Source organism: Nocardioides sp. NPDC101246 (assembly GCF_044767415.1).
Classification (GTDB): Bacteria; Actinomycetota; Actinomycetes; order Propionibacteriales; family Nocardioidaceae; genus Nocardioides.
Window position 1 is genome coordinate 1 of sequence record NZ_JBIWNX010000001.1, and the last position, 115343, is coordinate 115343.

The following is a 115343-nucleotide window of genomic DNA, read 5'->3' on the forward strand; positions in this document are numbered from 1 at the left end:
GGGGGGCGCCCCCCGGGGGGGGGGCCCCCGGGGGGGGGGGCGGGGGGGGGGGGGGGGCCGCCGTGGGGGGGGGGGGGGGGGGGGGGGGGGGGGCGGCGGCCCCCCCCCCCCCCCCCCCCCCCCCCCGGGTGGCCCCCCTCGGCCGACCTACGTGGCGCCTCGGCTCAGGTGTTCAGGGTGAGGCCGTCGCCGTCGCGGTCGACGGTGACCTGGCCACCGTCGGAGACCTCGCCGCCGATGAGCTTTCGGGCGAGGGGGTCGCCGATGGCGGACTGGATGAGGCGGCGGAGGGGCCGGGCGCCGTACGCCGGGTCGTAGCCGGTCTCGGCCAGCCACTCCCGAGCCTCCGGGGTGACGGAGATCGAGATGCGGCGGGCGGCGAGGCGCTTCTCGAGCAGGCCGAGCTGGATGTCGACGATCTTGGTGAGGTCGGCCAGCGTGAGGGCGTCGAACATGACGACCTCGTCGAGGCGGTTGAGGAACTCGGGCTTGAACGACGCCCGGACCACGGCCATGACCGACTCGTGCTTCTCGTGCTCATCCATGACCGGGTCGACCAGGAAGGCCGAACCGAGGTTGGAGGTGAGGATGAGGAGCGTGTTGCGGAAGTCGACCGTGCGACCCTGACCGTCGGTCAGCCGCCCGTCGTCGAGCACCTGCAGCAGGATGTCGAAGACCTCGGGGTGAGCCTTCTCGACCTCGTCGAGCAGCACCACCGAGTAGGGGCGGCGGCGTACCGCCTCGGTCAGCTGACCACCCTCGTCGTAGCCGACGTAGCCCGGAGGAGCACCGACCAGCCGGGCGACCGAGTGCTTCTCGGAGTATTCGGACATGTCGATGCGTACGATCGCGCGCTCGTCGTCGAAGAGGAAGTCGGCCAGCGACTTCGCGAGCTCGGTCTTACCGGTGCCGGTCGGGCCCAGGAAGAGGAACGTGCCGGTGGGGCGGTTGGGGTCGGCGATCCCGGCGCGCGAGCGGCGCACCGCGTCGGCGACGGCGGTGACGGCGGACTTCTGCCCGATCAGCCGGCGACCGATCTCGGTCTCCATCTCGAGCAGCTTGGCCTGCTCGCCCTGGAGCATCTTGCCGGTCGGGATGCCGGTCCAGGCCTCGACGACCTCGGCGATCTGCTGGGCAGCGACCTCCTCACCGACCAGCCGGTCGGTGACCTCGTCCTCGGCCTCGGCGGCCTCGGCGATCTGCCGCTCGAGCTCCGGGATGCGACCGTAGAGGATCTCCGAGGCCTCGCCCAGCGAACCCTCGCGCTGGAGCCGCTCGGCCTCGCTGCGCAGCGCGTCGAGCTGCTTGCGCAGGGCACCTTCGCCCTCGAGCGAAGCCTTCTCCTGCTCCCAGCGTGCCTCCAGCCCGCGCAGCTCCTCCTCCTTGTCGGCGAGCTCCTTGCGCAGCGCCGCGTGGCGCTCGAGCGAGGCGTCGTCGGACTCCTTGGAGAGCGCGAACTCCTCCATCTTCAGCCGGTCGACTGCGCGCCGGAGCTGGTCGATCTCCTCGGGAGACGACTCGATCTCCATCCGCAGCCGGGAGGCCGCCTCGTCGATGAGGTCGATCGCCTTGTCGGGCAGCTGCCGCCCGGTGATGTAGCGGTCGGACAGGGTCGCGGCGGCCACCAGAGCGGCATCGGTGATGCGGACACCGTGGTGGGCCTCGTACTTCTCCTGGATGCCGCGCAGGATCTGCACGGTGTCCTCGACCGACGGCTCGCCGACGAAGACCTGCTGGAAGCGACGCTCCAGGGCCGGGTCCTTCTCGATGCGCTCTCGGTATTCGTCGAGCGTGGTCGCACCGATCATGTGCAGCTCACCGCGCGCGAGCATCGGCTTGAGCATGTTGCTGGCGTCCATCGCCGAGTCGCCGCCGGCGCCCGCGCCGACGACGGTGTGCAGCTCGTCGATGAAGGTGATGACCTGGCCCTCGGCGGCCTTGATCTCCTCCAGGACGGCCTTGAGCCGCTCCTCGAACTGGCCGCGGTACTGCGCCCCGGCGACCATCGCCGCCAGGTCGAGCGACAGGAGGCGGCGACCCTTCAGCGAGTCGGGTACGTCACCGGCGATGATCCGCTGCGCGAGCCCTTCGACGACGGCCGTCTTGCCGACGCCGGGCTCGCCGATGAGGACCGGGTTGTTCTTCGTACGCCGCGAGAGCACCTGGATGACGCGGCGGATCTCGGAGTCACGGCCGATGACCGGGTCGAGCTTGCCGCGCTCGGCGGCCTCGGTGAGGTCCTGGGAGTACTTCTCGAGCGCCTCGTAGGAGTCCTCCGCGTCCTGCGAGGTCACCCGGCGGTTGCCGCGGACCACCTTCAGCGTCTCGCGCAGCCCCTTCTCGGTGAGCCCGGCGCCCTTGAGCACCTTCTGCGCCGACGACTCGACGGTGGCCAGCGAGATCAGCAGATGCTCGGTGGCGGCGTAGTCGTCCTTCAGGGACGTGGCCAGCGTGATCGCGCCGGCCAGGACACGGGTCAGCCCACCCGAGGCAGCGGGCTGCTGCACCGTGGAACCGCTGGCGCGCGGGAGCCCGGCGAGGTCGGCGGCCACCGCTCGCGACAGCTCGTCGGCATCCACACCGGACTTGGTGACCATCGACGTCGCGGTGCCCTCGTCCTGCTGCAGCAGTGCGGCCAGCAGGTGGATCGGCTCGGTCGTGGTGTTGCCCGCCGTCGTGGCGGCAAGCTGCGCGGCCTCGATCGCCTCGCGGGCCTTGGTGGTGAACTTGTCTGCCGAAAACTGGCTCATCTGTGTCTGCTCTCCTCCTGGGACGCACCTGAGTCTGCCGCGAGTGCCTCTCACCCGCATCTATCTCAACACAACCAAAGTTGAGTCTGTTCCACTCAACTTTGACATCTTTATATTGCAGCGGCCGCCCAAGCCGATCGGGCACACTCCTCTCGTGGACTCCCGAGGCTCGGTACGCGAGCAGCTCGCCGCGCGCCAGCGCGAGGTCCTCGACGACCTGCTGGCGGGACGTACGCCACCGGGGTTCGACGCCGCCCGGACGACCGCGACGACCCGGGTGCTGCACCACAAGCGCTCCTCGGCCGCACACCACGCCGCCCCCGAGCTCGACCTGCTCCCGGACTGGCGCGCCCGCTTCCATGCCTGGGCCGCGCAGCACGCGCAGCAGGGCTGCGCCCACGATGACGTACGCGGCTTCCTGACCACCATCGGAGCCGACTGGCTCCGCCTGCACGAGGTCTACGAGGGCACGCGGCGTTCGGCGCTCACCGAGATCGCCGGTCGCCGGGTGCTCACCGTCGGTCTCGGCTCGCAGATCTGGCATCTCACCCGCCGCACCTGGAAACGGAGCCCCACGTGGAACCCCTGATCGTCATCGTGATCCTCGGTCTGATCGTTCTCGCGATCACCCAGGCCGCCGTCAAGTCCAGCAGCGGCAACCGCCGCCGGGGACCGCGCAGACGCGGCGGCAGCAGCTGCAGCTCGAGCTCGTGCGGCTCCACCTACAGCGGTGGCCACCACCACGACAGCTCCTGCAACAGCTCGTCGTGCAACAGCTCCTCGTGCGGCTCGAGCTGCGGCGGCGGAGGCGGCGGCGACTGACCCCTCCCCGCCGAGTCGGCTCGTCCTGACCGAGATCCGTGCCGAGTCGGCTCGTCATAACGAGCCGACTCGGCATCAGAAGAGGTCCAGGCCGGTGACCTTCCACTGGCCGTCGACCTTGGCCGCCTCGACGGAGATCTGGGCGGCGGAGATGGACGACTCCTTGTCGGTGGAGCGCTGGGACGCCTGGTCGAGGAAGACCAGGAGCGAAGCGGAGTCGGCGTCGAGGGACTTGACCGCGGCGACCTGGACCTCGGCGCTGAGCACGAGCTTCTGACCGGGGGCCTTCTCCTGGAGCTGCTTGAAGAGGAGGTCGTACTCCTTGCGGGCGTCGCCGGCGAGGAACTCATCGGCCGCAGCGGCGGTCGGCGCGGGGTCGGAGAAGTCGTAGGAGAAGACCTGCAGCAGGCCCGTGGAGACGGCCGACTGCACCTCGGTGGTGGCCTCGGCGTCGACGACGGCGCGGTTGCCGACGTGGTCGGTGTTGCGCTCCCGGTCGGCCTGCCAGAACGCTCCCAGCCCCAGGATCAGGGCGAGCGCGGCGAGGAAGGGCGCCCAGCGGCGTACGAGGGAAGTGCTCATGACATGTTCACCGCTACCTGCTCGAGGCTCTCCAGGAGCCAGTCGTCGCCGACCTTGACCAGATCGGCCGCGAACCTGTTGCGCTTGACCGTCGGCTCGGCGTCCTCGCCGGAGGTCGACCCGTCGCGGACCGTGATCTCGACCGCAGCGATCACGGTCGCGCTGTCGTCGTCGAGCTCGGTCACGGCGGCTTCCATCACCGAGCCGGTCGAGATCTTCTCCTGCTCCGCGAGGACCTTGCGGTCCTCCTCCGAGACGCTGGTCAGCTGGTCGTGCAGGGTGCCGGTGGTGACCGCGACCCATCCCTTCAACCCCTCGTCCACCTTGCGGTAGTCGAGGGAGTTGAGGGTCTCGATGTGGCTGGTCGCGACGATCAGCACCCGGTCGCGCACGGCGGCCTCGTCGACCATCTCCTGGTCGTGACCGCTCGCGCGCCACCAGGTCAGCCCGCCCGCGACCAGCACGCACAGCGCCACCAGCGGCAGCGCCCAGGTGAGCACGCGATCGCGCCTCGACGGCGGGTCGGGGACCAACTCGACCACCGAGGCCTCCGTTCGTCTCTCCGTTGTCGTGCTCATCGCTCCCCCATCAGTCCGGCGAGCGTGGTGGGGACGCTAACCGTCCCCGGCTCGGCTGTCTCGGTCTTCGTGGTTTTCGGCTCGGGCACGGCATCGCAGCCGGCCGCGGTGTTGAACGGCTTGCCCTTGCTCAGATCGGTGCCGGCCCGCAGGTCGGTGCCCTGATAACCCGCGACGCACGGCGGCGGGTTGAAGAACGACGGCATCAGGCTCAGCCGTGGTCCGTTGGAGGTGTTGATCGCCCAGCCGATGCTGACCGCCTCCGGCACGGTCACGAAGGTCGACTCGAGCGCGGCCGCGTTCGTCCCGAAGAGCGTCGCGGGCGTGACCAGATTGCTCATCAGGATCCCGAGAGGCTGGCCGACCTCCTTGACCAGCAGCGAGATCTCGGCGGTCGAGCCGGGCGCGGCCCCGATCAGGTCGCGCAGGTCCTTGTCGGAGTCGGCAAGGGTCTCGGAGAAGAGCGCGAGGTCGTTGCTCCATGCCTTGATGCTGGTCGCCGACTCCTCCTGGGTCGCGAGCACCTGGTCGGAGTTGCGGATCAGGCTCGCCGAGACGAGGAAGTTGCGGTCGGCCTCCTTCTGGAACGAGAGCGAGGTGTCCACCAGCTTCCGCAGGTCGGACCCGGCTCCCCGGGACAGCAGGTAGGACTCGTCGATCGTCGTCACCAGCGCCTCCTCGGGCACCGAGGCGACGAAGTCGCGGCCGGTCTCGATGACCTGGGAGGCGTCGTACGGCAACGCCTCCTCCCCCGCACTCAGCCGGTCGCCGTCGGAGAGCCGGGTGGAGCCCACCGCGCCACCGCGGAGGTCCAGATACTGCTCGCCGATGGCCGAGCGGTTGGCGACCTTCACGGTCACGTCCTCGGGGATGGCGGGCGCGTCGCCCTCGATCTCCAGCACGGCACGTACGCCGTCGGAGCCTGCCTCCAGGGAGGTCACCTCCCCCACGGGCACCCCGCGGTAGGTCACCTCCGAGTTGACGAAGAGCCCGCCGCCCTCGGGCAGCGAGACGTCGACGCGGTAGGGCTCGTCGAGCAGGTCCAGGCCGACGTAGCGGGCCCCGACATAGCTCGTGCCCACGAGCGCGAGGGCGACGAAGAGCCCGAGCTTGACGCGTACGCCTCCGGTCAGCCGTTGCATCAGTCGCTCCCTTCCACGGAGCCGGCGTCGCTCGCCGCGCCTTCCGGCGAGGTCTCGGAGGTCGCCGACCCCGATTCGGTCGGTGACTCCGCGGGCGACTCGGAGGGATCGGACGGAGAGGACGAGGGTGAGGACGACCCGGACTCCGACGGATCCGAGGAGGACGAGGAAGAGCCGGGATCGGAGGGCAGGATCGACTCCCCCGGGATCGACGGCGAGGACGATCCCGGCACCGGCGAGCTGGTCGACGGCAGCAGTCCGGGCGGTGTGCCCGGCGACCCGGACTGGGAGCTGACCGAGCCGCCGGACCCGCCTTCGACCGCCGTCTGCAGCCATTCGCAGCCCTTGGACTGGCAGCCGGCAGGAGTACGGAAGTTCGTGATCATGAACAGGTTCATGTAGTCGCCACGGATCGCGTTGAGCACCTCGTCGGGGAACGGGTAGGTGAAGAGGATCTCGAGCGCGTAGGGCAGGTCGGAGCCGGCCTTGGCGAGCTGGTCGAGGATCGGGTCGAGCAGCTCGAGGTCGGCCACGATGTCGTCCTGGGCCTCGTCCAGCGTGCTGATGGTGACCTTGGAGAGCTTGTCGAGGGCCTCCAGCATCGCGACCAGCTGCGGGCGCTGGTCGACGAGCACCTGCATGCCCGGCGAGAGCCCCTCGAGGGCGTTCGAGATCTTGGTCTTGTCCTTCTCCAGCGTGACCGCGAGCTCGTTGAGAGACTCGATCGCGGACGTGATCGAGGCCGAGCGCGAGTCGAGGACCGTTACGAACCGGTCCATCTCCGTCAGGAAGGCCTTGATCTCCTCCGGCCGCCCGTCGGAGATCTTCTGCATCTCGCGGGAGATCTCCTGGAACTGCGCGATCCCGCCGCTGTTGAGCACCATCGACAGGGCTCCGAGCACCTCCTCGACCTGCGCGGCCGCCTCGGTGTCGCCTCTCCCGAGGACCGCACCATCACCCAGGGGCGAACCCGCGACCGGCGTGGCGGGGCGGATCAGCGCGACGTACTTCTCCCCGAGCAGCGAGGTCTGCTGCAGTCGCGCGGTGGTGCCGGCCGGCAGCGAGACGTCGTCCCTGACCACCAACGACACCCGCGCGCTGCGGCCGTCCTCGGTCAGCCGGATCTTGGAGACCCGGCCGACCGCGACGTTGTCGACCTTGACGCTGGACTGAGGAACCAGATCGAGTACGTCGCCGAACTCGGCGCTCAGCGTGATCGGGTCCTCCCCCACGTCGGCGCCACCGGGCAGCGGGGCCTCGTAGACGCCGCCGCTGACGGCACCGAGGCCGCAGCCGGAGAGGGCCAGGGTGGCCGTGGCCAGCACGGCGACGAGCGGTCTCGACACGATTCTCGACACGGGTCTCGACAGGCGCGACATCACTGCTCCTCTCCGACACCGGGCAGCAGGACCGGTGGCGCGTCCTCGGAGGTCTGGCCGGTGAGCCCGTCGCCGGACCAGACGCTCAGCTCGTTCAGGTTGGTGCGGCCGACGAGGCTGTTGGTCGCCGGGTCGTAGGCGTTGACGTACTTCTGCAGCACCAGCGGGATCGTGGCGACCGCCTCCTCGAGCGACTCGTTCTGGTCGACGAGGACCTGGGTCGGGCCCTGCAGGTTCTCGACGCTGGTGCGCATCTCGCCGCGGTTGTCCTTGATGAAGGACTCGAGCAGCGCGAGCGCCTCGCCGAGGTTGCCGACCGCTGAGGCCAGGTCGTCGCGGTCCTCGGCGAGATACTCGGTGACCTGGGCGAAGCGGCGGTTGGCGTCCTCGACCCCGTCGTCGTGCTCGAGCAGGGTCTTGTTGAAGGTGTCGAGGTTCTCGACGGTGGCGAAGAAGTCCTGGTCGACGTCGGCCAGGGTCGCCGACGCGTCGGCGCCTTCCCGGATCACCTGGTTGATGTCGGCGCCCTGGCCGTCGAGGTTGGCCGCCAGCACCTCGAGGAACCGGGAGAGCGCGCCGTTCTTGTTGGCGCCGTTGGGACCGAGCTGATCGCCGGCCTCGGTCAACGAGGCGTAGAGATCGTCGATCTCGACCGGCACCGCGGTCTCCTCGATGACGGTGCCGTCGCGGAGCTCGGGCCCGTCGACGTACGGCTCGGTGAGCTGGACGAAGCGGTCCGAGACCAGCGTCGGCGCCACGATCACGGCCGAGGTGTCGGCCGCGGCGCTCTGGCCGGGGTCGAGGGTCATCGAGACCTTCACGTGCTCGCCGGCTGGCGTCACCGAGGTCACCTCGCCGACCGGAACGCCGAGAACCTGCACGTCGGAGCCGGGGTAGAGACCCACGGAGGCCTCGAAGAGCGCGGAGAACGTCGTGCCCTTCCGCCCCTCCTCGATCCCGTACGCAGCACCCCACCCGACCGCGCCCACGGCGGCGACCACGAGGAACCCGGCGAGGATCCGTCTCATCTCTTCCCTCCCGGCTTGCAGTCGCGCTGGACGTCGTTGTCGAGCACCGGCGCGTTGTTCTCGTCGAAGAGGCCGCAGCCGTAGACGTCGATCCAGGGCCCGTTGCTCATCGAGGCGCCGATCACCCGGTAGTAGGCGCCGATCTGGGAGAGCGCCTTGTCGAGGTGGTCCTGGTTGCGCTGCAGGATCTCGGAGACCTGGTCGAGCTTCTGCAACGCCGGCTGGAGGCGCTTCTGGTTGTCCTCGACCAGTCCGGTGACCTGCTTGGCGAGGTCGTCGGTGTAGGTGAGCATCTGGTGGATCGCCTGCCGTCGGGCGGCGAGCTCCTCGAGCAGCTTGTCGCCGTCATCGATCAGCAGCCCGATCTCGTCGTTGCGTTCGGCGAGGGTGCCGGTGACCTCGGTCGTCGTCCTCATCAGCTCGGCCAGCTCCTGGTCCCGCGAGGAGATCGTGCGGGAGATCCGGGTGAGGCCGGAGACCATGCCGCGTACGTCCTCGGGGGTGTCCTCGAAGACCACCGAGAGGGCGTCCATCGACTCCTCGACCTGGGCCATGTCGATCTCCCCGACAGTGGTGGAGAGGTCGGAGAAGGCGGCGTTGACGTCGTAGGGGGTCGTGGTCCGCGAGACCGGGATCGGCTCGCGGAGACGGCCCGAGCCGCCCGGGTCCAGGGCGAGGAACTTGCGCCCCAGCAGCGTCTTCACCTTGATCGACGCGGTCGTCTGCGAGCCGAGCGAGACGTCCTTGGCCCGGAACCTGATCAGCACCTTGTCGCCGTCGAGCTCGAGCTCGGAGACCTCGCCGACCTTCACCCCGGCGACCCTCGCCTCGTCACCGGGACGTATCCCGGCGGCCTCGGCGAAGTAGGCCTCGTAGGTGTCGCCCCCGCCGATGACGGGGAGGTCCTCGGCGTAGAAGGTGGCGAAGAAGACGCCGGTCATGGCCAGGATCCCGACCACGGCGATGACGATCTTGTTGCGTTCGGCGAACGACTTCGGATAGCGGGCCATCATTGGCACCTTCCTGCCGGCGAGTCCACGCCGAGGTCGCCGTAGTAGCCCTCGGGTTTCGGGATCCGCCCGTCGATGGAGCAGATGTAGAAGTTGAGCCACCCTCCATAGGTGGCCATCCGGCCGATCTGGTCGGTCTTCTGCGGCATGGTGGTCAGGAACTTCGTCAGCGCCTCGTCGTTCTCGGCGAGGTTCTCCGAGACGTCGCCGAGCGAGTCGATCGAGTCACGCAGCGGCTCGCGTCCCTCCTGCAGCAGCCCGGTGACGCTCTGGGAGAGCTCGCCCATCCCATCGATGGTCGAGCCGAGCGTCTTACGGTCGGCGGCCAGCCCGGAGACCAGCCGCTGCAGGGTCACCAGGGTCGTGTCGAGCATCCCGGTGCGCTGGCTGACCACCTCGAGGACCGAGTTGAGGTTGGTGATCAGGTCGCCGATCACCTGGTCGCGATCAGCGAGGGTCGAGGTCAGCGAGGCCGTCGAGGAGAGCAGCGACTCCACCGTCGCGCCCTCGCCCTGGAAGACCGCGATGATCTGGGCGCTGAGGTTGTTGACGTCCTCGGGGTCGAGGAACTTGAACAGCGGCTGGAAGCCGTTGAACAGCATCGTCAGGTCCAGCGCCGGCTGGGTCTCGTCGAGCGAGAACGTGTAGCCGGGCTTCAGCGGATCACCGCCCGGCGATCCCGGCTCCAGGGCGATGTAGCGCTGCCCGATCAGGTTGCGGAACCGCAGCTCAGCCCGGGTCCCCTCGACCATCGGCGCGGACTCGGCCGCGGTGAAGACGACCTCGGCGGTGTCGTTCTGATGCAGCCCGATGGACTGGACGGTGCCGATCTTCACCCCCGCCATCCGCACGTCGTCGCCCTTGTTGAGGCTGGTCACATCGGTGAAGAGCGCCGTGAACGTACGCCCCGACGAGGTCGATCCGTTGGAGATCGTCGTCGCCAGCGCCGCCATCGCCAGGACCGTGACCAGCGCGAAGACCACTGACTTGGTGAGCGTCACCGCGACCGAGCCGCCGTTTCCGGTCCTCATCGCACGATCACCTCCGTGCCTCGCAGGGTCGGGCCGAGCAGCAGGCTCGACCAGGTCGGATACTCATCAGGTGCCATGCCTTCCGCTGGTGCCATCACCTCGGCGATCAGCTGGTTCTCGCCCTTGGAGTTCTGCTCGCCCAGGCCCCTGGTCGCACCGAAGGTGCGCACCCGGTCCGTCGGCGGCGCCTCGATCCGCTCGGCGGTGCCGGCCGTCCCGGTGACGGCGGGCCGGCTGCCGGTCTGGCCGGTGACGTACGGGCATCGGGGGCCGCCGGTACGCAGCTTCGGGACGTAGCCGGAGGGGTAGGGCTGCCGGATGTCGGAGACGCTGACCAGCGCGTGGATCCCCGGCTCGTCGGTGCCCTTGCCGAGGTTCTTGGCCATCACCGGCGCGTAGTCGCGCAGGGCGCTGAACAGGCACGGGAAGGAGGAGGCGTACGGGCTGACCGCGCGGAGCGCGTCGCGCGAGGTGTCGGAGAGCACCACGATCGTCTCCCGGTTGCGCTCGAGCCAGCGGTCGGTGTCGGCGGCCGTCGTGGTCACCGAGCGGAACGTGTCGGCGACCTGTCGCTGCTGGTCGACGAGGGTCTCGGCGGTCACCGTCATGGTGTCCAGCGCGTCCAGCAGGTCCGGCGCGGCCTCCTCGTAGTGGCCCGCGACCCGGCCGAGCGAGGCCAGGTCGTCGGCCATCTGCGGCACCAGCGGGTTGAGCTTCCTCAGGTAGTCCGCCCATGCCGAGAAGACCTCGCCGATGTCGTCGCCGTTGTCACGCAGCATCGTGGCCAGCTCGCTCAGCGTCGCGTTGAGCTTGTGGGGCTGGATCGCCTTGAGCACCGGGAGCAGCTCGTCGAGGACCTGCTCCAGCTCGACCGCCTCGTCCGAGCGGTCCTGCTCGATCACGTCGCCGGCCGACAGCTCCGGCCCCGAGGCCGGTTGCAGCGCCACGTACCGCTCCCCGAAGAGGGTCTTGGGCAGCAGCCTCGCGGTGGTGTCGGCCGAGAGATCGGAGAGTACGTCCGGCTCCAGCGCCAGGGTCAGCTCGGCGCCACCCTCGCGGGCCGAGACGGTGCGGACGGTGCCGACCGGCACCCCGCGGAGCTTGACGTCGGAGCCCTCCTGGAGCGCATTGCCCAGGGTGCCGGTCGTCAGGGTCACCTCGGAGCGGTCGACGAAGGTCTGGTCGTAGGCGAGCCAGGCGCCGAGCGCCACCGCCGCGACCACGGCCAGGTAGCACAGGCCGAGGAAGGCATCACGAACTCTGCCGAGACTCATCCCGCGATCCTCACCGTCGTGGTGGCGCCCCACATCGCCATCGAGAGGGCGAGGTCGAGCAGCGCGACGACCACGATGGTCCGCCGCACCGAGCGCCCGACCGCGATCCCGACCCCGGACGGCCCGCCACTGGCGTAGAAGCCCAGCCGGCAGTGGATCAGGATGATCAGGATCGAGAAGATCAGCACCTTCCCGAACGACAGCAGGATGTCGATGGGCGGCAGGAAGAGCTGGAAGTAGTGGTCGTACGTCCCGGCCGACTGCCCGTGGAAGTAGACAGTCACGAGCCGCGATCCCGCGTAGGAGGTCAGCAGGCCGACGACGTAGAGCGGGATGATCGCCACGAAACCGGCGACCACCCGGGTGGAGACCAGATAGGGGATCGTGCCCAGCCCCATCACCTTGACTGCGTCGATCTCCTCGTTGATCCGCATCGCGCCGAGCTGGGCGGTGAACCCGGCGCCGACGGTCGCGCTCATGGCCAGCGCGGCCACCAGCGGGGCGATCTCGCGGGTGTTGAAGTAGGCGGAGATGAACCCGTTGAGCGTCGAGGTGCCGATCTGGTCGAGCGCTGCGTACCCCTGCATGCCGACGACCGTGCCGACGAAGATGCTCATCCCCGTCATCACCCCGATGGTGCCGCCGATGACCGCGAGCGCACCGGTGCCGAAGGAGACCTCGGAGAGGATCCGGAGGATCTCGCGGGGGTAGTGCCGGATCGCGGTCGGGATGCCGACCAGCACCTTGCCGTAGAACCGGATGTCGCGGCCGGTCTGCACCAGCCCGTCAAGCGAGCGGTCCAGCCGCGACCGCTTCTTGACCACGTCGGTGGTCGCCATGTCAGGCCCCCTTCCCGGGAACGAGCTCGAGATAGAGCGTCGTGATCACGAAGTTGACGAAGAAGAGGAGCAGGAAGGTGACCACGACCGACTGGTTGACCGCCTCCCCCACCCCCTTCGGCCCGGGCTTGGTGTTGAGCCCCCGGAACGCGGCGACGAGGCCGGCGATGAGCCCGAAGAGCACCGCCTTGAGCTCACCCACCCACAGGTCGGAGAGCTGGGCGAGCGCGGTGAACGAGGAGAGGTACGCCCCGGGCGTACCGCCCTGGATGATGACGTTGAAGAAGTAGCCGCCGAGCACACCGACCACCGAGACCAGCCCGTTGAGCAGCACCGCCGCGAGCACGCAGGCGAGCACTCGTGGCACGACGAGCGCCTGGATCGGATCGACCGCGATCACCCGCATCGCGTCGATCTCGTCGCGGATCGTCCGGGACCCCAGGTCGGCGCAGATCGCCGCTCCGCCGGCTCCCGCGATCACCAGCGAGGTCACGATCGGAGCCGCCTGCTGCACGACGGCGAGCACCGAGGCGGCGCCGGTGAACGACTGCGCCCCGATCTGCACCGTCAGGGTGCCGAGCTGCAGCGCGATCACCGCTCCGAACGGGATCGCGACCAGCATCGCCGGGATCCAGGAGACCGAGGTGACGAACCAGAACTGGTCGAGCAGCTCGCGGGCCGCGAACGGCCGGCGGAACGCCGCCCGGAAGGTGTCCAGGCCCAGCGCGAAGAGCGCCCCTACCTGGTCCAGGCCCCGGCTGACCGGGTCCTTGACCTTCGCTCGCGGGGCTCGGTCAACGTCGTCGTCATCGGCGGTGTAGAGCGTGGCGGCGCCGCTCGCGACCCGCGCGGTGTGCCGCTCGACCGCGGCCCGCGGGGCGCCGTTGGCGGGGGCGAGCTGGCGCGGCAGCACCTCGATGGCGCGGGCCCCGGCACGTACGGTCGCGACTCCCCCGGACGGGTAGTAGGCCTCGCCCTCGACGTAGTCGTCGTTGACACCGTGGTCGGTCTCCTCGCTCATCCCGATCGGCCCGATCGGGTCGCCGCTCATGAACTGGGAGACGACCGGGTGGTCGGTGAGCAGGAACTCCTCGCGCGGGCCGTACATCACCAGCCGGCGGCGGTAGAGCATGCCGAGGTTGTCCGGCAGCGTACGTGCCAGCTCGATGTTGTGGGTGACCACCAGCATCGTCGCGTCGGTGGCCGCGTTGACGTCGACCAGCAGCTGGGCGAGGTTGGCCGTACGCACCGGGTCGAGACCCGAGTCGGGCTCGTCGCACAGGATGATCGAGGGCTCGGTGACCAGCGAGCGGGCCAGGCCGGCGCGCTTGCGCATCCCGCCGGAGATCTCGCCGGGCAGCTTGTGCTCCTGCCCGAGCAGCCCGACCAGGTCGAGCTTGTCGTTGGTGATCTGGCGGATCTCCGACTCGCGCTTCTTGGTGTGGGCCCGCAGCGGGAAGGCGACGTTGTCGAAGACGCTCATCGAGCCGAAGAGCGCACCGTCCTGGAAGAGCACCCCGAACCGCTTGCGCAGCTCCTGCCGCTGCGACTCCCGCGCCTTGACCATGTCGACCCCGTCGACCAGGCAGACCCCGGCCTCCGGCCGCAGCAGCCCCATCAGCGACTTCAGAAACACCGACTTGCCGGTGCCCGAGGGCCCGAGCAGCGCGGTGATCTCTCCCTGAGGCAGCGTGAGGGTCACGTCGCTCCAGATGTTCTGAGACCCGAAGCTCTTGGTGAGCCCGGTGACCTCCACGGTTCCGCCCATCGCGGGACCTCCCTGTTCTGCCGTTGTGGGGTGCGTCGACGATCGGGACAGTACGTGTGGCCCTGATCACACGGGACCCAAAATCGAGCCACCCTTCAAATGGGGTCCGTGTTTTGTCACGCGCATGACAAAACGGTTTGGCCGGCCGGCGGATCAGGCGGCGGGCTGGCTCGGTTCCCGGCCGTGACCGCTGACCGCGAGGAGGACGCTCGCGCCGAAGTCAGGATCGGTGATCAGGCGCGGGCCGAACAGGTCGATGAGGCGCTTGATGCGGTTGTCGAGCGTGTTCGGATGCACCCGCAGGCGGGCCGCGACCTCCTTCTGACCGTCATGGGCCACGAGCCACGTACGAAGCGTCTCGGTGAGCACGGCCCGACGTCGCTCCGGGAGGGCACGGAGGGGCCGGAGGAGGTCTTCTCGCAGATGCTGCAGCAGTCGCAGATCCGACCGTGCCAGCAGCACGAACCGGTAGCGCGAGCAGTCGATCTCGTCGCCGGAAGGGATGCACTGCTCGGCGTACAGCTCCTGGGCGCGGTCGACCCAGGCCAGGGCCGACGGAGCGTCGGCGATCCCCACCGGCCAGGTGAAGGCGACCGGGCTGCGGCGGGTCAGGCGTTTCAGCTCGTCGAGTACGCCCGCCGCCGCGTGCACCGGCACGACCACGGTCGCCCTGGTGCCCTCCAGCCGAGCGAGCGCGACCGGCGGCAGCTGTGGCGAACCACCCTCGACGATCTCGACCTCGGTTCCGAGGACCACCACTCGATCGGACAGCGGCCACCCGACGCGGCGCGCGATCGACTCCACCTGCGCCGGTTGGGCGCCGCCGAGGACCAGATCCACCAGACGACGGCGCAGATGAAGCGGATCGGACGAACGTCGCCGGATCTCGCGTCGGTAGCCGGCGACGACAGCCTCCATCAGCAGGTCCATGTAGACCAGCAGGGCATGGGTCAGGCGTGCTGCCGACTCGTCGCGGCTGCCTCCCTCGACCAGCTCAGCGAGCAACTGTCGGGCAGCATGGGTGGCGACGTCGAAGGCCGCGTGCATCGCATCGAGCGGCTGCCCCTCGGCGGCCACTCCGGACCCCAGATCGGCAAAGAGCCCGTCGACCCTTCCGGGTACGACGGGCTCATGATTGACCACCGCGACAAACTGACCGACCGCGGCATCGGCTGCGCCGCGGATGATCCGGCCGCGCCTCCCGTCCGACGGCCCCGCGTACGCCATGACCTGCCGCTGGATCCGGTTGCTGATCGTGCGGGCCGCCGTCATGGCTGCGCGGTCGTCCAGCGGCACACGGGCCGCCGAGCACATGTCGAGCCCGATCCTGGCCCTCAGCCGTCGGGTCTCGCCGCGACTCGGCATGTTCTGCAACGTCTTGCCCGGAACCATTCCTGCCTCCCGTCCTACTCGGCGCCATCGCCACCTCGAGAACACCCCCACCGCGCGGTCGCGTCCAGTGGTGCTCGGGCTCCCGACGGATACCGCCCGGGGAATTTGTGACGCACGTTACAAATTCCCCCGGACGGCGAGGTCACTCGTCGGTGCCCGGCACCTCAGGCGCGGGCGGAATCGTGCAGCCGGCCTCTCGCCACTGGTCGATCGTCGTCCCGGGCGCGGCCGTCGAGCCGCTGGGAATGTTCAGGGGCTTGCAGCCCGTGGGGCCGGTCGTGTTGATCTCGACAGAGTTGCCGGGCCCGGAGACCGTTGCCGTCAGAAGCGGCGCCAGGTCGTCCCCGGTGGTCGTACGGCACCCGCCGAAGGCGCCGACGTCCAGGGTCCCCTCGAGCAGACCCCCCTCTCCGGCAGCGAAGTGGCCCGACGTCCACAGCGGGTCACCCACGTTCGGGTCGTCTCCACGGAAGCCTTTCCCACGGACCCGGAGCCTGGCGGGCTCCGCCGTCCGACAGTCACCGACGAAACTCACCCGACGCCCGTCGATCTCCACGTTCTCGACCCGGACGTAGAGCCCCTGATCGAGAGTCGAGTCGTAGTACTTGCTCACTCCGCTCGCGTTGCTCCCGGGGCGGAAGAGAACGATCTCGCTGCTCCTCAAGATGATCGACTCGGGACTGCCGTCGGCGGTCCGCTCCTGCTCGAGCCGGATGGTCGCCTCGACCGGCACCGCTCCGAAGGCGATGGTGCGCACGATGATCGCCGGCGAGGTGCCGTAGTTGTGGGCAGAGCCCGGTGGCGAGACCAGGTTGACCATCGATCCCGCGACGAAACACTGCTTGTAGGCGTCAGGACAGTCACGGGCGAACGTCTCCGGGTCGTCGAGCACCGGGAAGTCCGTCGCCGGGTTCGCAGGCGCGGTGCGATGGTTCTCGCCCCACAGCGGTGCGGCCGCCGTCATCAGCACGTCACCAGTGCGTACCCACTGTCGCTGGCGCGAGACGTCGGACGCTCCCGACTGGGTGGCACCCGACCACCACCCGGCCGCGATCCACTCCTCCCCCGGCCCGGTCGCAGGCAACGGCGGGTGTCCCGGATGGGGTCCGTCGGCGCCCTGCCCGGGCAGGGCCGACACCACACCGATCAACGCCCCGAGCGCGACCGCCTGAGCCAGCCGGACTCGCCATCGTCTCGTCATGGCATGACTGTCACGCAGCACCTCGCCGGCGGCAACCGGTCCAGGCACCCACCTCGAGCAGGACCCACGAACTTGTGACGTGCGTGACAAGTTTCGTCGTCGGCCGCTGCTCCCCGTACAGCTCCGATCACCCTGTCGGGACGCAGCCGCGGCGGAACCGCGGTCGATAGAGCCTCGATTGTGGCTGAGCCACAGATTCCGGCCGCCGACGACGAAAACTTCCCGGTTCCTGTCGACGTGCGGCCGTACGCCACGCCTCAATGAGCGGGTCCGCACCCATCTCAGGAGGATCAATGAAGCTCATGAAGTTCGGCGTCGCCACCGCGGCGCTCTCCAGCCTCGCCTTCGCCGCCCCCGCCATGGCGGCGCCGCCCTACGACGTGCTCGTCGGTGGCAGCAGCGCCGACACGGACTACTCGTTCACCGGAACTGCCTCGCCGATCGACTTCGTCGCGCACGGCGCTTTCCTCGACGTCGAGATGGACTGCCAGCAGTCCGTCGCGACCGGCCTCGTGCACGGAGGGCCCGGACAGTCGGGAGCCGAGGTCGCCACGATCGCGGACAGCACCTGGACCGACTGCACCGGGCCCCTCGGACTCGACATGACCGTCGAGCACGTCGGCCAGTGGGCGCTCAACGTCACCGACACCACGGTGACAGGTCCGCCGGCCGCGGACAGCGCGGTCGAGGGCAACATCTCCGAGGTGGGCGCCTACGTCTACGCGACCAACGACGAGGCCGGGTGCGCCTTCACCGTCTCCGGAGTGGCCGATGGCCACTTCGATGAGGTGAACCAGGATCTGGTCGTGGCCGAGGACGGCCTGGGCACCGGCGACACGCTTACCATCTCGGTCGCCGGCGGCGGGTCCACCTGCAGCGGCCTCATCAGCGACGGCGACCCCGCCAGCTTCTCCGGCACCTTCGAGGTCGCCACCAGCGGTGGCGCGATCGACATCACCGGCTGATCCTCACCACCCATATCGGAAGTGGCGCACCATCCCTCTCCGGTGCGCCACTTCCGCCCGTATATCCAGCATCTCGACCATCCAAAGGACACATCATGAGAACCATCCTCCGCAGGTCGTCGCTTCGCCGATGGAGTCCGGTTGCGGCCATCGGCGCCACCGCAGCGCTCATCATGCTGAGCGCCACCTCCGCACAGGCCGCGACGCTGACGTTCGGCTACGACGCCTCGGGCAGCACCCACATCGCCAGCACGGACTCGACTGTCGCCCTCGGGCCGACCCAGCTCATCAGCTCGGTCGACATGAGCACCGGCGCCTTCACCGGGTCGATGGAGCTGCCCGGCAGCCGCTCGGCGTTCAAGGTCGCCGGATTCATCCCCGTGACCGCCGACGTCTCCTTCGAGCCGGTGACGCCGGTCTCGGGGACCCTGACCCCGCACCCCGAGGGCGGCGGCCACGTGGTCCAGGCGAGCACGTCGTACGACATCCGCCTCTCGAACATCGACATCGCCGGGTTCCCGACCTTCACCGGATCGAAGTGCCGCACCATCGACCCGGTGGCGATCAACCTGGCCACTCCGGCCGACGAGCGGTTCCAGCTGTTCTCCGGTGGAAATGTCGCCGGGACGTACGACATCGGCGACTTCGAGAACTGCGGCCTCAACACCTGGCTGATCAACCTGCTGGTCCCCGGGGACGGCAACACCCTGAGCTTCGCACTCAGCAACGGTCAGGTCATCCCGTAGTGATCCGCGACTGAACCATGTTCACAGTCCGCCGGGCGGCCACACGGCCACCCGGCGGGCTTCGCCCTTTCGGCCGCTCAACGGCACGGGCGTACCGAATTTCGGGGGCACGCTCGGCAAAGACGTGCCATGGTGGTCGATACCTTCTCGGGCATGTTGGACGAAGGAGTTTGACGTGCGACGGAGCACGAGATGACGCAGACCCACCAGTCCCCCGGACTTCCTGGTTCCGCCGTGTGGATGCTGAAGAGCCTCGAGGGCGAGGTGCGGCCGATCGCGCGCAAGATCACCGGCCACCTGCGCGAGGGGCTGCCGGCCGAGACCGAGGGTTTCGAGGAGCTCATCTTCACCGCCGTGCACGGCGCGATGTCGCATTTCATCGACCTGGGTCTCGGACGTTCGGCGCCCTACATCGCGATCGACGACCACTTCCGCAAGGTCGGCTTCAAGGTCGCCGCGCTGGGCCAGGACCGGGCCATCGTCGACCAGGGCATCCACATGGCCACCACCGAGCTCTGGGACGAGCTGCGCCGCCGGGCGGTCGAGAACGAGCTCTCCGCTGCGGCGCTCAACGCGCTCAACGAGATGATGACGACGTACGTCGAGCACCTGACCTCGCAGGTCGGCAAGGGCTTCGAGGCCGGCACCGAGGCGCGCGACCAGGACAACGACGTCGCCCGGGCGCGGCTGATCGACCGGATGCTGTCGGGGGCCTCCGCCGACGAGATCGAGGTGCAGGCAGCACTGGGCGACTGGGCGCTGCCGGAGAAGGTGACCGTGATGGCGGTCGAGCTGCGTGATGGCGAGCGGATCCTCTCCGACGCCCTCTCCGCCACCGCCCTCACCCGTCGCCGCGAGCCGACCCAGGTGGTGATGTGCCCTCCTCACGACGCCGAGACGGTGACCAAGCGGGTCCGGGCGGCAGCGCCGAAGGCGCGGGTCTCGATCTGCTGGCCGGTGCCACCCGAGGACGTACCCGCCGCCTGGCGCTGGGCCAACCGCGCCCTGGCGCTGGTCAACGCCCGGGTGATCCCGGCCAAGCCGGTCATCGACTGCCTCGCCTACCGCACCGAGATCTGGCTGCACGCCGAGCCGGTGATGCGCCGCCAGCTCGCCCAGGAGCTGCTCGAACCGCTGCTGGCCGAGTCGGCCAACTCCCGCGAGATCCTCACCGAGACCCTGCTGGTCTGGCTCGAGACCCGGGAGAGCGCGCCGGCGATCGCGGCGGTCCTCGGCGTGCACCCGCAGACCATCCGCTACCGCTGGAAGCGGATCAACGAGCTCTTCGGGGAGTCCCTGCGCGACCCCGAGTTCGTGACCCAGCTCCTGCTGCTCCTCAAGGCGAGCGTGCCGCTGTGGGTCGCCGGCGACCAGAGCGACTTCGACCGCTACCAGCAGCAGACCGGCTGACCCGGAGCCACTCATGGAGATGTTCGTCCTCGTGGCCGGTGCTGTCGCGGCGTACGTCCTGGGGCTGGGGTTTCCTCGCGTCGTCGCGGGCTGGTCCGGTCGCCGGCGCGGGATCGAGTCGGTGCCCCGGTCCTCGTGGGCGGTCGCCGCCCGGGTCGACGCGGTGGTGCTCGACCGGTGGGGAACGGTGACCACCGGGCGGCTCGTGGTGACCACCGTCGACCCGCTCGATCCCGACCACCTGCGCAACCTGCGCTGGTTCGCGGGCGCGCTGGAGCACGAGGCCGAGGGCCCGCTCGCCCGCGCGGTCGCCCGGCTCTCGCCGCGCGGCAGGGTCACCGACTTCGGCGTCGTTCCCGGATCGGGGGTGCGAGGGTCGGTGGACCGGCATCCCGTACGCGTCGGGCGGCCCTCCTGGGTCGGCATGGCCGACCGCACCGACCGCGGCACCGTCCTCGGCGTCGAGCTCGACGGGCGGCCGCTGGGCTATCTCGTGGTCGGCGACGAGCCGCGCGAGGACGCCGGGGCGTCGGTGACACGGCTGACGTCCGCCGGGATGACACCGGTGCTGGTCTCCGACGACGGCTCCCGCGAGACCGAGGAGCTGGCCGAGACCTGCGGGATCGAGCGATGGCATCCCGAGATCGCCCCCGAGAAGCGGGAGCGGCTCGTCGCCGAGCTGCAGGAGCAGGGGCGGGTGGTGGCCTTCGTGAGCTCTCGCCCGGAGGACGCCGAGGCCCAGGCAGCGGCCGACCTGGCCGTGGGCGGGAGCTCCGGCGTACGGCTGACGGATCTCGACCTGAGGCGCGTCGCCGAGCTGATCTCGCTCGCGCGCGGGGTCGTCCTGGCTCGTCGCTGGGCCGGGCCCGTCGCACTGGTGCCGGCGGTGGTCGGAGCGGTGGCGGCGATCCTGGGCGCCGGCTCGGTCCTGCTCGCCGCGGGGTGCGCGCTGCTCTGCGTGGTGACCGCGGCAGTGGCCGCGGCGATCCCGGTGGCGAGGTCCGGAAACTTGTCACGTGCGTGAGTAGTTTCGGTGATTCTCGGCCCGGATCGCGCTCAGCTCGTTGTGGCGGGGCTCACATGATGGCTGGATCGGTGACATCGACCCACCCCGCCCGACCCGAGGATGTGACCGAGGATGACCCCACGACCCGGTCTGCTTTTCAAGGCGGCTGCGCTGCCCGTCGCCGCCGTGACCGCCGCCTGGACGATCCATGCGATCCAGGAGGGCCGGCCCGTCGACGCCACGGCCAGCGTGCGTCAGGTGCCGGTCGAGGTGCCGACCCAGGAGCTGCTGCCGCCGGTGAGCGTCTCCGCGGTCAAGCCCATCCCCAAGGTCAGCCCCCTCGCGGCCAAGCCCGCCGGGTTCGCCGCCGACGCGGCCGCCGGCGTCATCCCCGAGACCGCGCTCTCCGCCTACCAGCGGGCCGCGACGGTGCTGGCCGACGCCGACCCCGGGTGTCATCTCGACTGGTCGCTGATCGCCGCCATCGGGCGGGTCGAGTCCGACCACGGCCGTGCCGGGGGTAACACGCTGTCACCCTCCGGGGTCGCGACGCCTGGGATCTTCGGCGTACCTCTCACCGGCGCCGCCGGGACCGCACGCATCCTCGACACCGACGGCGGCGCCTATGACCGCGACCTCGTCTACGACCGCGCGGTCGGGCCGATGCAGTTCATCCCCTCGACCTGGTCCGATGTCGGGGTCGACGCCGACGGGGACGGGCGCCGCGACCCGCAGGACGTCGACGACGCCGCGCTCGCCGCCGCGGTCTACCTGTGCTCCGGATCCGCCGACCTGTCCACCGAGGCCGGGCAGCGCTCGGCGGTGCTGCGCTACAACCACAGCGAGGCGTACGTCTCGGCGGTCCTGCAGATCGCCAACGGCTATCGGCTCGGGACGTTCGAGGCGCCGACCGATGTCGTCCTTCCGGCCGCGCAGATCCCGGTCACCTCCGCCTCCGACCTTGAGCCGCTCACCGGCGCCTCGCCCAGCGCCCAGCCGCCCCGGCGTGGTTCCTCGGGCGGGACAGACACAGGTACGCCCGGCGGCGGCTCGACCACGCCCTCCTCCCCCTCGCCCTCCCCCGGCGATGACGGATCCGTCGTCCCCTCGCCTACCTCGGATCCGGATCCGAGCGGCTCCCCCACCGAGACACCGACCGAGACACCCACCGAGACCCCGACCGAGACCCCGACCGAGACGCCCACGGAAACGCCTACTGAGATCCCGACCGAGACACCGCCGGAAACACCGACCGAGGAGCCGACCGAAACGCCGTCGGAGACCCCAGCTGCGACCGAGACGGCCACCGAGTCCACCGGCGCGGAGGCATCCGCGAGCGCATCCTGAGACTCGGCCCCGACCGTGTTGGCCTCGGCACGCCCACCCCGCGCACCCCTCTCGACCATCGCTCTCTCCCCCGCTGGTCGAGCCGCTGCGCGAAAAGTGTCGAGGCCAACACCCCTCGGTTGGGCTAAATCGCGTTACAAGGCCGCGCAGTGCGGGCACACTGGAGGCGTTGCTTGACTCCCCCACCAGGAGCCGCCTCGATGCCGACCGATACCGACCGTCTCGTTGCTCATGTCGCCCGCCTCGGCGAGGAGCACCCACCGATCCCGATGGACTCGGTCGACTTCACCGTGAACGACCCGGTCGGCTTCGGTGCCCGCTTCGGCCACGTCCTCGACTACATGGCGCGGGTCGAGCTCGAGGTCGACCGCAACGTACTCGAGATCTCGACCATGCTCCCCAACCCGCCCGAGGTCGACAAGCAGTTCTACGCCGAGGTGTGGCAGCCGCAGGAGATCCAGCACGGCCTGATCCTCGACCGCCTCCAGCAGGTCCTCGGACGCCCGCCGGCGGCCACCGACCTCGACCACGTCGGCCTGAAGCTGAAGGTGCTCGGTCTGCTGGCTCACCTGGAGCCGTTCCAGGACGTCTGCCGGATGCTCTACTACCTGACCGGCATGGCTACCGAACGCTCCGCGGTGATCGCCTACAACCTGCTCCACGACGGCGTCATCGAGACCGGCGAGCACGCCGTCGCCGACACCGTCATCGCGCCGATCAAGCGCCAGGAGCCTGGCCACTACGCCTTCTACCAGCTCTCCGCCCGCGCCCACTGGGCCACCCTCGCCGCCTGGCAGAAGTGGCTGGTCCGGCGCATGCGCCGGATCTCCTTCGCCCCCGTCGGGGTCAACAACGTCTCTCAGCTGGCCGACTTCGGCGACGTCATGGAGACCTTGGGAGTCGATCACGAAGGTCGCGACCTCGCGGCCGATGTGGCCAGGGTCGAGCAGGAGCTCCTCTGGGCCCGCGACCGCGGCCTCCCCGTCCCCGACTACGTCACCCGCGCCTTCCGCGACGCCGTCGAAGCAGCTCGGGCGCGGACGGCCTGAACGCTCGCCGAAAGGGTAGTCCGGTAGCGAACTGCCTATTACTGGCGGGTATTTGGGCAGTTCGCTACCGGACTACCCCACCAGTGGCCGCCTTACCCCCGCCACTTCGACACCAGCATCTCGACCGTCGCGCCCTTGATCGCGCGACTGCCGGGAACCGTGCCGACGACCGTGCCCTTCTTCCAGCGCGACTTGACCCGCTTGCCGACGACCGGCTTGAAGCCGGCGGCCTTGAGCCGGGCGGTGGCCTTACTGACCGAGAGTCCCTCGACCTTCGGGATCTTGACGCCCTTGCCGTTGACGACGCTGGCGCCGGGACGTACGAAGCCCGCGGAGCCGAGCTTGCCGTCGATCGCCCGCATCGCGTCGGCCCACATCGGGCCGGCGACGGTCGAGCCCGAGGCCGAGGCGACGTAGCCACCACGCAGGCGCTGCCCGTTGAGGGTGACCCACTTCCCCTCGTAGTTCGCGCCGGCGATCATCGAGGCGGTCGCGAGCTTGGGCGTGTAGCCGTTGAACCACACCGCGCGGTTGCTGTTGGTGGTCCCGGTCTTGCCGGCGGACGGCACGCTCAGCGCGAGCTTCTGCCCGAACCCACCGGGCTGCAGCACGCCGCGGAGGATGTCGTTCATCGCATCAGCCGTGCCCGTACGCATCACCTGCTCGCACGAGGCCGCGTACTCCTTCATCGTCTTCCCGTCAGGACCGACGATCTCGGTCACCGGGCGCGAGTCGCAGTGCTTGCCGCGGGCACCGAAGGTCGCGTACGCCTCGGCCATCTCGAGCGGGCTGACGTCGATGGGACCGAGGGTGAACGACGGGTAGCGCTCGTGGGCGGGGTCAGTCAGCTTGACGCCCATCTTCTTCGCCAGCGTGTAGGGCGCGCAGACGCCCGTGAACTGCTCGAGCTGGACGTAGAAGGTGTTCACCGACTCCCGGGTGCCGGTGTAGAGGTTCTTGTTGCCCGACGTGGTCGAGTTGCCGACCGGGTAGGGGTTGGAGCTGTAGCGGCCGGAGCCGGGACAGTTGGCGAAGGAGGCCTGGTTGAAGTTCTTCTTCTCCGGCGACTTGATCTCCTGCCGGAGCGGGAAGCCCTTCTCGATCGCCGCGGCGCCGACGAAGACCTTGAACGTCGAGCCGGCCTGGAAGCCGTTGGCGTCGCCGTACTCCTTCGGCACCAGGTAGTTCAGGTAGGACTCACCCTTGCGACGGTTCTCCCCCATCGGCCGCGACTGCGCGAGCGCCTTGACGTTGCCGGTGCCGGGCTCGACCATCGCCAGGGCACCGACCGCGTTGTCGGTCGGCGAGACGCGACGGCTCACCGACTTCTGCGCCGCCTTCTGGAAGCTGGAGTCCAGGGTCGTCCTGATGGTCAGTCCGCCGGTCTGCAGCAGCCGCCAGCGCTCGGCCTCGGTCTCGCCCAGCGACTCGTCGGCGAGCAGCCACTGCAGCGCGTAGTCGCAGAAGAACTCGGCCGAGGAGCCGAAGCAGCCGTTGCGGCTGTCCTGGACGTTGAGGCCGAGCTCGCTCTCCTTGAGCTTCTCGGCGTCGGCCCGCGGCAGGTCGCCGACCTGGGCCAGCCGCTCGAGCACCAGGTTGCGGCGGGCCACCGTGGCGTCGGGGTAGTCGGTGGGGTCGTAGCCGGTCGGGTTCTTCACCATCCCGGCCAGCATCGAGGCCTGCCCCCAGGTCAGGTCGGCGGCGTCGACGCCGAAGTAGTGCTTCGCGGCCGCCTGGACCCCGTAGGCGGAGTCACCGAAGTAGGCCGCGTTGAGGTAGCGCTCGAGGATCCAGTCCTTGTCGTGGTTCTCCTCGAGCCAGATCGCATAGCGGAGCTCGCGGACCTTGCGGGCCGTGGACTTCTCGGTCGCCGCGGCCCGCTCCTCGTCGGTGTCGGCCCCGTAGACGAGGGTCGTCTTGACCAGCTGCTGGGTGATCGACGAACCACCCTGCACCGAACCCGACTCGGAGGCCGAGTTGCGCAGCAGCGCCCGCAGCGTGCCCTTGAGGTCCATCGCCCCGTGCTCGTAGAAGCGGCTGTCCTCGATCGCGAGCAGCGCCTTCGGCATGTTGGGCGAGATCTGGTCGAGCGCTTTGTAGGACCGGTTCTGGTCGTAGAGGGTGGTGATCACCTTGCCGTGTACGTCCAGGATGCGCGTCGTCTGCGACAGCTCGCCCATGTCGATGTCGAGGGGCAGATCATCCATCGCCTCGGCGCCGGACTTGGCCGCGACACCGGTCAGGTGGACGAACGGGATCGCCATACCCGAGGCGACCAGACCCGTCACCGCGGCGACGCCGATGAGAGCCGCGAACCGCATCACGACGCGATGGAAGGGCAGGGAACGAACGACTGTGCGGGCCAAGTTGGGGGCTCCTACCCGGGCCTCGGGCCAGGACCGGCGAGGGTTGCTGAAAGATCGGAGAACAGGTGTTCACGATACCGGAAGGCCCCACACCGGCCGCGTTCGATGCGCCACACTTCACCCTGTGAATCCCTCGGTCTCCGGCATCGCCGTGGCATGGCGTCCCGCGATCGCCGAGCTCCTCCAGACGTACGCCGCCTCCGGCCGTCTCGGGTTCACCGAGGTGGTCGCGGAGAACACCGCGCCGGCGCAGGTCCCGCAGGCTGTCCGGGATCTCGGCGTCCCGGTCATCGCCCACGGGGTCACCCTCGGCCTGGCCGGCGCCGACCGCCCCGCGACGGACCGCCTCACCCTGCTGGCCGAGCTCGCCGAGGCCCTGGACAGCCCGTTCGTCTCCGAGCACGTCGCGTTCGTGCGGGCGAGCGACTCGCCGGACCCGCTGCACGGCGACGTGCTGGAAGCTGGCCACCTGCTGCCGCCGCCGCGCACGAAGGACTCGCTCGACGTGCTGGTCGACAACGTCCGGATCGCACAGGACCAGCTGCCGGTGCCGCTCGCGGTCGAGAACATCGCCGCCACCTTCACCTGGCCCGAGGACACCATCAGCGAGCCCGACTTCCTCACCGAGCTCGTCGAGCGCACCGGCGTACGCCTCGTCCTCGATGTCGCCAACCTCTACGCCTCCGCGGTCGCCCGCGGTTCCGACCCCGTCGCCGACCTGGCCCGCTTCCCACTCGACGCGGTCGCCTACATGCACGTCGCCGGCGGCACCGAGCGCGAGGGGATCTACATCGACACCCACGCCCACCCGATGCCGACGCCGGTGCTGTCGCTGCTCGCGACCGCGGTCGAGGCGTACGCCGGGCGAGAGCTCCCCGGGATCATGCTCGAACGCGACGCGGACGTGTCACCGCAGACCGTCGACCCCGAGTTCACGAGGCTCGCCGAGGCGGTCGCTACGCCTTCGGCAGGTCCGCCCCGCCGGTGACCGGAGCCTGGTGCTCCGGGTAGACCGACTCGGCCGAGCCCTCGTCCACGAGCGTGGTGCGACCGAACGCCTCACCGAACGGCGTCAGGTGGACCGAGCGGCGCACGATCTTGGCGAACTTCACCGAGTGCAGCGCCTCGAGCACGTCGGGCTGGGCCTCGAGGACCTGGTACTCCAACGGGTCGGGCAGCGGCTCCTTGGAGAACCACACCAGCCCGAGCCGGAACAGGTTGTTGAGATAGGCCGGGACCCGGTCCGGGTAGCGCACGCCGCTGCGCCCGGCGATCATGTTGAGACCCGGCGCGATCATCGTGCTGCCGACGAGGCCTGCCGGCCCACCGGTGCGGATGTCCACCGAGGGCTGAGGCCCGGCCTGGAGCAGGTAGAGCAGCATCCGCGCCTCGTCGGGCGCGAGCTCGTCGAGGATCCGGGCGTACGCCGGGTGCCCCTGCTCATCGGCCCATACGTCGCGGGACCGGTCGAGCAGATCGGCCCCTCGTCGGCGCAGCACCGGCAGGGAGTCCTCGGACGCCTCGGCCTCTCGCGTGCGGGCAAGCACGACATCGCGGCCGGCGGCCTCGTAGTCGGCGTCGGAGAGCTCCATCACCTGGTTCGAGCTGGGCAGGATGATCCGGGCCGCGGTGCCGGCGACGATGCCCACGGCCTCGGCCGTCTCCCGCACCAGCCCCACGCGTACGTCCTGGTCGACCATGGCCCGGGCGACCCGGATCCCGGCACGGCCGGAGGTGCGCAGCCCCCACCCGGCGGTGTGCCAGGCAGCCCCCGCGGCCACCCTCGCCAGACCGGGAGCGGTGCCGGCCACGGCGGAGGCGGTCGGGATGACCTTGCCCAGGAGACTCATGTCGGAAAGATTAGAAGGTGCAGGAAGCCGCCCGCGAGTCCCATGATCGCGCCGTGGGCGTAGAGCATCCATTCGTCCTCCTTGATCGCTGACCTCATCATGTCCACGAAGTCGCCGGGCGGAAGCTCCTTGGTGCGCCGCGCGACCAGGTCCCGGATCTTGTCCGCCTGGTGACGGCTGAAGCCGGGATCGCGGAACGGCACCAGCGTACGATCCGCCGCCTCGTTGGCGACCGAGGTGCTGATCCGGTCGAACCGCTCCGAGCCGAGCGCTATCCGCACCGCGCCCCGGTAGGGCCCGGCCGCCTTGTCCACGGCGGGCATCAGCGCGTTGATCAGCAGCTTGCGGGTCGCGTCGCCGCGAGGGCCGTCGAGCAGGAAGTCGCCGATGCGCTCGAGGGTGATCACGTCGGTGGCGATGATGTCGGCGTAGACCTCGGCGGCCTGCTCCTGGCGGCGCGGGAAGAGGCCCTGGACCTTGATCCCCAGGATGCGCCGCGGCTCCGCGGGCTCGAAGATCAGCCACATGCCGAGCAGGTTGGTCACCCAGCCGACGACCACGCCGAGGACAGGAAGCAGCCACCACACGTGGAAGGTCTGGTCGACCAGTGCCACCGGGATGCCGAGCAGGAAGCCGAAGATGAAACCGAAGGCGACCATCAGATTGAGCTCGCGCTGGCCGAAATCGCGGAAGATCCTGACCACCAGGGCGGGGTTCTTGCGGAAGTGGTCGATGACCATCAGCTTCGGGTCGAGCAGCTGGTCGATGTGTACGCCGATGTCGTCGGTGACCTTGTGGACGATCGAGGGCAGCTGCGCCTGCACCCGGACGGCGATCGCGTCCTTGACCGCCCGCGGCAGGTCGCGCCAGAGCCGCGGGTGCTCGCGCATCATGATCTGGTCGACCAGCTCGGGCACCTCCGGGCGGAAGGTCTCCACGATGTGCGTGGCGATCTCCGAGGGACCGAGCTGCTGGTAGAAGTCGCTCGGCGTGCCGAGCTTGGCGATCGCCTTGTCGACGGCGATCGAGCCCATCTTCGCGGCCCGGGCGGGGATGATGCCCTGCCAGCCGAGCCCGCCCTGGGCGAAGCCCGGGACCTCCTGCAGCTTGTGCGGCAGCACCCTGGTCAGCTCGCGCAGGCCCGGCACCCGGAACCCCTTGAACGTGAGCGGGGAGAAGAGCATGTAGAGGCCCGACCAGTTGATCAGCCAGCCGATCACCCCGGTGAAGATCGGGATGGTGATCAGCGAGAGCCAGTGGACGTGGGCAGCCCAGTCCTCGAACCAGCTGACCAGCGAGTCCTGCCACTCCGGCGACATCCGAGCTCCTTCCGCCAGAGTTCCAGACCGTCAGTATGCGTACCCTACCCACAGGCGAACTCACACACCCTGAAGCGTCTGCTATTCGGCTGGACTATTCGGTCGGGGCCTCCGTCGCCGCGCCGGGCGGGATCTCATGGTTCGGCAGCCGGTCGAGATCCTCGACGTCCGCGAAACAGGCCCGCGCGAAGTCCTGACCGAACGGGGTCAGATGGATCGAGCGTCGCTTGATCCGGGCACCACCCTTGGCGTGAAGAGCCTCGAGTACGTCGGGTTGCGCCTCGACCACCTGATAGCGGATCAGCTCGCTGACCGGGTCCTCGGACTGCCAGACCAGACCGAGCCTGGTCAGGTTGTTGAGGTACTGCGGCACCAACGACGGGTAGCGCACGCTGGCCTGCGCTCCGATCATGGTCAGGCCCCGGGCGATCATCCGGGCCCCGCGCAGGTGGCCGATCAGGCCACCCTCGACCACGTCGACGGCCGGCTGCGGGCCGTCCTTGAGCATCAGCACCAGGATGCGCGCCTCGTCGGGGGCCAGCTCGTCGAGGATGCTGACGAAGGCGGGATGGCGCTCGTTCTCGTCCCAGACGTCGCGCGATCGGCGCAGCAGCTCCTCGCCGGCCCGCCGCAGCCGGTCGGGCTCCGTGCCCGGGGCGACGCCGTTGACCCGCGCGGCGCGACCCTCCATCGCCGCCCTCGCGCTCTCGGCCGCCGGCAGCGCGAACCGCTCCAGCAGGCCGGTGACCGGGTTGCCGGTGGCCACCCGCTTCGCGAGAGCGGTCACCTGACGGGCGTTGCTCGCCACGTCCTCGGTGAGCCGCACCGCCTCGTCGGGGTCGACGACCGCCTTCGCGACCCGCCCCAACCCGCGGGCGTACGTCCTCAGCCCCCAGCCCGCGGTGTGGGCGACCGTGACCGCGGAGATCCTGAGCAGGCCCGGGAGGACCTCCATCGCATCGTCGACGAAACCACCGCTCGGGGCCGGCGTGGGCAGGTGATGCATCCCCTCACGGCCCTCGGCGAGCTCTTCCTTCGGCTCGAGCGAGGGCGGGGCCTCACGAGGCTCCGGTCGACGGGCCCCGGGCTCGGTGTTGATATGGAGGGCGCTCACAACACGTTCCACCATTCGAAGACTGCGACGTGCAGAAACCCGCCCGCCAGCCCCATGATCGCCCCGTGGGCGTAGAGCAGCCACTCGTCCTCCTTGATCGCGGCTCTCATCATCTCAACGAAGGTTTTCGGGGGCAGCGCCCTGCACCGGTCGGCGATCAGCCGGCGGATGTTGCACGACTGCTGCTGGCTGAAGGCGGCGTCGCGCAACGGGGTGAGGGTGTAGTCGACGGCCTGCTCGGCGACCGAGGTCCGGATCGCGTCGAACCTCCTGGTCCCGACCGCGACCCGGACCGCACCGTAGGCCGGCCCGACCGCGGCGTCGACCGCGGGCTCGAGGGCCGCGGCCAGCATCTGGCGGGTCCGGTCGCCCGAGGGCCCGTTGAGGAGATGGTCGCCGATCCGCTCGAGGGTGATCACGTCCTGGGCGATGTGCTTGCCGTAGACGTCGGAGGCCTGCCACTGCCGCCGCGCGAAGAGCGCCTGGATCTTGAACGGGCCGATCCGCCTGGGCTCTGCGGGCTCGAAGATGAGCAGCATGCCGAGGAGGTTGGTCGTCCACCCGACCATCACGCCGAGGATCGGCAGCAGCCACCAGATGTGGAAGGCCTGGTCGATGACGGCGACCGGGATGCCGAGCAGGAAACCGAAGATCGCCCCGAAGACGACCATCATCCGCAGCTCGCGGGCACCGAAGTCCTTGAAGATCCGCACGATGATCGAGGGATCCTTCTCGAAGTTCTCGATCACCATGAGCTTCGGGTCGAAGAGCTGGTCGATGTGGTTGCCGATCTCGAGGGTCACGTCACCGACGACCTCGGGGAGCCGGTCCTGGACCCGCTGGATCACGACCGTACGCAGCGGGCGCGGCAGATCGCGCCAGAACCGCGGATGCTCACGCCACATGATCTCGTCGACGAGCAGAGGGATCTCGGGACGGAACACGTCGACGATGTGGGCGGCGATCTTGTCCGGCTCGAGCTGCTCGTAGAAGTCGCGGGCCGTCGCCATCTGGGACAACGCCCGGTCGACGGCGATCGAGCCCATCTTCGCGGCCCGTGCCGGCACGATCCCCTGCCAGCCGAGCCCGCCGCGCAGGATGCCCGGGATCTCCTGGACCTTGCGCGGCAGCGAGCCGGCGATCTGCTTGAGCCCCGGCACGGTGAACCCGTGGAAATGGATCGGGGAGAAGAGCATCCACAGCCCCGACCAGTTGATCAGCCAGCCGATCACGGCGGTGAAGACCGGGACCGACCAGAACTCGAACCAGTCGATGTCCCACCCGGAGAGCACGTCGACGACGCTGGACACGGGACCCCTTGTATTTCCGTCAGTGGGACTCCTCCGGAAACCGCACCGACCGGCACCGAGGCGCGCCGCGGATCATCGATCCCGGGAGACACCGCCCGCGCCGAGCGCGGACGTCACTTCGGATCTTGCCTGATCACCCGGGTTCGGTCCAGGGCGACGCTCGCACCGGCCCGACATCCGTAACAAGAAACCGGCGGTCCTGGACCGCCGAAATTGGAAGGACCCGGTGGGTCCGTCTCGGGTCGGCTCCACCGGGTCCGCCGCGTGTGCCCCGACCATATGGGGGTTGGTCCGACACCCGCGGCTTACTCATCAGTATGCGGGCATCGCACCAACATCGGTTTTAACCGAAATCCACAACTCGCCAACAGATCTGTCCCCGAAATCGGGCACGCCATGCTAGCCCTGCTGCCGCCGCCAGACCACGATCGCCTGTCCGGGCGGCGCCTGACGAACCGCAGGAAGCCTGCTGGTCGGGCCCTTCGGCTGGGGGGCCGCCGCCCGCGCCTGGGCGAGGGCGTCGCGGGTCGCTGCCAGCTCGTGCAGCAGCTCCTCGTTGCGTCGGCGCAGGGCGTCGACGTGCTGCTCGAGAGCGAGGATGCGGCGCACCCCCTCGATGCCGATGCCGGCCGCGGTCAGGTCCGCGATCGACCGCAGCAGCTCGATGTCGTGGAAGGAGTAGCGACGCCCGCCGCCCCCGGTGCGACCGGGGGTGATCAGACCCATCCGCTCATAGGTGCGCAGCGTCTGCGGGTGCAGCCCGGTCAGCTCCGCGGCCACGCTGATCACGTAGACCGCGGCATCCGGAGCCGGGCTGCCGAATCCCTCGCTCATCATGACTCCCCGAGAAGAGACGTACGCAGGGGCTTGCCGGCCATCGCGGCCCGATAGGCCTCGACGGCGGCCTTGGCGTCGGTGTCGAGCACGGCCGGGATCTGCACCTCGACGGTCGCGAGCAGGTCACCCACGGTGCCGTCCGAGCGCCGGAACCCCTTGCCGCGGACCCGGAACGTACGCCCGTTGGGGGTCCCCGCGGGGATCCGCAGCGTCACCGGCGAGCCGGACAGCGTCGGCAGCTTGGCCTCGGCGCCGAGGGCCAGCTCGTCGAACCCGACCGGCACGTCGATGGTGAGGTTGTCGTCCTTGCGGCCGAAGACGCGGTGGGGCGTGACGTGCACGGTGACGTAGAGGTCACCGGCCGGTCCGCCGTTCTCACCGGCGGCGCCCTTGCCCTTGAGCCGGATCCGCTGACGGTCCTTGACCCCGGCCGGGATGCGCGCCTGGATGGTGCGCGCGGAGGTGCCGCGACCGGAGCCGTGGCAGGTCGGGCAGGCCTCGTCGTAGATCAGCTGGCGGCCACCGCAGCGCGGGCAGGTCTCGTTCATCGAGAACGCACCGCCGACGGAGTTGACGACGTAGCCGGCGCCCTCGCACTCGGGGCAGACCCGCGGCTTGGTGCCGGGCTTGCCGCCGGTGCCGTTGCAGTCGGGGCAGGCGGCGTCGGAAGTCAGCCGCAGCGAGATGGTCACGCCGTCGAGCGCGTCGGTGAACCCGATCGTGGCGCTCGTCTCGACGTCGGCACCCTTGATCGGGCGAGCCCTCGGGGTCGTACGCCGCCCACCGAAGCCTCCGCCGGCGCCACCGGCACCACCGAAGAGGTCGCCGAACATGTCGCCGAGGCCACCGCCCTGGGCGGTGCCGCCACCGAAGAGGTCGTCGAAGTTGTAGCCGCGGCCGCCGGTGCCGCCGAAGCCGCCCGGGAAGCCGCCCGAGGCGCCGAGCGTGCGGACCTCGTCGTACTTCTTGCGCTTCTCGGCGTCACCGACGACGTCGTAGGCCTCGGCGACCTTCTTGAACTTCTCGTGCTTGGCGTCGTCGCCCGGGTTGGAGTCGGGGTGGTTGGCCCGCGCAAGCTTGCGATAGGCCTTCTTGATGTCGTCGCCCGAGGCGTCCTTCTTGACACCCAGCTCGGCGTAATAGTCCTTGTTGATCCAGTCCGGCCGGATCCCGTCGTTCTCAGCCACCTAGCCCCTCCTCCCTTCTTCGCGGTGGCCGAGGCTGCCGATGTGTCGACAGCCTCGGCCACCAGTCGTTGTCACTCCAGGTCACTCCGGGTCGACGACCAGGACCTGCGCGGCCCTGACCACCCGGTCACCGATCATGTAGCCGGCCTTGGCGACCAGCTTGACCGAGGTCTCCTCGACCTCCGGGTCGGTGCCCATGTGGCTGAGCGCCTCGTGACGGTTGGGGTCGAAGACGTCGCCCGGCTCACCGAACTTCTTCAGACCCAGGTTGGTCACGATCTTCTCGAGCTGGTCGGCGACGGCCTTGAAGCCGCCGTCGACCTCGCCGTGCTCACGAGCACGGTCGATGGTGTCGAGCACGTCCACGATCGGAGTGAGCACCTTGTAGGTCGCGTTCTGCGAGACCAGCTCGCGGTCACGGTCGACCCGCTTCTTGTAGTTGACGTACTCGGCCTGGAGACGCTGCAGGTCGGTGGTCAGCTCGGCGACCCGCTTGTCGACCTCGTCGGCCGCATCGGCCATGAAGTCCACCTCGCTGTCGTCCTCGATCACCACGTCTACCTCGTCCTCTGCCTCGTCCGTCTCTTCCGTCTCGTCGGACTCGTCCTCGGTCGACTCGTCGGAGCCGTCCTCGTCGGAGCCCGCCTCGGTGGCATCGTCCGAGTCCGAGGCGTCGTCCTCCGGAGCGTCCGCCTCGACGGCCTCTGTCTCAGGATCGGTCTCGGGCAGGGCCTCGGAGGTCGTCTCCTCGACGGCCTCCTCCGCCCCGCCGGGGCGGCGTTTCGTCACTTCTTGTCGCCCTCTTCACCCTCGACGGGCTCGTCGACGATCTCGGCGTCGACGACGTCGTCGTCGGCCTCGCCGGTCGCACCGGTGGCGCCGCCGGCAGCGGACTGCTCGGCCTCGGCCGCGGCGTACATGGCCGCACCCATCTTCTGCGAGGACTCACCGAGCTTGGTGATCGCAGTCTGGATGGCGTCCTTGTCGGCCTCGGTGTCCTCGAGGACCTTCTTCAGGGCGTCCAGGTCGGCCTGCACCTCGGTCTTCACGTCGTCCGGGACCTTGTCGCCGGAGTCGGTGATGAACTTCTCGGTGGTGTAGACGAGGCTGTCGCCCTGGTTGCGGATCTCGATGGACTCGCGACGCTTGGCGTCCTCCTCGGCGTACTGCTCCGCCTCCTTGACCATGCGGTCGATGTCGTCCTTCGACAGCGCGGAGCCGCCGGAGATCGTCATGGACTGCTCGCGGCCCGAGGCCTGGTCCTTGGCGGAGACGTGCACGATGCCGTTGGCGTCGATGTCGAAGGCGACCTCGATCTTCGGCACGCCACGCGGCGCCGGCGGGAGGCCGGTGAGCTCGAAGTTGCCCAGCGGCTGGTTCTCCGACCACATCGGGCGCTCGCCCTGGGCGACCTTGATCTCGACGCTCGGCTGGTTGTCGTCAGCCGTGGTGAAGATCTCGGAGCGCTTGGTCGGGATGGTGGTGTTGCGCTCGATCAGGGTGGTGAAGACACCGCCCTTGGTCTCGATGCCGAGGCTCAGCGGGGTGACGTCGAGGAGCAGTACGTCCTTGACCTCGCCCTTCAGCACGCCGGCCTGCAGCGCGGCACCGACGGCCACGACCTCGTCCGGGTTGACGCCCTTGTTGGGCTCCTTGCCACCGAGCAGGCTCTTGACCAGGTCGGTCACGGCCGGCATCCGGGTCGAGCCGCCGACGAGGACGACGTGGTCGATGTCCTTGAGCGCGACGCCGGCGTCCTTGAGGACCGACTCGAACGGCTTCTTGGTGCGGTCGAGCAGGTCGGCGGTGATCTTCTGGAACTCCGCCCGGGTCAGGGTCTCCTCGAAGTGGAGGGGGCCGGACTCACCGTGGGTGATGTAGGGCAGGTGGATGCTCGTGTTCTGCGACGAGGACAGCTCGATCTTCGCCTTCTCGGCGGCCTCCTGGAGGCGCTGCGCGGCGATCTTGTCGGCGGCCAGGTCGACACCGTTGGCGGCCTTGAACTTCGCGACCATCCACGTGACGATCGCGTTGTCCCAGTCGTCACCACCGAGGTGGTTGTCACCGGAGGTCGCCTTGACCTCGACGACACCCTCACCGATCTCGAGCAGGGACACGTCGAAGGTGCCGCCACCGAGGTCGAAGACGAGGATGGTCTGGTCGTCGCCCTTGTCGAGGCCGTAGGCCAGCGCGGCGGCGGTGGGCTCGTTGACGATGCGGGAGACGTTGAGGCCCGCGATCTCACCGGCCTCCTTGGTGGCCTGGCGCTGGGCGTCGGAGAAGTAGGCGGGGACGGTGATGACCGCGTCGGTCACCGTCTCGCCGAGGTAGGCCTCGGCGTCGCGCTTGAGCTTCTGCAGGACGAACGCGCTGATCTGCTGCGGCGTGAAGTCCTTGTCGTCGATGTTCACCTTCCAGTCGGTGCCCATGTGACGCTTGACCGAACGGATCGTGCGGTCCACGTTGGTGACGGCCTGGCGCTTGGCGACCTCGCCGACCAGCACCTCACCGGACTTGCTGAACGCGACCACGGAAGGCGTCGTACGGGCGCCTTCGGCATTCGCGATGACGGTGGCCTCGCCACCCTCCAGAACCGAGACGACCGAGTTGGTGGTCCCGAGGTCGATACCGACGGCACGTGCCATCTTTGCTACCTCCGCTTGTTGAAGCTGTGTGTATGTGGCTGTGTTGCATCTGGGGCGGGGAGCCCCGGAAGACTGGTTGGTCTGCCGCCCAGCGGCTGCCGCCGCCGAGTCTTGCAAACAAGTTGAGCCGATTCAACTCAACTTCGTTCACTGTCCACAACGAAGACCTTACGTGCCCTATTCCAACGCCGGCCAAAATCCCGCCGAGTCGGCTCGTCCTGACCGAAAACTCGGCCGAGTCGGCTCGTCATGACGAGCCGACTCGGCGGGTGTTTGCGTCAGAACGAGCCGACTCGGCGTGTGTGTCTGCGTCAGAAGGACGGGATCCAGTCGAAGGTGTCGGGGTTGGGGCCGGAGCGGCCGGACTCGCCCTTGTCGAGGGCCGCGAGGGCGGCCACCTGGTCGGCGCTCAGCTCGAAGTCGAAGATCGCGAGGTTCTCCTCGAGCCGGTCGCGGCGTACGGACTTGGGGAAGACGATGTCGCCACGGTCGATCTGCCAGCGGAGCAGGACCTGGGCGGGCGACTTGCCGTGGGCGGAGGCGATCTCGGCGACCACCGGGTCGGTGAGCTCACCGCCGCCCTGCCCGAGCGGGGACCAGGACTCGACCTTCGCGCCGTGGCCCAGGGTGGCGGCGCGAGCGGCCTCGTTGGCGAAGTAGGGGTGCACCTCGATCTGGTTGACCGCGGGGGCGACGCCGGTCTCGGCGACGATCTTGTCGAGGTGGTCGGGCTGGAAGTTGGAGACGCCGATGGAGGTGGTCAGGCCCTCCTCGCTGAGGCCGACGAGGGCCTCCCAGGTCTTCGCGTACGTCCCGTCGTACTGCGTCGGCAGCGGCCAGTGGATCAGGAACAGGTCGACGCGGTCCAGGCCGAGCAGCTCCAGAGACCTCTCCAGCGATGCCTTCGCCCGGACCGGGTCGTGCTGGGAGTTGTTGAGCTTGGTGGTGACGTAGACGTCCTCGCGGGCGAGTCCGGCGCTCTTCAGCGCGGCGCCGACTCCGGCCTCGTTCTGGTACATCTGCGCGGTGTCGATGTGGCGGTAGCCGACCTCGAGAGCCTGGCTCACCACCTGCTCGGTCTCGTCCAGCGGAACCTGCCAGACACCGAGACCGAACTGCGGGATCGACGTGCCGTCATTGAGCTTGATCGTGGGAACCGTCATACCCACATACAACCAAGCCGGTGATGGCCTATTCCATCCCCGGTCCCGACCTCAGCCGATCGTCACGGTCACCACATTGGAGTAGGTGCCGGTGTCGATGTCCTTCATCCGGAACTTGTGCCGTCCGACCCGGCCGGACTGGATCGGGGTGGAGAACTGCTCGCCGGTGACGCGTACGTCCGGGATCCCGAACTCTCCCCACCCCTGGCCGTCGTTGCGCTCCAGGCGGAGGATGGCGCCCTCGCCGCCGGGGTAGATGCCGGTGAGGTCGATCCGCTCCATCGGCGTCGCCGCGACGATGCCGGCCTGGAGGGTGATCTCCTTCTTCGCGGGCTTCTCCTCGACGGTCTTGGACGGCGTCGGGCTCGTGGAGGCCGCCTGCTTCTCGGGAGCGCTCGTGGGCGAGGCGTCGAGCGTGATCGCCGGTCCGTTCGCGGTCTTGGTCGGCTTCGGCGACGGGGCGTAGAGCGAGGCGCCGGCGTCCGGGTCGGTGGCCTGGTCGTCGGCGGCACCGCCGCCGAGGCCCATGATGTTGGCTCCGACGAACATCCCGATCCCGATGATCAGTCCCACCCCGACCGCGACCGCGACGAGCGCCGTGACTCCGGCTGCGATCGGGTGCTGCCCGCCCTGCTTCACATCTGCTCCTCGACCGACCCGTGGTGATGGTGACAATTCAGCCACACGTTCCTGTCGAGCACCACAGGTTCAGCTGATCAGCTGCTGGCGGCGGGCGATGGCGGCCGCCTCCGTGCGGCTCCCGGCGCCCAGCTTCCCGAGGATGTTGGAGACGTGCACGGAGACCGTCTTCGTGGAGATGAACAGCTGTTTGCCGATCTCTCCGTTGCTGCGTCCCGCGGCCACCAGCGTCAGGATCTCGCTCTCCCGCGGCGTCAGGGACGTCGACGTCGCCTGCTGCTGCTTGACCGCCGTCGCGCCGAGCGACCTCAGCTCGTCGAGCAGCGGCTGCAGCCCGAGCCGCTTCGCGGTCTCCCGGGCCTTGTCGGCGGTCACCCGCGAGCCGGCCACGTCACCCGTGGCCCGCTGGATGGCGGCGTACGTCGTCCTGACGACGGCCAACCCCGAGACGTCGCCGTAGGCCTCGACCTGCTGCTCGGCACGCTCCCACGCCGCCAGCAGCGACTCCTGGGGCGGGGCGTCGATGCCGGCCAACCAGTGGACGCGGAGCGCCTCCGCCTCCAGCCGGGCGGTCCAGGCCCGGCCCTCCGGACCCCACTCCCCGGGCTCGTACTGCGCGACCACCTGCTCGCCGTCGCTGTGCAGGCCGTCGACGATCTCGACCAGCGCCGGCCACTGCGCCGCCGGCAGCGAGGGCATCATCTGGGCGATCCCGGAGGCGGCCACGACCGCCAGCCGTACCCGGCCACCGAACCACTCGGTCCAGAACTGGGAGAGCGTCTCGACGGCGTCGCCGTAGACCGCGAGCACCGCGGCGTGGTCGCCGGCACGGGCCGCCGCGGTCATCTCCACGATCGAGCCGAAGAGGGCGACCAGGCCCTCCTGCGTCCAGAACGGGCGCAGCGCCGCGGCGGCCTCACCGACCGACGCCCCTTGCGCCTGCTCCATCATCATCCGGAGCATGTCGAGCAACGCCACCGGGACCGGCGGCGCGTCGGGGAGGATGCCATCGGTCAGCGCGAGGGCCTCGTCCCACTCCCCCAGCACCATCTGGATCCGGACGATGTCGGAGCGGGCCGCGGCGACGTAGGGGGACCACTGCAGCGACTCGCTACCGGCGTCGTCGACCACGGCCTGGAACCACCTCAACCCCTCCGCGTAGTCGCCGGCCTCGTCGTAGGAGCGACCGAGCGCGAACATCCCTCGGGAGACCGCGTCCGTCGACCCGACCCGCCGCGCCTGGTCGATCGTCTCGCGGAGCACCTGCCGGAAGCCCTCGACCTTGTCGCCGCCACCGCGGCCGGTGCGTACCTTGAGCATCGACAGGCTGGTGGCCATGTCGGAGGCGAGCTTGGAGAGGCTGTGTCGCTCGGCGATCTCGATGCCCTCCAGCCCGACGGCCTCGGCCTCCTCGCTGCGCCGGAACATGACCAGCGTGCGGGTGCGCACGGCGAGAACCGCGCACCGCACCTTGGGTTCGGCGTCGTCGGGAAGCGCGACCATCGCGTCGTGGGAGTGGGCGAGCGGGTCACCGTTCTCCGTGAGCAGCGCCGCCTCGGCGCGGGTCGCCAGCAGCAGCGCCCGGCCCACCGACGGGCCGGCCGGGATGGCGTCGAGCCGCTCGGCCAGGATCGCGTCGGCGCGCGAGGGCAGTCCGGCGAGGATGAGCGTGTCGGCGGCGCGCTCGTAGACCCGGTCCAGGTTGACCGCCGCCGCCTTGGCGACCTTCGGGTCGGCGGCGAGGCCGAGCGCCTTCTCGTAGTGGTGGGCCGCCTCGCCCACACCACTGACGCTGCGGGCCTCCTCGGCCGCCGCGATGCGAGCCCGCAGCGCGGTCGCGAGGTCGCCGGCGTGCTTGGCGTGCAGGGCGAGCTCGGCGGCCGCACCCAGCCCCGGCGTCTCCTTCAGCACCTCGGCGAACCGGGCGTGCAGACGGACCCGCTCGCCGGGCAGCAGGTCGTCGTAGACCGCCTCGGCGAGCAGCGCGTGCCGGAACGTGTAGCGCGAGCCGGTCGGCTCGAGCACCTTCTGCTCGACCGCGGTGCGCAGCGCGTCGTCGAGCTCGTCGGTCTTCATCTCGGTCACCGCGGCGAGCAGCTCGTGGGTGACCCGGCGCCCGGCGATGCTCGCGGTGCGGACCACGCTCCGGGCGGAGCCGTCGAGCCGGTCCAGCCGCACCAGCAGCAGGTCGGCGAGGTCGACCGGGAGGTCCTCGTCGCAGCCGGCCTGCACCAGCTCCTCGACGAAGAAGGCGTTGCCCTCGGCACGGCGTACGACTCGTTCGGCGTCCACCTTGCCGGGGGCCAGCTCGTGGACCAGGAGTCGCACCGAGTCGTCGGAGAGCGGCTCGAGCACGATCCGCTCGACGTCGGGCAGCCGGCCCCACTCGCCGACCTGGCGGCGCAGCGGGTGCCGGCGGTGGATGTCGTCGGCGCGGTAGGACGCGACCATCGCGACCGGGCCTACGTAGGGCCGGGTGAAGAGGTAGGTCAGCAGGTCGCGGGTGGACTGGTCGGCCCAGTGGGTGTCCTCGACCACGACCAGCAGCGGCGCCTTCTCGGCGGCCGCCTCGAAGAGGGTGTGGACGGCGTCGAAGAGCTGTCCGCGGTCGGTCCCGGTCGGGGCGGCGCCCTGGTTGGCGCCCATCACGCGGCGTACGGGCCTCAGCCTGGCCAGCGCCGGATAGTCGGCCGCCACCCGCTCGACGACGTCGGGCAGGTCGGCGACGATGCGGTCGAGGATCTCCGAGAACGGCATGTACGCCACCGCGCTCTCGCCGAAGTCGACGCAGTGCCCCGCATGCACCTGCCAGCCGTCGGAGACGGCGCTGTCGCGCAACGCGGTGAGCAGACGCGTCTTGCCGACGCCGGCGTCTCCGGCGAGGAGCACGTGCTGGCGTCGGGCATCGGTGATCGAGCCTGTCGAGTCGGCTCCGAGCAGCCCGGTGAGGGTCTGCAACTCGGAGTCGCGACCTACGAAGGACCGAGCACTTTGCGCCATGCCCCCCATCATCGCGCCTCCGGGCTCGGGATTCTCCCGCATTACCGTCCTCCGAGGACTCAGTTGTGTATCGAGTCCATCCGGCGGGGACGGCGGCGCCGCACCTGGCGAGCGAGACGGTCGGCCGCGGTCGCACGGCGAATGCTCTGCTGGCGGTAGGCGAGCTCGGCGTCGTAGCTGATCTGGTTGGTGTAAGTCATGCATCCAGACTCGGCTCCTGAGGTAGCGCCACGCATGAGGCGCCTGCCTTAGGCGTACGTCAGGGGTGCCTCATTCGGCCGTGATCCGCGTCACTCCACGAGCCCCCGACGGCGTCCGATGGCCGCTGCCTCGGTGCGGCCGGAGGCACCGAGCTTGGCCAGGATGTTGGAGACGTGGACCGAGACGGTCTTGGTCGAGATGAACAGCTGCTTGCCGATCTCGCCGTTGCTTCGCCCGGCGGCGACCAGGGCGAGGATCTCGCTCTCTCGGGCGGTCAGCTGGCCCGAGGGACCGGCCGTCGAGCGCTGCGGCGTGGTGCCGAGAGCGAGCAGGTGGTCGAGGAGCGGTTGGGCGCCGAGCAGCTTCGCCGCGGCCCTGGCCTGATCAGCCAGCTCACGAGCTCCGGCGGTGTCGCCACCGGCCCGGAGGATCTCGGCGAGCCGGACCCGCGACCAGGCGAGCTCGTGGACGTGCGGGAAGGCCTCGAAGGCGGCCACGGTCTCCCGCCACGCCTCGACGAGGTCGTCCTGCTCGGGCACGGAGATGCCGGCCAGCCAGTGGGCACGGAGCCCCTCGGCCCGCAGCCGAGCCGACCACGCCTGCCCCTCCAGCCCCCAGGGCTGATCCGTCTCGACGGGCCGCGTGCCCGCCTCCAGGATGCGGTCCACCTGCGCCATCACCTGCGGGCGCGCACCGACGGGAAGGGCCGGGAGGGCCGAGCCGATCGCACCGACGGCGATCGCCGAGAGCCGGGCCTGGGCACCGAACCACTTTCCCCAGCCGGTGGTGAGTGCCGCGACGCCGGCTTCGTAGGCCTCGACGATCCCGTCCACGTCGCCCCGGGTCGCCGCAGCGTTGATCTCGACCATCACCGAGTCACGCGCGGTGGCCACCTCCTGTTTCCACGACGGTCGCAGCCGCCGCGCCTCGGCGCCGACGTCGGCGCCGCGGGCCTGCTCGATCATCAGCCGCTTGGACTCCAGCCACGGCCACAGCGCGGGCGGGATGCCGTAGGCGTCGGTCAGTGCGAGCGCCTCGTCCCACCGGCCGGTGGTGTGGAGGTAGTCGAGCCAGGCGATCCGGGCGTCGAAGGCGTACGGCGCCCAGGGGACGCCCCGCTCCACGCCGAGCTCGAAGGCGCTGCGGTAGTTCTCACCGGCCTCGTGGAGACGGTCCGCCGCGTCGAGGGCGAAGGCGAGCTGGATCCGGGCCCGGAACTCCGGGTGCAGCGCGCCGACCTTGGCCGCCCGGGCCACGGCCTCGCGCAACGGCTCGATCCAGTCCTGCGGCGGGCGACCCCACGACCCGGCCAGCGTCGCCGCCACCTCCGCAGCGAGACCGGTCCGACCGAGCTCCTCGGCCAGCGCCAGCGCCTCCCGGCCTGCCATCTCGGCGTCGTCGTGACGGCGGTAGATCATCAGCGACCGGGCGTACGCCGCGAGCAGCCGCGCACGCACCAGCGGCGCGGCGTCCTCGGGAAGCTCGGCCATCGCCTGCTCCGCGAGCGCCCCCACCCGGGCATCGTTGACATAGGCGAAGCTGGTCTCGATCTCGACCGTCATCAGCTGCGCGCGCCACAGCCCGGGCGCGTCAGCCGGGAGCGATTCCCGCTGCTCACGGGCCAGTTTCCCGGCCCGGTCGGCGTGCCCGGCGGCGACCATCGCATCGCTGGCCTTGACCACCAGGTCGACGAGACGCTGGGTGTCCTGATCGGAGCCGGCACGGCCGGCGAGCAGGGCGATCGCCTGCTGGTAGTGCTGCGAGGCCTCGTCGGGACCACCTGTGGCAGCCGCCTCGTCACCGGCCGCGATCCCCGCGGCCAGCGCGGTCTCGTGGTCGCCGGCCAGGCGAGCATGGCGGGCGAGACCAGCCGCGCTGCCGGTGGTGAGATCGCCGCTCAGCGCCTCGACGTAGCGCTGATGGAGCCGGACCCGCTCGCCCGGGAGCAGGTCGTCGTAGACGGCCTCGCCGAGCAGGGCGTGCCGGAAGACGTAGTAGCCGTCCTCGCGCGGCACCAGGATCGCGCGCTCGATCGCCTGCCTCAGCCCGGCGTCGAGGGTGGGCCGGTCGAGACCGGCGACGGCATCGAGGAGCTCGTCGCTGACGTCACGGCCGGCGGCGCTGGCGGTGTCGACGACCTCGCGCGCGGTCGCGTCGAGCTGCTCCAGCCTGATCAGGAGCAGGTCGGCGAGGTCCCAGGGCAGCTCGTCGGCGCCGGCGGCCTGCACCAGCTCCTCGACGAAGAACGCGTTGCCGTCGGCGCGGCGTACGACGCTCTCGACGTCGAACCCGGCATCCGGATCACCGGCGAGCTCGCCGACCAGGACGCGTACGTCATCGTCCGAGAGGCGCTCGAGGTGGAACCGCTCGACCGACGGCAGCCGGGTCCACTCGGCGAGCTGGCGGCGCAGCGGGTGGCGGCGGTGGAGGTCGTCGGCGCGGTAGGAGGCGAGGATCGTGACCGGGCCGTCGAACGGCCGGGTGAAGAGGAAGGTCAGCAGGTCACGGGTGGACTGGTCGGCCCAGTGGGTGTCCTCGACCACGACCAGCAGCGGCGCCTTCTCGGCTGCCCGCTCCAGGAGCGCATGGATCGCGGCGAAGAGGTTGCCCCGGTCGAGCGCCTCCTGGACGTCGGTGTCAGCCCCGCCGAGCGCACGGCCCACGGGCGCCATCCGCCGGAGCGCCGGGTGTAGGTCGGCGACCTGCGCGACCACGTCGGGCAGCGCGGCGGTGATGTTGTCGAGGATCTCGGTGAAGGGCAGGTACGCCTCGGCGCTGTCGCCGAAGTCGAGGCAGTGCCCGACCAGCACCTGCCGGCCGTCGGCGGTGGCCCGGCCGCGGAGCTCGCGCAGGATCCGGGTCTTCCCGACACCGGCGTCACCGGCGAGCAGGACGTGCCTGCCTCCGCCCGACGGCGCGGTGCCGTCCAGCCCGACCAGTCCGACCAGCCCGGTCAACGTCTCCAGGTCGGCTTCACGTCCGACCAGCCTCTCGGCACTCTGCGCCATGGGCGCAATCATCGCGCCATCCGACAAACAGACGCCGAGCCGGATCTCTCCTGCTCGGCGTCTGCCTTGTTCCGTACTGCCGTTCCGCGGCCGCATCTCAGCGAGCGCGGTTGCGTCGCGTCTGTCGGGCCTCGGTGGCCCGCTGACGCTTGGCCAGGTCCTTCTGGATCTGCTGGCGGCGGTACTTGACCTCTGCTTCGTAACCTACGGTGGTGTACATCTCGATCTCCTGTTTCGGGCTGTCCTGCTGACATCGAGAAGATTCCTCCGCTGAGGTAGGGACCCGAATCGGTCGCGCGCCCTACTTCCCGGCCCGGCCGCCTTACTTTCCGACCTAGGGCACGAGCTCCGCGCCTTAGACGGGACACTGGACCTATGGAGTTCTCTGAGGTCGTACGCCGCCGCAAGATGGTCCGCAGCTACACCGGCGATCCGGTGGCCCCTGAGGTGGTCGACAAGATCCTGCACAACGCCACCCGGGCACCCTCGGCGGGCTTCTCCCAGGGCTGGGCGTTCCTCGTGCTCGACACCCCCGAGGACGTACGCCGCTACTGGGAGGCGACGGCCGACGTGGACAACCCCGACACCTGGCTGACCGGGATGATGACGGCCCCGGTGATCGTGATCCCGTGCTCCTCCAAGGACGCCTACCTGGACCGCTACGCGCAGCCCGACAAGGGCTGGACCGACCGCGACGAGGCGCACTGGCCGATGCCGTTCTGGCACATGGACACCGCGATGGCGACCATGCTGATCCTGCAGACCGTGGTCGACGAGGGCCTCGGCGCCCTCTACTTCGGCATCCCGCCCGAGTCCGACGCCGCGGTCCGCAAGGCGTTCGACATCCCCGACGCCTTCGACCCCATCGGTGCCGTCACCATCGGCCACCCCGCCTCCGGCGGCGCCAAGGGCTCCCCCACCCGCCGCAAGCGCGCTCCGCTCGAGGACGTCGTCCACCGCGGCCGCTGGTGACGGCCGGGCGCCGGTCCGATCAGTCCCGCACCTGAGCCGCCCCACGTGCGGCAGCGGAGTCCGGCGTACGCAGGTGGGAGGCGGCCATCGCGAGATCGGCCAGCCGCGGGGTGAGGATGTTGAGGACCTCGAAGACCGAGCCGAAGGCGCCGTCGACCGTCACCGGCCGGTCCTCGAGCGCGCGGACGACGCGCTCGGCGCACTCCTCGGGGCTCTCGCCGCGGCCCTCGTACTCCGCGGTCGGTGCGATCATCGGCGTCCGCACGATCGCGACGCGCATGTTGGTGCAGGTCACGTTCTCGAAGTACGCCTCGCGGCTCAGGATCCGCCCGAACACGTCGAGCGCCGACTTCGCGGCGATGTAGGCGGCGAACTTCGGGGCCTTGATCTGGTTGCCCCAGGTGACGATGTTGACCACATGGCCGAACCGCTGGGCGCGCATCGCCGGCAGCAGGCCCATCGTGAGCCGGACCGCGCCGAAGTAGTTCACCGCCATCATCCGCTCGAAGTCGTGCATGATGCTCGCTTCACGCCGACCCGCTCGTTCCTCGCTCTCGGCGCTCAGACGAGAGAACCGGTCGTAGGTCAGCTCGAGCGAGCGCCGGATCGACCGGCCCGCGTTGTTGACCAGGTAGTCGACCGCACCGTGCTCGGCGAGCAGCTGCTCCACCAGCGCGTCGATCGAGTCACCGTCGGCCATGTCGACGAGGTAGGTCGACGCCTGCCCGCCGGCGTCCTCGATGGTCTTCCGCACCCGCTCGAGCTCCTCGGCCCGGCGGGCGGCGAGGAGCACGTGCGCGCCACGTCGAGCCGCGGCGTACGACGTCGCCTCGCCGATCCCCGAGCTGGCACCGGTGACCAGCACGGTGCGGCCGGCGAGCGGGCTCGGGCCACCGGTCACGGCCCGGATCGTGCGCGCCATCCGGGCGCGCGGCGTCTGCAGGAGCGAGAGCGAGAGCGAGAACAGGCTGACCACTCCCGCACCCTAGCGACCCCGGATCCGGGCTCGTTTCCGCGGATTCGTTGGATCCCGGCCCGGGTGGGCGGCATCTAGCGTGACGCGTCGAAACGTCGGCGCGAAGCCGACGCCCTCGCACGATCACCCCCGCACGAACCCAGGAGAGAACATGTCAGCCACCAGCACCGTCCCGCGCACGTGGAAGCGGCGGATCGCCGGCATCGTTTCCGCGACCCTCATCGCGATCACCGGCGCGGCCGTCACCGGCATTGCCGCCCCGTCGCCGGCTCACGCCGCGACCTGCACGTCGTACAACTACTCATACGGCGGCAACGGCACCTGCGTCAGTTACATCCAGACGCTGCTCAACTGGCAGCCCGGCATCAACCTGGTGGTGGACGGGCAGTTCGGCGCCAACACGCGGCAGGCCGTGATCTCGCGGCAGACGTCGTGGCGCTACTGGGACTCCTCGGTGGCGGTGGACGGCATCGTCGGCCCCAGGACCTGGGCCTACCTGTGCTCGCCGTACTACTACGGCACCGGCCCGGCGCAGTCCTACCCCTTCGCCGCCGCTCGCGCGGCCGGTTGCCGGGTCTGAGTCCGCGGACCCCGGTGCGTCAGGGACGCACCGGGGCGTAGCGGAGGTCGACCTCCAGGTGCGGATCGTCGCCGATCAGGTTGTGCAGCTTGATCGGCGCCCCGCCGGGGTTGTCGTAGAGGCGGATGCCGTCGCCCAGCAGGACCGGCGCGATGTGCAGCTCGATCTGGTCGATCAGACCCCGTTCGAGGAGCTGGCGGCCGATATCGGCGGAATGGACCTCGACATTCTTCCCCTCGGCGGCCTCGACCGCGATCCGCAGCGCCTCCCCGACGTCGCACCTGAGGAAGGTGACGTGCTCCTGCGGCCGGGCGTCCTCGGGATGGTGGGTGAGGATGAAGACCGGGCCCTCCCAGTCGCCGTACGGCATCGCGTCGGGGTAGGCGTCGTGACCGTTGCGGCCGCCCAGGACGGCGCCGAGCTGTGAGGAGTACACCTCCTCGACCCCGGGCTTCCCGGTGACGTCGCTCAACCACGCCATCCCCGGCTCCGTCCCGTCGACGAAGCCGTCGAGCGACATGGAGAAGTGCCACAGCACCTTGCCGCTCATCACGCGACCTGCTTCCGGTCGAAGGTGATGTGGGTGACGCCGCTCGGCGTGGTGGTCGAGGCGACCTCGTAACCGTCCTCGAGCGCCTCCAGACCGTCCCACAGCCGTACGCCACGGCCCAGGATGATCGGGACGACCGCGACGTGCAGGTGGTCGACGAGGCCGGCCGCGAGGAAGTCCCGGAGCGAGGACGGGCCGCCGCCGATGCGTACGTCCTGGCCGGCGGCCGCCTGCTTCGCCTCGGCCAGCACCTCCTCGATGGGCGCGTTGCGGAAGTGGAAGACGGTGCCGCCCTTCATCTCGATCGACTCGCGGGGCTGGTGGGTCAGCACGTAGGTGGGGGTGTGGAAGGGCGGCTCCTCGCCCCACCAGCCGGTCCAGTCGGCGTCGTCCTGCCATCCCGGCGGACCGAACTTGCCGGCGCCCATGATCTCGGCGCCGATCCCCTCCCAGGACCTGGCGGCGAACGCGTCGTCGGCGTCGGCGGCCGGGTCGACCTCCATCCGCTCGCGGTGCCCGGACGCACTCTGGAAGGTCCTGGTCGGGAAGAACCACTCCATCAGCCGCATGCCGGCGTGGCCGAACGGCGCCTCCAGACTCTGACCGTCGCCGGTGGCGAAGCCGTCCAGCGAGACGCCGATGGTGTGAGCACGTACGCGTGACATGTCGATCTCCCTCGAATCAGAGTGGTTGCAATTTGCAATCACTGGCGTCGAGGGTAGACTCTCCGATTGCAGATTGCAACCACTATTTCCGAGTGCCAGGAGACACCGAGTGAGCGAGCCCAGGTCGGGATGCCCGATCAACGCAGCCGTGGAGGTCTTCGGTGACCCCTGGTCGGTGATCGTGCTGCGCGACGTGATGTTCGGGAACCGTCGCCACTTCCGCGAGCTGCTCGGCAGCTCCGAGGAGGGCATCGCCTCCAACATCCTCAGCAGCCGGCTGAAGAAGCTCGTCGGGGGTGGGCTGCTCACCAAGGAGCAGGCCGGCCGTGGCCAGAAGGCGGCCTACGCACTGACCGAGGCCGGCATCCAGACGCTGCCGATCATGGTCGCGCTCGGCAACTGGGGCCTCGCCCACCGCGACGGCACCCGGCAGCTCCGGGTCCGGGCCGAGCTGCTGCGCGATGCCGGTCCCGAGATGGTGGCGTCGTTCATGGACGAGCTGCGCGAGCTCCATCTGGGCACGCCGCGGCCCGACCCGGCCGCCCCGCGGGCGAGCGAGCAGCTCGCCGCCGCGTACGAAGCGGCGATGGCCGGGTGAGCCTCACTTCTCCTTGCCGTGAAGCTTCAGCTTGGAGATCTGGTTCTTCAGCTCGTCGAGGAACAGCGACCGGATGCCCTCGGTGTCCAGGGCGCCGTTGACGCCGCGCAGCTTGCCCTCGCCGAGCTTGACGCAGACGGCCGACCAGGCTGCGCCGATGGCACCGGTGAAGCCCGCGGCGACGGTGGCGTTGATCGCGCCACCCCCGACGGTGCCGAACCCGGGGATCATCTTGAGCAGGTTGCCGGCCACGGTGCGGCCGGCCTGGGTGGCGGCCGCGGTGGCCGCGATCGAGGCCATGGCGGCCTTGTCGACCTCGATGCCGTAGATCGCCGAGATGCGCGCCATCATGCCGAGCTGGATCGGCACCAGGACGACCGCGTCGGAGAACGGGATCGGGGTGGCGCCGGCCGCCCCGGCCGCGGTCGCGGCACCCGCGATCACGGTGTTCGCCTGCTCCTGCTTCCGCTTGAGATCCACCCTCTGCGCCGCGATGAGGGCCTCCTCGACGCCTGCAGGCGCGCATCGAAAGGTGGCATCGACGAGCTCCTGCAGGCCGTGGACCTGCTGGCCGGAGAAGTCGTCGGCCTTCGCGTTGGTCAGGTAGACGCGGGCGCCGTGCACCGGCAGCCCGCGCGCGTCGATCTGCTGGGCGAACTCGACCGCGTCCGGGTGGTAGGCACCCGTCGGCGAGGTCGGCACCTGGGTCATGACCAGCACGACCGGCAGCCCCAGGTCGGCGAGCTTCTGGATGAACGCGGCCTCGGTGTCCTCGAAGCGGCGGTCGGCGAAACGTACGGCATACCAGGCGACGTGGATCTGCTCGGACTGCGGCTTGCGACGCCGCTCGGAGATCAGCTTGGCCAGGTCCTTGATCACCCGGTCGCCCTCGACGCCGATCTCCAGGCCCTGGGTGTCGAGCAGCCCGAAGAACCCGCTGGTGTGCAGGTAGAGCGTCGACTCCTTGGTCACCGGCTCGCCGATCCCGGTCCTGGCCACCTCCGCCCCGAAGACCGCGTTGACCAGCGTTGACTTGCCGACCCCGGTCTTGCCGAAGACGGCGAGGTTGAACCGGCCGATCTCCTTGGCCGACTCGGAATACCTCTTGTGGAACTCGTCCTTGAACCAGCCGTCGGATGCGAAGTTGTTCACGTCGACCAAGAATGCCAGCCGGCACCGACTAATTGTCGTGGCCGCGCGCTTCGAGGAGGAATAGCGTTCCGACATGAGCCCACGGTCTCGCCTCGCGTACGTTGCCGCCCTCGCCGCAGCGACCATCCTGGTCCTACCCACGACTCCGGTCCACGCGGCCGAGCCCGAGACCCGGTCGACCGATATCACCCTCACCCGGTGGAACAGCATCGAAGACTTCGCGAAGGGCAGGTCGAGCAACCTGCGCCCGGACCGGCACGGCACCCTCCGGATCGGCCGCGGCAGCGAGACGACGGCCTACACCGACCCCTTCGGCGACGGCACGGCCAAGACCTACGAGTACGGCACCTGGACCTCGCCCGTGGTCAAGACCGGGTACGCGATCGACGAGTCGGTCACCTCCTGGGACGTCGACACACCGACCGGCACCTGGGCCGAGATCCGGTTCCGCGGCCGGAAGGCGGACGGCACCTGGACGAAGTGGTTCGTGATGGGTCGCTGGACGGCCGGCGACGACTTCGCGGCCGGCGACATCCACCGCACCTCCGTCGAGGGCCAGAGCGACACCGACGCGGGGCTCTACACCGACACGTACGTCGCCCGGACCGGCAAGGAGCCCGAGGCGTTCCAGACCCGGGTCACCCTGCTGCGGCCCGAGGGCGCGGCCGTCTCCCCCAGCCTGCGAACGGTCTCGACGCTGACGAACGAGTACCTGCCCGACTCCGCCTACCCCGGCACGAGCACGCCGACCCTCGACGACGCGATCGACCTCGGTGTCCCGCCGTTCAGCCAGAACATCCACCGCGGCGAGTACCCGGAGTTCGGCGGCGGCGGCCAGGTCTGGTGCTCACCGACCTCGACGACGATGGTGCAGTACCACTGGGGCCACGAGGTCCCGGCGAGCGAGCTGGAGGGCATCGAGGCCCCCAACGGCGACCCGCAGGTCGCCTACGCCGCGATCAACACCTGGGACTACGCCTACGAGGGCGCCGGCAACTGGCCGTTCAACACCGCCTACGCCGGCCGCTGGGGCCTGGACGGTTTCGTGACCCGACTGCGCTCGCTGGCCGAGGCCGAGACCCTGGTGGCCGCCGGCTTCCCGCTGGTCGTCTCCGCCAACTGGGAGCTCGAGGAGATGCCGGAGGCGGGCTACGGCACCGACGGCCACCTGCTCGTCATCGGCGGCTTCACCGCCGAGGGCGACCCGATCGTCTACGACGCCAACCACCCCTCCAACGACGAGGTGCGCAACGTCTACACCCGCGAGAACTTCGAGCGGGTCTGGCAGACCTCGACCGACGGGATCACCTACGTCATCCACCCGCGCGATGTGAGGCTGCCCGGGCGCGCCACAAACTGGTGACGGACTCGCCATCAGGGTGATCCCGGACACCCTGGTGGGGTTAGGTTTCGACCATGACACTCGACCCCGTCGCCGCTCTTCAGGCAGCACTTCGGGCCCCGACCGTCAACGACGGCTCGGGTGCGGAGACCCAGGCGTTCGCGCAGCTCCACGAGGCGCTGCGTGAACACTTCCCGCTGCTGCATGCGAACCTTGACCTCACCCCGGTCGGCGAGCACGGCCTCCTCTTCCGCTGGCCAGGCGCCTCCGCCGAGAAGCCGGTCGTGCTGATGGCCCACCAGGACGTCGTCCCGATCGCCGGCGTCTGGACCCACGACCCGTTCGGCGGCGAGATCGTCGACGGGGTGATCCACGGGCGCGGCACGCTCGATGACAAGGGTCAGCTCGTGGCGATCTGCGCCGCGGTCGAGGGGCTCCTCGCGGACGGGTTCGCGCCTGCGTACGACGTCTGGTTGTCGTTCGGCTCCGACGAGGAGACGACCGGCGCGGCCGCGCGGGCGGCTGTCGAGGAGCTCCGGAGCCAGGGGGTCGAGCCGTGGTTCGTGCTCGACGAGGGCGGCGCGGTCGCCTTCGACGCCTTCCCGGGCGTCGCGGCGCCGATCGGGGTCGTCGGCGTCGCCGAGAAGGGCACCACCGACGTACGTCTGAAGGTGACCGGCGACGGCGGCCACTCCTCCACCCCGCGCCAGAACGGCCCGACCGCGCGGCTGGCCCGAGCGATCACCCGGCTCGACCGGATGTCGATGCCGGTCGGGCTGCCGGCGCCGACGGTCGAGATGTTCGAGCGGATCGCCCCGTACGCGGCCAGGCCCATGCGACCCGTGCTGGCCAACGCCGGCCGGCTGGCGCCTGCGCTGGCCCGGCTGCTGACCCGGCTCGGACCCGAGCCGGCCGCGCTGACCCGCACCACCGTGGCGATCACGACGCTCGAAGGCAGCCCGGCGGCCAACGTCATCGCCTCGGCCGCCTCGGCCGGGGTCAACCTGCGGATCATGGTCGGCGAGACGGTCGCCGAGGTCGTCGAGCGGCTGCGTGCCGCGATCGCCGACAAGCACGTCGAGATCGAGGTCGTCCGGGCCGGGGAACCGTCGCCGATCTCGCCGCGCGACGAGGCGTTCTCGCTGGTCACCGACACCATCGCGGCGATCTTCCCGGAGGCCGTACCGGCTCCCTACACCGTCATGGCTGCGACCGACTCACGCTTCTTCTACGAGATCAGCGACCGGGTCTACCGGTTCGCACCGTTCCGGATGACCGCTGCCCAGCGCGCCACCATCCACGCCGCCGACGAGAACATCAGGGTCGATGACTACCTCGACGGGATCCGCTTCTACCGAAGGTTGATCGAGTCACTGTGACCACCGAACGTCAGCGCACCGGCCTCGAGCAGGCCGCGCGTGGAATCTGGGTGATCGTCGGCTTCCTGGTGGCCGTCGAGTTCGCCAGCGGCATCCTGCAGGGCTACTACACCCCGATCTTCTCCGATCTCGCCGACCATCTCGGCGTCTCCGACGCCGACCTCAACTGGCTCGAGGCCGGGCAGCTGATCGTCTCCGCGCTGTGCGTGCCGCCGCTCGCCCGGCTCGGCGACCTGATCGGCCACAAGAAGGTGCTCCTGCTGGCGACCGGCATCACCGCGCTCGCCACCTGGTGGACAGTGGTCGCCCCCGACTTCGGCTCCTTCCTGGTCGCCTGGTCGATCCAGGGCGCCTACGTCATCTGGCTGCCGCTCGAGGTCGCCATCGTCCACAAGCGCACCGGTGGCGACACCGCCCTGACCCGTAAGGCCGCCGGTGTCCTGGTCGGCGCGCTGCAGCTCTCGGTGATCATCGGCGCGATCGCCGCCGGCGCGCTCGTCGGGGTGCTCCCGATGACCGCGATCCTGGCCTTCCCGGCCGTGGCCGTGACCGCTGTCTTCGTCGTCATCGCCGTCGGCATCGAGCCCGACTCCGGCACCAGCGGCGGCGCCTTCGACTGGCTCGGCCTGGCGGTGCTGACCCTCGTGCTCGGCCTGGTCATGGCGGGCCTGGTCGGCGTACGCGTCCTCGGGGCCGGTTCTCTCCTCGCCTGGGGTCTGGTGGTCCTGGGGCTGCTCACGCTGGTCCCGTTCTGGCGCATCGAGACCGCCTTGGACGGTGGCGGCAGGGCTGAGCCGCTGATCGACGTACGCCTGCTGGTCTCGCGCGGGCAGTGGCCGATCCAGCTGACCGCTTTCCTGTTCGGGATGTCGGTGCTGGGAGCGCAGATCCCGCTGTCGACCTTCGCGCGCACCGATCCCACCGAGGCCGGGTTCGGGCTGGGCGCCGACGCGGCGTTCGTGTCCCTGCTGATCGCGGAGTACGTCATCGCGATGGCGATCTCCGCCTTCACCCTGCCGCTGTGGGCGCGGTTCCTCGGGCCCGTGCGGGCGCAGGCGGTCGCCTGCTTCCTGGTGGCCACGGGCTACCTGATGTGGCTGCCGTTCCATGACTCCACCGGGCAGGGCCTCCTCAACATGGCCGTCGTCGGGCTCGGCTCGGGTGCCCTGGTCGCCTCGCTGCCGGCGGCCGCCGCCGCAGCCGCGCCGTCCTCCCGAACCGCCTTCGCGACCGGCATGACCAACGCCACCAAGACCGTCGGCGGCGCCATCGCCTCCGCGGTCTTCGCGATCGCGCTGGCCGCGGACGGGTCCATCGCCGGCGAGGCGCACGCGCCGCTCTCGGGCTATCTGAAGGTGTGGGCGGTCTGCGGCGTCACCGCCCTCGTCGCCGGGCTGCTGCTCCTTCTGCCCCGGAGGTCAGCCAGGGCTGGGTAAACTCTCTGGCGCCGGAGGTGATGACATGCCCGAGAGCGAAGACTGGCCCGAGGGGCGCCCCGAGACGCCCGCGCCGCAGCTCGACGCCGACGCGAGCAAGGCTGCGGCAGCAGCGCGGATGACCAATCAGACCAAGTGGGTCGACATGCAGGTGCAGCAGTCGATCCAGCGCGGCGAGTTCGACAACCTGCCGGGTGCCGGCAAGCCGATCAAGAATCTCGACCGCGACCACGATCCCGACTGGTGGGTCAAGCAGCTCGTCGAGCGCGAGCAGATCGTCGTGCTTCCCCGGTCGGTCCAGCTCCGCAAGGACGACGCCGAGCTCGACGGCCTCCTCGACACCCAGACCACCGAGGACGGCGCCCGCAGGATCGTCGAGGAGTTCAACGAGCGCGTCATCGCGGCCCGCTACGGAGCCCCCGAGGGACCGCCGCTGATCACCATGCCCCGCGACCTCGACGCCACCCTGGACGCTTGGCGAGAGCGACGTGTGGCTCGGGTGGAGGCGGCCAAGAACGTACGTCGCGAGCAGCCTCCTCGGAGACGACGTTGGTGGCGGCGCTGAGCTGTCGCGCGGAAAGACTGCGGTCAGTGACTGCTTGTTTGGGGCTGGCGTTGGGCCGCCGACCCGATCTCTGAGGGTCTTCTCGACCTGCCCCGGAGTCAAGGACGGCCTGCGGCCGCCGGCTACGCCGGCCGCTTTCGCGGTCCTTGACACCGGACCATGTCGAGAAAGATTTGGCTGGCTATCGGGGCGGCGGCCCGGGTGTGGCCGCGGGAAACCGCCCCGAGTGAAGAGAAGGCCTCTACGGGCGAACGAAAATTCGTTCGCCCCAACCGAGCAAGGACTCCTCCAGCGGAAAGAAAATTCCTTCCACCAGCAGAACCCACACCTCGGCAGAGACTACTCACGCAGCGAAAGGAATTTTCCTTCCACCAACTGCCCCGCTCGCCCACCCCAGCGAAGCGATCAGCCCATTCCCAGACCCCTACCCAACCCGAACCTCCGCACCAAACCCCTGCCGCCGACCCGATAGCCAGCCAAAATTCTCGGCGACGGCCGGTGTCAAGGATCGCCGAAGGCGACCGGCGTCAGCCGGCGGCCGCAGGCCGTCCTTTACTCCGGACGCCGCCGAGAACACCCTCCCCGAAAGGGTCGGCGGCAAACCCCAACCACAAAGAACAGCCGTCTCAACGCGTCCCAACAACCTCCCCACCCCGACCACCGAGCTCCCGCCGAGAAAACCGCGTCCGATACCGCCCAGGAGTCACCCCGACCTCCGAGGTGAATCCCGCCCGGAAGGTCACCGGCGAGTAGTAGCCGGCCTCGTGGCTGATCCGGTCGATCGGCAGATCGGTGGTCTCCAGGAGCGTCTTGGCGACCGCGATGCGCTCGGCGGAGACCCAGCGCATCGGGGTGGTGGCGAGGTCGCGCTCGAAGCGCCGGGCGAGGGTGCGGGGCGAGACCGCGGCAGCCGCCGCCAGGCGCTCGAGCGTGACGTCCTCGTGCAGGTTGGCCCGGAGCCAGGCGCGCAGCTCGTCGAGCCAGTGGGCCTGCTCGGTGAGCGGGTCGGCCGCGACGTACTGCGCCTGGTCGCCGTCACGGTGCGAGGCGATGACCAGGTTGCGGGCGATGGTGTTGGCGGCATGCTGGCCGTGGTCGGTGCGGATCAGGTGGAGGCACAGGTCGAGCCCGGCGGCCGAGCCCGCGCTCGTCAGCACGCCGTCGTCGACGTAGATCGCCCGCGGGTCGAGGTCGACCCGCGGAAACGTACGCCGGAACAGCTCCGCCCACCGCCAATGGGTCGTGGCTCGGCGACCGTCGAGCAGCCCGGCCTCGGCCAGGGCGAAGGCACCGGTGCACAGCGAGACCATCCGGGCGCCGCCTGCTGCGGCCCGGCGTAGCTCCCGGACCAGGGTCGGGCTGACCGGATCGCCCGGCCGGATCGCCGGCACCAGCACCGTTCCGGCCTCGGCCAGCGCGGTCATCGGCCGCTGCGGCGTCAGCCGCGGCCCACCGTGGACGCGCACCCCACGCAGGTCGCCGCACAGCGCCACGTCGTAGAGCGGGCTGGCGTCGTGGTCCCAGTCGTAGCCGAGCGCCTCGAGCGGCATCCCGATCTCGAACAGGGTCATCCCGTCGACGATCGGGATGGCGATGGACGGCTTCGCGGACATGGCAAGAATCTATCACTCTAAGTCAATCCTGCCACTCCTCCAGCGGGCTCCGCGCGAGCACGATGGAGTCATGACGAACTACAGGAAGAACCCCAGCAAGGTCCGCAGCACCGTCCGCTCCGTCCTCGCCGGCTTCGACGCCGGCGCCCGGATCCGTCACGGCGCCCGGGTTCCGAAGGACCATCCGTCCCGACGACGGTCGTGATCGTTACAAGCCGAGACGCCTACCGACCGGTAACTCCCGGCCGTTAGGGTGACCGGCATGAGTCACAAGAGCCCCAAGGACTTCTTCGCGCCGTTGGCGGTAGGCGCTCCCGCACCCCTGCGGGAGATCCCGGCACGGCCGAGTCGCGCGATCCACTTCTTCGACCCGTCGAACCCGAAGATGGCGGCCAAGGTGCCCGCCATGGTCGGCACCGTCGACGTCCTCCTCGGCAACCTGGAGGACGCCGTCAAGGCCGACAACAAGGTCGCCGCACGCGAGGGCCTGGTCGAGATCGCCAAGGCGACCGACTTCGGGAAGACCCAGCTCTGGACCCGGATCAACAGCCTCGACTCGCCGTGGGTCCTGGACGACCTGGTCACCCTGGTCACCGAGATCGGCGACAAGCTCGACGTCGTGATGGTGCCGAAGGTGCAGGGCCCCGAGGACATCCACTACGTGGACCGGATCCTCGCCCAGCTCGAGGCCAAGGGTGGCGTACAGCGGCCGATCCTCATCCACGCCATCCTCGAGACCGCGCGCGGCGTCGCCAACGTCGAGGAGATCGCGCTCGCCTCCCCGCGCATGCAGGGCATCAGCCTCGGCCCGGCCGACCTCGCGGCCGACCGCAAGATGAAGACCACCCGCGTCGGCGGCGGCCACCCCGGCTACCTGGTCCGCCAGGACCCGGTCGATGGCGACATCCACGGCACCCGCACGGTCTTCCAGCAGGACCTGTGGCACTACACGATCGCGAAGATGGTCGACGCCTGCGCCGCGGCGGGGATCTACCCCTACTACGGCCCGTTCGGCGACATCACCGACGTGGTCGCGGCCGAGGACCAGTTCCGCAACGCGTTCCTGCTCGGCTGTGTCGGCACCTGGAGCCTGCACCCCAAGCAGATCGAGATCGCCAACCGCGTCTTCTCCCCCAGCGTCGAGGACATCAAGCACGCCCGTCGCGTGGTCGCCGCCATGGGCGACGGCACCGGCGCAGTCATGCTCGACGGCAAGATGGAGGACGACGCCTCGCTGAAGCAGTGCCTGGTCCTCGTCGACCTGGCCGAGGAGCTGGCCGCCATCGACCCGAAGCTCAAGGAGCTCTACGACACCATCGAGATCGAGGACTGAGATGACCGAGACAACGTTCCGCCCCCTGCGCTCGGTCCTCTACATGCCGAGCTCCAACACGCGTGCCCTCGAGAAGGCCAAGACGATCGTCGCCGACGCGCTGATCCTCGACCTCGAGGACGCCGTCGCCCCCGACGCCAAGCCGGAGGCACGCGAGAACGCGGCCGCGGCCGTGACGTCGGGCGAGTACGGCAACAAGTACCTCACCATCCGCATCAACGGCGCCGACACCGAGTGGCACGCCGACGACCTGGCCGCCGCCGCCAAGGCAGGACCCGACGCGATCGTGGTCCCCAAGGTCAACAGCCCCCAGCAGGTGCTCGACCTCGTCGCGGCCTTCGAGAAGGCCGGCGTCCCGGAGCAGACCAAGCTCTGGGCGATGATCGAGAGCCCGTACGCCATCCTCCACACCGAGGAGATCGCCTCGGCCTCCGAGCGGCTGACGGTGCTCGTCATGGGCACGAACGACCTGGTCAAGGAGCTGTACGTCGACCACGTCCCCGCCCGCGCCAACCTGGTCACCAGCCTCCAGCTGGCCGTGCTCGCCGCGCGCGCGAGCGGAAAGGTCATCCTCGACGGCGTCTACAACAACGTGAAGGACGCCGAGGGCTACGCGGCCGAGGTCGAGCAGGGCCGGATCTTCGGGTTCGACGGCAAGACCCTGATCCACCCCGCTCAGGTCGAGGGAGCCAACGCCGGCTTCGCACCGAGCGACCAGGCGGTGGCCGACGCCAAGGGCCTCATCGAGGCGTTCGAGGCCGCCGGCAGCGGCGTCGCGACGTACAACGGCAAGATGGTCGAGTCGCTGCACGTCGAGAGCGCGAAGCGGGTCCTGAGCATCGCCGAGGCCATCGCCGCGCTGTAGGCCACCGCCAGGAATATCTCTCAATGTATAGAAAAAGTTACTCGTTTTCCGTTTTGGCTGATCAGTAACTTTTTTCCGAGAAGAAGGTGACAAACCGGCGAGATTCTGGTTCCGTTACGTGCTGCGCGACACAACCGACACTCGCTACGCGCTCAGGAGACAGCGTCAGATGACTGAAGCGAACCGTCGGCCCGCGACGGGGGACCTCTCGAACGTCCCGCACACGCCGGCTCGACACCCCGCAACACCGATGCTCCCCACGAACGGAACCGCGCCGGACCCCCTCGAGATCGCCCACCGCGCTCTCGAGGGGATGACACCCTCAGACGAGTCGTGGTTCACCAATCCCAAGACGAACCCGGCCGCGCAGCGAGTGCAACCGCGTCACACGCCGTACGCGCCGCCGCAGCCCGGCACGGCGCTCGTCCTGCGACACCCCGACGCCGGCCACTCCCAGCGGCCACAGGCCACCTATCAGCGCCCGGCGCCGCACACCCAGCCGCCGCAGTACGCCTACCAGCCGAGCCCCTACACGGCCCAGCAGTTCCACCCGGCCGGCCCGGTGATGTTCGCCAACCCGGCGATGCCGTCGTACGCCGCCGCGCAGGTGCCGACCCGGAACGGCGTGGTCGAGGAGCACCGGATTCCGAAGGGCCGCGCCCGCAACAAGAAGACCGTGCTGCTGCCGCTCGCGGCGATGGCGATCGCCTCGGCCGGCATCGGCGCCTTCGCCCAGGCCAACGTCGACCCGGACGTCGAGACCCAGCAGGTCGAGGCCCACGCGGGTCATTACGACGCCGTACCCGTGGTCGACATCGCCGACCAGAAGGTCATCGACGCCCCCGGCGTGATCGCGCCGGAGAAGACCTCCCCGTTCTCCCCCGCGGCCCCGAACACCTCTGGCGGCAAGCACTCCAACGGCGACTACGACGCGCCCTCCACGGCCGAGGCCTACGGTGGCGCTCACTCCTCCAGCGGGACCGTCTCCACCCCGCTCGAAGGGGACACCTTGTCGGACAGGGACCCGGCACCGGCTCCCGAACCAGCTCCGGAGCCGACACCGGAACCGACTCCGCAACCCGAGCCGGAGCCGGAGCCGACCCCCGTGCCGACCCAGCCGTCGCTGGGCAAGAACGTGGTGGCCCCGGTGCTCGACACGGTGACGGGCGTCATCGACGGTCTCACCGGGATTCAGATCGACCTGACGCCCTAGTCAGCAGCCGTTTCAGAACGGGCCGTGACCTTTCCGAGGTCACGGCCCGTTTTGCGTATGCCCGGGTGGGTTACCCATGACAAAGAAGGGCCATCTAGAAATAGGACCTCCGTCCCGATAACTTCCGTGGTTTTCTCTCGTTTGCCCGATGTGCCACCCCTTAACTCGGGAGTGCGCCAGGTTCCCCCGGATCTGGCAGGTGGCACGGCCCCGTTGCGGGGATCTTGGGGGATCCCCACCGCAGAATCGGAGTCCAACCAACAATGCGAAGCATCCGTACGTTCGCGCTGTCCGCAGCCGCTGCCGCCGTCGTCGGCGCAGTTCTGGTTGTGCCGGCGCCCTCACAGGCCGCGCTGACGAACACCTCGTTCGGGCTGTTCGCCAGCGGCTTCGGCAGCCGCGTGACCGGTGGAAACATCCCGGCCAACTCGGGAGACCTCGGATACCAGACCATCGGGTGCACCCGTAAGGCTGGCTACGACGTCGACAACAACACCGCGGGCGCCAAGGTGCCCGGTCTCGGCAAGATCGGCGGCACCACCACCCGCCAGCGCACCATCAAGTCCGGCTCGACGGTCAAGTCCATCTCGGAGCACAAGATCGCCGACGTCGTTCTCGACAAGAGCCCGCTGGGCAAGGTCACCGTCGAGGGTCTCAGCTCGGTGTCCCAGGCCTGGTGGGACGGGAAGGCTTACAAGGCCGACTCCAAGGCCAAGATCGCTCACGTCGTTCTCGACCCGGCCGGCCCCGGCCAGAAGATCGACCTTCCGATCCCCGGCCGTGACAAGCCGCTCGTCATCCCGGGCATTGCCACCATCGGTCTGGGCAACACCGTCGAGAAGACCAACGCCGACGGCGCCGAGGCTTACGCCAACGGCATCTGGATCAAGCTCCACGGCACCGACTCCGAGGTCATCGTCGGTCGCTCCCGCGCCGAGATCAACGGCCAGGCCTACTCCGCGACCTTCCGCGGCTTCTCCGACGCGATCGACGCCACCGCTCTCGGCGGCGCCGTCCAGGTCGGCAAGAACCCGCTGACCAACGCGTCCTGCGCCGGCACCAAGGGCAAGCTGAAGACCAAGTCCATCGCCGGCGTTCCGCTGGGCGAGGCGGGCAGCGTCGTGGACGTGAAGGGTCTCACGAGCGGTCAGCGTTCGAACCAGACCAAGACCAGCGCCGAGGGTTACACCTTCGCCGAGGTCGCCGGCGTCAACATCGGCGACGGCGCGATCCGCATCGAGGCCATCCGCGCTCAGGCGAACGCGAAGTTCGTCAAGGGCAAGGGCGCCTCGACGTCCACCTCGGGCACCAAGTTCGGCGACATCTTCATCAACGACCAGAAGGTCTCCCTCGCCCAGCTCGGGTCGGCGCTCTCCCGCGTCGACATCCCCGGCCTGGCCAAGATCGAGACCAACGTCGTCGTCGAGCGCAGCAAGAACCTGATCGAGGTCGTCGCCCTGCGGCTGACGCTCCTCGACGCGACCGAGGGCACCAAGACCGTTGTCAACATCGGTCACGCCAAGTTCAAGGTGAACTCCAACGCGTGATGCCTTGATCCACTGAGGCTGTCCTAAGAAACGGCCCGCGACCTGACCAGGTCGCGGGCCGTTTCCACGTTGTGAAGTTACTCATGGGTAGTATCAGCCTACCCTTACCCTGACGGAGCCGACCGCAAGAACTAGGCTCGGCTTATTCCGGCAGTCCTGCCCCCTGATGAGGAGCGCCTAGGCATGTTGCAGATCATCACCATCGTCGTGTGTCTCGCGACCACGGTGGTCGCCGTCTATATGACCACCAAGGCGGTCAGGTCGATGCTCGCGGTCATCAAGATCGGTACGCCGATCAGCCGCGTCGACCAGCCGCTGGCCCGCACGCTGACGATGCTGAAAGAGACCGTCCTCCACACGCGGATGTTGCAGTGGACCTGGGTCGGCGTCCTGCACTGGTTCGCCTTCGCGGCGTTCATCGTGCTCTCGACCGCGGTCGGCTCGGCGTACTTCCAGCTCTTCTCCGCCGACTGGACGATCCCCGTCATCGGGAAGTTCTTCCTCTACGAGTGGGTGGCCGAGGGTCTCGGCCTGCTCGGTGCGCTGGGCATCATCCCGCTGATCATCTACCGACTGCTGCACCAGCCGAGGAAGATGGGCCGCGAGACGCGGTTCTACGGGTCGGTCATGTGGCAGGCCTTCTTCGTCGAGGCGATGGTGCTGCTCGAGTCGATCGCGATCCTGTTCATCCGCGGCGCGGAGTACAACCTGGCGCTGGCGCACGGCGGCGAGCACGCCGAGCACGCGACCGGCTTCCACTTCCCGATCTCTCAGTTCTTCGGTGCGCTCTACCCGACCGGCGCCGAGTCGATCGGGACGCTGGAGAACATCATCTACCTCATCGCGACCTTCAAGATCCTCTCGGCGCTGATCTGGCTGATGGTGATCTCGTCCAACCTGACGATGGGTGTCGCCTGGCACCGCTTCACCGCCTGGTTCAACATCTGGTTCAAGCGCGAGCCGGCTTCGCGTACGTCTGCTGTCGACGGCGCACGCCCGCTCGGCACCGCGCTCGGCGCGATCAAGCCGATGCTCATCGACGGCAAGCCCGTCACCCTCGAGGACGTCGAGGAGGACCGGATCGCCGAGGACGCCATCTTGGGCGTCGGCTCGATCCAGGACTTCTCCTGGAAGGGCATCCTCGACTTCACCACCTGCACCGAGTGTGGTCGCTGCCAGTCGCAGTGCCCCGCCTGGAACACCGAGAAGCCGCTCTCGCCCAAGCTGCTGATGATGGGCCTGCGTGAGCACGCGTACGCCGCCGCCGCTGACGGCGATCTCAAGGAGAAGCCGCTGATCGGCAAGGCCGACGGCGCCCCGGATGGTGCCGAGAGCAACGCCGAGGTCCTCGACTGGTTCTACAACCCGGAGGACGGCGGCTTCGTCATCGACGAGGACGTCCTCTGGTCCTGCACCTCGTGCGGCGCCTGCGTCCAGCAGTGCCCCGTCGACATCGAGCACGTCGACCACATCATGGACATGCGCCGTTACCAGGTGCTCGTCGAGTCCAACTTCCCCTCCGAGCTCAACGGTCTCTTCAAGGGCCTCGAGGGCAAGGGCAACCCCTGGAACATGAACGCCAACGCGCGCATGGACTGGGCCAAGGACCTGCCCTTCGACGTCAAGGAGGTCGGCAAGGACATCGAGTCGCTGGAGGAGGTCGACTGGCTGTTCTGGGTCGGCTGTGCCGGCGCCTACGAGGACCGCGCCAAGAAGACCACCCGCGCCGTGGCCGAGCTGCTCGACATGGCCGGGGTCTCCTTCGGCGTACTCGGCAACGGCGAGACCTGCACCGGCGACTCCGCCCGCCGCGCCGGCAACGAGTTCGTCTTCCAGGGCCTGGCTCAGCAGAACGTCGAGACGTTCAAGGAGTTCAAGGTCAAGAAGGCCGTCACCACCTGTGCTCACTGCTTCAACACGTTGAAGAACGAGTACAAGGAGTTCGGCATCGAGCTCGAGGTCGTCCACCACACCCAGCTGCTCAACCGCCTCGTGCGCGAGGGCAAGCTGACCCCGGTCGCGGACGGCGCCGGCGCCCACAAGCGCTCCATCACCTACCACGACCCGTGCTACATCGGTCGCCACAACGGCGTCTACGAGCCGCCGCGAGAGCTGCTGCAGATCATGCCGGGCGCGGAGTACAAGGAGATGCCCCGCAACTCCGAGCGCTCCTTCTGCTGTGGTGCCGGTGGTGCCCGGATGTGGATGGAGGAGAAGATCGGGTCGCGGATCAACGAGAACCGCACCGACGAGGCCGTCGCCACCGGCGCCGACCAGATCGCCGTCGGCTGCCCGTTCTGCCGCGTCATGCTCTCCGACGGTCTGACCAAGGCCCAGGCCAACGGTGCCGCGCGCGAAGAGGTCGAGGTGCTCGACGTCGCGCAGATGCTGCTCGCGTCCGTGAAGGGCGAGCAGGCGACCAAGATGGCCCCGGGTGAGGGCGCGAAGGTCGGTGCCGCCGCCAAGGCTGCGCCGGCCGTCGAGGAGGCTGCGCCAGCTGCCGGTGCAGCCGCCGCAGGTGCCGCCACCGCTGCTGCGGGATCGTCGCTCTTCGACTCCCCCGCCGAGACTGCGGAGACGACCGAGAAGGCTCCGGCCGACGCGTCCTCGCTCTTCGACACCCCGGCCCCGGCCGAGCCGGCATCGGGAGGTACGTCGGGTGGTGGCTCGCTCTTCGACACCCCCGCGCCGGCCGCTGAGCCGGAGAAGCCGGCCTCCGGTGGCTCGCTGTTCGACGGCGGCGGGTCGCTCTTCGACACGCCCTCGGAGGCGCCTGCCGAGGAGACTCCGGCGTCGAGCGGCTCGCTGTTCGACGTGCCGGCCGACAAGCCCGCCGACAAGCCCGCCGAGGAGCCTGTGGCCGATCTCGGGGCTGGTGGGTCGCTCTTCGACGTACCCGCGCAGGAGGAGCCAGCGCCTGCTGCTCCGGCAGCACCTGCCCCGGCACCGGCCGAGGAGCCTGCTGTCGACCTGGGCGGAGGCGGCTCGCTCTTCGACATCCCGGCCGCACCCGCCGAGGAGGCCGCACCGGCCCCCGAGGCGAAGGCCGCGCCGGCTGCCGCCGAGCCTGAGGCGCCTGCCGCTGCTCCGGCTGCCGCTCCGGCCGCAGAAGAGCCGAGCATCGACCTCAGCGCAGGTGGTTCGCTCTTCGACATCCCGGCCAGCACGCCCGAGCCGACACCCGCCCCGGCCAAGGCCCCCGAGGCCGCGACGGAGGCTCCGGCCGCACCTGCTGCACCCGCACCTGCCGAACCCGCACCCGCGGCGCCTGTCGCTCCGGTCGCGGGTTCGGGAGTCACCTCGGAGCCGAAGACCGACGTCGACTTCGACAGCCTCGGCTCGCTCTTCGACATCGAGGCCCCCGAGGGCACGGTCGCCGCCGCGGCTCCCGCCGCCCCGGCCGAGGTCGCTCCGGTGGCCGAGACCGTCACGGAGACCGTGGTCGACGAGGCGCCGGTCGAGGACGTTGCCGTCGAGGCGGAGGCGCCGGCAGCCGAGCCGGAGCCCGAGCCCGAGCCGGAGCCCGAGCCCGAGCCGGAGCCCGAGCCCGAGCCGGTCGCCGAGGCGCCCGCGCCGGAGCCGAAGCCGGCCCCGGCCGTGAGCGGAGAGACCCACACGCCACGTACGGACGTCGACATCCACGAGGCAGGGTCGCTCTTCGACCTCTGACCCAGCACGCCGAGACGTCACGCGCGTCGGTCGAGATGGCACCACCGTGCCAACTCGACCGGCGCGCTTGACGTTTCGGCCGACCTGGCTGACGCCTCGACGGGGGGCTGACATCACGTGATGTCAGATTGGGGTTGTGTTGACGTCATCGTGATGTCATAGTGGTGCGTATGGACATCACGCCGTACATCGACAGCCTGCGCCGGGATCTGCTGGCCGCGGCCGAGGCATCGGGGCCGGAGGCCAGGGAGACCGCGGAGCGGCTCACCTACGCTCTCGACCCTGCCGCTCGGCTGGCGGTGATGGAGGCGGTGAGCCAGGCAGCTGCGGAGATCACGGCAGAGCTGCCGGCGGGCAACGTGGACGTACGTCTGCGAGGGCGCGACCTGGAGTTCGGGGTCACGCTTCCCGAGCTCGCCGAGCCGGTTCCCCCGACGCCACCGACACCGCCCGCTCCCCCGGCTCCTCCGGCCCCGCCGGAGCCGGAGGGCGACGACGCCCTCGCCCGGGTCACCCTCCGCATCCCGGAGTCGCTCAAGGCGAAGGCCGAGGAGGCCGCGGCCGAGGCCGGTCAGTCGCTCAACACCTGGCTCATCGGCGCGGTGCGCGCGGCGACCCGCGAGAACGCGGTCAACGTCGACGTCGACCTCTCCGCGATCCCGCACATCGTCAGCGAGGCGATGAGCAGCTTCGATCCGTTCCGCGGGAGCAACCGCGGCAGGTCCGACCGCCGGATGACCGGCTGGCTCTGACCTGAGCTCGAGACACGACCACGGACGGCCGCCCGGCCGGTCCGGTGGATCAGCACACCCTGAGGAGCACCATCATGAGCACGTACACCTTCATGTCCACCGCCCCCGCCAAGCTGTTCGTCGAGTTCGGCAAGGGCAATCTCGAGGTCCAGGCGACCGACACCGACGAGACCGTCGTCGAGATCGACGGTGATGACGCCGAGAGTCTGGTCGTCGAGCAGAGCGGCGACACGATCAACATCATCGACCCGCACAAAGGCCCGTTCAACCGCTCGCGGCGCTACGACATCAGCGTGACGGTCCCCGTCCGCAGCCAGCTGCGAGCCCGCACCGGTACCGCCGATATCGCCACCCAGGGCGTCCTTCGGGCAGCGTGGCTCCAGACCGGCTCGGGCGACATTCGGATCGACCGGGTCGTCGAGGAGTTCCAGGTCGAGTCCGGCTCGGGGGACATCGAGGCGGACACCCTCGACGGGCGCGCCTCGATCAAGTCCGGCTCCGGCGACATCCGGATCGGTACGGTCCACGACCTGCACACCAAGACCGGCTCCGGCGCGGTGGAGATCGACGAGGTCGAGGGCGACGTGAGCCACTCGACCGGCGCCGGCGACTTCGCGATCCACTCGGTCAGCGCGGGCCGGATCTCGGTGAAGGGAGCCTCCTCCGACGTACGCATCGGGATCCCGAACGGCACCCCGGTCTGGACCGACGTCAGCACGGTGACCGGCCGGTGCACCAGCACTGTCGAGAGCACTGGCGCACCGGCCGCGGGTGAGCCCTACGTCGAGCTCCGTACCACCACCGTGAGTGGTGACATCACCCTCGTCGGGCTCTGAGCCCGACGAGGAGGGCTACTTCTCCTTGGTGGGGTGCGGCGCGTCCGGCACGACCGGCCGGAGCACCCCCCAGGCGATGAAGGCGCCCCCGACGACGAGCAGGGCGATGCCCGCCCAGAGGTTGGCGTTGGGCCCGCCGGTCTTGTCGACCTCGGGGTCACCGAAAAGGCCCATCAGCAGCAGGATGACGCCGTAGACCGCGAGCAGGGACCCGATCACGTTGCGGATGTCGAAGAGCGACAGCAGCGTGCCGAGCAGCCCCTTGTTGGTCTTGGCCGGGTTCGATTCGCTAGGCATCTCAGTCTCCTCAGAAGATCGCGTTCAAGATGGTGACCATGACCAGAGAGACACCCGCCAGAGGCACCGGGCGCTGCCACCACGGACGACCTGCGTCCTCGGGATCCACCAGGTCCTCCCTCGGTGTCTCCGAGTAGACCAGACCCTTCAGGGAGCCTTCCGGCTTCGGCTTGGTCACCAGCGAGACGATCACGCTGACGACGATGTCGACGCCGAAGGCCACACCGGCGGCCACGAACGACGCACCCTGACCGGACAGCGGTAGGACGCCGACGGAGAGTCCGCCGAGCGTGCCGTCGGCGAGGATGCCGACGCCCACCGCCGCCAAGGTGCCGGAGACGAGGCCCGCCCAACCGGCGGTCGCGGTCATCCGCTTCCAGAACATACCCAGGATGAACGTCGCGAACAGCGGAGCGTTGAAGAACCCGAACAGCGTCTGCAGGTAGTCCATGATGTTGGAGAAGCTGGACGCCAGGACAGCGGTGAAGATCGCGATGGCCGTCGCCGCGACGGTCGCCCAGCGGCCGAGCTTCACGTAGAAGTCGTCCGGGCGGTCCTTGATGATGTACTCCTGGACGATGTCGAAGGACACCACCGTGTTGAAGGCGGAGACGTTGGCCGCCATACCGGCCATGAACGCCGCCAGCAGACCGGTGATCGCCAGGCCGAGCAGACCGTTGGGCAACACCTCTGCCATCAGGTAGAGCAGCGAGTCGTTGTAGGTCACCCCCTCACCCGAGGCACCACCGGGGATCGACTCCCCTGCCTTCGTACGCGCGATCTCGGTGACCAGGACCGCGGCGATCATGCCGGGGACGATGGTGATGAACGGGATGAACATCTTCGGGAACGAACCGATGATCGGCGTCTTGCGGGCCGCGCTGATCGAGTCGGCGGCCATCGCTCGCTGGACCTCGACGAAGTTGGTCGTCCAGTAGCCGAAGGAGAGCACGAACCCGAGACCGAACACGATGCCCACGACCGAGAGGAAGTCGGAGGAGAAGCCGGTCAGGGCGGCGCCGGGCCAGGAGTTGAGCTGGTCGGCGGCGGGCGCGATGGTGTCGGGGTTGGCGGCCGCGGCCTTCTCGATCTGAGAGGTCAGACCGTCCCAGCCGCCCACCCGGTGGAGACCCAGGATGGTCAGCGGCAGCAGTCCGGCGACGATCACGAAGAACTGCAGGACCTCGTTGTAGATCGCGGCCTTCAGACCACCGAGGGTGATGTAGGACAGCACGATCACCGCGGCCACGATCAGCGCCACCCACAACGGCCAGCCGAGCAGCGCGTGCACGATGGCGCCGAGCAGGTAGAGGTTGATACCGGCGATGAGCAGCTGCGCCACCGCGAACGAGAGCGCGTTGACGAGATGGGCGCCGGTGCCGAAACGGCGCTTCATGAACTCGGGGACCGAGCGCACCTTCGAGCCGTAGTAGAAGGGCATCATCACGACGCCCAGGAACAGCATGGCTGGGACTGCACCGATCCAGAAGTAATGGACGGTGGGCAGCCCGACCTGCGCGCCAGTTGCCGACATCCCCATGATCTCGACCGCGCCGAGGTTTGCTGAGATGAAGGCGAGACCGGTGACCCACGCGGGCAAGGACCTGCCCGAGAGGAAGAAGTCCACCGAGCTCGACATCCCGCGGCTGGCCAGGAAGCCGATGCCGAGAACGAACGCGAAGTAGATGGCGATCAGAAGGTAATCAACTGCATTGGCCTGGATCAGGGTGTCCGCGGCCAGGATGCTTCCTTGCATTCCACGACCCTTCTAGGTTGATTGAGTACGTCAACCTAACCACGTCAAACAGCCAAAACCGTGCTGGGTCACCCCTTCATCGACACGCCTTCTCGCCAGTAGCCCATGAAGGCCACCTGCTTGCGCGGCATCTCGAGCTCGTTGACCAGATGACGGCGCAGTGCGGTGACCATCCGGGACTCCCCGGCGATCCAGGCGTAGCGCCCGTCCTCGCCGTTCGCGGAGCCGTCCGTGGAGCCATTCGTGGAGCCGTTGGCGGGCGCCGAGACCTCCTCGCCGGAGGACGAGTAGTCCGGGGTCTCCCACAGGTCCGGGTCCTCGACCTCGACCGAGGTCACGTCCTCGGGCGTCGCCTCGAAGCCGAGCAGTCCGCCGACCGCAGCCAGGGACGGACCGCCCACGGGCGCGCCCTCGCGCGGCAGCCAGCTGACCTCCAACCCCTCAGGCGCAACCACATCCTGTACGTCACCAGCCGCCGGCACCTCCAGGAAGGCCGATCCGGTGGCGTCCGCCGGCAGCGACTCGAGGATCGAGACGATCGCCGGGACGGCCGTCTCGTCCCCGACCAGAAGCAGCCGGGTCGCGTCACCAGGAAGCCACTCGATCCCGCCGTAGGGCTCGCCGAGCTTGGGTCCGGCGACCAGGATCTCGTCGCCGGGCTCGGCCGCGCCGGCCCAGTCGGAGCCGGGACCGTGCGCGCCGGGGTGGAGCACGAAGTCGACGTACAGACGCTTCTCGATCCCTTCGCCCTCGACCGAGCGGATCGTGTAGGTGCGCATCCGCGGGCGCTCGTCCTCGGGGAGGGCGAGCCATTCGGTGTACCAGTTCTCCCCCGACAGCTCGGGCAGCACTCCCGGGGTGGCCGGGAAGAGGAGCTTGATGCGCTGGTCGAGGCTCGGGCCGTCGTTGCCGAAGTCGGCCAGGTCGTCGCCGGCCAGCTCGATCCGGGCGAAGGATGGGGAGAGACGCTCGACGGAGCGCACCGAGACGCGGGCGAGGATGGGCATGTCAGGCTCCTTGTGCGTGGGGGTGAGCGGCGGGGCGGTGGTGGCGTCCGATGGGGACGACCAGCGGTGTGCCCGAGACGGGGTCCGAGATGACCTGGGCCTCCAGGCCGAAGACCTTCTCGACCGACTCGGCGGTGACCACCTCGGCGGGGTCGCCGGTGGCGGCGATCCTGCCGCCGCTCATGGCGATCAGGTGGTCGGCGTAGCGGGCGGCCAGGTTGAGGTCGTGGAGCACCATCACGACGGTGGTGCCTCGCGAGGAGCGCAGCCCGTGGAGCAGGTCGAGGAGGTCGATCTGGTGGGCGACGTCGAGGAACGTGGTCGGCTCGTCGAGGAGCAGCAGGTCGGTCTGCTGGGCGAGTGCCATCGCCACCCAGACCCGCTGCCGCTGGCCACCGGAGAGCTCGTCGACGATCCGGTCGGCGAGGTCGAGCGTGTTGGTCAGCTCGAGCGCCTCGGCGACGGCCGCGTCGTCCTCGGGCGACCAGCGCTGCAGCGCACCGCGGTGGGGCTGTCGACCGCGGCCGACCAGGTCGACGACCGTGATCCCTTCGGGCGCGATCGGCGACTGGGGCATCAGGCCGAGCGTCTTGGCGACGGCCCGGGTCGGCTGCTTGTGGACCGCCTTGCCGTCGAGGACCACCTGCCCCGAGATGGGGCGGAGCAGCCGGGCCATCCCGCGCAGCAGGGTCGACTTCCCGCAGCCGTTGGCGCCTACGATCACGGTGGTCAGACCGTCGGGGATCTCCAGGGAGACCTCGTCGACGATCGGGTCGCCGCCGTAGCCGAGGCTCACACTCTCCGCAGCGAGTCTCATCTGGGCCTCTTTCATGTCATCGCCTTCCAGCCCGCCCGCTGGCGAGCAACCACAACAGGAACGGCGCCCCGAAAGCACCGGTGACGACACCGACCGGGAGGTTGGTGCCGGGGAATCCATAGGCCGCGACGTAGTCGGCCCCGACCACCACGACCGCGCCGACCAGCGCGGCGCCGAGGATCGTCGTACGCCCGCCGTTGAGGACCCGGGCGATCGGCCCGGCGACGAACGCGACGAACGCGACCGGGCCGGTCGCGGCGACCGCCAGCGCGCAGAGCAGCACGGCGAGGAGGAGCAGCAGGTCGGCGTAGCGGTGGGTCACGCCGAGCGCATTGGCGACGTCGGGACCGAGCTCGAGCACCCGCTGCGACTTCACCGTCCAGGCGACCAGCGGGAGCAGGATCACCAGCGCGACGAGCAGGATCCTGATCGTCGGCCAGGAGGCCGAGTTGAGGCTGCCGGTCATCCAGCGCAGCGCGAGCTGGGCGTCGTACTCGTTGGCGCGGGTGAAGAGGTACTGGATCACCGCGACCAGACCGGCGGCAGCGGTGACACCGACGAGCACCAGCCGGTATCCACCGTCGCTGCCGGCCACCAGCCGGATCGCGACGGCGGTGAGCACCGCGCCGATGATCCCGGCGAGCGAGAGCGCCGAGCCGTTCAGCGAGAGGACCACGATCGCGAAGACCGCCGACGCGCTCGCCCCGATCGAGATGCCGAGCATGTCGGGGCTGGCGAGCGGGTTGCGCAGGGTCGACTGGAAGATCGCGCCGGCGGTGCCGAAGGCGATTCCGGCCATCACACCCAGGACCGCCCGCGGCAGCTTCGACTCCATCAGGATGAAGGTCGCGCCGGGGATCTCCTCCCCGCCGAGGATCCGGAAGAAGTCCGGCAGCGTGATGATGTAGTCGCCGCCGAGCACACGGAGCGTGAACAGCCCGAACAGGGCCGCGCCCAGACCACCGGTCACCAGGGCGAGCCGCCGCTGCGGGATGCGTCGGGCGCTGCGTACGACTGCGGTGGGGTTGATCGACTGCACGGTCACGCCGCCACCTCCGTAGCGCGAGCGCCAGAATACGGACGCGGCCGCGTGAGGATCCATCTGTTCACTCGCTGACGCTCGCTCATAGTCCGGCCATCCGTCCGCGGCGCAGGAAGAAGACGAAGACGGGTACGCCGACGACGGCCGCCATCACGCCGACCTGGATCTCCGAGGGCGGCCAGATGACTCGGCCGACCACGTCCGCCAAGAGGGTGAGGGCGGCGCCGAAGCCCGCCGAGAGAGGGAGCACGCGGGTGTAGGCCGAGCCGACCATGACCCGGACCATGTGGGGGACGATCAGGCCGATGAAGCCGATCGGCCCGCACAGCGCGGTGGCGGTGCCGGTGAGGAGCACGACACCGAGGCCGATGACGGCGCGGTCGATGCCGGTGCGCCGTCCGAGCCCGCGGGCGAGGTCGTCGCCGAGGGCGAGCGTGTCGAGGGTGCGGGCGCCGGCCAGGGTCAGCAGCGCGCCGACGGCCAGGAACGGCAGGCCCGTCAGGACCATGTCCCAGCCGCGGCCACCGATGGTGCCGACCTGCCAGAGCCGGATCACGTCGAAGGTGGCCTTGTCGGTGAGCAGGACGGCGGTGGTCCACGAGGTGACGCCGGCAGCGAGCGCGGCACCGGCGAGGACGAGCTTGGCCGGGGTCGCGCCGCCGGAGCCGAAGGAGGCGACCGTGTGCACGAGAATCGCGGCGATCGCGGCGCCGGCGAAGCCGAACCAGAGGTAGGCGTTGAGCGAGCCGATGCCGAAGACCGAGACCGCCAGCACCATCGCGAACGTGGCCCCGGAGTTGAGCCCGAGGAGCCCCGGGTCGGCCAGCGGGTTGCGGGTCAGGCCCTGCAGACAGGCTCCGGAGAGCGCCAGCGCGGCGCCGGCCATCAGCCCGAGGACGGTGCGCGGCATCCGGGTCTCCAAGATGCCCTGGCCGACGCTGCCCTCACGCCACAGATCGAGCGGGGAGACGAGCTTCGCGCCGATCAGCATCGAGGCGACCACGGCGACCAGGAGGACACCGGCGAGCAGGATCACGACCCGAAGCATCGACGACCGACCCCGGCCGCGGGGATCCGCGGCCGGGGCTCGGTCGAGCGTCGTCGTGAGGGTCACTGACCCTCGAGAGCCTTGACGATGCCCGGGACGAACTCATCGATGGCGTAAGGCACCGACAGCGGCGTCGGGGTGCCCGCGGCGAGCGAGGCGACGTTGTCGGTCGAGGCCCACATGTGACCGGCCTTGATCGCGGGGACCTGGCCGATCAGCTTGTCCTTGGCGTACGTCTCGGCGTCCGTGTCCTCCACCGCGTAGGTGAACAGGAAGTCGGACTGCAGCTCGCTGGCCTTCTCCGCGGAGACCTGCGCGTAGAACTCACCCTTCTTGGTGTTCTCCACGACGACCGGCGCGTTCTCCATACCCAGGTCGGACAGGAAGTCCGGGCGAGCGTCCTCGGTCGTGTAGAACGGGATCTGGGAGAGGTCGGCGGTGGCCAGCGCGGCCCAGATGAAGGTCTTGCCCTGGATCTCCGGGTTGTCCTTCTTCGCGTCCGCGTAGGCCTGCTCGGTGTCGGCCTCGACCTCGTCGGCCAGCTCGTTGCGGCCGGTCGCCTTGCCGACCATGTCGAGGGAGTCCTCCCACGCGGTCGCCCACGGCTGGTCCGGGTAGGCGACGACCGGCGCGATCTCGGAGAGCTTCTTGTACTCCTCCTCGGTGATGCCCGAGTAGGTCGCCAGGATCAGGTCGGGGGTCTGCTTGGCGACCTCGTCGACCGGGATGGCGTCGGTCTGGTCGAGGATCGCCGGCATGTCGGCGTCGAGCTCCTCGAGCTTCTCGTCGAACCAAGGCGTGGTGCCGTCCTCGTCGCCGCCCCAGGTCACCTTGGGGATGCTGACCGGCACGACGCCCAGGGAGAGGAGCATGTCGGCGTCGTTGACACCGACGACGGAGATGCGCTTCGGCTCCTCCTCGATCTTGGTCTCGCCGAAGGCGTGCTCGATGGTCACCGGGAAGGCGCCCGAGTCGGCCTTCGAGGTGGACTCCTGGCCGGAGTCGGCGGAGTCGGTGGAGCCCGTGCTGCAGGCAGCCAGGCCGGAGACAGCGAGCGCGGTGCTCACTGCGATGAGTACGGGACGACGGATCACGTGGACCACCTCGGGTTAGGCAATGCTTAGTTAGGACAGCCTAAACACACTACCCTTTCAACCGCGTATCGGCCCCGCGTTTTGGACATGCACAGCGGACAGGTCCCTCAGCCGGGTCAGGGCCGGTCAGGGCCTGACGAACGCCGCCCGCTCGGCCTCGACCCGATCCCGGATCACACAGTCCAGCGAGTGGTCGTTGACGACGCCCATCGACTGCATGAACGCGTACATCGTCGTCGGCCCGACGAACTTCCAGCCTCGCTTCTTGAGGTCCTTGGAGAGGCTGACCGAGGCGGGCGAGGTGGCCACCACCTCGGGAATCGTCAACGGCTCGGGCTCGAACCCCCAGACGTACGCAGCCAGCGACCCCTGCTCCTCGACGAGCTCGACCGCGCGGCGGGCGTTGTTGATCGACGCCTCGATCTTGCCGCGGTGGCGGATGATCCTGGCGTCCTGCAGCAGCCGCTCGACGTCGCCCTCGTCGAACTCGGCCACCTTGTGGAAGTCGAAGTCGGCAAAGACCTCACGGAACGCCGGCCGCTTGTTGAGGATCGTGCGCCAGGACAGCCCGCTCTGGAACCCCTCCAGGCAGATCTTCTCGAAGAGCCGTACGTCTCCTCCGCCCGGGAATCCCCACTCGGTGTCGTGGTAGCCCAGGAACTCCGGTGCCCCGCCGGCCCACGCGCAACGCGTCTGGCCGTCAGGGGCCAGGAATGGTGCTTCGCTCATCCAACCGACCCTAGCCGCGACCACCGACACCCCTTCAGAGGAGATCGCGGATCGAGGCGAAGTGAGCCCGGATCTCGTCGTCGGTCCCGGAACCGTAGATCCGGAGCACCTCGGCCAGACCGGGGGCGACGTCGCGGAGGGCGTCGGCGGCCTGCTGGAGCTCGCGGCCGGAGGCGACGGCACGAAGGACACCCCGCACAGCTGCACCGCCCTCGACCGCGACGACGCGGGCGCCGGTGGTCAGCTCGGAAGAGAGCTCGCGGATCTCGTCGAGGCGCTCGTTGATCTGGGACGTGGTGAGGTCGCCGGCGCCGGCCCCGAGGTCGATCAGGGCGTGCAGGCGCCCGAGCGCGATCGGGTTGGCGATCTTGACCCGCTGCCCGGTCATCAGGTGCGACAGCATCGCCGGGCTCAGCCCGAGCACCTTGGCGGTCGTCGCCTGGGTGAGACCCAGCGGAGCGGTCGCGCGGCGGACCAGGTCGCCGAGCGGCTCACCGTACAGCTCGCGCTGCTGCTGGATGTTCTCCTCGACGCCCATGCGAGCAATCTACACACGTAGACAAGAAGTTTGCAAATGTACTTGCAGCGTATACGTTAGTGAACATAAGGTGCGGGGCATGCGGAAAAGACTCGTGATCGCCACCGGCCTTGCCGGGGTCCTCACCGTGGCCGTGGCCGGCACCGGTGCCGCCCCCGCTGCTGCCGATGAGCAGAACCAGGGGACGTACGGCCGGATGATCCTCGTGCTCGACTCGTCCGGCTCCATGAAGGAGCCGGCCGGCGGGGGCACCACCAAGATCCAAGCCGCCAAGCAGGCGCTCGGCACCGTGATCGACGACCTGCCGGAGAGTGCCGACGTGGGCATGCGGGTCTTCGGCGCGAAGGTGTTCGGGCGCAAGCAGAAGGGCGCGTGCGAGGACACCCAGCTGGTCGTGAAGCCCGGGACGGGCAACCGCGACGACCTGAAGGCGGCGGTGAGCGGCTACAAGCCCTACGGCGAGACACCGATCCCGGTCGCCCTGAAGCGCGCCGCCGAGGACATCGGGTCCGAGGGGAAGCGCTCGATCGTCCTCGTCTCCGACGGCGAGTCGACCTGCGGCGACCCCTGTCCGGCAGCGCAGGCGATCGCCGACCAGGGCATCGACCTGCAGATCGATGTCGTCGGTCTCTCCGTCTCGGGCAAGGCGCGCAAGCAGCTGGAGTGCATCGCCGAGAAGGGCAATGGCACCTACTACGACGCCGACGACGCCGAGGGCATCGGTGAGTCGATCTCGGGCGCCTCCGAGCGGGCGCTGCGGCCCTTCGAGTTCACCGGTACGCCGGTGAAGGGCACCCCCGACTCCGCCGACGCCCCGCTCGTCAAGGCCGGGCAATACCTGGACACCGTCCAGACCCGCGGCGAGCGCTACTACCGCTTCGAGCGCACCGCGCCGGGCACCACCCTGCACTTCGGCCTGATCTTCGAGGGCGAGTCGGAAGACCTGGTCAGCAACCTGAGCCCCAGGATCAGCGTCCGGGACGACTCCGGCGAGCTGCGGGGCTGCCGGTGGACGGTGGTCCAGTCGACGACGTACGGCGACGGCAACCGGCTCATCTTCGGCACCACCCACAGCGGGGACACCGACCCGGAAGACCTCTGCAACACGGCCGATGAGCTGGTCCTGTCGACCTCGTCCGGCACCGGCGACGCCGGCGCGATCGCCGGGAAGCCGGTCCAGTTGATGGTCTACGAGGAGCCGCCGGTCAGCGCGGCCACGCTCGACGGCCTGCCTCCCCAGCCCGAGGCGCCCACCTGGACCGAGCTGACCCCGGGCGACCCGACCGACGGCATGGTGCCCGGCAGCACGATCGCGAACGCGCCGATCGTCGAGGACGGGACGTACTCCTTCGACATCAACCCGGGCGAGAACCAGGTGATCGGCGTCCCGGTCGGCTGGGGCCAGCACCTGGAGGCCCAGTTCGACGCTCGGATGACCGATGCGATCCGCAAGGAATGGGCGGTCGGCGCAGGGGTCGAGCTCGACGTCATCGGGCCGCTCGGCGGTGACGCGACGGTCGACGTCCGCGAGGCGCCGGAGAGCTGGTGCGACACCGGGCTGCTGCAGAACTGCCCGGACGCCTGGCGCACCGGCACCCTCTCCAACACCGTCGCCTACCGGAACCGGTTCGACACGTCCGACGCGACCGCCTCGACCGGGCTCCCGGGCGTTCACTACGTCCGGGTCCAGTACGGCCTGGACGAGAACATCAACGTGCCCTACACCCTGACGGTCAAGACCGTCGGGACCGCCGGCGAGGGCGAGCCCGACTACGAGAAGGTCTCGGGGCTCTCCGCACCGACCGCCGACCTCAACCTGAACGCCGCTGCCGCCGGGTCGGAGGCTTCCGAGGAGGACGGTACGGACGAGTCCTCCGGGAGCGGCTCGGGATCGGGCTCGGGTTCCGGTGAGGACGAAGGGTCCGGTGACACCGTCAAGCTGGTCACCGGCGTCGTCGGAGCCGGCCTCGGGATCGCCGCGCTCGCGGCGGCCGCTGTCCTGCTGATCCGGAGACGGCACGCCTAGCCGGATCAGCTCAGCAGGAAGGCACTGCCCGCCAGCAGCAGGACCCCGGCGAGCACCAGCGCGACGATCGGCCACACGGGCCGGTCGTCGCGCTGTTTCGTACGCCGCACCGCAGTCTTGTCCCGGGTGACCCGAGGCGTCGGCGGAGGCGGTGGCGGAGGTGGCGGCGACATGCGCCCCGAGGCGTACTGGTCCAGGACCTCGGCCTCGCCCGGCTCCCAGGGCCGCGCCGGCACGGCCTGGGCGAGCAGCTGGCGGAACTCCCCGGCGGACTGGGGCCGGGCGGAGCGGTCCGAGCCGATCGCCCGGAGCAGCAGCCGGCCCAGCGGTGTCGCCGGGACGTACGAAGGGTCGTGCGGTGGCCGCGCACCGGTCAGGAGGTGCAGACCCGTGACCGCGGCGGCGTAGAGGTCGTCGCGGGGATCGGGATCGAAGCCCTGGTCGGGCGCCATGTAGCCAGGCGTACCGATCATCACGTTGGCCTCGGTGAGCCGTGGCTGGTCGGTGGGTACTGCCACGCCGAAGTCGGAGAGCCGCACGTGAGGAACGCCCGCGCCGGTCACCTCCAGCAGCAGGTTGCCGGGCTTCACGTCGCGGTGCACCACGCCGGCGGCGTGCACGGCCTCGAGACCCGACAGGGTCTGATCGAGGATCGCGACGACCCACTGCTCGGGGAGAGCACCGAAGTCGCCCAGCAGCATGGCGACCGACCCGCCGCGCAGCAGCGGCATCGTGAACAGCACACTGTCGTCCTCGCCGGCCCAGCCGAGGGGAGTCACGACATGCGGATGATGGATCCGGGTGGCCTGCTCCCGGATGAACCGGAGCAGGGAGGAGGCGTCCCGCTGACGCAGCAGCTTGGCAGCTTTGACGGTGCCGTCTCGGCGGTCGTGGACCTGCCAGACTGCGCCCATGCCTCCCTCCGCGATCGGCTCCAGCAGCTCGTAGCGCCCCGCGAAGACCTCGCCCACCGGACGCTCAGATCTTGGTGCGGTGGAAGCTCTGGAAGCTGCGCGAGGCGGTCGGGCCGCGCTGGCCCTGGTAGCGGCTCCCGTACTTCTCGCTGCCGTAGGGGTTCTGGGCGGGCGAGGTGAGCCTGAAGAAGCAGTACTGACCGATCTTCATCCCCGGATAGAGCTTGATCGGAAGCGTCGCGACGTTGGCCAGCTCGAGCGTCACATGGCCGGAGAAGCCCGGGTCGACGAAGCCGGCGGTGGCGTGGGTGAGCAGCCCGAGGCGCCCCAGCGACGACTTCCCCTCGACCCGCGCGGCGATGTCGTCGGGCAGGCTGACGGTCTCGTACGTCGACCCGAGCACGAACTCGCCCGGGTGCAGGATGAACGGCTCGTCGCCCTCGGTCTCGATCTGCCGGGTGAGCTCGGACTGGTCCACGGCCGGGTCGATCGTGGCGTACTTGTGGTTGTCGAAGACCCGGAAGAACCGGTCCAGGCGTACGTCGACGGACGACGGCTGCAGCATCGACTCGTCCCAGGGGTCGATGACGATCCGCCCGTCGTTGATCTCGGTCAGGATGTCCTTGTCGCTCAGCAGCACGAGGCCCAACTTACCGGTTCCCGTGCGCATCGTTCGCCGCCGCCATACGCTGCGCTTGTGCGTCACAACTCCTATGTGACTCGGGCACTCACACTTTCCCTCGCGGTGGCTCTGTTTGCCGCCGGTTGCGGGTCGGATCAGGTCACGAATGCGGACGCTGGACCCTCCGCTGCCAGCGGCACGCCGGATGCCTCGGCGAGCCCCGCCAGCACATCGTCGGCATCACCGTCCCCACAGCCGTCGCGGGTCAAGTCGATCCAGGACGTGTACGTCTACGTCGAACCGTGCAAGTCGCTGGCGAGGTCCGATGCCTACTTCACGAGCGAGTCGGAGGTGAAGTCGCAGTTCGGCATCGCGAAGACCGGGTCTTCGGAATGGGCCGAGCAACAGAAGACCTTCCCATGGCTCGCCGACCTGTCGTCGGAACTGTCGACGGAACCGCTCTCGGCGACGTTCTGCTGGATCCTCCCGAAGGATGAGCCCGAGGACGACCCGAAGACCGAGACGATCCTCAACGTTCTCGAGTTCGAGGACGTTGCCACCGCGGCCGAAGAAGCGCCGTACATCACCGACGGCGATCCGTACTCCATCGGAGACCAGGCGACCATCAACGCCGGCGACGGTTGGGCAGCAGGCGCGGTCCGCGTCGATCGAGTGGTGCTCGTCGTCTCGCTCTGGGACGAGAAGTTCAACGCGGTCGCAGCCACCGCCACCGTCAAGAGCATGCTGAGCGACCTGGTTCCCACGGTTCTGCCCTGAGCCTCGGCACCATTTGCCACATGCGTCACAGATTCCGTGCCAGAGTCGTACGTCCCGGGGTAAACCCGATTGAATCGGAGCCATGGCACTGGATGCGCTGATCCCCGGCGGCTACCGCCGGTACGTCGCGCTGGGCGACTCCTTCACCGAGGGTGTCGGTGACACCGACGTCCGTCGCCCGAACGGCGTGCGCGGCTGGGCCGATCGGGTCGCCGAGGTGATGGCCGAGCGGACACCCGAGTTCACCTACGCCAACCTCGCCGTCCGCGGCCGCGGGATCGACCGGATCGTCAAGGAGCAGGTCGGGCGGGCGATCGAGCTCGAGCCGGACGTGGTGACGATCTACGGCGGATCGGTCGATCTGATGTGGCCACATGTGAACATCGATGACCTGCTCGCCACCTACGAGTCCGCGATCGGCGACCTGACCGAGACCGGCGCGAAGGTGCTGGTGTTCACCGCCTACGGAGCGCGGTCGACCACCGTCGGGCGGCTGCTCCGCGGACGCTTCGCGGTCTACAACGAGGCGGTGCGCGAGATCGCGCAGCGGCGCGGGGCCACGCTGGTCGACTTCTGGCGGATGACCGAGTACGACGACGCCGGCTACTGGGACGGCCACGGCTTCCTGGGCGCCCCCGGCCATCAGCTGATGGCGATCAAGGTCCTCGACACCCTCGGCGTACGCCATCACCTCCCCACCCCGAAACCACTGGTCGTCGAGGAACCGGGCCCGAACGGCCTGGCCGTCCCGATCCGCGAGGTCCGGCGGCTGGCCGCCCGCGCGCTCCCCTGGGCCGTACGCCGCATGCTTCGTGGCCCGGCAGGCGAGGGGCTGTCGGCCCGCTATCCACGGATGACGCGACTTTCCTGAACCGGTTCACACCTGGCCGGGTGTGTGGGGTAACATCCTGGTCGCACCTGCGGACGTAGCTCAGTTGGTAGAGCGCAACCTTCCCAAGGTTGATGTCGCGAGTTCGAATCTCGTCGTCCGCTCCATGGTTTCGGGCCGTGCCTTATGGCACGGCCTGTTTCCGTTGACTTGCACGATCCAAGTGACGCAGCACACGATCACGGGTGTTTGCGGCTTGCGTCCATTAAGATTGGGTTTCTGTTTTCCAATCATTGTGTGAACGACACGTAAAGGATCACGCGCCATGCCCGCGGGCTCGAGCAGCCGATTCACCGACGGACGAGTCCCCGATCACGGCATCGGAGATCTGTTCACCTACGAGGCGCGTCTCCAGGCACGACTCGACGTCGAGGCGGCCCTGGCCGAGGCCGAAGCGGCCGTGAAGGTGATCCCCGCGGAGGCCGGCGAGGCGATCGCCGAGGCCGCCGATCTGGACAAGCTCGACCTGGACCGCATCGAGAAGGCCACCGCCGAGCACAGCCACCCGCTGACCCCGCTGGTCGAGGAGCTCTGCCGGGTCGTCGGCGCGAAGCACGGCGGCTGGGTCCACTGGGGCGCCACCACGCAGAACATCACCCAGACCGCCGACCTGATCCTGCTGCGCCAGGCGCACGACAAGATCCTCGACCTGCTCGGCGACCTGCTGCGCTCGCTGTCGAAGGTCGCCGAGGCCGGCGCCGAGGTGCCGATGCCGGGGCGTACGCACTCGCAGCACGCGGTCCCGATCACCTTCGGCTTCAAGGTCGCAATCTGGATCGACGAGATCGCCGCCCACGTCGACCGGCTCCGTTCGGTCGAGGACCGCGTCTTCCGCCTCCTGATGGGTGGGGCCGCGGGCACGATGGCCTCCTTCGGCTCCCACGCTCGCGCCATCGAGACCGAGACGGCTTCCCGGCTCGACATGGGCTCGATGCCTGTCCCGTCGCGCGCGATCAACGACGGCATGGTCGAGTGGGTCTCGATCCTGGGGATGCTCGGTGGCACCGCCGGCAAGATCGGCAAGGACGTCTACTCGATGATGCAGCCCGAGTTCGGCGAGGCCTTCGAGCCGATCCCCGAGGGCACCATCGGCTCCTCGACGATGCCCCACAAGCGCAACCCGCAGCTGACGCTCGACGTGATCACCTCCGCCACCCAGCTGCGCGGGCTCGTCGCCCCGGCGATGGAGTCGATGCTCCACGACCACGAGGCCAACGGCGCCATGACCGGCATCCTCGAGGATGCGGTCGCGCAGGCCTCTCGCCTGGCCGGGGACGTACTGGCTCGGCTGGTCGTCATCTTCACCGGACTGACCTTCGACGAGGACCGCATGCGCGCCAACCTGGCCCTCTCCGGCGGGTTGATCGGCTCCGAGTCGCTGATGCTCGAGCTCGGCGAGCGGATCGGCCGCCAGGTCGCCCACGACGTCGTCTTCGAGCTGGCCCAGCGCGCCGCGGTCGAGGAGCTCGACTTCGCCTCGCTCCTCGCCGACTCCCCCGAGGTCTCGGAGCACTTCACCCGCGGCGAGATCGCCGGCCTGCTCGACCCCTCCCGCCACCTCGGCGAGTCCGCCAACATCGCCCGCGCCATGGCCGAGCATGCCCGCCGGGTCGCCGACACCATCCAGATCCCCGCCGTCTGACGCGGGCGTTGCGCCGACGCCGATAGGCTGCGTACGTGGCTTTCGAAGGTTTCCCCGTGGCAGCGCTCGACTTCTACGACGACCTCGAGGTCGACAACACCAAGTCGTTCTGGGAAGCCCACAAGCACATCTACAAGGAGTCGGTCCACGCGCCGATGAAGGCGCTCACCGACGAGCTCGCCGAGGAGTTCGGCAGCGCCAAGATCTTCCGGCCCTATCGCGACGTACGTTTCTCGAAGGACAAGCTCCCCTACAAGACCCACCAGGGAGCCTTCGTGGCCGTAGCGCCGCAGACCGGCTACTACGTCGAGGTCTCGCCCCGCGGCATCCGCACCGGTGGCGGCTGCTACTGGTTCGAGCCGCCCCGCCTGGCGGCCTTCCGTGACGCCATCGTCCACGACCACTACGGCGCTGACCTGGAGAAACGCCTCGCTGTCGCGGAGAAGAAGGGCTACGAGGTCACCGGCGACCGCCTCAAGACCGCCCCGCGCGGCTTCGACAAGGACCATCCCAAGATCGAGCTCCTCCGCCACAAGTCCATCCACCTCGGCCGCACCATCGGCTTCGAGCCGATCATCCACACCCCCGACCTCGTCGGCGAGGTGAAGAAGGACTGGCGAGCCGTACGTCCTCTGGTGGAGTGGATCGCCGAGCACGCGGTCGCGTGATTGCTGCTTCACGGCGGCGCGATACCCATTAGGGTGTGCCGCTGTGCGTACCTCAGCCCTCATCTCAGGAGCGGCGTCGCTTCTGGTCATCCCCGGAATCACGCTGACCGCCAGCACCGCGAACGCGGCCGCTACCTGCGGAGGGGTAACGGTCACTGTCGACATGAATCGGGGACAGACGCCGACGACGTCCTCCGATCAGGACTTCATCCTCGGCACGCCCGGCGCCGACACCATCTATGCCGACGCGAATGACGTCGTGTGCGGCGGCGACGGCGATGACAAGATCCACGCCACAGACATCGTCTTCGGGCAGAGCGGAAACGACGAGATCTGGTCGACGTACGCCTTCGGCGGGTCCGGCAACGACCGGATCCACGGAACCCCCGGCGGCGACCACCTGCGCGGCGGCACCGGCTCCGACGTCATCTGGGGCATGGGCGGCAACGACGCCATCCACGGTCACTACAACTCTGGCGACCGCATAGAGAGCAGCGGAACCGACAGCGGCGACACGCTCTACGGCGGTGACGGCCAGGACAACATCGTCGGCCAAGGGGGCAACGACCGTATCTACGGCGAAGGCGGGCGGGACAACCTCTACGGGTCGTCCGGAAACGACACCGTGTCAGGCGGCAGCGGTGACGACTACGTCCGAGGCGAAGCGGGCAACGACCTGCTCTACGGCGGCGACGGAGCCGATGGCATGAGCGGCGGCAGTGGCTCCGAGAGGATCTACGGCGGCAGCGGCCCCGACAGCATCCACGGGTCCGCCGGAAACGACAGCCTCTACGGCGGCCCCGGCCGAGACTGGATCACTGGCGCCGCCGGCGCCGACCACCTCGAGGGCGGCACGGGTGCGGACAGCCTCGTGGGTGGCGACGACCGCGATCGCCTTCTCGGCGGAAACGAGAACGACCGTCTGATCGGAGGCCGGGGCGCCGACATCGTGAAGGGTCAAGCGGGCCGAGACGACTGCGCCCCCGAGCCCGGGGCGGGCTCCACGTACTCGTGCACGGAGGTGGGTATGACGACCTCCAGGCCGCCGACCGGGGGCACCTACTGGACCCCGTGACGAGTTAGTCCCAGACGTACGAGCCCATTGCCGACCGGTAGAGGGGCGGGAACGTCTGGGACCACCTCCGATCAGGCTGAGGTGAAGCTCGCCATGGTGCGGTCCGGTTCCCAGAAGGCCTTCATCGACTTGATGCGGCCCTCGTCGTTGACCGTGTAGACCATGATCAGGTCGGTGGTGGTGTAGCTGCCGTCGGGGAAAGACGTCTTGATCCGGCCGATGTTGGCGCAGGTGTTGCCCTCGGGGTTGGCGAAGGAGTCGTTGATCTCGAACTCGAAGGTGTGGACCGAGGCGATGGCCTTCTCCCAGAACGCCTTGAGCCCCTCGTGGCCGTGGTGGCCCTTGCCCTCGGGGTCGAACATCGACGGGCCGACCGGGTCCTCGAGGACGCAGTCCTCGGCGTAGATCGTGAGCCACTCGTCGAGGTCGCCCTTGGCGACGGCGGCATAGGAGCGCTGCCCTGCCGTACGTGCGGGGTGTTCGTCGTCGGGGGCGTTCCAGGTGATGGCGTCGGAGGAGATCATGACCGAGATCGTACGCCGAAACTGAAACGTGTTCTACCTGATCGCCGACTCCCGCCCGGATAGGGTCGCCGGGTGACCGTCTCGGAGACCGCGCGCAGGAGCGCGACACCGGGGCGGGACTTCAACCGGCTCTGGCTGGCCACGGCGACGAGCCAGGCCGGGTCGACCATCGCGTACGGCGCGCTGCCGCTCGTCGCGGTGCTCGTGCTCGACTCCTCGACCTTCCAGGTGTCGCTGCTGGCGGCCCTGTCCGGGTTCGCGGCCGCCGCGGCGGGGATCCGGCTCGGGCCATGGATCGAGTACCGCCACAAGCGGCCGACGATGATCGGCGCCGACCTGATCCGCTTCACGGCCATGCTCAGCATCCCCGCGGCGGGACTGGTCGACCGGCTCACCTATCCGCACCTGTGCGTCGTCGGCGTCCTCGCCGCGACCTGCGAGCTCGCCTTCACCGCCGCCTCCGGCGCCCATCTGAAGGCACTGGTCGCCCCGGAGGCCAGACTGACCGCGACCAGCCGGCTGGAGACGACGTTCTGGACCACGTTCACCGCAGGCCCGCCTATCGGCGGCGCCCTGGTCTCCGTGGCGGGGCCGACCCTGACCGTGCTGGTCGACGCGATGACCTACCTGCTCTCGGCCCTCGGCATCCGCTCGATCCGTACGCCGGAGCCTCAGCCGCCGACGAGGAAGCCGCAGCATTGGCTGGCCGAGGTGACCGCCGGCTGGCGCTACATCCTCGCCCGGCGCGACCTGTGCTCGCTCTTCCTCAACGCGGCCCTCTTCGGCTCGGGCGTGATCGCGACCAGCCCGCTGCAGATGGTGCTGACCCTGCGGGTGCTCGGCATGGAGCCATGGATGTACGGCGTCGCCATGGGCGTGCCCTGCCTCGGCGGCATCCTCGGCGCCATGTGCGCACCCCGGCTCACGAACCGCCTCGGCGAGCGGGCGGTGCTGCTCGGGTCCGGGGTCGCCCGGACCCTGTGGACGATCCCGATCGCCTTCACCCCGGCCGGCCCCGTCGGGTTCGCCTGGTTCACCGCCGCCAACTTCGGGCTGATCCTCTGCGCCGGTGTCTTCAACCCGACCTTCGCCGCCTATCGGATGCGCGAGACCGCGGACGACCACATGTCCCGAGTCCAGGCGGCGTGGTCGATCACGATGAAGGTCGCCCAGCCCGTCGGCGTCCTGGCGGCCGGAGCGCTGGCCGCTGCGACGAGCCCGCGGACCGCGATCGCGGTGGCCGGAGGCGTACTTCTGCTTTCCTCCGCCCTGCTCCCGTGGCGTCGCACTGTGACGAAGACCCCTACCTGCGAGTAGCCCCGGGCTTGCCACCCCTTGAGGGCGAGCCTATTCTTAATGTTACCCGCCAGTAGTGCGTGCCGACCGGCGCTCCCGCAACTGGTACATCCGACAAAGGTTATGAAGGTGGATCAGTGAGCCACTACAAGAGCAATCTCCGCGACATCGAGTTCAACCTGTTCGAGGTCTTCGGCACGGACAAGGTCCTCGGCACCGGTCCCTTCGCGGATCTGGACGTCGACACCGCGAAGGAGATCCTCGCCGAGGTCGAGCGCCTTTCGCGTGAGGACCTCGCCGAGTCGTTCGTCGAGGCCGACCGCAACCCGCCGGTCTTCGACCCCAAGACCAACACCGCGCCGGTCCCGGCCGCGTTCAAGAAGTCCTACGACGCGTGGATGGACTCGGGCTTCTGGAGCCTGCACACGCCCGAGGAGATCGGCGGCCAGGTGGCCCCGAACTCGCTGGTCTGGGCGACCGCCGAGATGCTGCTCGGCGCCAACCCGGCGATCTGGATGTACGCCGCCGGCCCGTTCTTCTCGAAGGTCGTCTTCGAGAACGGCAACGACCGCGACAAGCAGATCGCCAAGATCATGGTCGAGCGCCTCTGGGGCTCCACCATGGTGCTGACCGAGCCCGACGCGGGCTCCGACGTCGGCGCCGGCAAGACCTTCGCCACGCCCAACGAGGACGGCTCCTGGAACATCACCGGCGTCAAGCGCTTCATCACCAGCGCCGAGTCGGACCTGCAGGAGAACATCATGCACCTCGTCCTCGCCCGCCCGAAGGGCGTCGAGGGCGTCGGCGGCCCGGGCACCAAGGGCCTCTCCCTCTTCCTCGTGCCGAAGTACCACTTCGACCACGAGACCGGTGAGCTCACCGGCGAGCGCAACGGTGCGTACGTCACCAACGTCGAGCACAAGATGGGCATCAAGGTGTCCAACACCTGCGAGCTCACCTTCGGCGACCCGCAGGTCGGCGGCGGCGAGGCCGCCCAGGGCTGGCTGCTCGGCGAGGTGCACGACGGCATCCGCCAGATGTTCGACGTCATCGAGAACGCTCGGATGATGGTCGGCACCAAGGCGATCGCGACCCTCTCGACCGGCTACCTGAACGCGCTCGAGTACGCCAAGACCCGCGTCCAGGGCGCCGACCTCGTCGCCGCCGCGAAGACGGACCCGCGCGTCACGATCACCCACCACCCCGACGTGCGTCGCTCGCTGCTGGTGCAGAAGTCGTTCGCCGAGGGCATGCGCGCGCTGGTCTACTACACGACCTCGTGGCAGGAGAAGGTCGTCCTCACCGAGGACGGCTCCGACGAGCACAAGCTGGCCGCCGCGGTCAACGACCTGCTGCTGCCGATCGTCAAGGGCTACGGCTCCGAGCGCGCCTGGGTGCTGCTCGGCACCGAGTCGCTGCAGACCTTCGGCGGGTCGGGCTTCCTGCAGGAGTACCCGATCGAGCAGTACGTCCGCGACGCCAAGATCGACTCGATCTACGAGGGCACCACCGCGATCCAGGGCCAGGACTTCTTCTTCCGCAAGATCGTGAAGAACCAGGGCGCCGCGCTCGGCCAGATCGCCGGCGAGATCCAGGCCTTCCTCGACAACGAGGGCTCCGCCGAGCTCAAGGAGTCGCGTGCCCTGCTCGCGACCGCGCTCGAGGACGTCAACGCGATCGTCGGCCACATGTTCAACGACCTGATGGCCTCCCAGGAGGAGATCAGCAACATCTACAAGGTCGCCCAGAACACCTCGCGCCTGCTGCTCGCCGTCGGCGACGTCGTGGTCGCGTGGCTGCTGCTGCGTCAGGCCGAGATCGCCCTCGCCGCCCTCGCGGGTGACCCGGGCAAGGACAAGGACTTCTACACCGGCAAGGTCGCCGCCGCGAAGTTCTTCGCCTCCTACAACCTGCCCAAGCTGACCGCTGAGCGGGCCATCGCCGAGGCGATCGACAACTCGATCATGGATCTGCCCGAGTCGGCCTTCTGAGGTTGATCCACAGGTTCTGATCCGCTCGTACGCTGCGGCCCGCCCGGTTCTCCGGGCGGGCCGCGGTGCATCTCGGTGCCCGGAATGAGTTGGGCACCCGAAGTGGTTGATGAGTCACGTGACCTCTGTGACCGAGCCCCGGCTTCATACCAGCTCCGCGCATCACTCTCGTGGGTTCTGGTCGGTGGCGTTCCTGTTCGCGGTGACGATGGGCTTCGCGGCCGCGCCCGCACCGCTCTACGTCTTCTACGTCGACGAGCAGGGGTGGAGCTCGTTCGTGATCACCCTGGTGTTCGCGACGTACGGCGCCGGGGTGGCGATCTCGCTCTTCCTCGCCGGCCACCTCTCGGACCGGTTCGGGCGACGGCGGGTGGTGGCGCCGGCGGTGCTGCTCAACGTGCTCTCCGCGCTGATCTTCCTCTCGACCCAAGAGCTCGGCTGGCTGCTGCTGGCGCGACTGCTGTCCGGGCTCGGCGTCGGGATGCTGACCGCGACCGCGACGGCCCATCTCGCCGAGCTGCACCGGAGCGCGCGCCCGGGGGCGCCGTCGACCCGGGCCGAGGTGGTCGCGACCGCGGCCAACATCGGTGGCCTGGGGCTGGGGCCGCTGATCGCCGGCGCCCTGGCCGAGTGGGCGCCGCGACCGCTCTACACGCCGTACGCGGTCTTCGCGTTCCTGATGGTGCTCGGGCTGCTCGCGGTCGTGGCGGCGCCGGAGACGGTCGACACCGACCAGCCGGGGTGGACCTACCGGCCGCAGCGGGTACGGGTGCCGGCCGACTCGCGCGGCGCGTACTTCGCCGCGGGGATGGCGAGCTTCGTGGCGTTCGCGATGTTCGGCTTCTTCACCTCGCTGGTGCCGTCGTTCCTGGCCAATGACCTCGGTCTCCACTCGCACGCCGTCGCGGGCCTGGTCGGGTTCTCCATCTTCGGGGCTGCGGCGCTCTTCCAGGTGCTGGCCGGAGGCTGGCCGCGCCGTCGGCTGTACGTCACCGGGCTGGTCGCGCTCACCGCCGGGCTGCTTCTCGTGGTCGGCGCACTGCTGTCCGGCACGTTCTGGTTGCTGGTCGTCGGGGCCGTCGTCACCGGGGCCGGATCGGGGATGTCGTTCAAGGCGGCGGTCGCCACCGTGATCTCGGTGGCGCCGGCGAACAGCCGTGGCGAGGCGCTTGCCGGGCTCTTCCTGATGGCCTATCTCGGGATCACGGTGCCGGTGGTGCTGCTGGGGATCTTGGTGCAGTACGTCGCGACCGAGCCGGCGATGCTCGCCTTCGGCGCGCTCCTGTTGGTGCTGCTCGGGGTCGCGGCTCGCGGCGTGGCCGGGGCGCGGCGTACGGCCTGACCTGCGGCGGACCCGTGATGCGGGGGACGGTATGGGGGTCTGAACCGGCTGGGTAGCGTGACGCGCCACCCCCAACCCTCTGGAGTTCTGTCATGACCATCGGCCTAGGGATCATCCTGCTGGTCCTCGGACTCATCCTGCTCACCAGCGCCGTGGATCTGCCCGACGAGCTCGCCAACGCGATCGCCAGCGAGCCGCTGGGCTGGATCTTCGTGATCGCCGGCGGCCTCGCGATCGTGATCGGCGTGCTGCTGTCGGTGAACCGGTCCCAGCACACCACCGCCGTCGAGCACCGCCAGTACGACCCCGGCCCCTACGGCGGTGGCCCACAGGGTGCCTACCCTCCCGGCCCTCCGTCGCAGGGGCACTACCCGCCGGCCGGCCAGCCCATGCAGGGCGCGCCTCACGGTCAGCAGTTCGGCTCCGGCCACCCCGGCGGCCGGGCCTGACCCGTTCAGCGGCGGCGCGTCGGGCGTAGCTGGTCGCGGGCGGCTCGGCGTACGGCTTCGCTCAGGTCGTCCAGCGCGATCGAGTCGAGGCGCCAACGCTGCCAGAAGAGCTGGACGTCGATCGGTTTCGCGCCCGGGAGCGGGATCGTCGTCCGGTTCTCGAGGTCGGCCTCGGCCTGGGCGTCGAGGAGCATGCCCCAGCCGAGGCCGCGCCTGATGGCCTCGTGGAAGTCGTGGCTGCTCGGGACGCGGTGGATCACCGGCGGCCGGGTCGCACCGTGCGCCGCCAGCACCTCGTCCTGGAGGTGGTCCTTCTCGTTGTAGACGATCATCGGGATCGCGCTCCAGTCGATGCCTCTGCCCTTGCGGTGGCGCTCGATGAGCGCCGGGGTCGCGCCGGGGGTGTAGCGGAGCCTTCCCAGGGGCTCGGCGGTGCAGCCCTGGACCGGTCGAGGCTCGCTGGTGACCGCCGCGAGGGCCTCGCCGCGGCGTAGCGCGTCGGCCGAGTAGCCCTGGTCCTCCACGGTGATCCGCAGCGCGGTCCGATCCCAGGTCGCCACCTCGTCGAGGACCGGACGGAACCAGGTCGCGAGGGTGTCCGCGTTGACCACGATCGACAGGTCCACGACGGTGTTGTCGCTGGTCTCGTCCGTGCTGAGGGTCGCGGCGGCCTCGGTGAGGAGCAGGCGGAGCTGCCGGCCGTGCCTGATCAGGGGCTCGCCGGCCTCGGTGGGCGTGCAGGGAGTCGTACGCCGCACCAGCACCTGCCCGGCCGCGCGCTCGAGCGCCCGGATCCGCTGGCTGACGGCGCTCGGAGTGATGTGGAGTCGTCTCGCCGCGGCGTCGAAGGTGCCTTCCTCGGCGATCACGACGAGGGTCTCGAGCTGGGTCGGATCGAGGGCGGGCACGCCTTAAGTATGGCTTATCTTCGGTTAGATTCTTTCGCTGGCCTGTAGAGGGGCAACGGCTTAGCGTCGTCGTCGTGATCAACGCAAGCCTCGCCGGGCTCCTCACCGGGCTCAGCCTCATCATCGCCATCGGGTCCCAGAACGCGTACGTCCTGCGGCAGGGCATCCTCCGCTCGCACGTGCTCGCCGTGGTGACCGTGTGTGCGGTCTCCGACCTCCTTCTCATCTGCGCCGGGGTCGCCGGCATGGGGGCGGTCGTCGAGAGCGCCGGGTGGGTGGTGGAGGTGCTGCGCTGGCTCGGGGTGGCGTTCCTCGGCTGGTACGGCATCGGGTCGTTCCGGCGGGCGCTGCGGCCCTCGGGGATGGATGCCGCCGATGCTCCCCGCGAGGCACTCCCCCGCGTGCTCGCCAAGGCCGCCGCCTTCACCTGGCTCAACCCGCATGTTTACATCGACACACTTGTGCTCCACGGGTCGATCGCGGCGACCTACGGCTCGGCGCGATGGGGGTTCGCCATCGGCGGCTGCCTGGCCAGCATCATCTGGTTCGCCGGTCTCGGCTACGGCGCCCGGCTCCTCGGGCCGCTGCTCGCCAGCCGGCGTGCCTGGCAGGTGCTCGACAGTCTCATCGGGTGCACGATGCTCGCGATCGCCGGCGGGCTCGCAGTGGGTGGGCTGGGCTGATCGGGCGGTCCGAGGATCAAATCCCTCCATTGCGTGGAGCGGCCGCCTAGTGTGGCCGCATGCCGTGGACGACCTCCGACATTCCTGACCTGACCGGCAAGAACGCCGTGGTGACCGGACCGACGCTGGGCGGGATCGGCTACTTCACCGCGCGCGGCCTCGCCGCCGCGGGGGCGCGCGTGGTCCTCGCGGGGCGGTCCTGGGAGAAGCTCGACGCGGCCGCCGCCGCGTTGGCCGAGGAGGTGCCGGGCGCCAGGCTGGACAGGGTCGCGCTCGACCTCTCCTCGCTCCAGGCGGTGCGGGCCGGCGCCGAGGCGATCGCGGCGGCGACCTTCGAAGGCGGCGGCCCGCTGCACCTGCTGGTCAACAACGCGGGCGTGATGGCGACGCCGCAGTCGCGGACCGTGGACGACCTCGACCTGCAGATGGCGACCAACCACTTCGGGCCGTTCCTGCTGACCGGGCTGCTGCTCGAGCCGCTGTCCGAGAGCGGCGAGGGACGGATCGTGACCGTGTCGAGCATGATGCACAAGCTGGCCCGCAAGGCGCCGCTCGGCTTCCCGACGGTGCAGGTCGGGCGGTATTCGCCCTGGAACGTCTACTCGCAGTCCAAGCTCGCCAACCTGCTCTTCACCTTCGAGCTCCAGCGGCGCCTGGAGAAGGCGGGGCTGCCCATCGCCGCGTACGCCGCCCACCCGGGGCTCGCCTCGACACATCTCATGGCGAACGGCACGTCCAGGAGGCTGATCGCGCCGATCGCGAGCATCAGCGAGGCCGCCGTCCATGCCATGGCCCAGACTCCCGAAGCGGGTGCCTGGCCTGCGCTGATGGCGGCGACCTACCCGGGGCTGGAGCCCGGGACGTACGTCGGGCCCGGCGACGCCTTCGAGGCTCGCGGCGCGCCGAAGCCGGTCGCCGCGACCCGGCTGGCGCACGACCCGGAGGCGGCCCGGGCGCTGTGGGAGCTCTCCGAGCAGACCACGGGTATCGCCTACCCCTGACCAAAGTCTGAGGCGGGTCGCTACCTCCGGCCGATGCCGCGACGGCGCCCCGACTTCTAGATTCTTCAGGGTGAGCAAGAAGGTCCAGATCTGGTCGCGGACGATCTCCGGCACCACCCATCATCTCGAGGTGACCGGCGAGATCATCCGTCGGTTCGTGTGGACCGTCGACGGCGAGGAGGTCCTCGCCAAGAAGACCTCCGACGACCGGGCCCGGCTGGAGAGCAAGGAGCACGGCGCCCTGCTCGTGATCCACTCCGGCCTCGGCACCCCGCGGCGGGCCACCTACTTCGCGCCCGGCGAGGACCTGGCCGGGCTGGCCGGCATCGGTGGGATCGACCTCACGCCGGAGCCTGGGTCACGGGCCGCTGCGTACGAACGCCGGGTGATCGACCACCCCAAGCGCTACGCGCTCATCGAGACCCTCGGCGGCGCCGCGGGCGTGGTCGGCGGCATCGTCGCGGCGATGGTCGTCGCGTGGATCGTCGCCCGGATCTCGCTCCCGGACATCGACCTCCCGCTCCCGAACCTGCCGGACCTCCCCGACCTGCCGCTCCCCGACCTCCCCAGCATCCCGTGGCCGTCGATCCCGTGGCCGGACCTGCCGGACGTACAGGTCCCCGAATGGGTGAAGTGGGTCGCCAACCATCTGAAGTACGTCTGGCCCATCATCCTGGCCTTCGTCCTGGCCCAGGGCGAGATCAAGCGACGCCGCAAGCATGCCGAGGCGTCAGGTACGTCGGTCGAGGCGTCACGCCCGTCGGCCGAGAAGGCAGCGGATGACGACTCGGCCGACGCGAGCGACGCCTCGGCCGACCTGACCGACGCTTCGGCCGACACGGGTGACGCCTCGGCGGAGGAGGGTCAGCGGCGGGGCTTGTAGGTCGGCTTCTCGCGCTTGAAGGCGGCCTCGCGGGCGATCTTGGTGTTCTCGCCGAAGAGGAGGCGGAGCTGCTCGATGCGCTCGCGGGAGAAGGTGCGCTTGATGGGGGCGTACCAGGTGTCGTTGAACAGGCGCTTGGCGGCGGCGAGCTGGTCGGGGGAACGCTCGGAGAGCTTGCGGGCGAAGGCGGTCGCGGTCGCCACCGGGTCGGCGGAGAGCTCGGTGACCAGGCCGAGCTCGTAGGCGCGCTCGCCGGAGAACTGCTCGGCGGTCATGGTGAGCTTCTTGGCGGTGTCGATGCCGACGACCTCGGAGAGGGACCGGATGCCGGTCATGTCGGGGATGATGCCCCACTTGCCCTCGAGGACCGACCACTGCGAGTCGGGCTCGGCGATGCGGAAGTCGGCGCCGAGCGCGATCTGTACGCCACCGCCGAGGCAGTGACCGTGGACGGCCGCGATCACCGGGACCGGCAGCCGGCGCCAGGCCCACACCGACTCCTGAAAGAGGTTGGTGCCGCGGAAGGGCACCGGCACGAACGCGCCGACGATCTTCTTCGGATCACGCAGGACCGAGGCGAAGTCGAGACCGGCGGTGAACGCGTCCCCCTCACCGGCGATGACCACGGCGCGCAGGTCGTGGTTCTTGCCGAGCACCTTGGCGGTGTCGACCAGCTCCTGGAGCAGCTCGAGGGTCAGCGCGTTGAGCTTGTCCGGGCGGTTGAGACGCACCTGGGCGATGCCGTCGTTGATTTCGGTGGTGACGAGGGGCATGAGGAGAACATTACGGGGGAGTAGGCATGATGGGGCACATGGCTGACCCACGCGCTGGAACGCTCGCTACGCCCGCCGACCTGGTCGACGTACCTCACCTGGTCGCCTCCTACTACAACCTGCAGCCGGACCCGGAGGATCCTGCCCAGCAGGTCGTCTTCGGCACCTCGGGGCATCGTGGGTCCTCGCTCAGGTCGGCCTTCAACGAGACGCACATCCTGGCCACGACCCAGGCGATCGTCGACTACCGGACCTCGCAGGGCATCGATGGGCCGCTGTTCATCGGGTGCGACACCCACGGCCTCTCCGAGCCCGCGTGGGCGAGCGCGCTGGAGGTGCTGGTCGCCAATGACGTACGCGTCCTGGTGGACGACCGCGACGGCTACACGCCCACGCCGGCGGTCTCGCATGCGATCCTTCGCGCCAACGCGGGCCGGCTGTCGGGCTCCGGCCTGGCCGACGGGATCGTCGTCACCCCGTCGCACAACCCGCCCTCCGACGGCGGCTTCAAGTACAACCCGCCCCACGGCGGCCCCGCGGACTCCGACGCGACCAAGGTGATCGCCGCCCGCGCCAACGAGCTGATCCGGGCCGGGCTCACCGGCGTCAAGCGGGTGCCGTTCGCCGCCGCGAGGCGGAAGGCCGAGGCGTACGACTTCCTGGGCACCTACGTCGACGACCTGCCCCACGTCGTCGACCTGGCCGCCATCCGCGATGCCGGCGTGCGGATCGCCGCCGATCCGCTGGGTGGGGCCTCGGTCGCCTACTGGGGCGAGATCGCCGAGCGGCACAAGATCGACCTCAACGTGGTCAACGAGCTGGTCGACCCGACCTGGCGCTTCATGCCACTGGACTGGGACGGCAAGATCCGGATGGACTGCTCCTCCCCCAGCGCGATGGCCGAGCTGGTGCGGTTCCTGGAGAGCACTCCGGAGTTCGACATCGCCACCGGCAACGACGCCGACTCCGACCGGCACGGGATCGTCACCCGCGATGCCGGGCTGATGAACCCCAACCACTTCCTCGCGGTCGCGATCGACCACCTCTTCGGCGGCGCGCGCCCCGGCTGGCCGGCGACCGCACGGATCGGCAAGACCCTGGTCTCGTCCTCGATGATCGACCGGGTCGCAACGTCGCTGGACAAGCCGCTGGTCGAGGTCCCGGTCGGGTTCAAGTGGTTCGTGCCGGGACTGATCGACGGCTCGTTCGGCTTCGGCGGCGAGGAGTCGGCCGGCGCCTCGTTCCTGCGCTTCGACGGCACCGTGTGGACCACCGACAAGGACGGCATCATCCTCGCCCTGCTCGCCTCCGAGATCCTGGCGCACACCGGGAAGTCGCCGTCGCAGCGCTATGCCGAGCTGGTCGCCGAGCTGAATCCTGGGGGCGACGGCGAGCCGGCGTACGCCCGGATCGACGCCCCCGCCTCACGCGAGGAGAAGGCGAAGCTCGCCGGCCTCTCCCCCGAAGCCGTGACCGCGACGAGCCTGGCCGGCGAGGAGATCACCGCCAAGCTCACCGAGGCGCCCGGCAACGGTGCGGCCATCGGTGGCCTGAAGGTGACCACCGAGTCCGCCTGGTTCGCGGCCCGGCCGTCGGGGACCGAGGACGTCTACAAGATCTACGCCGAGTCCTTCCGCGGGCCGGACCACCTGGCCGCCGTCCAAGCGGAGGCCAAGGAGGTCGTGGCCTCGGCATTGGGCTGAGGTCCCTCAGCGGGTCCAGAAGGGGCGCTCGGCGTCCTCACGCACCGTCACGTTCACGCGGTTGAACAGGTTGTGGGTGGCGATGCAGAGCACCAGGGCGGCGGTCTGCTTCTCGTCGTAGTGCTTGGTGACCTCGCGCCAGAGCTCGTCGGAGACGGCCTCCTCGGAGTCGGCGAGACGGGTGACGGCGTCGGCGAGGGCGAGGGCCGCCTTCTCGGCCTCGCTGAAGAAGGGCGACTCACGGAAGGCGGCGAGGCCGACGATCTTCTCGATCGGGAGGCCGACCTCCTCAACGCGGACGGCGTGACCCTGGAGACAGGCCGCGCAGCCGTTGAGCGAGCTGACGCGCATCGCGATCAGCTCGGTGGTGGTCTCAGGAAGGCCCCCGTCGGCCACTGCGGCCAGGAGGTTGCCGATGCCCTTGTAGGCCTGCGGGATGACGGTGGCGGGGTTCTTCATTCGGTTGCTCATGTCATCCCCGACCCGGCTGAGCGGAAGGGTGTGACAGATCCGGGAAAGAATTTTTCTTTCCCTGAACCCGTCACATCTGGTCTGCTTCGCGGGTCGGGTCCATGAAGGAAGAATGCCGATCGAGAGGACCGATGATGCAGCAGGAGTGGCTGGCCGAACGTTTCGAGGACGAGCGGCGGCACCTGTTCGGGGTGGCATACCGGATGCTCGGATCGACCTCCGAGGCCGAGGACGCGGTCCAGGACGCCTGGCTCCGGCTGAGCCGGAGCGACGCCGACGAGATCGACAACATCGGCGCCTGGCTGACGACCGTGGTCGCACGCGTCTCCCTCAACATGCTCCGCTCGCGCAAGACCCGCGGCGAACAGCCTCTCGAAGATCGACTGCCCGAACCCACGATCGTGCTCGACGACGCCACCACCCAGGACCCGGCCGAGCGCGCGATGCTCGCCGACTCGGTCAGCATCGCCCTCCTCGTCGTCCTCGACCAGCTCTCCCCGGACGAGCGGCTGGCCTTCGTGCTCCACGACCTCTTCGCCGTGCCCTTCGACGAGATCGCGACGATGCTCGACCGCTCCTCGGACTCGACGCGTCAGCTCGCGAGCCGCGCGCGGCGCAGGGTGCGAGGACGTACGCCTGAAGACAACGTCCCCGCGCAGCGCGAGGTCGTCGACGCGTTCTTCGCCGCCGCCCAGGGCGGCGACCTGGACCGGCTGATCGGCGCCCTCCACCCCGACGTCGTCCTGCGGGCCGACATCGGCTCCGGGATCACCACCTACCGGGGAGCCGCGAAGGTGGCGGGCAACGCGGTCATGTACGCCCACGCCGACCGCGTCACCCACGCCGCCCTGGTCAACGGCTCCGCCGGCGTCGCGATCACCTTCCACGGGAAGCTCTACAGCGTCATGGCCTTCACCGTCGTCGACGGCAAGATCACCGAGATCGAGGCGTACGCAGCACCCGACCAGGTCGCGACGCTCGCCGAGAGCCTGGGCATGGAGTCAGCGCACGCCTAGGGCCTAGGCGGCCTGGCGGCGGGGTCGGCCGCGGCCGCGCTTGTGGGTGACCACCTGGCCGCGCTCGACGATCTCGCCGCCCCAGACGCCCCACGGCTCGGAGCGGGCCAGAGCACCGGAGAGACACTCACGCATCACCGGGCAGTCGAGGCAGCGGTCTTTGGCCACCTCGAGGGCGGCAGGGGACTCTGAGAACCACAACGCAGAGTCGTCTCCGTGGCACGGCAGGCCGGCGGCGTACAAAGGCGGGATGATCTCCAAGGGCACCACTCGAGAATCTGCGCCTGAGGTAGGCCCGCACATCGGGAAACTACCTTAGATCTCCCCTGAGGAGCTCCCCTGAGATTCTCCCGAAGGGGAATCGTTTCGGACTCGTGATTCGCGTTTACACCCCTCTTCATCGCAAATCTCTCTACGATGCGAAATCGCCGCGACTCGACGCGGCGGAACCCCGAGAGGAGCAACCCGTGAAGCTCGGAAAGCAAGGAATCAGCCTTGCGCTCGTCGCAGCCGGCCTGGTGATCACACCGGTCGCCGCGGTCGCCGCGAAACCGGATCCCAGCGGCATCGACCAGCTCAAGGCGGATGCCGACCAGACCGTGACGCTCAAGAAGGAGGGCGCCACCGGCCGGATCGGCTACGCGTCCACCAAGGGCGACCTGCTGCCCGGCGTCGCCGCCGACAGCAAGTCGGAGGCGGCCGAGAAGGCACGCGAGTATCTCGACAAGTACGCCTCGGTCTTCGGTGCCGAGGCCGGCCAGCTCGACCAGTCGAAGGTCAGCACCACCCCGGCCGGGTGGACGGTCGAGTTCGAACAGGCCTACAACGACGTACCGGTCTTCGGTGGCGTCCTCAAGGCCCACGTCGACAAGTCCGGCGACCTGACCTCGGTCAACGGCTTCGCCGCCCCGAACCTCGACCTCAGCACGACCCCGAAGTGGTCGAAGGAGAAGGCCTCCGCCAAGGCGCTCGAGCTGGTGAAGGCGAAGCCGGCCGATGCCCACACCGACAGCACCGTCGACACCACCGGCGTCGAGGTCGTCAAGGCCGACCTCAACATCTACCGCATGGGCGCGGCCCAGGGCGTGAGCGGCAAGAGCCTGCTCGCCTGGGTGATCGAGGTGTCCAACCAGTCGACCGTGCGCGAGACCATCGTGCTCGACGCCGCCAGCGGCAAGCCGGTCAACCGCTACTCGATGCTCCACTCGGCCACCGACCGCGAGCTGGTCGAGAAGCACAACACGCCCGACACGGGCGACGACGCGACCGTCTGGAACGAGAACGACGCCTTCCCGGGCACGCTCGACCAGGACCAGGCCAACGAGGTCGCCACCACCGGCGAGTCCTACTGGCTCTACAAGAACACCTTCGGCCGCGACTCCTACGACGGCGCCGGCGCGAAGATGGTCACGGTCAACAACGACCCGGCGATCTCGTGCCCGAACGCCAACTGGAACGGCGCGACCACCAACTACTGCTCCGGGGTCACCTCCGACGACGTGGTGGCGCACGAGTGGGGCCACGCCTACACCGAGTACACCTCCGGCCTGATCTACCAGTGGCAGCCGGGCGCGCTCAACGAGGCGTACTCCGACATGTGGGGCAACACGGTCGACTTCATCAACGCGCGTGAGAACACCACCGACGACGTGGCCCGTACGGACGGCCACTGCTCCTCGTCGACGCGTGGCGCGATCGAGCTGACGATCAACTCCCCCGCCGACGTCGCGGGCGCCTGCCCGGCCGCCGCGGCCAGCTTCGGCCCGGTCTTCCCGACCGCGGGCGTGACCTCCGACATCGTCGTGGGCCAGGACGACCCCGCTGACGGCAGCCCGACCAACGGCTGTGGCACCTTCACCAACGCCGCCGACATCGCCGGCAAGTTCGTCTTCGTCGACCGCGGCGTCTGCGCCTTCACCCAGAAGGTCGCCAACGCGTCCGCCGCCGGCGCCGAGGGCATCGTGATCGGCTTCCTGGAGGGCCAGCCGATCGGTTCGATCGCCGGCAACGCCGACATCTACGGCGCGACGACCGACTACGCCACCGGCCAGAAGATCAAGAACGCCACCGGCCCGGTCAACATCACCATCAAGGACACCTCGACCGAGTCCAAGGACGAGTCCGTACGCTGGCTGATGGGTGAGGACTCGACCGCCTTCGGCGGCGCGATCCGCGACATGTGGAACCCGAACTGCTACGGCGACCCGGCCAAGGTCTCCGACGAGGAGTACCACTGCGACGGCGCCACCGACTCCGGCGGCGTACACACCAACTCCGGCGTCATCAACCACCACTACGCCCTGCTCGTGGACGGCGGCTCCTACAACGGCGCCACCGTGGCGGGCATCGGCCTGGACAAGGCCGCCAACCTGATCTGGCACGCCCAGACCAACTACCTGACGCCGACCTCGGGCTTCCCCGAGTACGCCCAGGCGATGGTCTCCTCGTGCGCCGACCTGACCGGCGTGACCACCCTCAAGAAGCTCACCCTGGGCACCTCGACGCCGCAGACCGGCGGCGGCGAGACCCCGGGTGGCGAGGCCGAGGCTCCGGCTCTGGAGCCGATCACGGCCACGGACTGCTTGTCGGTCGTGGCGGCCAACACGGCCACCGAGCTCACCACCGAGCCGGTCCAGTGCAACTTCGGTCCGATGCTCGACCCGAACACCCCCGCCCTGTGCGGCGAGGGCACGTCGACGGTCACGACCTACACCGAGGACTTCGAGGACGGTCTGACCGGTTGGACCCAGGACGCCGAGGCTCTGGTCGCCGGCAACGACTACCCCTGGGAGACCTTGAGCGACGTCGAGGGCAACGAGACGAAGGCGGCATGGGGCCCCGACCCCGTCGAGGGCCAGTGCGGTGACCCGGCCGGTGACATCACCAGCCGCAACGGCCTGATCTCCCCGGAGATCACGGTGCCCAAGGGTCTGACGCCTCGGTTCACCTTCGACCACTCGGTACGCACCGAATCGACGTGGGACGGCGGCAACGTCAAGGTGTCGGTCAACGGCGGCGACTTCGCGCTCGTCGACCAGGCTGCGTACCTCTTCAACGCACCTGGCGCCACGATGGCCGACGGAAGCGGCTACCTCCAGGGCGAGGCTGCCTGGACGGGCACCGACGGCGGCAAGTTCACCGGCCAGTGGGGCACGACGATCATCGATCTCGACGCGGTCGCCGACGCCGGGGACAAGGTGAAGTTCCGCTTCGACATGGCTCGCGACGGCTGCAACGGCGTCGAGGGCTGGGCCGTCGACAACGTCTCGGTGAGCTACTGCACCGAGAAGGCGGTCCCGGAGATCACCGCCACCTCGCCCAAGCACGGCAAGGTCGAGATCACCGTCGACGGCGAGCGCGCCTCCGGCGAGATCGTCGTCTACGAGAAGGGCCACCGGGTCGGACGCTTCCGCCTGAAGCACGAGGAGGCGACGTTCCGTGCCTGGCGCGGCACGCACACCTACAAGGTCGTCTACTCGGGTGACCGGAAGAACGAGGCGATCACCGAGACGGTGACCGTCAAGGTCAGGTAGCCCGTAGCACCGCTCAGGGGCCCCGCCGGAAACTCCTTTCCGGCGGGGCCCTCTGTGTCCCTAGACTCACGCCATGCGTGGAACGATCCTGACCATGGGCGGTGGCGGCTTCTCGATGCCGGAGGTGCACGGGCGGGACGTCTCGCCCATCGACGCCGAGCTCGACCGGCTGAGCGGGAAGGAACGGCCCAAGGTCTGCTTCATCGGCACCGCGAGCGGCGATGCGGACAGCTACCACGACAAGTTCCTCGCCGCGTACGCCGATCGTTCCGAGGCGAAGGTGCTGTCGCTGTTCAACAAGGCACCCGAGGGCCACGCCCTCCCGATCGACGACCTCGAGCAGCTGCTCGACCAGGACATCGTCTACGTCGGCGGCGGCTCCACCGCCAACCTGCTCGCGGTGTGGCGCCTGCACGGCCTGCCCGCGCTGCTGGAGAAGGCCGCCGCCGGCGGGGCCATCCTGGCCGGGATATCGGCCGGGGCCAACTGCTGGTACGAGGCGTCCTCGACCGACTCCTTCGGCCCCACCGCGCCGCTCCCCGACGGACTGGGCTTCCTCCCCGGTTCGTTCTGCCCGCACTACCTCGGCGAGGAGGACCGGCGCGAGACGTACGTCCGGTTCGTCGGCTCCGGGGCGCTGCCCTCCGGCTACGCGGCCGATGACGGCGTCGCCCTGCTGTGGCGCGACGGCGAGCTGGTGGAGGCGATCAGCGAGCGGCCCGACGGAGTCGCCTATGCCGTCGGGCCGGACGGGGAGACCCCGCTCGACGTGAGGGTTCTCGACTAGAGCGCGTTTCGGAATGCGGCGCCGAGTCAGGCGTCGTCCAGGTCGTGGCCCGGCAAGGCGCCGCCGCGAAGGGCTACCGGGCGTAACGCGAGCGGCGGCAACGCCGCCGGGGCGCGGCCTGGGCGGCGCCTGGCCGGCGCTTCCGCATTCCGAAACGCGCTCTAAGGGACGTAGAGCAGGGCGTACGTCGCGAGGTGGCAGAACCCGAAGAGCGCGGGCGCCCACACCTCGACATTGCTCATCGGCAGGTAGCGAGAGCTGTCGCGACCGAGGCCGACGGCCGACCACTCCGCGACACCGGGGGCCGCGGGGAGCTGCTTCTCGAGGTGGGAGATGACGGAGTACTTCCCGCTGGCCATCTGCCGGTAGGAGCGGATGATCCAGAACCAGCCGAGGCACGAGCCGAGGGCGGCGATCAGGGCGACCGTGAAGATCCAGGGCCGTTCGGGCGCGCTGGCCACGAGCGCCGTGCCCGCGACCAGGAGTCCGACGTTGAGGACCAGCAGGAACGCGCTGGTGAGCGTACGCCGCACGCTGAGCCGCTCGGCCTCGGCGACGTAGAGCTTGTACTGGTCGAAGAGGACCGCGCGGTCACCGCTGGAGAGCACGTCGGGCGGCAGCACCCACAGACCCTCGGCGAGCGCCGACGGGTTCGGCTTGTTGGCGGTCACATAGCTGCGCACCGCGGTCGGCGACGCAGCTCCGGGAATCAACTCGTTCTCCATAGTGCCTAGTTGTCTACCGGTCCCGGCGGGTGATGTCCATACGACATCCGTCACCGTGGTCCAGGTGTGGCCGAGGTGTGAACTAGCGGAGATCGCGCAGCGCGGCGGCTGCCTCGTCGACGCACTCGGGCAGAGTCAGGTCGGTGACGCCGGATACCCACCGGGAGAACGCCGCCTGGAAGACTGCTACGGCCGTATGGGCGGCCAACGCGGCGGTCGGCTCGCCGACGCCCCGCTCGGCGAGCGCGACCTGCGCGGCGGTCGTCATCGCGGCCATCTTGAGCAGCTCACGCTCCTGGAGCGCAGGCGTCGCCTCGACGATCCGGGCGCGCTGGGCCGCCTGCTCGCGGCTGCGCGCCTCGGCAATCCCGACCGCCGCCTCGCGTACGCCGTCGAGCACCATCTGCAGCGGGCTCTCCTCCTCGTCGGCGGCGACGATCGCCTTGACGACCACCTCGTCGAGCGTGATCGGACCGGCGAAGAGCACCTCGCGCTTGTCGGCGAAGTGACGGAAGAAGGTGCGCTCGGTGACCCCGGCGCGGGCCGCGATGTCGCCGGCGGTCGTCCCGTCGTAGCCCTTCTCGGCGAACAGGTCGAGGGCAGCCGCCAGCATCCGGCCACGCGCGTCCGGCTCCCATCTCGCCATGGCCCCATCCTAGCGTGATGTCAGTTCATGACATCACGTGCTACCGTTGATGTCAGTAACTGACATAGGAGGAAGCATGAGCACCATCTTCATCACCGGCGCCTCGGGCTGGATCGGCTCGGCGGTCACCGACGAGCTGCTCGCGAACGGATACTCCGTCACCGGCCTGGCCCGCTCCGACGCCAGCGCCGCCGCCCTCGAGGCGAAGGGCGCCGAGGTCCACCGCGGCTCGCTCGACGACCCCGAGACCCTGGCCGCCGCGGCCAAGGCCTCCGACGGCGTGATCCACCTGGCCTTCAAGCACGACTTCACCGACTACGCCGGCGCCGGCCACACCGAGCGCGCGACGGTCGAGGCGATGCTCGACGCGATCGAGGGCACCCAGAAGCCCTTCCTGCTCGCCTCCGGCCTGGTCGGAGACGTCACCGGGCGGGCGTTCACCGAGGACGACGCCAACCCCAACCACGGCCCCGACTCAATGCGAGGCGGCAGCGAGAACCTCGCGCTCGGCTACGCCGAGAGAGGCGTACGTCCTGTGGCACTGCGCTTCGCGGCCTCGGTCCATGGCGAGGGCGGCGACCACGGCTTCGTCGCGGTCCTGTCCTCGATCGCCCGGCAGCACGGCGTCTCGGGCTACCTCGGCGACGGCCGGAACCGGTGGCCCGCGGTGCACCGCACCGACGCCGCCCGGATGGTGCGGCTCGCGCTGGAGAAGGCCCCGGCGGGCTTCCGTGCCCACGCCGCGACCGAGGAGGGCATCCCCACCCGGGACATCGCCGAGGCGATCGGCCGACGCCTCGGGCTCCCGACCGCCTCGATCGACCCGGCAGAGGCGGAGTCCCACTTCGGCTGGCTCAGCACCTTCTTCGGGTTCGACGCCTGGGCGAGCTCCGAGAAGACCCGCGAGACCCTCGCCTGGACCCCGACCGGACCGACCCTGATGGACGACATCGCCTCAGGCGCCTACGACGCCTGAGGAGAACGACGGGACGCTCTGGTCGGTCCACCCGCAGGTGACCGACCAGAGCGTCCCCCTTCGACAAGCTCAGGACATCGCGTCGTATCGCCTCAGATGGCCTTGCCGACAGAGGCCGCGCCGGCGGCCTCGAACTCCTTCAGCAGGCGGCGACGGGTGCGGGTGTCGCCGCGGACCGCCTTGACCAGCTTGACGACCTGCTTGGGGGCGTTGCGCACGTTGGTGGACTCGAGGAAGCCGTTGGGCAGCGAGAGACGCACGACCTTGTGCCACGCGGAAGCGACCTGCTGCGGCATCGGCGCGGTGTGGTAGTTGAGGCCGTACTTGTCGAAGAGCGCGCGGACCTTCGGGGCGATCTCGGCGTAGCGGTTCGAGGGCAGGTCCGGGAAGATGTGGTGCTCGATCTGGTGGGACAGGTTGCCGGTCATCACGTGCAGGAACTTCGAGCCGGAGATGTTGGCCGAGCCGAGCATCTGCCGGACGTACCACTCACCGCGGGTCTCGTTCTCCGGGATGTCCTTGAGCTCGAAGGTCTCGACACCCTCGGGGAAGTGACCACACATGATCACCGAGTGGGTCCAGACGTTGCGGGTGAAGTTGGCGATCACGTTGGCCAGCAGCGTCGTCGGGCCCGACAGGGTCACCATCGAGACGAGCGGGTGGGCGACGTAGTCCTTGAACGCCTGGCGGCGGATCTTGGCGACCGTACGCTTCGCCGCCAGCTGCCACTCGGCAGTCGGACGGCGGCCCTTCTTCTTCTGCCGGATCACTCGGCCGAGCTCGAGATCGTAGGCCGCGATCCCGTACTCGAAGATGCACATGTTGATGAAGTTCATCGCGGGCTGGAACAGGCTCGACGGGGTCCAGCGCTGCTCCTCGTCGACGCGCATGATGCCCCAGCCGAGGTCGTTGTCCTTGCCGACGATGTTCGTGTAGGTGTGGTGCAGCTCGTTGTGGGAGTGCTTCCACCCCTCGCTCGTCGAGGCGTTGTCCCACTCCCACACGGTGGAGTGGATCTTCGGGTCACGCATCCAGTCCCACTGGCCGTGCATGATGTTGTGGCCGATCTCCATGTTGTCCAGGATCTTGGCGATCGAGAGACCGACGGTGCCGACGACGAACGCCGGCGGGAAGATGCTCGCGAGCAGGACGGCACGGGAGCCGAGCTCCAGCGAGCGCTGGATCTTGATGACCTTGTGGATGTAGGCCGCGTCCCGCTCACCGCGGGTGTCGAGGACCTCTTGGCGGATGGCGTCCAGCTCGCGGCCGAGCTGCTCGATGTCGTCACGGGTCAGATGGGCGATCGGGCCGGTGTAGGCCGGAGCGTCAGGTGCGATGGTCATGTCTGTCTCGCTCTCGTCTTGTGGGGGTCAGGAGGCAGGGTGGTCGATGACGCACTCGCCGGCGGCGGCGGAGATGCAGGTCTGGATCGGTACCCCTTCGGGGCCGGTCTCACCCGGGCGGGCGACGGTGAGCTCGCCGTTGCGGAGGTCGCGGACGGCGCCCTCCTTCATCGGGAGCACACAGCCGAAGCAGATGCCCATACGGCAGCCGCTCGGCATGAGGACGCCGGCCTCTTCGGCGGCGTCGAGGATCGGCCTGTCACCAGGTGCGTCGACGGTCTTGCCGGTGAAGGCGACGGTGCCGCCCTCGCTGGTCACGACGGTGGCCAGCCGGAACTGCTCGGTCTGGATCGGCAGCCCGGCCTCGTCGTACCAGGCCTGGAGGTTGTCGAGAAGACCGGCGGGACCGCAGGCGTACGCCTTGCGCTCCCTCAGGTCGGGGACGAGCTCGGTGAGGGTGTCGATGTCGATGCGGCCCTCGGTGCCGGTGTAGCGGGTGACGAGGCGGATCGCGCCGGCCTCGGCGAGGGACTCGAGGTTGCGGATGAAGATCGAGTCCGGGCGGCTGGGGGCGACGTGGACGACCGTGACGTCGAGCCGCTGGTGCTCGACGACGCCCTCGTCGGTGACCGGGAAGAGATTGCGCAGCATCCCGATGACAGGGGTCACGCCGGAGCCGGCGGTGACCATCAGGAACTTGTGGCCGCGCAGGTCGCTGGGCAGGACGAAGTCGCCGGCGGCCTGCTCGAGGTGGACGATCTTGCCGGGACTCAGGCGGCGCACCAGGTGGCTGGAGACCTTGCCGTCGGGCACGGCCTTGACGGTGATCGAGATGAGGCCGTCCTTGCGGGGGCCGTGGGTCAGGGAGTAGGCCCGCCAGTGGCGTACGCCGTTGACGTCGACGCCCACGCGGACGTACTGACCCGGGGTGTGGCCGTTCCAGTCGGCGCCCGGCTTGATCTCGATGGTGGCCGCGTCGGCGGTCTCCGGGATCACCTTGACGACGCGTCCTCGCAGGTCAGCGCCGGGTCGGAGGGGGTTGAACATGTCCAGGTAGTCGGCCGGCGCCAGCGGCGTGGCGATCGTCTCGGCGACCTCCCACACCTTGCGCGAGAGCCTCTCCCGCAGCGCGGGTCGCCTGGGCCCACCAGGGGCGAACAGGGCGGGGGATGTAGAGATCTCAGCCATGCATCCATGGTGCTATTTATTCGAGGTAAACTCCTGTGTTAGCGACGTGAATCTGATAGGCGGATTTATACGTGACGAACAAAAGTTCCCGAGATGTGGCCGCTCTTTCGTCCTATGACGTGCATCTGACGCCTGAGGTCGTCGCCTCGATCCGCGCCGTGCTCCCCCAGGTCGGCGAGGACGTGGTCGCCGCGATCATCGCCGAGGTGCCTCCCTACCAGGACGCGCTCTCGGGACACATGGGCGAGACCATCCGCACCGCGGTGGGCGTGGCGCTGGGCGGCTTCCTCTCACTCGCGTCGGGCGCGAGCCTTCCTGCCGACGTCTCGGCCGCGACCCCGCCGGCCCTCCAGGGCGCCTACGACCTGGGTCGCGGCGAGGCCAGGAGCGGGCGCACGATGGAGGCTCTGCTGGCCGCCTACCGCATCGGGGCCCGCGTGGCCTGGCGAGAGCTCGCGGGCAAGGCCGTCGAGGGCGGCATGGCGCCGGCGATGCTGGTGGAGTTCTCCGCGCTGGTCTTCGCCTGGATCGACGAGATCTCGGAGGCCTCGGCGGCCGGGCACGCCGACGAGCGTGCCACGACCGGCCGCGTACGCCGGCAGCTGCGCGAGCGGCTCGCCCGCAAGCTGCTGGCCGAGACCACCCCGGAGGAGCTCGACGACGCGGCCGTACGGGCCGAGTGGACCCCGCCCAGCACGCTGACCGCCGTGCTCGTCCCCAACTCCCAGGTCGGCACCATCCTCGCCAAGGTCAACCAGGGCACCCTCGAGCACGACGACCTGCGTGACCTCGACGACCACACCCTGCTGCTCGTCCCGGACGCACACGGTCGCCGGCGCCGAGCGCTGATGAAGGCGCTGGAGGGTCGCCGGTCGGTCGCCGGACCGGCCAAGCCCTGGCGTGAGGCCCGGGTCTCCTACGAGCGCGCACGCCGCGCCCAGAGCGCGGGCCTCGGCTCCGACACCGAGCAGCACCTCGTCGAGCTGGTCCTCTCCGCCGACACCGACGCCCGCGAGGACCTGCGCGCCCAGGTCCTCGCCCCGTTGGCCGACCTGCGCCCCGCCACCGCCGAGAAGCTCACCGAGACCCTCCGCTCCTGGCTCCTCCACCAGGGCCGGCGCGACGAGGTCGCCGCCGAGCTCTTCATCCACCCCCAGACCGTCCGCTACCGGATGGGTCAGCTGCGCGACGTGTACGGGGACCGGTTGGACGACCCCGCCACCCTCCTCGCGCTCACCGTCGCCCTGGGCTGACCACCTCGAACCCGAGCTCTTCGGCGACCCTGGCCAGGTTGACGTCGTACGTCAGGAACTGCTCGACCGCCTCCTCGCCCTCGGCTTCGTCGGCGAGGAGAAGAGCCGTGGCCAGGTGAATGGAGTCGAGCGACTTGATGACCTGCTTGATCTCCTTCGCCTCCTCGATCACCTCGGGCAGAATTCCCATCCGGTGCACGCTCGCCACGATCCGGTCCGCCATCGCCTGATCGATGCCCAGCCGGACACAGACACGCGCAAGCTCGACGTCAAGAAGATCCGACGAGATCAACCGGTCGCCGCGATCCTTCAGCATCCGCAGGTGGTCTCGTAGAGGCGAACGCTCCGGCTCATCGAGAAGAAGCTTCGCCGCCGCCGACGTATCCACATAGGCGAGCATCAGATGGTGTCCGCTCGGAGCTCGGCAAGGACATCGTCCAAGTTCTCCGACCGGGTGACCGGCTCGACGTCCAGCAGACCCCAGTCGTCCTTGCTCGGCGGTCGAATCTGCCCCAGGGCGACCAGCCGATCGAACTTGCCCGTCGGCGCAGGAACGAGCATCGCCACCGGCCGACCATGATCGGTCACGATCAGAGATTCGCCACTCTGAACGCGCCTCAGGACTCGTCCAGTCTGCTGGTTCAGCTCACCCACCCGCACTTCGCTCATGATTCGAGTGTAGGCCGTTCAGTAGAATTTTTCTACGACGAGGCCGCCTAGCCCCGCGGGTCCTCGCCGACGAGGCCGTCGATGGACTCGCGGATGAGGTCGGCGTGGCCGGTGTGGCGGGCGTACTCCTCGATCATGTCGGCGACGTAGCGGCGGGCGTTGGACTCGACGTGCCACTCGGGGTTGGTCGACAGCGTGTCCATGCCGTCCTTGGCGATGGCCTCGGCGATCGACCGGCGGGACCTGGCGACCGCACCCTCCCAGAGCTCCATCAGACCGTCGGCGGTGTCCTCGGCCTCCGTCTTCCAGTCCCAGCCCTCGTCGTCCGGGCCATACCGCGCCCAGACGTCCGGATAGCCCTTGTCGGCGAGGACGGCGGTGAAGTAGTGGTCCTCGCAGAGCGCGAGGTGCTTGAGGAGCCAGCCGAGCGTGATCTTCGAGGGCTCCAGGCGCTGGCGCAGCTGCTCGTCGGTGAGCCCGCCGCACTTCCAGGCGAACGTACGCCGGATGCGGTCGAGGGTGCTGAGCAGCGTCCCGGTCTCGTCCATGACGGGCGTCATCTCGAGCGGCTGGGTGGCGTCGGTGGTGGTCATGACGCTCACGCTAGGGCGGGTTCCGGACGTACGCCTTCCGCTATCTCCGACCCTTGACCTCAACTCGACTTGAGCACCGATGCTGGGGGCATGAGGTTCACCGACACCCAGCTCCGCTACCTCCGCAGCCAACTCCTCGGCAGGCTCGCGACCCTGGCCCCCGACGGCGGCCTGCAGAACAACCCCGTCGGGTTCAAGATCGACGAGGAGCACCGGATCCTGATCGGCGGCCACCAGATGGGCAGGTCCCGGAAGTTCCGGAACGCCCAGAAGCACAACCGGGTGGCGTTCGTGGTCGACGACCTCGCCTCCACCAACCCCTGGAGGCCACGGATGGTCGAGATCCGCGGCACGGCCGAGGCGCTCACGGACGTCGACCCGCCGATGCGGGGGATGTCGCGCGAGATCCTCCGGATCACCCCGGAGTGGATCAGGGACTACGGCCTCGACTGAGTCAGCGCTTCCGGAACAGCCGGGCCGGCACCAGCGAGAGCGGGTTGATCGCGGCCCGGATCCGCTGCCACCTGGTGCGTGAGTCGGACATCGACGTGCGAAGCGTCCCCACCTGCTCCCAGAAAGCAGCGACCTCGTCGTCGTCAGGACCGGACTCGCCGAACATGGTGTTGTCGGTGAGCAGCGCCAGCCCCGGCGCACCGTCCATGCCCGGGGACGCGGACAGCGTGGATGCCTGCTCGCGGCGGGTGGCCCCGGCGGGCACGCCCACCCCGAAGTCGCGGGCGTGGTCGAGCGTCTCGCGCCAGCCACCGGAGAGTCGGGCGACCGGGGTCCCGCGCGTCCGCCGGCGATGTCGCCGCCAGATCTTGGCGCCGATGATCGCCCCGCACACGGCGGCGATGAGCAGCAGCGGGATGCCGACGTAGGTGAAGACGGCGACCAGCCAGCCGGGCAGCGTGAACCCGTCGGGCCGTGAGTTGGCCTTCTGGTTGACAGACTCGTCCAGCGGGTCACCGGAGGTCGCGGGCGGGCGCACGGGCGCCGGCGGCGGGACGACCTTGCCGGTGACGAGCTCCTCGGGCTGGGGAGCGTTCTGCTCGGGCGGCTTCTCGGTGTTCATGAACTCGGACCAGTCCAGGGTGGCCCAGGACCCGTCCGACATCCTCAGCTCGACCCAGGCGTGCATGTCCTTGCCCTGGACGACACCGTCGGAGCCGACGACCGCACCCAGGACGACACGGGCCGGCACGCCGACCTGGTTGGCCAGGATCGCCATCAGCGCGGCGTACTGCTCGTCGTTGCCGGCGAGCTGGCCGCCCTTGGCGGTGAAGTCGGCGAGGCGACGTAGCGTGTGACCGGCCGGGTACTGCTGATTCGGGGGCTCCCCGTCGGTGTAGGTGCCCTCCTCCTTCAGCTTCGAGGCCACCGCGAGCGCGTTGGTGATCGGTGAGTCACCACCACCGGCGTACTCGGCGGCGAGCGCCTGGAACTGGGCGGCCTCGTCGCCGATCGGCGACCCGCCGGACCAGGTCTCGCTCTTCTCGCCGACCTTCTCGTCGGCGGCCGAGGCGGTGAAGGAGTAGGAGTCGCCGGGCTTCAGCGCCGACGGCAGGACTCCGGTGGAGGTCGCCAGGTTGTAGCGGAACGAGTCGGAGTCGGGGCCGTCGAACGAGATGTGCGTGAGCGCGGTCGGCAGCGGCACCCAGACGCCGCCGAAGTCCTCCCCGATCGTGATCGTCCCGCGCACCTGCTTGCCGTCGGCGAGCGGGTTGCGCAGCGTCGAGCTGATCTTCTGGAAGGTGTCCTCGGGACCTTCGGTCTCGCCGGAGTCGTTGGCCGCACGCCAGACGGTGCCGTCGTACGAGTCCATCGCCGCGACCCGGACCCGGGTGCCCTCGGGCAGGCCCGAGACGGTGAACAGGTCCTTCTCGTAGAGCCGGCGGTCGTCCTCCGGCGTCTGGTAGCCCTTGGTGTAGACCCGGAAGCCCGCCAGGGGCGATGGGTACTGGCCGACGTTGAAGGGCGGCTCGATCTCGCCGCGCAGCACGGTGCGCTCGGGCGCGAGACCCGGGAGCAGCGGCCCGGCGAGGAACGCCAGCCCGGCCGCCCCCAGGCACAGGAAGGCACCGATGGCGGTCCGCGAGAGTCGGCGGCCACCAGCCGCGAGGGCACGGGCCCGCATCCCACGGATGCAGAGCCAGGTGATCGCGAGCGCCCCGAAGAGCGCGCCGAGCAGGGCGGTCTTGGACGGGTCCGTCACGCCGAGCAGGATCACTCCGGCCAGCAGCGCGAACGCGACCAGCACCGGCGGCAGAGCCGCCTTCACGCGCAGCGCCAGGGCGAAACCGACACAGCCGGCGACGAGGCCGAGGATGTAGGGGATCGTCAGCAGCGCCCCGCCGTCGACCGGCGGGAGCGTGGTCAGCAGCCGCTTCCAGCCGTGCACGGAGTTGTCGGCGAGCGTGCCGAGCGTGTCGGGGACCGGGAGGAAGGAGAGGTTGCCGAGCCCGTGCAGCGCGACCGCGCCACCGAGCACGAAGAAGGCGGCCAGCATCGCGACGGCCAGCACGACCACCGGCTGTCCGCGGCCGACGAAGGCGATGAGGATCCCGAGCAGCAGCCCGGCGACACCGGCGACCAGGTAGGTCCAGCCGGCGTAGGTGTCGTCGAAGCCGAGGAAGGCGATGGTGCCGAGGAGGAACAGCAGGAGGCCGTCGACGGCATGGTGTCGACTCATCATCCGGACAACCCCTTCGACAGCACGATCGGCAGCTGGTCCAGGTCGGGCAGGGTGAGCATCGGCAGGTCGGCGACGGCCTTGAAGCCGGCGCGCTGCGAGGAGTCGACCCGTACGGCGACGGTGGTGGCGTCGACCGAGAACTGCCCGGCCGCGCGCTGCAGCGCGACGAACTCGGGGTAGCGGCCGGTCACCAGCATCACCAGCGACGCGTCCGGCGCCTGCCGGGCGGCCTCGGCGGTGATCTCGATCAGGTTGGACGGCTGCGGGGTCGCCCGGGAGCAGGCATCCAGGGCCGAGCGCCCTCCCCCGTTCGCCGCGGTGGCCCGCACCATCAGCACGTCGCCGGTCGCGAACGAGACGTCGAACTCGTCCAGGATCCCGCGACGCAGCAGCGAGCCCGCGATCGACATCGCGGTCTCGTACTCCTCCTCGGAGTCGTAGGACATCGGCGAGGAGTCGACGATGACGACGATGTGGGAACGGCGGGTGTCGAGGAACTGGCGCACCAGCAGCTGGCCGTGGCGTGCCGAGGAGCGCCAGTGGATGTGGCGCAGGTCGTCGCCCGGGACGTACTCGCGCAGGGCGTGGAAGGCGAGGTCGCTCATCGAGGTGTTCTGCGCCGTGGTCCCCTCGAGGTCACGGACCAGACCGACCCCGAAGGGCTCCAGGTGAGTGGTGCGGGGGTGGACGAACACCTCGGTGCGGTCGGTCCACTCCTGCACCCGCCGGAAGAGGCCGAGCGGGTCGCCGCGTACGGTCCGGACCGGCCCGACGTCGATCACCCCCCGGCGCTGGGTCGGCACCACGAACAGCTCGGTGTGCTCGGCACCGGGAAGCAGCATCGGCAGGTCGTACGTCACCCCACCGGCTCCGATGGGGAACTCCAGGCTCGTCGAGACGAGCGGTCCGCGCGCCTCGTTGCGGGCGCGCAGCTCGCCGGTCAGCGCCTGACCGACGGCGACGCGCGGCGGCTCGACCACGGTCGCCACCGCGAGCCGGGTGCGCCCGATCATGAAGAAGGCCGCGCCGATCACCAGGAACAGCGCCGCCATCGCCACCACGGCCGCCTCGATCCAGCCGAGCGCGGTCGCGGCGACCCAGGCGAGCGCGCCGAGGAGCAGCACACCCCAGCCGATCGAGGTCACCGTGCCGAACCACGGACGGACCCGGTCGGCGACGAACGAGTAGACCGAACCCGCCCCGGACGCTACCGGGGCGAGTCGTTTCCGCAGGTCAGCAACGAGGTTGCGGGCCTTGCTCATCTCAGGCGACACGCTCGGTGGGAGCCGGGACCGAGGTGAGCAGGTCGCCGATGACGTCCTCGACGGTGACGCCGTTGAACATCGCCTCCGGGTCGAGTATCAGGCGGTGACAGAGCACCGGCTCGGCGAGCGACTTGACGTCGTCGGGCAGCACCTGGGAGCGGCCCTCGGCGAGCGCCCACACCTTGGCCGTGCGCACCAGGGCGAGGCAGCCACGCATCGAGGCCCCGAGGCGGATGTGCTTGTGGCGACGCGACTCGTCGATCAGCGCGGAGACGTACGCGACGATCGCGGGGTCGATGTAGACCTGATCGGCCATCTCGGCCATCTGGGTGACCGTCGGGGCGGTGATGATCGGGGTGACCAGCGTGGCCCGGTCGCGGACCGAGGAGTTCATCAGCAGCTCGACGGTGGCGTTCTGGTCGGGGTAGCCGACTGACGTCTTCATCAGGAAACGGTCCAGCTGCGCCTCGGGCAGCCGGTACGTCCCGGCCTGCTCGATCGGGTTCTGGGTCGCGATCACCATGAACGGCCGGCCGACCTCGCGGGTGGCACCGTCGACGGTGACCCGGCCCTCCTCCATGACCTCCAGCAGCGCCGACTGCGTCTTCGGGGACGCACGGTTGATCTCGTCGGCGAGCACGATCGAGTGGAAGATCGGGCCGGGGTGGAACTCGAAGGCGCCCTTGCCCTGGTCGTAGACGGTCACACCGGTCACGTCGCTCGGGAGGAGGTCGGGCGTGAACTGGATGCGGGCGTGCGACCCCTGGACCGTGTTGGCCAGCGCGCGGGCCAGCTGGGTCTTGCCCGTGCCCGGGTAGTCCTCGAGGAGCAGGTGGCCCTCGGAGAGCAGCGCGGTGAGCACCAGGCGGATCACGTTGCGCTTGCCCAGCACAGCCTTCTCGACATTGTCGGCGAGCTTCTCGAAGGTCTCGTGGAACCAGCGCGCTTGCTCCTGCGTGACGGTCATTTCTTCTCTCCTACCACGTAACGTTCTTCGAAAGGTTGGGTCGCCCGGAGGTCGTACAGGTCACTCGGAACGGGGTGTTGGCGCCGACCCAGCCGCGGCCGCTGCCCGTGCCCTTGCCGTTGCTCCCGATGTTCACATTCCACCGCGAGGTGGTGGAGTTCGTGCTGCACTCCCAGGTCTTGCCCGGGAAGGCGAGGTCGGTGATGGTGGAGCCGACGTACCAGCACGTGCCGCCGCAGGCCACGTCCGGCTCGGGGCAGGATGCGCCCGTGCACTCGCCGGCCTTGTTCACCTCGAGGACCGGGTCCGGCGGCGGGTCGGTCCGGACCGTCACCGAGTCGGACTTGCTGGACCTGCCCGAGTCGCTGATCGTCACCGTGTAGGTGTAGGAGGTGTTCCACTCCGGCGCCGTGTCCGTGCCCGATCGGCTGCCCGAGCCGGTGCCGGTGGTGAACTGGGCGACCTCGGTGCCACCACGCTTGACGGTGACGGTCGCTGCCTTGCCGTTGGGGTTGTAGCTGACGTTCCAGTTGACCTTGTTGCCGTCCACGCTCGCCGAGATCGACGGCGTGCCCAGCGGACCGTAGGTGGTCACGTTCTTCGACGACCAGGCACCGCAGGACGCCCCGGCCCCGGTGCCGCCGGCGGAGTCGTTGCAGGCGCGCAGCTGCACGGTCGTCGAGGTGCCGTTGGTGAAGCCGGTGATCGTCTTGGTCTGCTGACCGGCGCCGTCGGGCGAGTAGGTCCAGCTCCCGCAGGAGGAGCCGCCACGCTGGCACTCGACCCGGTTGGTCTTGCCGTGCGAGGCCTGCGGCGTGAAGACGATCTCAGCCGTGCCGTTGGCCCCGGTCGGGGTCGCGCTGGCGAAGGAGACCGCCTCGGGCGTCGCCGCCGCCTCGACCGTGCCGCCGGCGGAGTAGCTGGAGATGTGCGCCTCCGGCGAACCACCGGAGCCGGTCTCGCGGGGCGAGGTCGCCTCCGCGTTGCGGGCCCTGACGGCGTACGTGTAGATCGTGCCGTCGTTGGCGACGTCGTCGCGGCAGCTGGTCTCGGTCACCCAGGAGCAGACGATCTTCTCGCCGGTGCCGCCGGTGCGGCGTACCTCGTAGGTGACCGGCGCCGGGCCGTTGGCCGCGACCGGGCTCCACGAGACGGTCACCGCCTTGCCGGAGTTGTTGGCGGTGTTGGCCCACTCGAAGGTCGGCGTCGCCGGGGTGTCCGGCTTGCCGGCACCCATCCCCTCGACCGTCGCCGTCGGGCCCTTGTTGGTCTTGACGCCCTTGTCGTTGAGCGGCACGACGGTGAACTGCACCGGGTCGCCGTTGGAGCTGACCGCCGCCGGATAGGTCGTCTGACCTGCGGAGATGTCCTTGATACCGCCGCCCGGCCAGCTGATCCGGTACTTCTGCACGTCCGAGCAGTCGCACGCGGCCGGCTTGCTCCAGCTCAGCTCGACCTTGTGGTCGCGCTGGCGGGTCACGCGGAGGTTCTGCACCGGACCGGTGTAGGCGTCGGGCTCGCCCTCGGCCGAGTTGCTCCACTCGCGGCTCGGGCCCACGGAGTTCACCGCGCGCACCCGGAAGTCGTAGACGACGCCGTTCTTCAGCCCGGTGATCCGGCACGAGGTCGTGGGGCAGTCCTGGACGTGGTCGCCGTTGGCCTCCACCTCGTAGCGCTGGATCGGGTCGTCGCCGTTGTCCTTCGGCGCGTTCCACGACAGCGCGACCACGTTGGAGAGGAAGTCGGAGGTCGTACGCAGCCCCGTCGGCGCACCAGGAACGTCGATGACGTCCACCTCGATGACGCCGGTCGCCTTGACCCGCTTGGAGTCCTTGCCGGAGTCGCTGACCTCGATCGCGTAGCGGTAGTGGCCGTGACCTTCCTCGGGCGTGTTGAAGGTGATCTTCGAGCCACTGGCCTTGCCCATGTCAGGCGAGTCACCGTCGACCGGGTCGAGCTTGGTGATCACGATCTCCTGCGACTCCGACGGCACCGGTGTCTGCAGGTAGTCGGCCAGGTCGATGGCGACCGTCTTACCGGCCTCGGTCTGCAAGGGCTTGATCGGTGAGAGCGACGGAGCCGGCAGCGCGATCACGGTGACCAGGAGCTGACCGGTCGCGTCGGTGCCCTCGACACCGATCTCCAGCGCGCCCTGGGCGCCGGCGTCGGCGCGCTCGGCGGTGAGCCGCAGGCCGCCGTCCTCTGGCTTGACCTCGACACCGTCGAGCCCGTCGCCGACCTCGGCGGTGAAGTCGAGGTCGTCGGCGTCGCCCGGGTCCGCGGTCCACACGTGGCAGATGGCGGCGATGTCGACCAGCGCGCCGTTGCCGCTCTCCGGGACCTCGACCGGGGTGCTCGGACAGTTGATCTCCGGCTCCTCCTTGCCGATCTGGACCGGCAGGGAGATCACCGAGAGGTGGGCGTCCGCGGAGGTGATCTTCTCGCGGTCGGCGACCTCGAAGGTCAGGGTCGCGGGGCCCTTGGTCTCACCGGCGGTGACCTTCACGGTCGTCGCGGTGGTGTCCCCGGTGTTGAGCATGCCCTCGGGCGCGGCCACGATCTTGTCGGTGGTGGTCAGCACCACCGGGTCGCCCTCGGGGTCCTCGACGTACTCGGTGATGTCGACGTTCTTCGTCTCCCCCGGGTTGAGCTGGAGCTCGGAGCCCGGCTTCAGGTAGGGGGCGTCCTTGGGGCGCGCGGGGACGTAGATCGAGCCGACCG

General features: G+C 69.5%; 104 protein-coding genes, 1 tRNA gene and 1 pseudogene (1 of these 106 running past the window's edge). 45 read left to right on the forward strand and 61 right to left on the reverse strand.

Going from position 1 to position 115343, the window contains the following annotated elements:
* Positions 1–164: 164 nt before the first annotated feature.
* On the reverse strand, positions 165–2750 hold the full coding sequence (clpB, locus tag ACIRON_RS00005; protein ID WP_402987251.1) for an ATP-dependent chaperone ClpB: 2586 nt from the start codon (positions 2748–2750) through the stop codon (positions 165–167).
* A gap of 154 nt (positions 2751–2904) precedes the next feature.
* On the opposite strand from clpB, the gene ACIRON_RS00010 reads away from it, so the two are divergent.
* On the forward strand, positions 2905–3339 hold the full coding sequence (locus tag ACIRON_RS00010) for a hypothetical protein (protein WP_402987254.1): 435 nt from the start codon (positions 2905–2907) through the stop codon (positions 3337–3339).
* Positions 3327–3572, forward strand: coding sequence for a hypothetical protein (locus tag ACIRON_RS00015; RefSeq protein WP_402987257.1), 246 nt, complete (start codon positions 3327–3329; stop codon positions 3570–3572). The genes ACIRON_RS00010 and ACIRON_RS00015 overlap by 13 nt, the downstream gene beginning before the upstream one ends.
* A 75-nt stretch (positions 3573–3647) precedes the next feature.
* Here ACIRON_RS00015 and ACIRON_RS00020 read toward each other — a convergent pair whose 3' ends face one another.
* From ACIRON_RS00020 to ACIRON_RS00080, 13 genes and pseudogenes are all read right to left on the reverse strand, one after another.
* On the reverse strand, positions 3648–4154 hold the full coding sequence (locus ACIRON_RS00020) for a hypothetical protein (RefSeq protein WP_402987260.1): 507 nt from the start codon (positions 4152–4154) through the stop codon (positions 3648–3650).
* Complete coding sequence (locus ACIRON_RS00025) at positions 4151–4732, reverse strand: hypothetical protein (RefSeq protein WP_402987263.1); 582 nt, start codon at positions 4730–4732, stop codon at positions 4151–4153. The genes ACIRON_RS00020 and ACIRON_RS00025 overlap by 4 nt, the downstream gene beginning before the upstream one ends.
* A complete protein-coding gene (locus tag ACIRON_RS00030; RefSeq protein WP_402987266.1) occupies positions 4729–5874 on the reverse strand; it encodes an MlaD family protein in 1146 nt (381 codons plus the stop codon). Before ACIRON_RS00030 ends, ACIRON_RS00025 begins: the two co-directional genes overlap by 4 nt.
* Positions 5874–7220: an MCE family protein gene (locus ACIRON_RS00035; RefSeq protein WP_402987268.1), complete on the reverse strand. Its 1347-nt coding sequence runs from the start codon at positions 7218–7220 to the stop codon at positions 5874–5876. The genes ACIRON_RS00030 and ACIRON_RS00035 overlap by 1 nt, the downstream gene beginning before the upstream one ends.
* A 32-nt stretch (positions 7221–7252) precedes the next feature.
* Positions 7253–8281 carry an MCE family protein gene (locus ACIRON_RS00040; protein ID WP_402987271.1) on the reverse strand — a complete coding sequence of 343 codons (1029 nt, stop codon included), beginning with the start codon at positions 8279–8281 and terminating at the stop codon, positions 7253–7255.
* Entirely contained in the window at positions 8278–9291 is a 1014-nt protein-coding gene (locus tag ACIRON_RS00045) for an MCE family protein (RefSeq protein ID WP_402987274.1), read from the reverse strand. The genes ACIRON_RS00040 and ACIRON_RS00045 overlap by 4 nt, the downstream gene beginning before the upstream one ends.
* Positions 9291–10322: an MCE family protein gene (locus tag ACIRON_RS00050; protein ID WP_402987277.1), complete on the reverse strand. Its 1032-nt coding sequence runs from the start codon at positions 10320–10322 to the stop codon at positions 9291–9293. Before ACIRON_RS00050 ends, ACIRON_RS00045 begins: the two co-directional genes overlap by 1 nt.
* Positions 10319–11596, reverse strand: a complete 1278-nt coding sequence (locus ACIRON_RS00055) for an MCE family protein (RefSeq protein WP_402987280.1) — start codon at positions 11594–11596, stop codon at positions 10319–10321. Before ACIRON_RS00055 ends, ACIRON_RS00050 begins: the two co-directional genes overlap by 4 nt.
* On the reverse strand, positions 11593–12435 hold the full coding sequence (locus ACIRON_RS00060) for an MlaE family ABC transporter permease (protein WP_402987283.1): 843 nt from the start codon (positions 12433–12435) through the stop codon (positions 11593–11595). Before ACIRON_RS00060 ends, ACIRON_RS00055 begins: the two co-directional genes overlap by 4 nt.
* 1 nt (position 12436) lies before the next feature.
* Positions 12437–13186, reverse strand: a complete 750-nt coding sequence (locus tag ACIRON_RS00065) for an ABC transporter permease (RefSeq protein WP_091046262.1) — start codon at positions 13184–13186, stop codon at positions 12437–12439.
* 573 nt (positions 13187–13759) lie between these two features.
* Positions 13760–14203, reverse strand: a pseudogene (locus tag ACIRON_RS00070) (ABC transporter ATP-binding protein); the annotation flags it as partial.
* Positions 14204–14356: 153 nt separating this feature from the next.
* A complete protein-coding gene (locus tag ACIRON_RS00075) occupies positions 14357–15595 on the reverse strand; it encodes a helix-turn-helix domain-containing protein (RefSeq protein WP_402987285.1) in 1239 nt (412 codons plus the stop codon).
* Between the two features lie 142 nt (positions 15596–15737).
* Positions 15738–16796, reverse strand: coding sequence for a hypothetical protein (locus ACIRON_RS00080; protein WP_402987288.1), 1059 nt, complete (start codon positions 16794–16796; stop codon positions 15738–15740).
* A gap of 293 nt (positions 16797–17089) precedes the next feature.
* On the opposite strand from ACIRON_RS00080, the gene ACIRON_RS00085 reads away from it, so the two are divergent.
* From ACIRON_RS00085 to ACIRON_RS00110, 6 genes are all read left to right on the forward strand, one after another.
* Complete coding sequence (locus ACIRON_RS00085) at positions 17090–17761, forward strand: hypothetical protein (RefSeq protein WP_402987291.1); 672 nt, start codon at positions 17090–17092, stop codon at positions 17759–17761.
* 95 nt (positions 17762–17856) lie between these two features.
* Positions 17857–18507: a hypothetical protein gene (locus ACIRON_RS00090; RefSeq protein WP_402987294.1), complete on the forward strand. Its 651-nt coding sequence runs from the start codon at positions 17857–17859 to the stop codon at positions 18505–18507.
* Between the two features lie 192 nt (positions 18508–18699).
* Positions 18700–19917, forward strand: a complete 1218-nt coding sequence (locus ACIRON_RS00095; RefSeq protein ID WP_402987297.1) for a PucR family transcriptional regulator — start codon at positions 18700–18702, stop codon at positions 19915–19917.
* 13 nt (positions 19918–19930) lie between these two features.
* Complete coding sequence (locus ACIRON_RS00100; RefSeq protein WP_402987300.1) at positions 19931–20941, forward strand: HAD family hydrolase; 1011 nt, start codon at positions 19931–19933, stop codon at positions 20939–20941.
* 114 nt (positions 20942–21055) lie between these two features.
* On the forward strand, positions 21056–22270 hold the full coding sequence (locus tag ACIRON_RS00105) for a lytic transglycosylase domain-containing protein (protein WP_402987302.1): 1215 nt from the start codon (positions 21056–21058) through the stop codon (positions 22268–22270).
* Positions 22271–22470: 200 nt separating this feature from the next.
* Positions 22471–23319 carry a GTP-binding protein LepA gene (locus ACIRON_RS00110; RefSeq protein ID WP_402987305.1) on the forward strand — a complete coding sequence of 283 codons (849 nt, stop codon included), beginning with the start codon at positions 22471–22473 and terminating at the stop codon, positions 23317–23319.
* 92 nt (positions 23320–23411) lie between these two features.
* On the opposite strand, the gene ACIRON_RS00115 is transcribed toward ACIRON_RS00110, so the two are convergent.
* Positions 23412–25685: a transglycosylase domain-containing protein gene (locus tag ACIRON_RS00115; RefSeq protein ID WP_402987308.1), complete on the reverse strand. Its 2274-nt coding sequence runs from the start codon at positions 25683–25685 to the stop codon at positions 23412–23414.
* A 124-nt stretch (positions 25686–25809) separates the two neighbouring features.
* Between ACIRON_RS00115 and ACIRON_RS00120 the strand changes: the two genes are divergently transcribed.
* Positions 25810–26673, forward strand: coding sequence for a DUF692 domain-containing protein (locus tag ACIRON_RS00120; protein ID WP_402987311.1), 864 nt, complete (start codon positions 25810–25812; stop codon positions 26671–26673).
* Here the strand turns inward: ACIRON_RS00120 and ACIRON_RS00125 are convergent.
* From ACIRON_RS00125 to ACIRON_RS00190, 14 genes are all read right to left on the reverse strand, one after another.
* The gene (locus ACIRON_RS00125; RefSeq protein ID WP_402987314.1) at positions 26642–27535 is read right to left on the reverse strand and encodes an Abi-alpha family protein; all 894 of its coding nucleotides are present in this window, start codon (positions 27533–27535) and stop codon (positions 26642–26644) included. The genes ACIRON_RS00120 and ACIRON_RS00125 overlap by 32 nt on opposite strands.
* The gene (locus ACIRON_RS00130; protein ID WP_402987317.1) at positions 27532–28854 is read right to left on the reverse strand and encodes a hypothetical protein; all 1323 of its coding nucleotides are present in this window, start codon (positions 28852–28854) and stop codon (positions 27532–27534) included. Before ACIRON_RS00130 ends, ACIRON_RS00125 begins: the two co-directional genes overlap by 4 nt.
* A gap of 94 nt (positions 28855–28948) precedes the next feature.
* A complete protein-coding gene (locus ACIRON_RS00135) occupies positions 28949–29968 on the reverse strand; it encodes an Abi-alpha family protein (RefSeq protein ID WP_402987320.1) in 1020 nt (339 codons plus the stop codon).
* Positions 29965–31278 carry a hypothetical protein gene (locus tag ACIRON_RS00140; RefSeq protein ID WP_402987323.1) on the reverse strand — a complete coding sequence of 438 codons (1314 nt, stop codon included), beginning with the start codon at positions 31276–31278 and terminating at the stop codon, positions 29965–29967. Before ACIRON_RS00140 ends, ACIRON_RS00135 begins: the two co-directional genes overlap by 4 nt.
* Before the next feature lie 399 nt (positions 31279–31677).
* The gene (locus tag ACIRON_RS00145; RefSeq protein ID WP_402987326.1) at positions 31678–32112 is read right to left on the reverse strand and encodes a heat shock protein transcriptional repressor HspR; all 435 of its coding nucleotides are present in this window, start codon (positions 32110–32112) and stop codon (positions 31678–31680) included.
* Complete coding sequence (locus ACIRON_RS00150; RefSeq protein WP_402987329.1) at positions 32112–33302, reverse strand: DnaJ C-terminal domain-containing protein; 1191 nt, start codon at positions 33300–33302, stop codon at positions 32112–32114. Before ACIRON_RS00150 ends, ACIRON_RS00145 begins: the two co-directional genes overlap by 1 nt.
* 81 nt (positions 33303–33383) lie before the next feature.
* On the reverse strand, positions 33384–34091 hold the full coding sequence (grpE, locus tag ACIRON_RS00155; RefSeq protein ID WP_402987332.1) for a nucleotide exchange factor GrpE: 708 nt from the start codon (positions 34089–34091) through the stop codon (positions 33384–33386).
* Positions 34088–35947 carry a molecular chaperone DnaK gene (dnaK, locus tag ACIRON_RS00160; RefSeq protein ID WP_091045543.1) on the reverse strand — a complete coding sequence of 620 codons (1860 nt, stop codon included), beginning with the start codon at positions 35945–35947 and terminating at the stop codon, positions 34088–34090. The genes grpE and dnaK overlap by 4 nt, the downstream gene beginning before the upstream one ends.
* A 311-nt stretch (positions 35948–36258) precedes the next feature.
* The gene (locus tag ACIRON_RS00165) at positions 36259–37110 is read right to left on the reverse strand and encodes an aldo/keto reductase (RefSeq protein WP_402987335.1); all 852 of its coding nucleotides are present in this window, start codon (positions 37108–37110) and stop codon (positions 36259–36261) included.
* 51 nt (positions 37111–37161) lie between these two features.
* On the reverse strand, positions 37162–37749 hold the full coding sequence (locus ACIRON_RS00170) for a hypothetical protein (protein ID WP_402987338.1): 588 nt from the start codon (positions 37747–37749) through the stop codon (positions 37162–37164).
* Between the two features lie 69 nt (positions 37750–37818).
* Entirely contained in the window at positions 37819–40749 is a 2931-nt protein-coding gene (locus ACIRON_RS00175; RefSeq protein ID WP_402987341.1) for an AAA family ATPase, read from the reverse strand.
* A 59-nt stretch (positions 40750–40808) separates the two neighbouring features.
* Positions 40809–40949 carry a hypothetical protein gene (locus ACIRON_RS00180; protein ID WP_176883792.1) on the reverse strand — a complete coding sequence of 47 codons (141 nt, stop codon included), beginning with the start codon at positions 40947–40949 and terminating at the stop codon, positions 40809–40811.
* 90 nt (positions 40950–41039) lie between these two features.
* Entirely contained in the window at positions 41040–43958 is a 2919-nt protein-coding gene (locus tag ACIRON_RS00185; protein WP_402987344.1) for an AAA family ATPase, read from the reverse strand.
* A gap of 97 nt (positions 43959–44055) precedes the next feature.
* Positions 44056–44178 carry a hypothetical protein gene (locus tag ACIRON_RS00190; protein WP_355226458.1) on the reverse strand — a complete coding sequence of 41 codons (123 nt, stop codon included), beginning with the start codon at positions 44176–44178 and terminating at the stop codon, positions 44056–44058.
* 155 nt (positions 44179–44333) lie between these two features.
* Here ACIRON_RS00190 and ACIRON_RS00195 point away from each other — a divergent pair, with 155 nt between their 5' ends.
* Complete coding sequence (locus tag ACIRON_RS00195; protein WP_091045531.1) at positions 44334–44930, forward strand: nitroreductase family protein; 597 nt, start codon at positions 44334–44336, stop codon at positions 44928–44930.
* 19 nt (positions 44931–44949) lie between these two features.
* Here ACIRON_RS00195 and ACIRON_RS00200 read toward each other — a convergent pair whose 3' ends face one another.
* Positions 44950–45906, reverse strand: coding sequence for an SDR family NAD(P)-dependent oxidoreductase (locus ACIRON_RS00200; RefSeq protein WP_402987349.1), 957 nt, complete (start codon positions 45904–45906; stop codon positions 44950–44952).
* A gap of 151 nt (positions 45907–46057) precedes the next feature.
* Here ACIRON_RS00200 and ACIRON_RS00205 point away from each other — a divergent pair, with 151 nt between their 5' ends.
* Positions 46058–46486, forward strand: coding sequence for a peptidoglycan-binding protein (locus ACIRON_RS00205; RefSeq protein WP_402987352.1), 429 nt, complete (start codon positions 46058–46060; stop codon positions 46484–46486).
* 19 nt (positions 46487–46505) lie between these two features.
* Here the strand turns inward: ACIRON_RS00205 and ACIRON_RS00210 are convergent, their stop codons facing one another.
* Both ACIRON_RS00210 and ACIRON_RS00215 read right to left on the reverse strand, forming a co-directional pair.
* Positions 46506–47036, reverse strand: coding sequence for a dihydrofolate reductase family protein (locus ACIRON_RS00210; RefSeq protein WP_402987355.1), 531 nt, complete (start codon positions 47034–47036; stop codon positions 46506–46508).
* Positions 47036–47701, reverse strand: coding sequence for a dihydrofolate reductase family protein (locus ACIRON_RS00215; protein ID WP_402987358.1), 666 nt, complete (start codon positions 47699–47701; stop codon positions 47036–47038). Before ACIRON_RS00215 ends, ACIRON_RS00210 begins: the two co-directional genes overlap by 1 nt.
* A 109-nt stretch (positions 47702–47810) precedes the next feature.
* On the opposite strand from ACIRON_RS00215, the gene ACIRON_RS00220 reads away from it, so the two are divergent.
* Positions 47811–48299 (forward strand): winged helix-turn-helix transcriptional regulator, encoded by a 489-nt coding sequence (locus ACIRON_RS00220; protein ID WP_402987361.1) that lies wholly within the window; start codon positions 47811–47813, stop codon positions 48297–48299.
* A 3-nt stretch (positions 48300–48302) separates the two neighbouring features.
* Here the strand turns inward: ACIRON_RS00220 and ACIRON_RS00225 are convergent, their stop codons facing one another.
* The gene (locus ACIRON_RS00225) at positions 48303–49451 is read right to left on the reverse strand and encodes a GTPase family protein (protein ID WP_402987364.1); all 1149 of its coding nucleotides are present in this window, start codon (positions 49449–49451) and stop codon (positions 48303–48305) included.
* Between the two features lie 73 nt (positions 49452–49524).
* On the opposite strand from ACIRON_RS00225, the gene ACIRON_RS00230 reads away from it, so the two are divergent.
* Genes ACIRON_RS00230 through ACIRON_RS00245 form a run of 4 tightly spaced genes read left to right on the forward strand, consistent with a single transcriptional unit; the run spans position 49525 to position 54173 of the window.
* Positions 49525–50814, forward strand: coding sequence for a C39 family peptidase (locus ACIRON_RS00230; protein ID WP_402987367.1), 1290 nt, complete (start codon positions 49525–49527; stop codon positions 50812–50814).
* A 53-nt stretch (positions 50815–50867) separates the two neighbouring features.
* Positions 50868–52172, forward strand: coding sequence for a M20/M25/M40 family metallo-hydrolase (locus ACIRON_RS00235; RefSeq protein WP_402987370.1), 1305 nt, complete (start codon positions 50868–50870; stop codon positions 52170–52172).
* Positions 52169–53608: an MFS transporter gene (locus ACIRON_RS00240; protein WP_402987373.1), complete on the forward strand. Its 1440-nt coding sequence runs from the start codon at positions 52169–52171 to the stop codon at positions 53606–53608. The genes ACIRON_RS00235 and ACIRON_RS00240 overlap by 4 nt, the downstream gene beginning before the upstream one ends.
* Positions 53609–53633: 25 nt before the next feature.
* Positions 53634–54173: a DUF1992 domain-containing protein gene (locus ACIRON_RS00245; RefSeq protein WP_402987376.1), complete on the forward strand. Its 540-nt coding sequence runs from the start codon at positions 53634–53636 to the stop codon at positions 54171–54173.
* Between the two features lie 626 nt (positions 54174–54799).
* Here ACIRON_RS00245 and ACIRON_RS00250 read toward each other — a convergent pair.
* Positions 54800–55786 (reverse strand): GlxA family transcriptional regulator, encoded by a 987-nt coding sequence (locus ACIRON_RS00250; protein WP_402987379.1) that lies wholly within the window; start codon positions 55784–55786, stop codon positions 54800–54802.
* A 70-nt stretch (positions 55787–55856) separates the two neighbouring features.
* On the opposite strand from ACIRON_RS00250, the gene ACIRON_RS00255 reads away from it, so the two are divergent.
* From ACIRON_RS00255 to ACIRON_RS00290, 8 genes are all read left to right on the forward strand, one after another.
* A complete protein-coding gene (locus tag ACIRON_RS00255; protein ID WP_402987382.1) occupies positions 55857–55991 on the forward strand; it encodes a hypothetical protein in 135 nt (44 codons plus the stop codon).
* Positions 55992–56048: 57 nt separating this feature from the next.
* The gene (locus ACIRON_RS00260) at positions 56049–57119 is read left to right on the forward strand and encodes an HpcH/HpaI aldolase/citrate lyase family protein (RefSeq protein ID WP_402987385.1); all 1071 of its coding nucleotides are present in this window, start codon (positions 56049–56051) and stop codon (positions 57117–57119) included.
* Position 57120: 1 nt separating this feature from the next.
* A complete protein-coding gene (locus ACIRON_RS00265) occupies positions 57121–57984 on the forward strand; it encodes an HpcH/HpaI aldolase/citrate lyase family protein (protein ID WP_402987388.1) in 864 nt (287 codons plus the stop codon).
* Positions 57985–58153: 169 nt separating this feature from the next.
* The gene (locus tag ACIRON_RS00270) at positions 58154–59197 is read left to right on the forward strand and encodes a hypothetical protein (RefSeq protein ID WP_402987391.1); all 1044 of its coding nucleotides are present in this window, start codon (positions 58154–58156) and stop codon (positions 59195–59197) included.
* 263 nt (positions 59198–59460) lie between these two features.
* On the forward strand, positions 59461–60744 hold the full coding sequence (locus tag ACIRON_RS00275) for a choice-of-anchor P family protein (RefSeq protein ID WP_402987394.1): 1284 nt from the start codon (positions 59461–59463) through the stop codon (positions 60742–60744).
* A 183-nt stretch (positions 60745–60927) separates the two neighbouring features.
* The gene (locus tag ACIRON_RS00280; protein ID WP_402987397.1) at positions 60928–64413 is read left to right on the forward strand and encodes a (Fe-S)-binding protein; all 3486 of its coding nucleotides are present in this window, start codon (positions 60928–60930) and stop codon (positions 64411–64413) included.
* 170 nt (positions 64414–64583) lie between these two features.
* Positions 64584–65165 (forward strand): toxin-antitoxin system HicB family antitoxin, encoded by a 582-nt coding sequence (locus ACIRON_RS00285; RefSeq protein WP_402987400.1) that lies wholly within the window; start codon positions 64584–64586, stop codon positions 65163–65165.
* A gap of 74 nt (positions 65166–65239) precedes the next feature.
* Positions 65240–66001 (forward strand): DUF4097 family beta strand repeat-containing protein, encoded by a 762-nt coding sequence (locus ACIRON_RS00290; protein ID WP_402987403.1) that lies wholly within the window; start codon positions 65240–65242, stop codon positions 65999–66001.
* Between the two features lie 15 nt (positions 66002–66016).
* Here ACIRON_RS00290 and ACIRON_RS00295 read toward each other — a convergent pair whose 3' ends face one another.
* The 9 genes from ACIRON_RS00295 to ACIRON_RS00335 all read right to left on the reverse strand — a co-directional run bounded on the left by ACIRON_RS00295 (position 66017) and on the right by ACIRON_RS00335 (position 74329).
* Positions 66017–66298, reverse strand: coding sequence for a hypothetical protein (locus ACIRON_RS00295; RefSeq protein WP_402987406.1), 282 nt, complete (start codon positions 66296–66298; stop codon positions 66017–66019).
* 10 nt (positions 66299–66308) lie between these two features.
* Entirely contained in the window at positions 66309–68039 is a 1731-nt protein-coding gene (locus tag ACIRON_RS00300) for a sodium:solute symporter family protein (protein ID WP_176883834.1), read from the reverse strand.
* Positions 68040–68122: 83 nt separating this feature from the next.
* Entirely contained in the window at positions 68123–69061 is a 939-nt protein-coding gene (locus ACIRON_RS00305) for a siderophore-interacting protein (RefSeq protein WP_402987409.1), read from the reverse strand.
* 1 nt (position 69062) lies between these two features.
* Complete coding sequence (locus ACIRON_RS00310; RefSeq protein WP_256328545.1) at positions 69063–69878, reverse strand: ABC transporter ATP-binding protein; 816 nt, start codon at positions 69876–69878, stop codon at positions 69063–69065.
* Between the two features lie 16 nt (positions 69879–69894).
* Complete coding sequence (locus tag ACIRON_RS00315) at positions 69895–70923, reverse strand: FecCD family ABC transporter permease (protein ID WP_402987413.1); 1029 nt, start codon at positions 70921–70923, stop codon at positions 69895–69897.
* A 79-nt stretch (positions 70924–71002) separates the two neighbouring features.
* Complete coding sequence (locus ACIRON_RS00320; RefSeq protein WP_402987415.1) at positions 71003–72034, reverse strand: FecCD family ABC transporter permease; 1032 nt, start codon at positions 72032–72034, stop codon at positions 71003–71005.
* The gene (locus ACIRON_RS00325) at positions 72031–73062 is read right to left on the reverse strand and encodes an iron-siderophore ABC transporter substrate-binding protein (protein WP_402987418.1); all 1032 of its coding nucleotides are present in this window, start codon (positions 73060–73062) and stop codon (positions 72031–72033) included. The genes ACIRON_RS00320 and ACIRON_RS00325 overlap by 4 nt, the downstream gene beginning before the upstream one ends.
* Positions 73063–73188: 126 nt before the next feature.
* Positions 73189–73791 (reverse strand): DNA-3-methyladenine glycosylase I, encoded by a 603-nt coding sequence (locus ACIRON_RS00330; protein WP_402987421.1) that lies wholly within the window; start codon positions 73789–73791, stop codon positions 73189–73191.
* A gap of 34 nt (positions 73792–73825) precedes the next feature.
* Positions 73826–74329, reverse strand: a complete 504-nt coding sequence (locus tag ACIRON_RS00335; protein ID WP_143033715.1) for a DNA-binding protein — start codon at positions 74327–74329, stop codon at positions 73826–73828.
* Between the two features lie 79 nt (positions 74330–74408).
* Here ACIRON_RS00335 and ACIRON_RS00340 point away from each other — a divergent pair, with 79 nt between their 5' ends.
* Positions 74409–76355 carry a VWA domain-containing protein gene (locus ACIRON_RS00340; protein WP_402987424.1) on the forward strand — a complete coding sequence of 649 codons (1947 nt, stop codon included), beginning with the start codon at positions 74409–74411 and terminating at the stop codon, positions 76353–76355.
* A 5-nt stretch (positions 76356–76360) separates the two neighbouring features.
* Here the strand turns inward: ACIRON_RS00340 and ACIRON_RS00345 are convergent, their stop codons facing one another.
* Together ACIRON_RS00345 and dcd are read right to left on the reverse strand one after the other, a co-directional pair.
* On the reverse strand, positions 76361–77326 hold the full coding sequence (locus ACIRON_RS00345; RefSeq protein ID WP_402987426.1) for a serine/threonine-protein kinase: 966 nt from the start codon (positions 77324–77326) through the stop codon (positions 76361–76363).
* 7 nt (positions 77327–77333) lie between these two features.
* On the reverse strand, positions 77334–77909 hold the full coding sequence (dcd, locus tag ACIRON_RS00350) for a dCTP deaminase (protein ID WP_045547715.1): 576 nt from the start codon (positions 77907–77909) through the stop codon (positions 77334–77336).
* A 264-nt stretch (positions 77910–78173) separates the two neighbouring features.
* Between dcd and ACIRON_RS00355 the strand changes: the two genes are divergently transcribed.
* From ACIRON_RS00355 to ACIRON_RS00380, 6 genes are all read left to right on the forward strand, one after another.
* The gene (locus tag ACIRON_RS00355; RefSeq protein WP_402987429.1) at positions 78174–78668 is read left to right on the forward strand and encodes a hypothetical protein; all 495 of its coding nucleotides are present in this window, start codon (positions 78174–78176) and stop codon (positions 78666–78668) included.
* Positions 78669–78750: 82 nt separating this feature from the next.
* Complete coding sequence (locus ACIRON_RS00360; RefSeq protein ID WP_402987431.1) at positions 78751–79539, forward strand: SGNH/GDSL hydrolase family protein; 789 nt, start codon at positions 78751–78753, stop codon at positions 79537–79539.
* Between the two features lie 49 nt (positions 79540–79588).
* Positions 79589–79664, forward strand: a tRNA-Gly gene (locus ACIRON_RS00365).
* Between the two features lie 158 nt (positions 79665–79822).
* Complete coding sequence (locus ACIRON_RS00370; RefSeq protein ID WP_402987433.1) at positions 79823–81199, forward strand: adenylosuccinate lyase family protein; 1377 nt, start codon at positions 79823–79825, stop codon at positions 81197–81199.
* Positions 81200–81234: 35 nt separating this feature from the next.
* A complete protein-coding gene (locus ACIRON_RS00375; RefSeq protein ID WP_091045454.1) occupies positions 81235–81867 on the forward strand; it encodes a DUF2461 domain-containing protein in 633 nt (210 codons plus the stop codon).
* Positions 81868–82030: 163 nt separating this feature from the next.
* Positions 82031–82942, forward strand: coding sequence for a calcium-binding protein (locus ACIRON_RS00380; protein ID WP_402987435.1), 912 nt, complete (start codon positions 82031–82033; stop codon positions 82940–82942).
* Between the two features lie 71 nt (positions 82943–83013).
* Here the strand turns inward: ACIRON_RS00380 and ACIRON_RS00385 are convergent, their stop codons facing one another.
* Positions 83014–83466, reverse strand: a complete 453-nt coding sequence (locus ACIRON_RS00385; protein ID WP_402987437.1) for a nuclear transport factor 2 family protein — start codon at positions 83464–83466, stop codon at positions 83014–83016.
* Positions 83467–83538: 72 nt separating this feature from the next.
* On the opposite strand from ACIRON_RS00385, the gene ACIRON_RS00390 reads away from it, so the two are divergent.
* From ACIRON_RS00390 to ACIRON_RS00405, 4 genes are all read left to right on the forward strand, one after another.
* Positions 83539–84783, forward strand: coding sequence for an MFS transporter (locus ACIRON_RS00390; RefSeq protein WP_402987439.1), 1245 nt, complete (start codon positions 83539–83541; stop codon positions 84781–84783).
* A gap of 116 nt (positions 84784–84899) precedes the next feature.
* Positions 84900–86753, forward strand: a complete 1854-nt coding sequence (locus ACIRON_RS00395) for an acyl-CoA dehydrogenase (RefSeq protein WP_091045445.1) — start codon at positions 84900–84902, stop codon at positions 86751–86753.
* Positions 86754–86937: 184 nt separating this feature from the next.
* Positions 86938–88095, forward strand: a complete 1158-nt coding sequence (locus tag ACIRON_RS00400) for an MFS transporter (RefSeq protein ID WP_402987442.1) — start codon at positions 86938–86940, stop codon at positions 88093–88095.
* Positions 88096–88187: 92 nt separating this feature from the next.
* A complete protein-coding gene (locus tag ACIRON_RS00405) occupies positions 88188–88544 on the forward strand; it encodes a hypothetical protein (RefSeq protein WP_402987444.1) in 357 nt (118 codons plus the stop codon).
* Between the two features lie 5 nt (positions 88545–88549).
* Here ACIRON_RS00405 and ACIRON_RS00410 read toward each other — a convergent pair whose 3' ends face one another.
* A complete protein-coding gene (locus ACIRON_RS00410; RefSeq protein WP_402987447.1) occupies positions 88550–89452 on the reverse strand; it encodes a LysR family transcriptional regulator ArgP in 903 nt (300 codons plus the stop codon).
* A gap of 74 nt (positions 89453–89526) precedes the next feature.
* Here ACIRON_RS00410 and ACIRON_RS00415 point away from each other — a divergent pair, with 74 nt between their 5' ends.
* From ACIRON_RS00415 to ACIRON_RS00425, 3 genes are all read left to right on the forward strand, one after another.
* Positions 89527–90135: a LysE/ArgO family amino acid transporter gene (locus ACIRON_RS00415; protein WP_402987450.1), complete on the forward strand. Its 609-nt coding sequence runs from the start codon at positions 89527–89529 to the stop codon at positions 90133–90135.
* A 59-nt stretch (positions 90136–90194) separates the two neighbouring features.
* Complete coding sequence (locus tag ACIRON_RS00420) at positions 90195–91136, forward strand: oxidoreductase (RefSeq protein WP_402987453.1); 942 nt, start codon at positions 90195–90197, stop codon at positions 91134–91136.
* A 70-nt stretch (positions 91137–91206) separates the two neighbouring features.
* Positions 91207–92019, forward strand: a complete 813-nt coding sequence (locus ACIRON_RS00425) for a hypothetical protein (RefSeq protein ID WP_402987456.1) — start codon at positions 91207–91209, stop codon at positions 92017–92019.
* Here the strand turns inward: ACIRON_RS00425 and ACIRON_RS00430 are convergent.
* Complete coding sequence (locus tag ACIRON_RS00430) at positions 92001–92792, reverse strand: crotonase/enoyl-CoA hydratase family protein (RefSeq protein WP_091045429.1); 792 nt, start codon at positions 92790–92792, stop codon at positions 92001–92003. The genes ACIRON_RS00425 and ACIRON_RS00430 overlap by 19 nt on opposite strands.
* 38 nt (positions 92793–92830) lie before the next feature.
* Between ACIRON_RS00430 and pgm the strand changes: the two genes are divergently transcribed.
* Positions 92831–94495, forward strand: a complete 1665-nt coding sequence (pgm, locus tag ACIRON_RS00435; protein WP_402987460.1) for a phosphoglucomutase (alpha-D-glucose-1,6-bisphosphate-dependent) — start codon at positions 92831–92833, stop codon at positions 94493–94495.
* Positions 94496–94501: 6 nt separating this feature from the next.
* On the opposite strand, the gene ACIRON_RS00440 is transcribed toward pgm, so the two are convergent.
* Positions 94502–94966 carry a carboxymuconolactone decarboxylase family protein gene (locus ACIRON_RS00440; protein WP_402987463.1) on the reverse strand — a complete coding sequence of 155 codons (465 nt, stop codon included), beginning with the start codon at positions 94964–94966 and terminating at the stop codon, positions 94502–94504.
* A gap of 134 nt (positions 94967–95100) precedes the next feature.
* Here ACIRON_RS00440 and ACIRON_RS00445 point away from each other — a divergent pair, with 134 nt between their 5' ends.
* Positions 95101–95982 (forward strand): sigma-70 family RNA polymerase sigma factor, encoded by an 882-nt coding sequence (locus ACIRON_RS00445; protein ID WP_402987466.1) that lies wholly within the window; start codon positions 95101–95103, stop codon positions 95980–95982.
* 3 nt (positions 95983–95985) lie between these two features.
* Here the strand turns inward: ACIRON_RS00445 and ACIRON_RS00450 are convergent, their stop codons facing one another.
* A complete protein-coding gene (locus ACIRON_RS00450; protein WP_292649912.1) occupies positions 95986–96249 on the reverse strand; it encodes a WhiB family transcriptional regulator in 264 nt (87 codons plus the stop codon).
* A 200-nt stretch (positions 96250–96449) separates the two neighbouring features.
* Between ACIRON_RS00450 and ACIRON_RS00455 the strand changes: the two genes are divergently transcribed.
* A complete protein-coding gene (locus ACIRON_RS00455) occupies positions 96450–99515 on the forward strand; it encodes a M4 family metallopeptidase (RefSeq protein ID WP_402987469.1) in 3066 nt (1021 codons plus the stop codon).
* Between the two features lie 73 nt (positions 99516–99588).
* Positions 99589–100302, forward strand: coding sequence for a Type 1 glutamine amidotransferase-like domain-containing protein (locus tag ACIRON_RS00460; protein WP_402987472.1), 714 nt, complete (start codon positions 99589–99591; stop codon positions 100300–100302).
* Positions 100303–100463: 161 nt separating this feature from the next.
* On the opposite strand, the gene ACIRON_RS00465 is transcribed toward ACIRON_RS00460, so the two are convergent.
* Together ACIRON_RS00465 and ACIRON_RS00470 are read right to left on the reverse strand one after the other, a co-directional pair.
* Positions 100464–101027: a hypothetical protein gene (locus tag ACIRON_RS00465; protein WP_402987475.1), complete on the reverse strand. Its 564-nt coding sequence runs from the start codon at positions 101025–101027 to the stop codon at positions 100464–100466.
* Between the two features lie 82 nt (positions 101028–101109).
* Positions 101110–101673 (reverse strand): helix-turn-helix domain-containing protein, encoded by a 564-nt coding sequence (locus ACIRON_RS00470; RefSeq protein WP_402987478.1) that lies wholly within the window; start codon positions 101671–101673, stop codon positions 101110–101112.
* Positions 101674–101749: 76 nt separating this feature from the next.
* On the opposite strand from ACIRON_RS00470, the gene ACIRON_RS00475 reads away from it, so the two are divergent.
* Positions 101750–102649 (forward strand): SDR family oxidoreductase, encoded by a 900-nt coding sequence (locus ACIRON_RS00475; RefSeq protein WP_402987481.1) that lies wholly within the window; start codon positions 101750–101752, stop codon positions 102647–102649.
* A gap of 92 nt (positions 102650–102741) precedes the next feature.
* Here the strand turns inward: ACIRON_RS00475 and ACIRON_RS00480 are convergent, their stop codons facing one another.
* Both ACIRON_RS00480 and ACIRON_RS00485 read right to left on the reverse strand, forming a co-directional pair.
* The gene (locus tag ACIRON_RS00480; protein ID WP_402987484.1) at positions 102742–103992 is read right to left on the reverse strand and encodes a fatty acid desaturase family protein; all 1251 of its coding nucleotides are present in this window, start codon (positions 103990–103992) and stop codon (positions 102742–102744) included.
* A 27-nt stretch (positions 103993–104019) separates the two neighbouring features.
* Positions 104020–105180 (reverse strand): ferredoxin reductase, encoded by a 1161-nt coding sequence (locus ACIRON_RS00485; RefSeq protein WP_402987487.1) that lies wholly within the window; start codon positions 105178–105180, stop codon positions 104020–104022.
* 119 nt (positions 105181–105299) lie between these two features.
* Here ACIRON_RS00485 and ACIRON_RS00490 point away from each other — a divergent pair, with 119 nt between their 5' ends.
* On the forward strand, positions 105300–106433 hold the full coding sequence (locus tag ACIRON_RS00490) for a PucR family transcriptional regulator (RefSeq protein ID WP_402987489.1): 1134 nt from the start codon (positions 105300–105302) through the stop codon (positions 106431–106433).
* Here ACIRON_RS00490 and ACIRON_RS00495 read toward each other — a convergent pair.
* The 3 genes from ACIRON_RS00495 to ACIRON_RS00505 are packed head-to-tail and all read right to left on the reverse strand — an operon-like array spanning position 106414 to position 107695.
* On the reverse strand, positions 106414–106833 hold the full coding sequence (locus tag ACIRON_RS00495) for a type II toxin-antitoxin system VapC family toxin (protein ID WP_402987492.1): 420 nt from the start codon (positions 106831–106833) through the stop codon (positions 106414–106416). The two genes, ACIRON_RS00490 and ACIRON_RS00495, sit on opposite strands and share 20 nt — an antisense overlap.
* The gene (locus ACIRON_RS00500; RefSeq protein WP_402987494.1) at positions 106833–107102 is read right to left on the reverse strand and encodes a type II toxin-antitoxin system Phd/YefM family antitoxin; all 270 of its coding nucleotides are present in this window, start codon (positions 107100–107102) and stop codon (positions 106833–106835) included. Before ACIRON_RS00500 ends, ACIRON_RS00495 begins: the two co-directional genes overlap by 1 nt.
* 47 nt (positions 107103–107149) lie before the next feature.
* On the reverse strand, positions 107150–107695 hold the full coding sequence (locus ACIRON_RS00505) for a DinB family protein (RefSeq protein ID WP_402987497.1): 546 nt from the start codon (positions 107693–107695) through the stop codon (positions 107150–107152).
* Between the two features lie 90 nt (positions 107696–107785).
* On the opposite strand from ACIRON_RS00505, the gene ACIRON_RS00510 reads away from it, so the two are divergent.
* Positions 107786–108148, forward strand: a complete 363-nt coding sequence (locus tag ACIRON_RS00510) for a PPOX class F420-dependent oxidoreductase (RefSeq protein ID WP_402987499.1) — start codon at positions 107786–107788, stop codon at positions 108146–108148.
* 1 nt (position 108149) lies between these two features.
* On the opposite strand, the gene ACIRON_RS00515 is transcribed toward ACIRON_RS00510, so the two are convergent.
* The 4 genes in view from ACIRON_RS00515 to ACIRON_RS00530 are tightly spaced (at most 10 nt apart) and all read right to left on the reverse strand, a layout consistent with a single transcriptional unit that may run on beyond the window.
* Positions 108150–110387: a DUF3488 and transglutaminase-like domain-containing protein gene (locus ACIRON_RS00515; RefSeq protein WP_402987502.1), complete on the reverse strand. Its 2238-nt coding sequence runs from the start codon at positions 110385–110387 to the stop codon at positions 108150–108152.
* On the reverse strand, positions 110387–111652 hold the full coding sequence (locus ACIRON_RS00520; RefSeq protein ID WP_402987505.1) for a DUF58 domain-containing protein: 1266 nt from the start codon (positions 111650–111652) through the stop codon (positions 110387–110389). The genes ACIRON_RS00515 and ACIRON_RS00520 overlap by 1 nt, the downstream gene beginning before the upstream one ends.
* Before the next feature lies 1 nt (position 111653).
* Complete coding sequence (locus tag ACIRON_RS00525; protein ID WP_091045395.1) at positions 111654–112622, reverse strand: MoxR family ATPase; 969 nt, start codon at positions 112620–112622, stop codon at positions 111654–111656.
* A gap of 10 nt (positions 112623–112632) precedes the next feature.
* Positions 112633–115343, reverse strand: partial view of an Ig-like domain-containing protein gene (locus ACIRON_RS00530; protein ID WP_402987510.1) — the end only. 3595 nt of this gene lie beyond the right edge of the window; only the last 2711 of its 6306 coding nucleotides appear in the window; its start codon lies beyond the right edge, outside the window — the gene reads right to left on this strand; its stop codon occupies positions 112633–112635.

Excerpts from the sequence above, each read along its gene's own strand:
- ACIRON_RS00275 (WP_402987394.1), top strand. The coding sequence starts at position 59,461 with ATGCGAAGCATCCGTACGTTCGCGCTGTCCGCAGCCGCTGCCGCCGTC.
- ACIRON_RS00195 (WP_091045531.1), top strand. The coding sequence starts at position 44,334 with ATGGAGTTCTCTGAGGTCGTACGCCGCCGCAAGATGGTCCGCAGCTAC.
- ACIRON_RS00485 (WP_402987487.1), bottom strand. The coding sequence starts at position 105,180 with ATGGCTGAGATCTCTACATCCCCCGCCCTGTTCGCCCCTGGTGGGCCC.
- ACIRON_RS00525 (WP_091045395.1), bottom strand. The coding sequence starts at position 112,622 with ATGACCGTCACGCAGGAGCAAGCGCGCTGGTTCCACGAGACCTTCGAG.
- ACIRON_RS00105 (WP_402987302.1), top strand. The coding sequence starts at position 21,056 with ATGACCCCACGACCCGGTCTGCTTTTCAAGGCGGCTGCGCTGCCCGTC.
- ACIRON_RS00045 (WP_402987274.1), bottom strand. The coding sequence starts at position 9,291 with ATGGCCCGCTATCCGAAGTCGTTCGCCGAACGCAACAAGATCGTCATC.
- pgm (WP_402987460.1), top strand. The coding sequence starts at position 92,831 with ATGGCTGACCCACGCGCTGGAACGCTCGCTACGCCCGCCGACCTGGTC.
- ACIRON_RS00405 (WP_402987444.1), top strand. The coding sequence starts at position 88,188 with ATGACCATCGGCCTAGGGATCATCCTGCTGGTCCTCGGACTCATCCTG.
- ACIRON_RS00305 (WP_402987409.1), bottom strand. The coding sequence starts at position 69,061 with ATGCCCATCCTCGCCCGCGTCTCGGTGCGCTCCGTCGAGCGTCTCTCC.
- ACIRON_RS00030 (WP_402987266.1), bottom strand. The coding sequence starts at position 5,874 with ATGCAACGGCTGACCGGAGGCGTACGCGTCAAGCTCGGGCTCTTCGTC.
- ACIRON_RS00235 (WP_402987370.1), top strand. The coding sequence starts at position 50,868 with ATGACACTCGACCCCGTCGCCGCTCTTCAGGCAGCACTTCGGGCCCCG.
- ACIRON_RS00050 (WP_402987277.1), bottom strand. The coding sequence starts at position 10,322 with ATGAGGACCGGAAACGGCGGCTCGGTCGCGGTGACGCTCACCAAGTCA.
- ACIRON_RS00165 (WP_402987335.1), bottom strand. The coding sequence starts at position 37,110 with ATGACGGTTCCCACGATCAAGCTCAATGACGGCACGTCGATCCCGCAG.
- ACIRON_RS00205 (WP_402987352.1), top strand. The coding sequence starts at position 46,058 with ATGTCAGCCACCAGCACCGTCCCGCGCACGTGGAAGCGGCGGATCGCC.
- ACIRON_RS00440 (WP_402987463.1), bottom strand. The coding sequence starts at position 94,966 with ATGAGCAACCGAATGAAGAACCCCGCCACCGTCATCCCGCAGGCCTAC.
- ACIRON_RS00445 (WP_402987466.1), top strand. The coding sequence starts at position 95,101 with ATGCAGCAGGAGTGGCTGGCCGAACGTTTCGAGGACGAGCGGCGGCAC.
- ACIRON_RS00340 (WP_402987424.1), top strand. The coding sequence starts at position 74,409 with ATGCGGAAAAGACTCGTGATCGCCACCGGCCTTGCCGGGGTCCTCACC.
- ACIRON_RS00270 (WP_402987391.1), top strand. The coding sequence starts at position 58,154 with ATGACTGAAGCGAACCGTCGGCCCGCGACGGGGGACCTCTCGAACGTC.
- ACIRON_RS00095 (WP_402987297.1), top strand. The coding sequence starts at position 18,700 with ATGACGCAGACCCACCAGTCCCCCGGACTTCCTGGTTCCGCCGTGTGG.
- ACIRON_RS00465 (WP_402987475.1), bottom strand. The coding sequence starts at position 101,027 with ATGGAGAACGAGTTGATTCCCGGAGCTGCGTCGCCGACCGCGGTGCGC.
- ACIRON_RS00055 (WP_402987280.1), bottom strand. The coding sequence starts at position 11,596 with ATGAGTCTCGGCAGAGTTCGTGATGCCTTCCTCGGCCTGTGCTACCTG.
- ACIRON_RS00495 (WP_402987492.1), bottom strand. The coding sequence starts at position 106,833 with ATGCTCGCCTATGTGGATACGTCGGCGGCGGCGAAGCTTCTTCTCGAT.
- ACIRON_RS00255 (WP_402987382.1), top strand. The coding sequence starts at position 55,857 with ATGACGAACTACAGGAAGAACCCCAGCAAGGTCCGCAGCACCGTCCGC.
- ACIRON_RS00145 (WP_402987326.1), bottom strand. The coding sequence starts at position 32,112 with ATGAGCGAGGGATTCGGCAGCCCGGCTCCGGATGCCGCGGTCTACGTG.
- ACIRON_RS00215 (WP_402987358.1), bottom strand. The coding sequence starts at position 47,701 with ATGTCACGCGTACGTGCTCACACCATCGGCGTCTCGCTGGACGGCTTC.
- ACIRON_RS00025 (WP_402987263.1), bottom strand. The coding sequence starts at position 4,732 with ATGAGCACGACAACGGAGAGACGAACGGAGGCCTCGGTGGTCGAGTTG.
- ACIRON_RS00040 (WP_402987271.1), bottom strand. The coding sequence starts at position 8,281 with ATGAGACGGATCCTCGCCGGGTTCCTCGTGGTCGCCGCCGTGGGCGCG.
- ACIRON_RS00250 (WP_402987379.1), bottom strand. The coding sequence starts at position 55,786 with ATGTCCGCGAAGCCGTCCATCGCCATCCCGATCGTCGACGGGATGACC.
- ACIRON_RS00190 (WP_355226458.1), bottom strand. The coding sequence starts at position 44,178 with ATGTACACCACCGTAGGTTACGAAGCAGAGGTCAAGTACCGCCGCCAG.
- ACIRON_RS00085 (WP_402987291.1), top strand. The coding sequence starts at position 17,090 with ATGAAGCTCATGAAGTTCGGCGTCGCCACCGCGGCGCTCTCCAGCCTC.
- ACIRON_RS00110 (WP_402987305.1), top strand. The coding sequence starts at position 22,471 with ATGCCGACCGATACCGACCGTCTCGTTGCTCATGTCGCCCGCCTCGGC.
- ACIRON_RS00310 (WP_256328545.1), bottom strand. The coding sequence starts at position 69,878 with ATGAGACTCGCTGCGGAGAGTGTGAGCCTCGGCTACGGCGGCGACCCG.
- ACIRON_RS00245 (WP_402987376.1), top strand. The coding sequence starts at position 53,634 with ATGCCCGAGAGCGAAGACTGGCCCGAGGGGCGCCCCGAGACGCCCGCG.
- ACIRON_RS00475 (WP_402987481.1), top strand. The coding sequence starts at position 101,750 with ATGAGCACCATCTTCATCACCGGCGCCTCGGGCTGGATCGGCTCGGCG.
- ACIRON_RS00520 (WP_402987505.1), bottom strand. The coding sequence starts at position 111,652 with ATGAGCAAGGCCCGCAACCTCGTTGCTGACCTGCGGAAACGACTCGCC.
- ACIRON_RS00260 (WP_402987385.1), top strand. The coding sequence starts at position 56,049 with ATGAGTCACAAGAGCCCCAAGGACTTCTTCGCGCCGTTGGCGGTAGGC.
- ACIRON_RS00080 (WP_402987288.1), bottom strand. The coding sequence starts at position 16,796 with ATGACGAGACGATGGCGAGTCCGGCTGGCTCAGGCGGTCGCGCTCGGG.
- ACIRON_RS00175 (WP_402987341.1), bottom strand. The coding sequence starts at position 40,749 with ATGGCGCAAAGTGCTCGGTCCTTCGTAGGTCGCGACTCCGAGTTGCAG.
- ACIRON_RS00230 (WP_402987367.1), top strand. The coding sequence starts at position 49,525 with ATGAGCCCACGGTCTCGCCTCGCGTACGTTGCCGCCCTCGCCGCAGCG.
- ACIRON_RS00125 (WP_402987314.1), bottom strand. The coding sequence starts at position 27,535 with ATGAGTCTCCTGGGCAAGGTCATCCCGACCGCCTCCGCCGTGGCCGGC.
- ACIRON_RS00285 (WP_402987400.1), top strand. The coding sequence starts at position 64,584 with ATGGACATCACGCCGTACATCGACAGCCTGCGCCGGGATCTGCTGGCC.
- ACIRON_RS00100 (WP_402987300.1), top strand. The coding sequence starts at position 19,931 with ATGGAGATGTTCGTCCTCGTGGCCGGTGCTGTCGCGGCGTACGTCCTG.
- ACIRON_RS00420 (WP_402987453.1), top strand. The coding sequence starts at position 90,195 with ATGCCGTGGACGACCTCCGACATTCCTGACCTGACCGGCAAGAACGCC.
- ACIRON_RS00510 (WP_402987499.1), top strand. The coding sequence starts at position 107,786 with ATGAGGTTCACCGACACCCAGCTCCGCTACCTCCGCAGCCAACTCCTC.
- ACIRON_RS00060 (WP_402987283.1), bottom strand. The coding sequence starts at position 12,435 with ATGGCGACCACCGACGTGGTCAAGAAGCGGTCGCGGCTGGACCGCTCG.
- ACIRON_RS00090 (WP_402987294.1), top strand. The coding sequence starts at position 17,857 with ATGAGAACCATCCTCCGCAGGTCGTCGCTTCGCCGATGGAGTCCGGTT.
- ACIRON_RS00505 (WP_402987497.1), bottom strand. The coding sequence starts at position 107,695 with ATGACCACCACCGACGCCACCCAGCCGCTCGAGATGACGCCCGTCATG.
- ACIRON_RS00180 (WP_176883792.1), bottom strand. The coding sequence starts at position 40,949 with ATGACTTACACCAACCAGATCAGCTACGACGCCGAGCTCGCCTACCGC.
- dnaK (WP_091045543.1), bottom strand. The coding sequence starts at position 35,947 with ATGGCACGTGCCGTCGGTATCGACCTCGGGACCACCAACTCGGTCGTC.
- ACIRON_RS00385 (WP_402987437.1), bottom strand. The coding sequence starts at position 83,466 with ATGATCTCCTCCGACGCCATCACCTGGAACGCCCCCGACGACGAACAC.
- ACIRON_RS00460 (WP_402987472.1), top strand. The coding sequence starts at position 99,589 with ATGCGTGGAACGATCCTGACCATGGGCGGTGGCGGCTTCTCGATGCCG.
- ACIRON_RS00290 (WP_402987403.1), top strand. The coding sequence starts at position 65,240 with ATGAGCACGTACACCTTCATGTCCACCGCCCCCGCCAAGCTGTTCGTC.
- ACIRON_RS00480 (WP_402987484.1), bottom strand. The coding sequence starts at position 103,992 with ATGACCATCGCACCTGACGCTCCGGCCTACACCGGCCCGATCGCCCAT.
- ACIRON_RS00500 (WP_402987494.1), bottom strand. The coding sequence starts at position 107,102 with ATGAGCGAAGTGCGGGTGGGTGAGCTGAACCAGCAGACTGGACGAGTC.
- ACIRON_RS00430 (WP_091045429.1), bottom strand. The coding sequence starts at position 92,792 with ATGCCCCTCGTCACCACCGAAATCAACGACGGCATCGCCCAGGTGCGT.
- ACIRON_RS00370 (WP_402987433.1), top strand. The coding sequence starts at position 79,823 with ATGCCCGCGGGCTCGAGCAGCCGATTCACCGACGGACGAGTCCCCGAT.
- ACIRON_RS00360 (WP_402987431.1), top strand. The coding sequence starts at position 78,751 with ATGGCACTGGATGCGCTGATCCCCGGCGGCTACCGCCGGTACGTCGCG.
- ACIRON_RS00130 (WP_402987317.1), bottom strand. The coding sequence starts at position 28,854 with ATGTCGCCGGAGTGGCAGGACTCGCTGGTCAGCTGGTTCGAGGACTGG.
- ACIRON_RS00380 (WP_402987435.1), top strand. The coding sequence starts at position 82,031 with ATGAATCGGGGACAGACGCCGACGACGTCCTCCGATCAGGACTTCATC.
- ACIRON_RS00280 (WP_402987397.1), top strand. The coding sequence starts at position 60,928 with ATGTTGCAGATCATCACCATCGTCGTGTGTCTCGCGACCACGGTGGTC.
- ACIRON_RS00515 (WP_402987502.1), bottom strand. The coding sequence starts at position 110,387 with ATGAGTCGACACCATGCCGTCGACGGCCTCCTGCTGTTCCTCCTCGGC.
- ACIRON_RS00470 (WP_402987478.1), bottom strand. The coding sequence starts at position 101,673 with ATGGCGAGATGGGAGCCGGACGCGCGTGGCCGGATGCTGGCGGCTGCC.
- ACIRON_RS00075 (WP_402987285.1), bottom strand. The coding sequence starts at position 15,595 with ATGGTTCCGGGCAAGACGTTGCAGAACATGCCGAGTCGCGGCGAGACC.
- clpB (WP_402987251.1), bottom strand. The coding sequence starts at position 2,750 with ATGAGCCAGTTTTCGGCAGACAAGTTCACCACCAAGGCCCGCGAGGCG.
- ACIRON_RS00335 (WP_143033715.1), bottom strand. The coding sequence starts at position 74,329 with ATGGGCGTCGAGGAGAACATCCAGCAGCAGCGCGAGCTGTACGGTGAG.
- ACIRON_RS00265 (WP_402987388.1), top strand. The coding sequence starts at position 57,121 with ATGACCGAGACAACGTTCCGCCCCCTGCGCTCGGTCCTCTACATGCCG.
- ACIRON_RS00020 (WP_402987260.1), bottom strand. The coding sequence starts at position 4,154 with ATGAGCACTTCCCTCGTACGCCGCTGGGCGCCCTTCCTCGCCGCGCTC.
- ACIRON_RS00185 (WP_402987344.1), bottom strand. The coding sequence starts at position 43,958 with ATGGCGCAGAGTGCCGAGAGGCTGGTCGGACGTGAAGCCGACCTGGAG.
- ACIRON_RS00295 (WP_402987406.1), bottom strand. The coding sequence starts at position 66,298 with ATGCCTAGCGAATCGAACCCGGCCAAGACCAACAAGGGGCTGCTCGGC.
- ACIRON_RS00210 (WP_402987355.1), bottom strand. The coding sequence starts at position 47,036 with ATGAGCGGCAAGGTGCTGTGGCACTTCTCCATGTCGCTCGACGGCTTC.
- ACIRON_RS00330 (WP_402987421.1), bottom strand. The coding sequence starts at position 73,791 with ATGAGCGAAGCACCATTCCTGGCCCCTGACGGCCAGACGCGTTGCGCG.